Genomic DNA, 115343 nt, shown 5'->3' on the forward strand with positions numbered 1-115343 from the left:
AAGGCACCTGCAGACGCCGGCACAGGCTGGCTCGCGGCTGCGGCCACCGTGGAAGCCCCCGCCGTGCCTTGGACGGCGTGCGCCTGCTCCCTGCCGCACGCCCCGAGCACCCCGACCGACAATATCAGCAATATCCCGGCGGCTGCGCGTCCGCACGCCTGCAACGAGGGCATCGGGGCTTTCAACAGCGACGGAACTGGCAGCATGACGGGAGGGGGGCGGAGCGAGCGGCAGCAGCAGAGCAGGCAAATGCGCGAGACCGGGGGCGGAAACACGACCCGGGCATCAGATGAGCGGCGAGCCTAGCAAGGATTCATGACAGTTCCGTGACGCACCCGGATTGCCGTCGCGCGATCCGGGCCCTCATCTTTGGCCTTCACGACATCCACGCCGGTCATCAAGCTGAAACAGAGCGGCGCGAGACTCCCGCGGCATCTCAGAACAATGTCCCCAACCAACAAATAGGGATCGATATGAGCCAAGTATTCCGACCGTTGTCCCTGGCGGTGTTGACTGCCTTGGGCGTGACTGCCTGCGGAGGCAGCGACTCCGCGCCGTCCGCCAGCACTTCCGGTGTGGTCACCGGCAGCTACTTCGAACACGCCCGCGTCTGCCTGGATGCCAACAACAATGGCAAGTGCGACAGCGGTGAAGCCAGTGCCTTCACCAACGCGCAGGGCGCATTCACGCTGCCCGGCCTGGGCGCAGTGGTGGCAGAGATCGGCACGGACGCCTTCCGTAATGAAGACGGCGGCGTGCGCAACGCCGTGACGCGCCCGCTGGTGTTCCGGGCCCCGGCAAGCGCCAACGGCATTGTCAGCGCCATTTCCACCGAACTGGTCGCGCTCATGGAAAGCAACGGCAGCAGCCTGGATGACGCCAGGGCCCAGGTGGCCGCCCGCCTCGGCGTGCCCGCCGAGAAGCTGCTGACCGACCACAACAAGGAAGGCGACAGCAAGATCAAGGCCAACCTGCAAGCGGAAATCGAGCAGGCCATCGACCTCATCGCTGACACGGTGGCCGACGGCGGCGATATCAACCAGGGCATGCGCGAACGCGTGGCCAAGCGCCTGGCGCTGCAAAAGATCAAGACCGTGGTCGTCATCTACGCCGAGAACCGCGGCTTTGACAACCTCTACGGCCTGTTCCCCGGCGCCAACGGCGTCCCGGGCGTGAACCCGGCCTCGACCGGCAAGGCCGAGCCGCAGAAGGACTTCGACGGCTCCACGCTTCCCGTGCTGCCACCTACCTGGGGCGGCCTGACCGCGGCCGGCCAGACCGTTACGCTGCCGCAGTCCAGCACCACGAACTGGGCCAACAAGCCGTTCCGCATCGACGACCCGGCCGGTGTCAACGGCACCGGCGTGGTGGTGTCGCAGTCGGTCATCACGCGTGACCTGGTGCATCGCTTCTATAACAACCAGATGCAGATCAATCGCGGCAAGAACGACAAGTACGCCGCCTACTCCGATGCCGGCGGCCTGTCGATGGGCTACTACGATGGCAGCGGCATGGCCATGTGGAAGATCGCCCAGCAGTACGTGCTGGCCGACAACTTCTACATGGGCGCGTTCGGCGGTTCGTTCCTGAACCACCAGTACCTGGTTTGCGCCTGCGCGCCGCAGTATCCCAACGCCGACACCTCGGTGGCCAAGGGCAAGATCTCCGCCATCGACGTCGACGCGGGCGGCAACTTCGTGCGCCTTACCCCGGGCACCAGCAACCCGTCATCGGTGCTCAATGGCGCGCCGACGTACCTGAATGACGGCGCGCTCACGCCCAAGGACGCCGCCGGCATGTTCTACGCGGTCAACACCATGCAGCCGGCTTACCAGCCGAGCGGCAACAAGCCCGCTACCACCGACACCACCAAGCTGTTCGCCGATCCGGCCAACAGCAGCACAATGCCGGTGCTGAGCCAGACCACCATCGCCGACCTGCTCGATGCGCGCGGCATCAGCTGGGCCTGGTACGCCGGGGCCTGGTCCAAGGTGGCGCAGGACCCGACCGGCATCTACAACAACACCGCGCCGAACTTCCAGCCGCACCACCAGCCGTTCAACTACTACGCTTCGTTCGATCCGGTGGCGCACGCGGATTACCGCAGCGCGCACCTGAAGGACTATGACAGCCAGTTCCTGCAGGATGCAGCCGCCGGCAAGCTGCCCGCCGTGACGTTCTACAAGCCGCAGGGCAACCTGAACCAGCACCCCGGCTATGCCAGCGTGACCGATGGCGATGCCCATATTGCCAACGTCATTGCCCAGTTGCAGCAGAGCCCGCAATGGAAGGACATGCTGATCGTCGTCACCTACGACGAGAACGGCGGCTTCTACGACCATGCGGCAGTGCCCTCGGGCGATCGCTGGGGCCCGGGCACGCGGATCCCGGCGATCGTGGTATCGCCGTACGCAAAGAAGGGCTACGTCGACCACACCCAGTACGACACCGCCTCGGTGCTGCGTTTCATCACGCACCGCTTCGCGCTGCCGACCCTGCCGGGGCTGAAACTGCGCGACGCCTCGCTGGTGCTCAACAACGCCAAGCCGATGGGTGACCTGACCAATGCGCTGACGTTCCCGGCGCAGCAGTAAGCGGGTGACACGCCGGCAGGCCGCAATGCCTGAGGCGCAAAGCAAAAGGGGCAGTCCCGCGAGGGCTGCCCCTTTTTTTGCTGGCTGGCTGTAGTGCCCCTGGAGGTCAGATCACGCCTTGCGCCAGCATGGCGTCGGCCACCTTGACGAAGCCGGCGATATTCGCGCCTTCCACATAGTTGATATAGCCGCCCGCCTTCTGCCCGTGGTGAATGCAGTTCTGGTGGATGTCCTTCATGATCGCGTGCAGCTTCTCGTCGACCTCGGCGTGGTGCCACGACAGGCGCATCGCGTTCTGGGACATTTCCAGGCCGGAGGTGGCCACGCCGCCGGCGTTGCTGGCTTTGCCCGGTGCGTACAGGATCTTCGCGTCGACAAAGCGGTCCACCGCTTCCAGCGTCGACGGCATGTTGGCGCCTTCGGCCACGCAGATCACGCCGTTGCCAAGCAGGGTCTCGGCGTCGTTGCCGTCCAGTTCGTTCTGCGTGGCGCAGGGCAGCGCCACGTCGGCGGGCACGTGCCACGGGGTGCGGCCGGCCTCGAAGGTGATGCCATGGCGGGCGGCAAAGTCGGACAGGCGGCCGCGCTCTTCATTCTTGAAGGCCATCACTTCGGCCAGCTGTTCCGTGGTCATGCCTTGCGGGTAGTGCAGCACGCCGCCGGAATCGGACAGCGTCAGCACCGTGGCCCCCAGCTCGATGGCCTTCTCGGCCGCGTACTGGGCCACGTTGCCCGAACCGGAGATCAGCACGCGCAGGCCGTCGAAGCCGCGCCCGCGCCGGTGCAGCATCTCCTGCGCGAAGTAGACCGTGCCGTAGCCGGTGGCTTCCGGGCGCATCAGGCTGCCGCCGTAGGCCAGGCCCTTGCCGGTAAAGACGCAGGCGGACTGGTTCGACAGCTTCTTCATCATCCCGGCCATGAAGCCGACCTCACGCGCACCCACGCCGATATCGCCGGCCGGGATGTCGGTATCCGGGCCCAGGTGGCGGTACAGCTCGGTCACCAGCGCCTGGCAGAAGCGCATCACTTCGCCGTCGGACTTGCCCTTGGGATCGAAGTCCGAGCCGCCCTTGCCGCCGCCCATGGGCAGCGTGGTCAGCGCGTTCTTGAAGGTCTGCTCGAAGCCCAGGAATTTCAGCACCGACAGGTTCACGGTCGGGTGGAAGCGCATGCCGCCCTTGAACGGGCCGATGGCCGAGCTGTGCTGCACGCGGAAGGCGCGGTTGACCTGCACCCGGTTCTGGTCGTCAGTCCAGGCCACGCGGAACTGGATCACGCGCTCGGGCTCCACCAGCCGCTCAAGCAGGGCCTGGTCGGCGTAGCGCGGATTGCGCTCGACGAACGGCCAGAGCGTCATCATCACTTCCTTCACGGCCTGGAGGAATTCAGGTTGATTGGGGTCGCGGCGGGCAACCCCCGCCAGGAATGCGTCAAGGGAGGGAGAATTCACGGATGTCTCTTGCTGTGCTGGAGTGGCAGGATCCGGCAGCCTTGCCGGCTTGGGCCGGTCTGTGGTGCCGTCTGGCGTTGCGCCGATGGAAGGTGGGTGGCCTCCGATTGTCTGCACATTCACGGCGGGCCGTGAATGTCCGACAACGCAGCACTTTAGCACCAGCGTGGGGCACGCGACAGTCAAAACACCTGTGACAGCGGCGTGAAAGCCGCATTCCGGTGGATCAGGCGGGGATTTCCGTGCGATCAGCGGACAGCGCCGCGCCTTGGGGCCGGCTCGCCGCCTTCAGGCGATGAGCAGCTTGGTGCCCCGCTCCTTGAGCGCCGCGCCCAGCCCCGGCTCCGGCGCCATGTCGGTGATCAGCCAGGCAGCCAGTTCGGAATGCTTGATGGTGACCCCGGTGTTGCGCCCGAACTTGGTATGGTCGGCGACCACGCAGGCCATGTCGGCAGCCAGCAGCATGCGGCTGCGCAACTCCGCCGCGGCGCGCGAAAAATCGCACATCTCGCCGCGCGGCGTGACGCCGCCGATGCCGATAAAGGCAAAGTCGGTGTGGTAGCGCGACAGCTGCTCGATGGTGTCCCAGCCGTGCGTGGCGTCTTCGTTGTCCTGCAGCTCGCCGCCCAGCACGATCACCCGGTTGCCGTTGCGCCGGCCCAGCAGCTGGGCGATGGCAAGGTCGTTGGTGTAGACCAGCAGGTTGTGATGCCCGTGCAGCGCCTGCGCGACCGCGTGGGTGGTGGTGCCGTAGTCCAGGATCAGCGAGGCGCCATCGCGCACCAGCTCCGCCGCGCGCACGCCGATGGCGCGCTTGCCCTCGGCATTGACCGCCGCCCGGGTCTGGGTATCGGGCTCGGTGCGGTCCGAGGCCAGCGCGCCGCCGTGGGTCAGCACCAGCAGGCCGCGCGCGGCCAGCGCGTTGAGATCGCGCCGGATAGTCTCGCGCGAGACGTCGAGCTCGGTCACCAGTTCGCTGATGGCGAGCGCGCCGGTGGCGGAGAGCTGGTCGAGGATGTATTTCTGCCGTTGTTCGGCGAGCACGGTGACTCCGGGAGCGTCAGGGATTGGGGGCTGATTCTAGCGCAGCGGGTGCCAGGATGTGCCGGGCCGATGGGCGGCCAACGATCGATTGTTTGCTCCTTCTCCCGCTTGCGGGAGAGGGTGGGGGTGAGGGCGGGAGTCTCTACGGAGTACAGCCGCTGGTATGCCGGCGCCTGCCCTCACCCCCTGCCCCTCTCCCGCAAGCGGGAGAGGGGAGCAAACCAGCGGTAGATCCAGTTCCCCAGGGCCGACCTCACCCCCAAGGCAACGTAATCGTCTTCAGGTTGGTAAAGCTCTTGGCCGCCTCCTGCACCCCTTCCTTGTACCCCAGCCCCGAATCCTTGATCCCCCCGAACGGCGTCAGCTCGATACGGTAGCCCGGCACTTCCCACAGGTTGACCGTGCCCACATGCAGCGAATTGGCGATCTTCGTGAAATCCTCGATGCGGTTGGTGCAGACACCAGAGGACAGCCCGAACGCGGTGCCGTTGGCAATGCGGATGGCATCGTCCACGTCGCGGAAGGTGATGATCGGCGAAACCGGCCCGAAGGTTTCCTCGCGCACCACGGTCATCGACGGATCCACGCGGTCCAGCACCGTCGGCGAATAGCTGGCGCCGTTGCGCTGGTTGCCCACCAGCAGCCGCGCGCCCTGCGCCACCGCCTCGTTGACGCGCGCCTCGAACAGCTGCGCGGCCTGCTCGTCGATCACGGTGCCCATGTCGACGCCGTGGTCCATCGGGTCGCCGTACTTCCACGCGCGGGTCTTCTCCACCACCAGTTCGGTAAAGCGCGCGGCCACGGCTTCATGCACCAGCATGCGCTTGACCGCGGTGCAGCGCTGGCCGGAGTTCTTGTATGAGCCCTGCACCGCCAGGTCCGAGGCGCGGTCCAGGTCGGCGTCGTCCAGCACGATCAGCGGGTCGTTGCCGCCCAGCTCCAGCACCACGCGCTTGTAGCCGGCCTTGCTGGCGATGTACTTGCCAATCGCCACGCCGCCGGTAAAGGTCACCAGGTCCACCGCCGGGTGCGTGATCAGCTCGTCGGCGATCTCGCGCGGATCACCGGTGACCACCTGCAGCATCTGCGGCGGCAGGCCGGCTTCATACAGCAGGTCGGCCAGGTAGAACGCCGACAGCGGCACCTTTTCCGACGGCTTGAGCACCATGCGGTTGTTGGTGGCGATCGACGGCGCCACCTTGTGCGCCACCTGGTTCATCGGGTGGTTGAACGGCGTGATGGCGCAGATCACGCCCAGCAGCGGCTCGCGCTGGGTCATCACGCGGCGCTTCTTGCCGTGCGGGGTCAGGTCGCACGAGAACAGCTGGCCATCGTCGCGCAGCGCCTCGGTGGCGGCAAAGCCCAGCACGTCGGCAACGCGGCCGATCTCATACAGCGAATCCTTCTTGGACAGGCCGGATTCCAGCGTGATCAGGTCCGACGCCTCCTCGGTGCGCTCGCGCAGCAGGGCGGCGGCGCGGTTCAGGATGGCGGCGCGCTCGTAGCGCGTCAGCGTGGCGCGGTAGGCCTGGCCCACTTCGAAGGCGCGGCGCACGTCGTCCAGCGTGGCCTTGGGCACGGTGCCGACCAGCGAGCCGTCATACGGGTTGCGCACTTCGATCACACGCTCGCGCACGATCTTCTGGCCGTCGATGCGCAGGGCCTCGGCGCGGAAATGGGGGCTGACGGCACCAGCGGGGAATTGGGGGGCGTTCATGAATTACCTCCGGTCAATACAGCGCGATGCACTCAGTGCAGATGGTTCAGCGCGACATCGAAGATGTCGAAATTGCGCAGCAGGGCCTTGCCGGGAATGCCGGCGGTGGCGCGGTTGAACACCAGCGGCACGGTCTGCTCCGACACGCCGCCGTGCGAGCGCAGCGGCGCGTCCAGCCCGGACAGGTCGTGGCGGCTGCGGCTGGTGCCCAGCACCACGTGCTTGTCGCTGGTCACCACCAGGTCGCCGACGCGGTCGGGCGGCAGCTCGAAGCGCGCGCAGGCTTCGGCGTTGGTCAGCACGCTTTCCACGCCCTGCAGGCCGGACAGGCGGGCCCGGATCGCGGCCCGGTCGGCATCGTCAGGCAGATAGATAGTGGCGTAGGACCCGAGCGCGCCGTGGTGGACCACGTAGGGGTCGGTGATCGGCAAGATCACGCGCGCGCCGCCGTCTGCCACGCCGCGGCCCAGCCAGTCGTCCAGCTGGTCCTGCAGGTAGATCACGTTGGGCGCCTTGGTGGCATCGTCGTGCTTGGCGTTCATGCCGTGGTCGGCGGTCAGCGCGACCACGCAGCCCAGCTCGTCCAGCCGCGCCAGGTACTTGTCCATCATGGCGTAGAAGGCGTTGGCGCCGTCCGAGCCGGGTGCGAACTTGTGCTGGATATAGTCGGTGGTGGACAGGTACATCAGGTCCGGGCGGCGCGTTTCCATCAGGCGCACGCCGGCGGCGAAGACGAACTCAGACAGCTCGGCGCTGTACACGTCAGGCACCGGCATGCCGACCAGCTCCAGCACGCCGTCGATGCCGTTCTCCGCCACCGTGGCCTGGTCGGCCTTCTCCGACGAGAAGCAGATGCCCTGCATGCCGTGGCCCAGCAGCCGGCGCAGCTTGTCCTTGGCGGTCACCACGGCGACGCTGGCCCCCGCATCGGCAAACGCGGCCAGGATGGTGCCGGCACGCAGGTACTTGGGGTCGTTCATCATCACTTCCTCGCCGCGCCCGCCGTTGGCGCTGCGGTCAAAGAAGTAGTTGCCGCAGATGCCGTGCACCGCCGGCGGCGCGCCGCAGACGATAGACAGGTTGTTGGGATTGGTGAAGGTCGGCACCACGCAGGCGCCGCGGAAGGCGGAGCCGGCTTCCAGCAGCCGCGTCAGGTAGGGGGCGCGGCCGCTGGCGGCGGCGGCTTCCAGGTAGTCGAACTCGCAGCCGTCGACGCAGACCACCACGACGGGCTGCTGCATCCAGCGATAGGTGCGCTGGTTGACGGTAATGGTGCGGACATTGGTGTCGGGCATGTCGGGGTTCCTGTGCGTAGGCGCGATCGGGGTCGGTACTTTCAGAGGCGTCGGTCGGATTCAGGCGGCAGCACCCTTGCCGGCGCTGGCCGGGTCCACCGCGGCATGCATGCGGGCGCGGCCGCGCGCGACGTGCTCGCCCATCAGGCGCGCGGCCAGTTCGCCGTCGCGCGCGGCAATCGCCGAGACGATGGCGCGATGCTCGCGGGTGGAATCGGGCATCGCGGCCTGGTTTCCGGACAGCGCTTCGCGGCGGAACAGCGTCAGCTCCTTGACCAGGCGCCGGTAGGTATCCAGCAGCTTGCGGTTGCCGGCCAGTTCGACCATGCGGTCGTGGAATTCCAGATTCAGCCGCGTGTACTCATCGACGTCGCGCGCCTGGCTGGCCGCATCCAATGCCTCAACCAGGGCGCGCAGTTCGCGCAGGCCCTCCGGCGTGATGCGCGCCGCCAGCTGCCGGCCGATGAATTCATCCAGCACCGCGCGCAGCTCATAGATCTCATCGGCCTCTACCACCGAGATGGCGCGCACGAACACGCCGCGGTTCTTCTCGGTGCGCAGCAGGCCGGCCTGCTCCAGCGCCCGGAAGGCCTCCCGCACCGGTCCGCGCGAGACATTGAGCTGTCCCGCGACCTCGATCTCATTGAGCTTGGCGCCGGGAGGCAGGTCGCCCGACATGATCCGCAGCTCCAGTTCGCGCTGCACCAGGGTGGTCAGGGACTGGCTCTGCAGGATGGTGATTTCGCTCGCCAGCGGCGCTTGGCGTGACATGAAAACTCCCGTTTGTGACGGATTGAGCAATATCGAAAATCCTTGTTGCCATTAAAGCAAGCGGTTTGTATATTGTCAACAATCAAGACATCGGTGCGGTGCAAAGGGTGAGTTACGGAGCGCCAGAAACCAGGCATATGTCTTGCAAGTGTTGTAGCAGAAGGGTTTTACGGTGATTCAATGTTGTGCAGTGTGCCTCGCGGCATTGCAACATATTCACCAAAATGACACATATCTCCACCTACAATGCCAGAAGGAGTCCCCATGCAGCCGTCCTTCACCACCACCCTGCGCACCGCCGCCACCTTGCTTGCGCTAGCTGCCTCCGGCACCGCGCTGGCCCAGAAAACCACCCTGACCGTCTATACGGCGTGGGAGATCGAAACCCTCAAGCCGTATGCCGAGGGCTTTGCCAAGGTGGCGCCCGATATCGAACTGAAGTACGTGCGCGACTCCACCGGCGTCATCACCGCCAAGGCGTTGGCCGAAAAGGCCAACCCGCAGGCCGACGTGATCGCCGGTCTGGCGGCGTCCAGCCTGGAGCTGCTCAAGCAGGAGGGGATGCTCACGCCCTACTCCCCCAAGGGCTTCGAGAAGCTGACGCGCGACTACAGCGACAAGGCCACGCCGCCGTCATGGGTGGGGCTGGACGTGTGGGGCGCCACCATCTGCTTCAACACCATCGAAGCCAGGAAGCGCAACCTGCCGCGCCCCGAGACCTGGAAGGACCTGGCCAAGCCCGTCTACAAGGGCACCATCGTGATGCCCAACCCGGCCTCTTCCGGCACCGGCTTCCTGGACGTGACCGCCTGGCTGCAGCTCTTTGGCGAGCAGGAGGGCTGGAAGTACATGGACGGATTGCATGAAAACATCGCCCAGTACACGCATTCGGGCTCCAAGCCGTGCAAGCAGGCCGGCTCGGGTGAATTCCCGATCGGCATCTCGTTCGAGCTGCGCGCGCACAAGACGCTGGCCTCGGGCGCGCCGATCGAGATGATCTTCCCCAAGGAAGGCTTGGGCTACGACATCGAGGCCGCCAGCATCGTCAAGGGCACTAAAAAGATGGAGGCCGCGCAGCGCTACATGGACTGGCTCGCCAGCAAGGACGCCAACCAGTTGTTTGCCAGGGACTGGGCCATCGTTGCCTATCCGGGCGTGGCCGGGAAGGTCGAGTCCATCCCCGCCAACTACGAGCAGATGCTGGTCAAGAACGACTTCGGCTTTATCGCCAAAAACCGCGAGCGCGTGCTGACTGAATGGCAGAAGCGCTATGCCAGCAAGTCGGAGAAGCAGCCCTGAGGATGCAGTGTTGTTGTTTGCTATTGCGATGACCGTGCCTGTCGTCCCCGCGAAGACGGGGACCCAGCGACTTTTATCCCCGCAGGGGACGTGAAGACGCTGGATTCCCGCCTTCGCGGGAATGACCGGAATGGTTCAGCCAATCCACCAGAACTACTGCCCCCACGCCATGCAGACCCCCACATCAACGGCCGAGACCTACCTGAGCCTGAAAGGCATCCACAAGCGCTTCGGCGGCAACGGCAGCAAAAGCAGCGGTGCCTTCGTGGCACTCCACCATATCGACCTGGACGTGCGCCAGGGCGAGCTGCTGTGCTTCCTGGGCCCGTCGGGCTGCGGCAAGACCACGCTGCTGCGCATCATCGCCGGCCTGGAATCGCAGAGCGCCGGCACCATCCACCAGGGCGGGCGCGACATCTCCTCGCTGCCGCCGATGGAGCGCGACTACGGCATCGTGTTCCAGTCCTATGCGCTGTTCCCCAACCTGACGGTGGCGGACAACGTGGCCTACGGCCTGGTCAACCGCCGCATGCCGCGCGACCAGCGCCGCGCCCGCGTGGACGAGCTGCTGACGCTGGTGGGGCTGCCCGACCGCGGCAGCCAATACCCGGCGCAGCTCTCGGGCGGCCAGCAGCAGCGCGTGGCGATTGTGCGCGCGCTGGCCACCTCGCCCGGTCTGCTGTTGCTGGATGAACCGCTGTCCGCGCTCGATGCCCGCGTGCGGGTGCGGCTGCGCAGCGAGATCCGCGCGCTGCAGCAGCGGCTGAACATCACCACCATCCTGGTCACGCACGACCAGGAAGAGGCGCTGTCGATGGCCGACCGCATCGTGGTGATGAACCAGGGCGCGATCGAGCAGGTGGGCACGCCGGCGCAGATCTACCAGCGCCCGGCCACGCCGTTCGCGGCGGACTTCGTCGGCAAGACCAATATGCTGGGCGCGCGCGTCTGCGGCGACGGCGAACTGCAGCTGGGCGGCGTGCGCATGCGCTGCGCAGCGCCCCCGGGCTGTTGCACGGATGAGGACGTGCAGGTGTTCTTCCGCCCGGAAGACGTCTGCGTGCGCGGGATCGAACAGCATGGCCCCAACGTGCTGAAGGCCACCGTGGACAAGATCGAGTTCCTCGGCGCGTTCTCGCGGCTGACGCTGCGCCTGCCCGACGCCGCCGGCGGGGCGCCGGGGTGCGCGCTTTATGCCGACCTCTCCCTCAATGACCTGCACGAGCTGCGCCCGAACACCGGCGACCTGCTGCGCCTGGCCATTCCCGCTGACCGTATCCGCATCTTCCGCCACGCATGCGCATGAGCCTCACTGCGGCGCCGGCCAGCACGTCTGCCACGATACCGGCCACCGATACCGTCCCCACCCCCGCCACCAGCGCGCCACCGGCCCTGGCCGCCACCTCCGTGCGCCCGCACTGGACCGACCGCCTCGCTCACGTATTGCTGGCGCTCGCCGCGCTGGCGCTCGCGTGCTTCGTGCTGGCGCCGATCGTGATGATCCTGGCCAAAAGCGTGCAGAACCGCGACGGCAGCCTGGCCGGCATCGCCCACTTCCGCGCATACTTCGAGTCGCCCGCGCTGCTGCGCTCGGTGTGGAACAGCCTGTGGGTCTCGGCGCTGGCCACCTGCGTCACGGTGCCGCTGGCATTCAGCTTTGCCTATGCGCTGACGCGCAGCCGCATCGCGTGCAAGGCCTTGTTGCGCAACCTGGCGCTGATCCCGCTGCTGGCGCCGTCGCTGCTGGCGGCCATCTCCTTTATCTTCTGGTTCGGCAACCAGGGGCTGCTCAAGCCCTGGATGGGCAGCACGCAGATCTACGGGCCGCTGGGCATCGTGGCCTCGCTGGTGTTTGCCACCTTCCCGCATGCGCTGATGATCCTGATCACGGCGCTGTCGCTGACCGACGCGCGCCTGTATGAAGCGGCAGATGCGCTGGGCACCTCGACCGTGCGCAAATTCTTCACCATCACCGTGCCGGGCGCGCGCTACGGCCTGGTCAGCGCGGCCATGGTGGTGTTCACCTATGCGATCTCGGACTTTGGCATCCCCAAGGTGATTGGCGGCAACTTCGGCATGCTGGCCACCGACATCTACAAGCTGGTGATCGGCATGCAGGACTTCTCGCAGGGCGCGGTGGTGTCGCTGATGCTGCTGGTGCCGGTGGCGGTCACCTACTACATCGACGCGCGCGTGCAGCGCCGCCAGATGGCGCTGATGTCGGCGCGCTCGGTGCCCTACGTGCCGCGCCGCAGCCGCCGTTTCGACCTGGCCATGGCGGTGTTCTGCTGGCTGATGGCGGCGCTGATGCTGGCGGTGATGGGCATGGCGATCTACGCATCCTTCGTCAAGCTGTGGCCGTACAACTTCTCGCTGTCGCTGAACCACTACCGGGTGGGGCTGGTCGAGGGCGGCGTGGTCGATTCCTACCTGAACAGCCTGCGCATGGCCGGCCTGGCCGCGCTGATCGGCCCGGTGTTCATTTTCGCCACCGCCTACCTGCTGGAGAAGACCCGCGGCCTGGACTGGCTGCGCAGCTTCGTGCGGCTGATGGCGGTGCTGCCGATGGGCGTGCCGGGGCTGGTGCTGGGCCTGGGCTACATCTTCTTCTTCGTGCCGCAGGCCAACCCGATGCACGGGCTGTACCAGACGCTGGGCATCCTGGTGCTGGTGACCATCGTCCACTATTACGCGTCCTGCCACCTGACCGCCGTGACCGCGCTCAAGCAACTCGACAGCGAGTTCGAGGCGGTGTCCGCGTCGCTGAAGGTGCCGTTCTACAAGACCTTTTTCAAGGTCACGGTGCCGGCCTGCCTGCCGGCCATCCTGGAGATCTCGCGCTACCTGTTCATCAACGCGATGACGACGGTCTCGGCGGTGGTGTTCCTGTACGGCGCCGACACCAAGCTGGCCTCGGTCGAGATCGTCAACCTGGATGAATCCGGCGACATCGGCCCCGCGGCGGCCATGGCGGCCCTGGTAGTGCTGACTTCGGCCTTCGCCTGCCTGCTCTATTACCTGCTGCAACGCGTGCTCGATTGCAAGACGCAGGCCTGGCGCCAGGGTCAGGGCAACGACTGACCTTTCCAAATCTCCCCTCCTTCCCAATCAGGAGCTCTCCATGATTCGCGGCAACGACCCGATCCTTCTGACCCCCGGCCCACTGACCACCTCGCTCGCCACCAGGCAGGCCATGCTGCGCGACTGGGGTTCGTGGGACGCCGCCTTCAACGCCATCACGCGCAGCCTGTGCGACGACCTGGTGCGCATCGTCCACGGCGAAGGCACCCATGTGTGCGTGCCGATGCAGGGCAGCGGCACCTTCTCGGTGGAAGCGGCCATTGCCAACGTGGTGCCGCGCGACGGCAAGGTGCTGGTGCCGCAGAATGGCGCCTACTGCCAGCGCATCCTCAAGATCTGCAAGGTGCTGGGCCGCGCCAGCGTGGAACTGCCGATTCCCGAAGACCAGCCCGCCACTGCCGCGCTGATCGAAGAAGCCATCCGGCACGATCCGTCGATCACGCATGTGGCCCAGGTGCATTGCGAAACCGGCGCGGGCGTGCTCAACCCGCTGCAGGACATCGCCATGCTGTGCCAGCGGCTGGGCAAGGGGCTGATCGTCGATGCGATGAGCGCGTTCGGCGCGATCGAAATCGATGCGCGCACCATGCCGTTCGATGCGCTGGTGGCCGCCACCGGCAAGTGCATCGAGGGCGTGCCGGGCATGGGCTTCGTGCTGGTGAAGAAGGATGTGCTGGAAGCCAGCCAGGGCAACAGCCACTCGCTGGCGCTGGACCTGTACGACCAGTATGTCTATATGCAGAAGACCACGCAGTGGCGCTTCACGCCACCCACGCACGTGGTGGCGGCCTTCCGCACCGCGCTCGACCAGTTCCTGGAAGAAGGCGGCCAGCCGGTGCGCGGCGCGCGCTACCGCAAGAATTGCGACACGCTGGTGCAGGGCATGGCCACGCTCGGCTTCCGCACCTTCCTGCCAGCGGCGGTGCAGGCGCCGACCATTGTCACCTTCCACGCGCCGGCCGACGCGCGCTATGACTTCAAGACCTTCTACGCCAAAGTGCGCGAGCGCGGCTACATCCTGTATCCGGGCAAGCTGACGCAGATGGAAACCTTCCGCGTGGGCTGCATCGGCGCGATCGATGACAACGAGATGCGCAATGTGGTGACGGCGATCGGCGAGGTGCTGCGCGAGATGGGGATCAAGATGCAGGCGCCGCTGGCGCAAGCGGCTTGATTGGCTGGTTTCCCCCCTGTCGCCTGCGGCAGGCTCCCCTCTCTCGCGCGCGGGAGAGGGGAGTACACAAGCGGGTTCGCAAACGCGTCCGAAGACCCGAGGACCACAAGAACAAGACGACCCCTTCATGTCCCTCCCCCCCGATTTTCACGGCCTCGCCTTTGCCGCCGTGATGTTGTCCGCGCTGATGCACGCGTCGTGGAATGCCATCGTCAAGATCGGCGGCGACCGCCTCTCGTCGATGGCGCTGATCGACACCTTCTGCCTGCTGGCGGCGTTTCCCTTCCTGTTCCTGGTGCCCCTGCCCGCGCCGCAGGTGTGGCCCTTCCTGCTGGCCACCGTGGCGCTGGAGGTCGGCTACAAGCTGTCGCTGGTGGCCGCCTACAACCGCGGCGACTTCAGCCAGGCCTATCCGCTGATGCGCGGTTCGGCGCCGATGATGGTGGCCATCCTGCTGTTGCTGACCGGCAGCGAACGGCTGGGGCCCGGCGGCTATGCCGGCATCGCGCTGATCTGCTGCGGGCTGGTCAGCCTGGTGCGCTGGCGCCGGCAATCGCCCGACCTGCTCGGCTTTGCGCTGCTGGCCGGGGCCTGCCTGGCGGGCGGCACCGTCATCGACGGCACCGCGGTGAAGCGCTATGGCGAGGTCTTCACCTATATCGTCTGGCTGCAGGCGATGTCGCATGTGTTCATGCCCAGCTACGCCTTCAGCCGCCGCGGCTCCGCGCTGCTGGCACTGTTGCGCACGGAATGGAAGCGCGCGTGGATCGGCGGCATCAATCGCGTCGGGTCGTATGCGCTGATGCTGTGGGCGATGACCATGGCACCCGTGACCAAGCTGGCGGCGCTGCGCGAGTCCAGCGTGATCTTTGCCGCGCTGCTCGGGCACTTCCTGCTGCGCGAGCCGTTTGACCGGCGGCGCCTGGTCGCAACCGCGCTGGTGCTGGCCGGCATCGTGACACTGCAACTGGCGCGCTGAGCCATCCCGAATGTTGCAATTTGTGTTGTTTATTGGCGTTTTTTTGCATAACATGGCTGGCAACTCCAACCGCCTTCCTGCTGAGGTTTTCGCGCCATGTCCCTCCCCCCGTCCAGTACCCGCGTCGTCATCATCGGCGGCGGCATCATCGGCTGCAGCGTCGCCTACCACCTGACCAAACTTGGCTGGAAGGACGTCGTCCTGCTGGAACAGGGGCAACTTTCCTGCGGCACCACCTGGCACGCCGCCGGCCTGGTCGGGCAGTTGCGCTCGCAGGAAAGCATGACCAGGCTGATCCGCTACTCCACGCAGCTGTACAGCGAACTGGAAGCGGAAACAGGCCTTGGCACCGGCTGGAAGCAATGCGGCTCGCTGTCGGTCGCGCGCACCGCCGAGCGCATGACGCAGCTGCGCCGCACCGCGGCGGTGGCGCGGGCCTATGGCGTGGAATGCGAGGTGATCTCGCCCGCCCAGGCTGGCGAGCTGTGGCCGGTGATGCGTACCGACGACCTGCTTGGCGCGGTCTGGCTGCCCGGCGACGGCAAGGCCAACCCGACCGACCTGACCCAGGCGCTGGCGCGCGGCGCGCGCAGCCGCGGCGCCGTCATTGCGCAGGACACGAAGATCACCGCGATCCACACCCGCGATGGCCGCGCCACCGGCGTCAGCTGGCGCAACAAGGCCGGCGACGAAGGCCGTATCGAGGCAGAGATCGTGGTCAACTGCGCGGGCCAGTGGGCACGCAAGGTCGGCCAGCTGTGCGGCGTGACCGTGCCGCTGCACTCGGCCGAGCATTACTACATCGTCACCGAGCGCATTGCCGGCGTGCACCCGGATTTGCCGGTGATGCGCGACCCGGACGGCTTCATCTACTTCAAGGAAGAAGTCGGCGGGCTGGTGATGGGCGGCTTCGAGCCCAATGCCAAGCCGTGGGGCATGCAGGGCATTCCGGAGCCGTTCGAGTTCCAGTTGCTGCCCGATGACTGGGACCAGTTCGAGATCCTGATGGAAAACGCGCTGATCCGCGTTCCGGCACTGGAGTCGGCGCAGATCAGGCAGTTCTACAACGGGCCGGAGTCGTTCACGCCGGACAACAACTTCATCCTGGGCGAGGCGCCCGAGCTGCGCAACTTCTACGTGGGCGCGGGCTTCAACTCGATGGGCATCGCCTCCGCCGGCGGTGCGGGCATGGCGCTGGCCGAATGGATTGTCGCGGGCGAGCCGACCATGGACCTGTGGCCGGTTGATATCCGACGCTTTGCCGGCTTCAACGGCAACGAAAGCTGGCTGCACGACCGCGTCAAGGAAACGCTGGGCCTGCACTACGCGATGCCCTGGCCGAACCGGGAACTGGATACGGCGCGGCCGTTCCGCCGCTCGCCGCTCTATGCCCACCTGCGCGACGCCGGCGCCAACTTCGGCAGCAAGATGGGCTGGGAACGGCCAAACTTCTTCGCGCCGGCCGGCGAGTCGCCCGAGATCCGCTACGCCTTCGGGCAGCAGAACTGGCTGCCGTGGAGCGGCGCGGAACACCGCGCCTGCCGCCAAGCGGTGGCGCTGTTCGATATGAGTTCGTTCTCCAAGTACCTCGTCAAGGGGGCCGATGCCGAGGCCGTGCTGCAATACGTGATGAGCAACGATGTGGCCGTGCCGCCGGGGCAGACCGTGTACACCGCCATGCTCAACGACCGCGGCACCTATGAATCCGACCTGACCGTGACGCGGCTGGCGCACGACCAGTACCTATTGGTGACCGGCTCGGCGCAGACCACGCGCGACTTCAACTACATCGAGCGCCTGATCCCCGCCGACAAGCGCTGCGCGATTGTCGATGTCACGGGCCAGTACGCCGTGCTGGCGGTGATGGGCCCGCGCTCGCGCGAGCTGTTGCAGAGCGTATCGCGCGCCGACTTCTCCAACGAGGCGTTCCCGTTCGGCACCTCGAAGGAGATCGATCTCGGCTATGCCACCGTGCGTGCGACACGCCTGACCTATGTGGGCGAACTGGGCTGGGAACTGTATGTCCCGGTGGAATTCGCCGTGGGCGTGCACAACACCCTGCACGAGGCCGGACAACGCTTCGGGCTGGTCAACGCCGGCTATTACGCCATCGAATCGCTGCGCATCGAGAAGGGATACCGCGCCTGGAGCCGCGAACTGACCACCGATATCCATCCGTTCGAAGCCGGGCTGTCCTTTGCCTGCAAGCTGAACACGGACATCCCGTTCCGCGGGCGCGAAGCGCTGCTGAAGCTGCGCGCGGCCGGCGGCGCCGCGCAGGTGCGCCGGCGCGTTGCCGTGGTCACGCTGGACGGCGCGAGCAAGGCCATGCTCTGGGGCGGCGAGGCGATCCTGCGTACCGCCCCGGACGGCAGCGTGCGCCCGGCCGGCTTCGTCACGTCCGCCGCGTTCGGCCATACCCTCGGCTGTCCGGTGGGCATGGGGCTGCTGGCACGCGCCGATGGTCCGGCCGACGCGGCATGGATCGACGGCGGCAAGTATCACGTGGACCTGGCCGGCGAACTGCTGCCCGCGCGCATCCACCTGCGCGCGCCATACGATCCGGCCAGCGAGCGGACCAAGGCCTGACCTTCATCGATGCAACCGGATACCGGAGTGCCCATGCCAGTGGCCCAGACCGAAACCGCCAGCTACATCCTGACGCTGTCCTGCCCCGACCGTCCCGGCATCGTCCATGCCGTTTCTGCCCTGCTGGTGGAAGCCGCCGCCAATATCGTCGACTCCGCACAGTTCGGCGATCGCGACCGCGCGCGGTTTTTCATGCGTGTGCACTTCCAGCGGCCGCTGCCCGAAGGCCAGGACGCCGACGATGCGCTCGCTGCCCTGCGCAGCACGCTGGCGGGCGTGGCGGCCGCGCATCAGATGGACTGGTCGCTGCACGACGCCGCGCGCAAGCCGCGCGTGATGCTGATGGTGTCAAAGATCGGCCACTGCCTGAACGACCTGCTGTTCCGCCACCGCACCGGCCAGCTGCCCATCGAGATCCCGGCCATCGTCTCCAACCACAAGGACTTCTACCAGCTTGCGGCAAGCTACGACATCCCCTTCCATCACCTGCCCCTGCTCAATGCCACGCCGCAAGGCAAGGCCGCGCAGGAAGCGAGACTGTGGGACCTGGTCTGCGACTACCGTATCGACCTGGTGGTCCTGGCCCGTTACATGCAGGTCTTGTCCGACGACCTGTGCCGCCGCCTGGAAGGCCGCGCCATCAATATCCATCATTCCTTCCTGCCCAGCTTCAAGGGCGCGCGCCCCTACGCGCAAGCCTATGAGCGCGGCGTCAAGCTGATCGGCGCCACGGCGCACTACGTGACCGGCGACCTCGACGAAGGCCCCATCATCGAACAGGAAGTCGCGCGCGTGGACCACGCCATGGACCCCGCGCAACTGACCGCCATCGGACGCGACGTGGAATGCGTGGCGCTGGCGCGGGCGGTGAAATGGCATGCGGAACATCGCGTGCTGCGCAACGGGGGCAGGACGCTGGTGTTCCGGTGAACGGGCAGCCGGTTCCGCCCCTTCAGCCGGCTACCGCCCTCACGACCTGAAAGAGGACTATTCGCCCCGACTGATAACCACTATTCACCTCACCGGCTTGAGGTTAACCCTTAGGGGCGGCGAGAATCGCGGGTCAGCGCAGCCAGACCGCGCCAGGACCATGACAAGCAATGCCCCGCCCCCCGCTCGCCTGCGCCGGCAAGGCGTTGGCCCGCGCCTGCCCCCGCGGCCGCAAGCGCCACGCCCTGTGCCGGCGCCGGCGCCGGCGCTCCTTGACGTGCCCGGCCCTGTCGCCGATCCTGATCCCATCAGACGTTCCAGCACCTGCGCCAGCCAGGAAGGGGCGCGGGCCGGCTGCCATCAGCGCAATCCCCAAGGAATCCCCAAGGAATCCCCATGCCCAGCTTCAACCCTTCACGGCGCACTTTCCTGAAAGCCAGCGTCGTGGCCGGGGTGTCGGTCTATATCGCACCCATCGGCGGCAAAGCCTTCGCGGCATTGTTCGAAGACAAGCTCCTGACCCCGGTCCAGTGGGACCCCAAGGCAGGCATCCCGAAATTCCGCATCGACGGCATCGCCAAGGTCACCGGCGCCAAGGTGTTTGCGCGCGATATCCGCGCGCGCGACATGCCGCACTGGCCGCCGCAGCAGTCGCACGCCTTCATCCTGCGCGCCACGCAGGCCGACCGCGCCTATGAGGGCTTCGACCTCGCCGTGCTGGGCGACGAACTGAAGCCGGACCGCGTGGTCACCGCGGAAGACCTTGCCCGCGACGGCGTGGCCTTCCCCGCCTTCTACGGCGAAGACATGCTGCTGCCCAGGGGCAAGACCCCGGCCTACCTGGGCCACGCGGTGGCAATCCTGATCTATCACGACTTCGCGCGCTTCCGCTTTGCCAAGGACAAGCTCAAGTTCCGCGACGACGTGGTCCGCTATGGCGCCAGGACGGGTCCGCTCGAGCGCGATCCATGGGGCACCTTCCGCTTCGTGCGCGTGGGCGGCGCCACGCCGCAAGATGACGACGTGTTCTCCAGCCTGAAGAACGCGCCGGTGTTTCCCAGCATGATGCGCAAGCACCAGCCGGTGTGGCCGGACGGCAAGGACCACGGCCAGCTCGGCGAGCAGGGCATGTACCACGCCGGCGCGATCCGCGCGCAGCTGGCCAGGCCGCCCGAGGACTGGCTGGTGCTGGAGCGCGAGTACAACACGCAGTCGATCGATACCGCGGCGCTGGAGCCCGACAACGCCAACTGCTGGTACGACGCCGCCGCGCAGGCACTGCACATGGTGGTGCCGACACAATCGCCGATCGAAGTCGCCGAAAGCGCGGGCGAAATGCTGGCGAAGGCCAAGGGTGCGTTCCCGGTGAAGCAGGTGTTCCTGCACCCGTGCTACACCGTGGGCTACGGCTCCAAGGACCACTACAACGTCCCGTTCTACGGCCTGGTCACGGCGCTCTATGCCGAGGGCAAGCCGGTGCGCCTGGCCAACGACCGCTACGAGCAGTTCCAGACCTCGATCAAGCGCCACGCCTTCAAGATGCGCTACCGCATCGCCGTGGACCGCAAGACGGGCCTGTTCCAGGCGTTCCAGGGCGACCTGGAGGCCAACGGCGGCGGCCGCGCCAACTTCTCGCCCTCGGTGGCGATGGTGGGCGCCACCGCGGCGCAGTCGATCTATTACTTCCCGAAGAACGACCTGAGCGCGGTCGCGATCGCCTCGCGCGCCATCGACGCGGGCTCGGCGCGCGGCTACGGCACGCTGCAGAGCATGGCCGCGACCGAGATGATGGTCGACGAGTTTGCCGAACAGCTCAAGCTCGACCCGATCGAGTTCCGGCTGAAGAACGCGCTGCGCTCCGGCATGAAGAACACGCAGGGCGCCATCCCCGCCGGCGCGATCCGTGTCGACGAAGTACTGGAAGCGGCCAGGGCGCATCCGCTGTGGACCGGCCGCGCAAAGAAGAAGGCCGAGTTCGAAGCCGCCAACCCGGGCCGCCGCTACGGCGTGGGCTTTGCCTGCGTGCAGAAGGACTTCGGCACCGGCGCCGAAGCCTCGTTCGCCCGGGTCGAGATGAAGGCCGACGGCAGCATCGCGCTGCATCACTCCGGCGCCGAGATCGGCACCGGCATGTCGACCTCGCAGGCCGCCGCGGTGGCGCGCTGGCTGGGCAAGCCTGCGGCCGAGGTGCGCACCTCGGTCACCGAGTGGGCCGACCTGCCGATGGTGACTTCCGGCGATCCCTACCTGATGAGCCAGGCCGAGCAGGACCGGCTGTCCGCCAACCCGCGCTGGACGCCGTCGTACGCATCGCCCTCCAGCGCCACCAACTCGGCCTACTACTTCACCCACAGCACGCGCGAAGCCGCGCGCGTGGTCTTCATGCATGGCCTGTGGCCGGCGGCGATGGCGATCTGGAGCCAGGGCATCGGCGGCGGCCAGGCGGCCTCGCTGGTGGTGCGCGTCGAAGACGCGCGCTGGACCGAGGGCAAGCTCAGTGCCGGCGGCCTGCAGGCGCTGCCGCTGGAGCAGCTGGCAGCCAAGGCGCATGAAATGGGCCTGGTCACCGGGGCCACCGTGCACGTATTCAACCGCTGGCAGTGGAGCGAGGCCGATTTCGACATCAACGGCCACGCCGCGCGGCTGCCCATCGACGGCCTGTCGGTGCGCTACGGCGATGGTGCCGACAGCGCGCGCAAGGCACGCATGCGCACCAGCGGCGGCTACGACGTGCTCGACCGCAAGAAGGTCTACATCGCGCCCACGCAGCGCAACAACGCCGCGGTCACGTACTACAGCGCGATCGGCACACTGGTGGAACTGTCGGTGCACGAGGCCAGCGGCAAGGTCGAGGTGCTGTCGCACCATTCCATCATGGAGTGCGGCACGCAGCTGTCGCCGCAACTGGTGTCCGGCCAGCTGCAGGGCGGCGTCGCCATGGGCATCGGCCACGCGCTGCATGAATACCTGCCGCTCTACGAGGACGGCCCCGGCAACGGCACCTGGAACTTCAACCGCTACCACCTGCCGCGCGCCAGCGACGTGGCCGTGTGGTCCCAGAGCGGCACAGTGCTGCCACCCGTCTCTGAAACCGACCCGCCCAAGGGCATCGCCGAGGTGGTGATGATCCCGGTGGTGGGCGCCATCGTCAACGGCATCGCGCATGCCATCGGCCACCGCTTCACCGACCTGCCGGTCACGGCCGAAAAGATCCAGGAGGTCCTCGCATGAGCATCGCCACCCAACCCCTTACGCTCAACATCAACGGCAAGGACGTCGGCCCGCTCGACGTGCCCGAAGGCCTGATGATGATCGACTTCCTGCATGAGTACCTGGACCTGACCGGCTCGCGCCTGGGCTGCGGCCAGGGCATCTGCCATGCCTGCGTGGTGATCCACGACAAGGCCGACGGCACCAGCGAGGAAGTGCGCAGCTGCATCACCGGCGCGCACTGGTTCCAGGGCCGCAAGGTGCGCACCGTGGAAGGCCACGGCAAGCGCAACGACAAGGGCGAGGTGGTCGAGCTCACGCCGGTGCAGCAGAAGTTCCTGGAGCATTTCAGCTTCCAGTGCGGCTACTGTACGCCGGGCTTCGTCAACGGCGCGACTATCCTGGTGGAACAGCTCAAGCGCAAGCCGGTGGCCAGGGACAAGGTCGACGAGACCATCACCGCCGCGCTGGATGGCCATATCTGCCGCTGCACGGGGTATGTGCGGTACTACAAGGCCGTGAAAGACGTGATCACCAGCACTCCTGGGTTGGTCAAGGACAGCGGGAGCGCCAAGTGATGCAGCGACCCGCCTTCCTGAACCTCGCCCGCGCGGCTTTTGCCGCGCTGGCCGCCGCCACGCTGGTGGCCGGCTGCGGCGGCGACACCGAAGCCGTCGCCCCGGCCGCCGACCAGGCGCCCAAGACCCAGCTCCCGCCCGCCGAGCAGATCGCGCGCGGCCGCTACCTGATGCGCGCGGGCGACTGCGCCGCCTGCCATACCGCGCCGCAGGGCGCGCCGTTTGCCGGCGGCGTGGAACTGGCCTCGCCGTTCGGCAAGTTCTACGGGACCAACATCACGCCCGACAAGAAGCACGGTATCGGCAACTGGAGCGCCGACGACTTCTACACCGCGCTGCATGACGGCAAGACGCCCGACAAGCATCTCTATCCGGCGATGCCGTACACCTCGTACCGCGGCCTGTCGCGCGCGGATACCGACGCCATGTACGCCTACCTGATGCAGGTGAAGCCGGCGGCCGTGCCGAACCGCCCGCACGACCTGCAGTTCCCGTACAACCTGCGCTCTGCGCTGGTGGGCTGGAACCTGCTGTTCCTGGAGAACAAGCTGCCCGATGCCTCCTCCGGCAATTCCGAGTCGTGGCAGCGCGGCCGCTATCTGTCCAACGCGCTCGGCCATTGCGCCGAATGCCATACGCCGCGCGCCGCGTTTGGCCGGCTGGACCTGTCCAGGCCCCTGGCTGGCGCCGCGCTGGCACGCGTGGGCGCGCCGGACATCACCCCCGCCGGCCTGGCCACACGCGGCTGGACCGCGGCGGACCTGCAGCAGTTCTTTGCCACCGGCATCGCGCCGCAAGGCTCGGCCTTCGGCGAGATGTACCCGGTGGTGCATCTGAGCAGCCAGTACCTGAACCAGGGCGACCTGGCGGCGATGAGCACCTACCTGCTCGGTGACAAGGCACCCGCGCCGCAGCCGGTCAAGGCCATCAACGCCGATGCCGCGCAGCTGGCACCGGGCCGGCGCCACTACGTGGCGGTCTGCGCCGGCTGCCACGGGCGCGAGGGCGAAGGCAAGCCGCACGTGGCGGTGCCGATGGCCGGCAACTCCACCGTGCGCAACGCCGATGCGCACAACCTGATCGTGTCGATGCTCGACGGCATCGAGGCGCAGCGCTTCCCCGGCACGGAAGCCATGCAGGACATGCCGGGCTTTGCCGCGCGCATGAACGATGAAGAACTGGCGCAGCTGGCCAACTACCTGCGCGCCACCTGGGGCGGCCAGCCGGCCGACGTGACGCCCACCGCCGTCAAGGCGCTGCGCGCGGCAGGCCCCGGGCACTGAGGCCCTGCCGGGGTGTTCCATTCTGGAACACCCGCTGTCACGCGCTGGCACAGCCGCGCCGGCGCGTGACACATCCCACCCGATTCCTGCGCACGCGCCTCCGGTTTTCCCCGCGTTTCCCCCGTTTTTTGCTCCGATCCCGCCCCGGCACAGCTCTTGCGATCTGCCTGCCGTGCGCGCGGCATCCACGCCGTGACGACACCACACAGTTCACTGAACGGAGCGAGACATGAACATGGCGGAAATCGCCCAGCTGGGCGTCAGCAACCCCTACAAGCAGCAGTACGAAAACTACATCGGCGGCGCGTGGGTGCCGCCGGCCGGCGGCGAGTACTTCGAATCGGTCACGCCGATCACCGGCAAGCCGTTCACGCGCGTGCCGCGCTCGGGCCAGCAGGATGTCGATGCCGCGCTGGACGCCGCGCACGCCGCCAAGGCCGCATGGGCGCGCACCTCCACCACCGAGCGCGCCAACATCCTGAACCGCATCGCCGACCGCATCGAAGCCAACCTGAAGCTGCTGGCCGTGGCCGAGAGCATCGACAACGGCAAGCCGGTGCGCGAGACCACCGCCGCCGACCTGCCGCTGGCGGTCGACCACTTCCGCTACTTTGCCGGCTGCATCCGTTCGCAGGAAGGCGGCATCTCCGAGATCGACGCCGACACCATCGCCTACCACTTCCATGAGCCGCTGGGCGTGGTCGGCCAGATCATCCCGTGGAACTTCCCGCTGCTGATGGCCACCTGGAAGCTGGCCCCGGCGCTGGCCGCCGGCAACTGCGTGGTGCTCAAGCCCGCGGAACAGACGCCTGCGTCGATCCTGGTGCTGATGGAAGTGATCGGCGACCTGCTGCCGCCGGGCGTGGTCAACGTGATCAACGGCTTCGGCCTGGAAGCCGGCAAGCCGCTGGCATCGAGCCCGCGCATCAGCAAGGTGGCCTTCACCGGCGAGACCACCACCGGCCGCCTGATCATGCAGTACGCGTCGCAGAACCTGATCCCGGTGACGCTGGAGCTGGGCGGCAAGTCGCCCAACATCTTCTTCGAAGACGTGCTGGCCGCCGACGACGCCTTCTTCGACAAGGCGCTGGAAGGCTTTGCCATGTTCGCGCTGAACCAGGGCGAGGTCTGCACCTGCCCGTCGCGCGCGCTGATCCAGGAATCGATCTACGACCGCTTCATGGAGCGCGCGCTCAAGCGCGTGGCCGCGATCCGCCAGGGCCATCCACTCGACACCGGCACCATGATCGGCGCGCAGGCCTCGGCCGAACAGCTGGAGAAGATCCTGTCGTACATCGACCTGGGCCGCAAGGAAGGCGCGCAGTGCCTCACCGGCGGCGAGCGCAACGTGCTGGACGGCGACCTGGCGGGCGGCTACTACGTCAAGCCGACCGTATTCGCCGGCCACAACAAGATGCGCATCTTCCAGGAAGAGATCTTCGGGCCGGTGGTATCGGTGACCACTTTCAAGGATGAGGAAGAGGCACTGGCCATCGCCAACGATACGCTCTACGGCCTGGGTGCCGGCGTCTGGACCCGTGACGGCGCGCGCGCCTTCCGCATGGGCCGCGGCATCCAGGCGGGGCGCGTGTGGACCAACTGCTACCACGCTTACCCCGCGCATGCCGCATTCGGAGGATACAAGCAGTCCGGCATCGGCCGCGAGAACCATCGCATGATGCTCGACCACTACCAGCAGACCAAGAACCTGCTGGTGAGCTACAGCCCCAACGCGCTCGGGTTCTTCTGACCACGCTCAAGGCATGGCGTTTTGGCCGTGCAATGCGGCCTACGCCATGCCATCATCCGGTGGTGCCCCGCGGCGCGGGGTCAACCTGAACCAGGAGTCGAGATGCCAGCGATGATGAAAGCTGCGGTAGTGCGCGAATTCGGCGCGCCGCTTACGATCGATGAAGTTCCTGTTCCGCAACCCGGCCCCGGCCAGATCCAGGTCAAGATCGAGGCCTCCGGCGTGTGCCACACCGACCTGCATGCCGCCGACGGCGACTGGCCGGTCAAACCCACCCTGCCCTTTATCCCCGGCCACGAAGGCGTGGGCTATGTCTCTGCCGTCGGCAGCGGCGTCACCCGCGTAAGGGAAGGCGACCGCGTCGGCGTGCCCTGGCTCTACAGCGCCTGCGGCTACTGCGAGCACTGCCTGCAGGGCTGGGAAACGCTATGCGAGAAGCAGCAGAACACCGGCTATTCCGTCAACGGCGGCTATGGCGAATACGTGGTCGCCGATCCCGACTACGTGGGCCTGCTGCCGGACAAGGTCGGCTTTGTCGAGATCGCGCCGATCCTGTGCGCGGGCGTGACGGTCTACAAGGGCCTGAAGGTCACCGACACGCGGCCCGGCCAGTGGGTGGTGATCTCCGGCATCGGCGGCCTGGGCCACGTCGCCGTGCAGTATGCGCGCGCCATGGGCCTGCGCGTGGCGGCGGTCGATATCGATGACGACAAGCTCGCGCTGGCGCGCAGGCTGGGCGCGGAAGCCACCGTCAACGCGCGCACCACCGAGCCCGCCGCGTGGCTGCAGAAGGAGATTGGCGGCGCGCACGGCGTGCTGGTGACGGCGGTGTCCCCGATCGCGTTCTCGCAGGCCATCGGCATGGTGCGCCGTGGCGGCACCATTGCCCTCAACGGCCTGCCGCCGGGCGATTTCGGCACGCCGATCTTCGACGTGGTGCTCAAGGGCATCACCATCCGCGGCTCCATCGTCGGCACGCGCAGCGACCTGCAGGAGTCGCTGGACTTTGCCGCGCACGGCGACGTCAAGGCCACGGTATCGACCGCGAAGCTCGACGACATCAACGATATCTTCGGGCGCCTGCGCAACGGCAAGGTCGAAGGCCGCGTGGTGCTGGACTTCGCCGCCTGAACCGGAGAAAGCCCATGCCTGCTTCCGCTTCCCCTGACGCCGCCGCGCCGGTCGCACGCGTGATGGCAACACCGGCCGCCCTAGCGCTGATCGCGGAGCTGGCCGCGCGGCATGGCCCGCTGATGTTCCACCAGTCAGGGGGCTGCTGCGACGGCAGCGCGCCGATGTGCTATCCCGCCGGCGAACTGCTGGTGGGTGCCGCCGATGTCTGCCTGGGCGAGATCGGCGGCGCGGCGTTCTACATGACGCGGGCGCAGTTCGAGTACTGGCAGCACACGCGGCTGGTGATCGATGTCGTGCCGGGCGCGGGCGGGATGTTCTCGCTGGAGGGACGGACGGGGAAGCGGTTTTTGACGCGTTCGGAGTTGTTCAGCGATGAAGAGGCTGCATGGCTGGCGGCGCAGCCGGCGTTGTGATGGGACGTGTGGGGTGATTGCCTGCCGATGCACGATTGCCAGCGGCTGACCGCTTGCCGACTGTTTGCCCCCTCTTCCGCTTGTGAACTGACCCCCGCGCTTCCTTCTCAAGGAAGGACATTGTCACGCGCAGTCATCCGGTAAGCGGGATCAGCGCGCACAAGCCTGCGCCAGCAGCCAATCGCGAAAACCCTTCAGATGCGGCCGCGTCTCGAGGCGCTCAGGAAAGTAGCAGAGATAGTGCCCTTGCTCGACATCTATGGGTGCAGCCAGTGGCTCGATCAGCGTACCGGCGGCAAGGTTGTCGTGGACGAGAAAGCCAGGGACGAGGGCGAGACCGAGCCCCGCCTGTGTTGCCTGAATCAGGACCGAGTACTGCTCAAAGCGTGGCCCCGCAAGCGCATGCATGTCCAGCACCGCATAGTGCTCCGCCCACTGCCTCCAGACGACTTCCGCCTGGCCGTGCAGTAGCCGAGGAGCGCGCGCTGCGTCTTGTGGTTGGCGTAGAACGTACGTATCCGGGAAGTCCGGCGAGCACACCAATACGAAGGTACGGCCGTCAATGTAGTCGCTGACGACGCCCTCCCACTTGCCGTCGCCATAGCGGATGGCTGCATCGAGATCCAAGGGAAACGGATCCCCGCGCGCGAGATGGCGGCTAAAGCTGATGGTGACGCCAGGCATATCGGACAGAAAGCCAGGTAGCCGGGGGATCAACCATTTGGTGGTGAAGGTGGGCACACTGGCAATCGTCAACAGATCGTTCTCAGCCATGGCAGCTAACAACTCGAGCGAGGCACTGCCAATGTCTCGGACGGGATTCGCGACGCGCGCGAGATACAGGCTGCCAGACCGAGTGAGCGCCAGGTTGCGGCCGTCGCGAACGAAGAGTTGGGTGCGAAGGTACGACTCGAGATTGGCGATCTGTCGGCTGACCGCGCTGGGGGTGAGATCCAGATCGCGTGCGGCGCGCGAAAAGTTCAGGTACTTCGCGGAACTGATGAAAGCGAGCAGTTCGGTCATGCTCGGGTAGAGGTGTTTCATCTGCTGTCGTCCCAAATCTTGAACATGTTCCAAATATGCACAGGTCATTGCGCCTTTTCTATGTTCTCTTCATGACGACGTCATGTCACCTTGGAACAATGCGGGCCATTCAACGCACTGTGCCGCATTCACGCGGTCCTCTTGCCAAGGAATGCTCGCATGCAACCATCCGCCGTAACGGCTGTGCGGCCGCATCCCCTGATTCCGCGCAAACGGAAAAGGCGGATCTCCGCCTGGAAACTTTCGCTTTATCTCGTCCTTGCCTGCTTTTCAATTTATCTGCTCTTGCCGATCGCGCTATTGGTGACGGGGGCGTTTGGTGAAATCTGGACCAACACGCTGCTGCCAACGGGCATCACCGGCCGCTGGTTCGCGGAGCTTGCCGGGAATACGAGTTTCCGGCGCGCTTTCGGCGCGAGCCTGCTGGTCGCATTGGCTTGCTGCGGTGCGGCAGCTGCAACTGGGGTGCCGCTTGCGTATGCGCTCCATCATGGCGCGCTAGCCGGGCGCGGCACAATAAGTCGTATCGTCACGCTGCTGCCTGTCGCGGTGCCTGCTCTCACACTGGGCTTTGGCTATATCACCGTCTTTGGCAGTGACACGCTGCCCTGGCTCGGCTCGCTGCCGCTGCTGATTGCCGCGCATACCGTGCTCACGCTGCCGTATCTGGTGCAGACACTTCTGAGTGACCTGCGTCATCTCGATATCGCGAAGCTCGAAATGTGCGCTGCCACGCTTGGCGCCACCCCAGCGCAGCAGTTCTTCACGATCGTCCTACCAAATCTCAGGCAGAGCCTGTTCTCGGGGCTGGTCATGGTGTCGGCGCTGTCGATAGGCGAATTCCAGGTATCCAACCTGATTGCTGGCTTCCGCTACCGCAACTACCCCGTGGTCCTGCTCCAGGCGTTCTATGGTGCAACGGGTATGGCATGTGCGGCCACGGTTGTGCTGCTCGGACTGGCGGTAGCAGCGACGCTGACGTCAGTCAACACGGTTCAACGGATGAAGCAGGAAACACCATGAGTCTCGAGTTTCAAAACGTGAGCTTTGCCTACGCAGACGCGCAACGCGGTATTGACGCCGTCACGCTGTCGGTCGCGCAAGGTGAACTGCTGGCGGTCATGGGCCGCAGCGGGTCCGGCAAGTCGACCATCCTGCGCCTGACCGCCGGGTTGCTGGACGGGTATCGAGGGCGTATCTCAATCCGCGGCACCGATGTGGCGGGTGTGCCCGTCTGGCAGCGCGAAGTTGGCATGGTGTTCCAGCAGTACGCCATCTTCCCGCACCTGAGCGTGCTCGACAACGTGGCTTACGGCCTGAGGATGCGCGGTATTAGCACCGCTGCGCGCCGGTCCCTGGCGAAAGAGATGCTCGAGCGCGTGGGTCTGGGCGAGCATGCGGATCGACGCCCGACCTCCTTGTCGGGCGGCCAGCAGCAGCGCGTTGCACTGGCCCGCGCGTTGGTGTTCGAGCCGCGGGTCCTGCTGCTCGATGAGCCGCTGGCCGCGCTTGACGCCGGTATTCGCCAGCAGCTGCGTGACCAGATTCGGGAGTTGCAGCGCGCCTGCAATGCCACTACGTTACTGGTCACTCACGACCAGGACGAAGCACTGAGCATTGCCGACCGCGTGGCGGTGGTGGACGACGGCCGCATCCTGCAAGTGGATACGCCACAGCGCCTGTACGACCAGCCTGCATCGGCAACGGTGGCGCGCTTTGTCGGGCATTCATGTGTGATGCCGGGACGTGTGCTTGCCCCCGGATTGGTCGATGTTTCCTTTGCGGTCCTGTATGCGAATACCGGTGCCTTTCGCATCGGCGAGAAGGTTGATGTGCTGATGCGCCCCGAGCACGTGCAGCCCGACCCGCCGGAGGCCACGCTGAATCGGATCAGTGGCCGACTGGGCGAGGTGCGCTACTTCGGCGCTACGTCCCGCTACGACTTCATCCCGCAAGGCGTCTCGCAGCCGCTGCTGTGTGAGGGACGCCGGCTCGCCGAGCACGGCATTGCTGTCGCGCCTGAGCATCTGCGTGTGCTGCCCGCACCGCGCGGAATTTCCCTTTGATTTCCATTGCTTGCTGGAGTACCACCACAATGACCACCACCAGGAACCATCGACCACTATCGGTTGCGATCCCGGCAATTGGGCACGTTTGCGCGCTGACGATGCTGATCGCCGCCTCGGGCGTGCAAGCCGCGCCGGCAGATCCACTGTATCCGGGCGAAGACGCGCTTTACGCAAAAGCTGCTGAGGAGGGTCTGGTCGTTTCGTTTGACACTGGGCCGGAATGGGCGAACTGGAAGTCGCTATTCGCTGAGTTCAGAAAGCGCTACCCCAAGGTCGAGCTGACTTACAACGACATCGGGTCGGCGGCGACCGTAGTTGCGCTCGACAAGGCTCGCCGTCGACCGCAAGCCGATACGGCTTACTACTTCGCGGCCTCCGCTCTCGATGCCGAGAGCAAGGATCTGGTTGCCCCGTACAAGCCGCACAACTTCGAGAAGCTGCCGGCGGTGTTCCGCGGGCAGGACAGCCGCTGGTTCACCGTGCACTCGCTTAACATCGCCTTCCTCGTCAATAAGAAGCTGGTGAAGGAGGTTCCGCGGGGCTGGGGCGATCTGCTGAAGCCGGAATACCGCAACGCGGTGGTCTATCTGGATCCGCGCTCGACTGGACAAGGCCAGGTGGCGGTCTTCGCCGCTGCCTACGCGTTTGGTGGCAGTGTCGACAATCCGAAGCCAGGGGCGGAGTTCTTCGGCAAATTGCGCGAAGCGGGCAGTGTGATGCGCATAGAGGGCGCCACCCCCTATGCGAAGTTCGTTAAGGGTGAGATCCCGATCCTGATCGGTTATGAGAACGACGGCCTGAAGGCGAAGTACACCGATGGCATGGGGGATGCTGTCGAGGTCGTGATTCCGAAGGAGGCAAGCGTATCCGCGCCGTATGCGATCAGCCTGGTCAAGAATGGCCCGAACCCGAACGCCGCCAAGCTTTGGCTGAACCTGATCATGAGCGATGTTGGTCAGACCCTGTTCGCGCAAGGTTACGTACGACCGGCCGTACCCGGAGTGCCGCTACCGGAAGAGATCCGCGCGAAGATGCCTGACACACCGCAGGTGCATCCGCTCGACGTCACAAAGGCGGCGGCCAGGAAGGCCGAGGTGGATCGCCTGTGGGCACAAGCAGCGCTCGCTAAGTAAGGTGCAGTCGATGCAGGCGACTTCGATGCCAAGCGGGCTTTTTCGACGCTACGGGGCTGTCCCAGCGGGATTGCTGATGGTGTTCTTCTTCGTTCTGCCGCTCGGCACACTCGTGGCGTCGGCCGGCGAGTACGGCCTCTGGGCCTTTACACGGCTGGCGCAGGATCCACTGGTGGTCGATGCCCTCGGACACTCGCTGGTACTGGCGCTGGCGGCTGGCACCGTATCGGTCGTGGTGGGCCTGCCGCTGGCGACCCTCCTCGCGGCGCAGCCACCTGCACGTCGCCGCTGGCTGCTCGCGCTACTTGGCGTGCCGCTGGCATTCTCGGGATTGGTGATCGCCTACGGCTTCATCCTCGCCTTTGGGCGTGCGGGCTTCGTGACGAACCTGCTTGCACTTGCCGGAGCGGATCCTGCCGCTACCGGCACGCTGATCTACACAACCGCGGGCCTGGTAGCAGCGTATGCGTACTACCTGATTCCGCGCGTTGCGCTCATGCTCTATCCGGCCATCGCCAATCTGGACCGGCGTCCAATCGAAGCCGCACTGACCCTCGGCGCCACGCCGTTGCGCGCGATATTCGACATCGCGCTGCGGGAGCTGTGGCCATCGATCGGTGCCTCGTGGTGCCTTGTCACATCAATTGCGCTCGGCACCTATGGTACCGCGCTTGCCCTGGCCGGCACGCAGATCAATATCCTGCCGTTGCTGATCTACCTGAAGCTCTCCGACGGACAGACAGATTTCCCACAGGCCGCCGTGCTATCGCTGTTGCTGATGGCCGTGTGCACCTGTGTGCTCGCACTTGGAGAATGCCTTGTACGCCGGCGCTAACGCAACATTGTCCGAACGCACATGTGTCGCGCTAGCGCGCGTGGCAGCCAGGCAAGTCGGCCCAGCACGTCATGCTATGCCGGTCGGACTAATCGGGCCGCGCGAGGCCACGGCGCAGCAACTCGATGTAGCGCGCATTCTCGGCTACGCGCTGGCGAGGAGCGGTATGCCCCTGCTCAGCGGTGGTAAAGGCGGTGTGATGGAAGCGGCCGCCCGCGGATGTCAACAGGCAGGAGGCATCGTGATCGGGCTGCTGCCCGAGGACGATGCCACGGCCGCCAACGGCTTTCTGACTGTGGCGCTTCCCACCGGGCTTGGGATCACGCGCAACGCGCTGATTGCACGCGCGTCGCTCTGCCTGATCGCGGTGGGGGGCGGACTTGGCACGCTGTCGGAAATCGCGCTAGGGCTGCAATGGGGCAAGCGTGTCTTCACCATGCTCGACGCGCCGGTGGTTGCTGGCGCGGAGCGGTTTGATGATATCGACGCGCTGGTCACGAGCGTAGCGGAGTGGCTCGCATCGGAGGCGCGCGTGCTTGCACCGCGGAAGGATATCAGTGCGCTTTGAGACCAAAATATCAGCCGCTTTCGATTGATGACTGATCTCTGACCTGCCGGTTCGGTCGCCCAAAAAACCGTGTTGTTCATGCCAGGAGAAATGGGATTCCCGTTTCCCGAGGCCTGACTCACGCCTTTTGTTTGTGCCTATTAGTAGATGGAGGAATCATGAGAAGGAAGCTTTCAATACTGTTCGCAACGGGAAGCGCGATGACAATGCCGGTGTTGGCGCATGCCAGCGTCACGCTATACGGCCTTCTGGACAACACCATTCGATATACCACCAACGAGAACGCCGCCGGCAATAGCAAGGTGCAGATGGGCGACGGCGTACTGACCGGATCCCGCTGGGGCATGCACGGCACCGAAGACCTCGGCAGCAACACCAAGGCCCTGTTCGTGATTGAATCTGGCTTCGCGCCAGACACCGGTGTGAGCCAGCAAGGTGGCCGTCTCTTCGGCCGCAAGGCCTATGTCGGCTTGCAGGGGGAATTCGGAACCGTCACGCTGGGTCGCCAATTTACCGTCATTCACGAAGTCATCGCCAGCTATGACGCGATGGCGCTGGCGAGCCTGGGTATCGTCGGCTTCCAAGGCGGCCCCTACACCGGTGGCGTGCGCCAGGACAACATGATCAAGTACACGCGCGCCTTCGGTGGTCTGACTTTTGCCGCGCAGCACGCCTTTGGCGAGACGGCAGGCAGCTTCGCCAAATCGTCCTCCACCGGCGCCAGCCTGAGCTATGCGGCCGGTCCCTTCTTGGCGGCAGGCGGCTACCAAAGCATGCGGGACACCAATACCTATTACGGCGTGAAGGTCCCTACCAGCAACCAGAATGTCTGGTCGCTCGGCAGCACCTACAATACCGGGCCGGCGACGTTGTATCTTGGGTACACCAACAGCAATGTTGACGCCGCCGATTATCGCAACCACGCTGTCTATTCGGGCGTGAAGTATGTCTTCATGCCGGCGTGGTCGCTTATCGCCATGGGTACGTTTGACCGTCTCAAGCACGGCTCCACCACTGGTAACCGCTTCACTGGCGCGCTGATGCTGGACTACGTCTTCAGCAAGCGTACCGATGTCTATGTGGAAGCCGACTACACCACGCTCTCCGGCGCTTGGCGCACGTTGGGCGGACAGACGGATTTCGCTACCCCGATGTTTGGCCATGGCAGCCGCTTCGGCGCGACGGCGGGACTGCGGCACAAATTCTGATCGTCGGCTGACAGCCCGTGCATTAGGGCGCCGCGCCGAAAATCCGGGGCGAGCTTGCACACAAGACCAAGAATCTCAGGTTGACGGCTGAACTTATGCTGGCGGAGATGGAGCCCGGCAGGGCTGTCGGCAACAGGGGGTTCAGATATCAAGCCGTTCAAGGGCCATCCGGAGCCGGGTGCACATCTACGCATGAGCATCCCGGACTGCCTGGATGCGACGGGCCGGGCTTGACGCCTCAGTGCTCCGATTCCGGTTCGCCCTCCAACCCCTCCCTCAAACGCCGATAGATCGTATTGCGCGACACCCCCAGCTCACGCGCCGCGTGGCTGACATTGCCGCCGTGCCTGGCGAGCGCCTGGCGGATCAGGCCGGATTCCCAGTCGTGCATGCGGCTGGCCTTCGATGACGCCGGCGCTTCTACTTCAGCCGCAGCATCACTGCGCTCTGCCACATTTCCGCACTCCTGCTCAAACCCTTCCGGCAGGTGTTCCACGCCGATCTCGATCTCCCCCTCCGCCAGGATCGCCGCCGTGTGCAGCACGTTGGCAAGCTGGCGGATATTGCCCGGCCATGGATGCCGGCGCAGCAGCGCCAGCACCTGCGCATCGATGCGCAGTGGCGACTGCATGCCGGCCTCATCGCCTTGCCGCTGCAGGATGCGGTCGACCAGCGCCAGCAGGTCGCTGCGCTCGCATAGCGGGGGCAGCGTCACGGCCAGCGCATTGATGCGGTAGTACAGGTCTTCACGGAAGGTGCCTTGCGCAATCATCGCGCGCAAGTCGCGGTGGGTGGCGCAGACCACGCGCACATCGACCGGTACTGCGCGGGCACTGCCCAGCGGGGTCACGGCGCGCTCCTGCAGCACGCGCATCAGGCGCACCTGCTGCGCCAGCGGCATATCGCCGATCTCGTCCAGGAACAGCGTGCCGCCGTGCGCCTGCACGACTTTGCCTGCGCAGCCGCGGCGGCGCGCGCCGGTGAAGGCGCCTTCTTCATAGCCGAACAACTCGGCCTCGATCAGGGATTCGGGGATCGCTGCGCAGTTGACCGCGACGAAGGGCCCGTTGCCGCGTGGCGAGGCTGCATGGATGGCGCGTGCCAGCCACTCCTTGCCGGTACCGGTGCGGCCCTGGACCAGGATGGTGATATCGCGCCCGCTGACCTTGCGCACGCGGCGCAGCACCGCGGCCACGCTGGCGTCGCCGGTATCGAGTGCGGCCAGCGCCGGCGGCAGCGGGTCTTCCGCGCTCGGCTGACGCACTGCGATGGGCGCGGCCAGGAAATCGATCCGGGCAAACACCTGCACCCGGCTGGGCAGCGTCAGCACCTGGAGCAAGCCGGCCGCGGTGGCGCGCGCCCGCATCGCCACGCGCACCGGCTGGCCGAACAGTTCGGCGAAGCCGGCCGCCGCCAGCGCGTGCGGCGCCAGCCCAAGCTGGAACAGCCCGCTGCGGTTGGCGGCGAGGAAGGCGCCGTCGGGGGAGAACGCCGCCATGCCTTCGAACAGCGTGCCGACAAACTCGGGCCGCGCATGGAAGCGCACCAGCACCGCGTCCGGGAAGTGGTTGGCGAACAGGTGGTTTTCGATCATCTGCGCCGACATCCGCACCAGCGCCATGGTGTGCCGGTGGAAGCCGCGATGATCGCCGCTGACGTCCAGCGCGCCCAGGATCGCGCCGGTGGGCCCGGTGATCGGCGCGCACGAGCAGGTCAGCTGATGGTTGGACTCAAGGAAATGCTCGCTGGCGTGGACCAGCGTGGGACGGGCCTCGGCCAGCGCGGTGCCGATGGCATTGGTGCCCTTGCTCGGCTCTGACCACGACACCCCTGGCGCCAGCGCCACGCGCCGCGCCCGCGCCACGAAATCGCCGTCGCCCAGGCTGTGCAGGATCACGCCGCTGCGGTCGGTCAGCAGTACCATGCTGTCGGTATTGGCGATCTGCGCATGCAGGGTCTCCATCACCGGCAGCGCATGGCGGTGCAGGTCGCGGCTGGCGTCGACCAGCTCTCCCAGCGCGCGCGGGCTCACGGCGTCGAAGCCGGGCGCATGGCGCGCATCCAGGCCGAAGCCGGCCGAGCGCGCGTGCGCGCGCGCGATCAGGTCAGCGCGGTCCGTGTCGGTCGGATCGGCCGGAGCGGCAGCCTGGCGGGTGAAATCGGAAAGCGCGGCGGGATCGGCGGCACGATGCATGACGGCGGGTCTCCTGTATGGGCCGGCGGCGCGCCTGGCCGCTGCCCTGCCGTCCGGGGGCGGCTGTTGTCCGCCAACCTTATCACAGGCTTGCGGCCCTGTAGCGCCCCCTGCGCCGCGCCCGGCCGCCTCAGCGTTTCTCGTCGAGCAGGTCGTTCAGGATCTCGTCGAAGGTGGCCTGGGCGTCCTCCAGCGCCTGCAGCGCCGCATCGAAGGTCTGCAGCGCCAGCTTCGACGGCTTGCCGCTGCCCTGCGGCGGATAGTGGGTCTGCAAGGCGGTAAAGGCCACCTGTACCTGCCGCGTGGCCGCAACCACGCGCTCCATTGCCTGCGCCTCTTCGGCGCGGTACTGCTCGTGCTTCTGCTCGCTCATGCCCGTTGGCTCCGTATGGCGCGCCGTCTCGGTGGGGTGCGCGCGCCTGAATGAGGCATATCGTACAAGAACTGCGCCGGCAGGCTTGCGTTGCGCCCGCGCGACCGGCAAAAATGAGATAGGCTGCGCGGCTGGGCGGCAAGGCCGGTGCGCACGCGCCACGCCTGGCCGCGGCCCCGGGAATTGCCATGCCATTGACCACCCGCCGCGCGCTGGCAGCCGCGCTGATGACCGCCAGCGGCTTCGCCTGCTACTGGACCTACCTGACGCTCAACCAGGACCGGCTGCTGTTCGACGCCCACCGGCGCGCGCCGCGCGACCTGCCCGACGGCATCATCGGCTATTCGCACCAGATCCCCGGCGGCGTGGTGCGCGGCTATATCCATCACGCCGGCGACACCGCGCGCGACCTGCTGTTCTACCTGCCGGGCCGCGGCGAAGATGTGCTCGAAACGCTGCATTACGCGCGCTGGCTGCCTGCCGGCATGGCCTTTGCCACTTACGATTACCGGGGCCTCGGCCACTCCGACGGCCGCCCGTCCGAAGCTGCCGCCGTGGCCGACGCCAGCCAGTTCCTGCTGCATGTGCGGCGTGTCTTTCCCGGCACCCGCGTGCATGTGGTGGGGCGCAGCCTGGGCACCGGCGTGGCGATCCAGCTGGCGGACCTGCAGGATTTCGAGAGCCTGCAGCTGATCACGCCCTACGACTCGCTGCTGGAACTGGTGCGCAAGCGCTTCCCGCTGGTGCCGCTGCGCCAGTTGATGCGCCACCACTTCGATTCGATCTCGCATTGCAAGAAGGTGGTGCAAAGCACCAAGGTGCTGCTGGCCGAAACCGACGAAGTGGTGCCCCACGAATGCTCCGAACGGCTCATGGCTGCCTGGCCCGGCCCGGTGGCGCTGCAGACCGTGCCTGGCACCGATCACTTCACCATCATCGAACGCGAGCAGACCTGGCTGTCGCTGTGCGAATTCGCGCGCCAGCACAGCCAGGCCAGGCTGCGCATGGCGGAGCCGGCAACGGCACAGCCAGCGCCGTCGACGATCGTGCCGACTGCCCCGCCGGCCGCCCCCGGCACCCAGCCCGTCGACCATGACGAGCTCGGCAATCCGTTGCCGCTGGCGGCCAACCGCTGATCCGGACCGGCACAGCGGGTAAAATGCGCGCATGAAAAAATTTGCAGTCAAGGCAGGCGGCGCCGCACTGGCGCTGGCTGCGGCCGGTGCCTTGCTTGCCGGCTTTGCCGCCGTGCTCAGCCTGCGGCAGCTTCCCCCGGTCGATGCCCTGCGCGACTACCGGCCCGACGTGCCGCTGCGGATCTACACCAGCGACAACGTCCAGATCGGCGAGTTCGGCAGCGAGCACCGCGAGTTCATCCCCTTCGAGCAGATTCCGCGGCGCATGGTCCAGGCGCTGCTCGCGGCCGAGGATGACCAGTTCTACCAGCACGAGGGCGTCGACATCCCGGGCGTGTTCCGCGCCGCGCTGGCCAACCTGGGCCAGGGCTACGCGCAGGGCGCCTCCACCATCACCATGCAGGTGGCGCGCAACTTCTACCTGTCGCGCGAGAAGACGCTGGCGCGCAAGTGGTATGAAATGCTGCTGGCCTGGCGCATCGACCAGTCCCTGCCAAAGGACCGCATCCTCGAGCTGTACATGAACCAGGTCTACCTGGGCGAGCATGCCTATGGTTTCGGCAGCGCCGCGCATGCGTACTTCGGCAAGCCGCTGGCGTCGCTGTCGCTGGCCGAGACCGCGATGCTGGCGGGCCTGCCCAAGGCGCCCTCGAGCATGAACCCGGTGGTCAACTTCCCGCGCGCCAAGCGCCGCCAGGAGTATGTGCTGGGCCGCATGCTGGCGCTGGGCATGATCAGCCAGGACGACTACCGCGAGGCCCGCGCCGCGCGCCTGGCGCTCACCGACGACAGTCCCGGCAGCTTTGCCGGGCATGCGGAGTATGTGGCCGAACTGGCGCGCCAGCTGGCCCGCGAGCGCTTTGGCGACGAGGCCTATACGCGCGGCCTGAAGGTCTACACCACGGTGTCGTCGGTGCGCCAGACCCTGGCCTACGATGCCGTGCACGGCGGGCTGGAGGGCTATGCGCGCCGCCACCGCAAGTTCGTCAAGGACTTGTCGCAGGGGCCGCAGGCCGCGCTGGTGTCGCTGGACAGCGCCTCCGGGGCGATCGAGGCGATGGTGGGCGGCACCGGCTTTGCCGCCAGCCGCTTCAACCACGCCACCCAGGCGCAGCGCCAGCCGGGCTCGACCTTCAAGCCCTTTGTCTATGCCGCGGCGCTGGAACGCGGCGTATCGCCCGGCACGCTGATCAACGACGCGCCGCTGGCCAATGGTTCGCGCTGGCAGCCGTCCAACGACGACGGGCGCTTTGTCGGCCCCATCACCGTGCGCCAGGCGCTGGCCGAATCGCGCAACCTGCCCGCGATCCGCACGCTGCAGTCAATCGGCATCCCCTACACGGTGGAATTCGCCAGCCGCTTCGGCTTCTCGCCCAGGCGGCTGCCGCGCTACCTGCCGCTGGCGCTGGGCACCGGCACCACCTCGCCGCTGCGCCTCGCCGCGGCCTATGGTGTGTTTGCCAACGGCGGCCATCGCGTTGAACCCTATTTGATCGCCCGCATCACCGACAGCGAGGGCAAGGTGCTCTTCTCCGCCGACACCGGGGCCGAAGACCGCGCCGCCCCGGCGCCCGTGATCAGCGCGCGCAATGCCTTTGTCATGGACAGCCTGCTGCGCAGCGTGGTCGACGACGGCACCGGCGCCGGCGTGCGCCGCTACCTGCGCCGCGAGGACGTGGCCGGCAAGACCGGCACCACCAACGATTCGGTCGACGGCTGGTTCGCCGGCTACGCCGGCGGCGTAGTCACGGTGGCGTGGATGGGCTACGACGACAACCGCAGCCTGGGCGAGCATGAATTCGGCGCCACCACAGCATTGCCGGTATGGGCCGCCTACATGGAAGGGCGCCTCGCGGGCGTGCCGGTGCCCGACAGCGCGGCGCCCGCCGGGGTGGTGCGCGTGGGCGACGACTGGATGTACGCGGAGTATGCCGACGGCAGCCACGGCATCGCATCGATCGGCTTCCCGCCGCCGGCACCGGCTGTTCCGCCGGTGGCGGATCCGATCGCCAGCAACCTTGGCGCGGCCGCGGCAGCGGCTGCCCCCACGCCGACCCCCGTCACCAGTCCGGCAACCGGCCTGCCGGCGCCCGGCGCCGCCACGCCGGCAGTCCCCGCCGGCGCCAGCCTGTAGACTTCCGGGTTTCCACTGTCCCGATCCCGATGTCCAGCCACAGCCCGCTGCTGATCTGGTCGGTCGCCGCGCTGACCACAGCCGGCGTCCTGTTCCGCCCGTTCCGCCTGCCTGAAGCGTTCTGGGCCGCCGGCGGTGCGCTGCTGCTGTGCGCCACCGGCCTGCTGGCGCTGCCCGATGCGCTCGCGGCAGTGATGCGCGGCTTCGACGTGTACCTGTTCCTGGCCGGCATGATGCTGATCTCCGAACTGGCCCGCAAGACCGGGCTGTTCGACCATGTTGCCGCGCTGGCCGTGCGCCAGGCGCGCGGCTCGGCGCTGCGGCTGTTGCTGCTGGTGTACGGCTTCGGCACGCTGGTGACGGCGTTCATGTCGAATGACGCCACCGCCGTGGTGCTGACGCCCGCGGTGCTGGCCGCCACCCGCGCCGCGCGGGTCCGCCATCCGCTGCCCTACCTGTACGCGTGCGCCTTTATCGCCAATGCCGCCAGCTTCGTGCTGCCGATCTCCAACCCGGCCAACCTCGTGATCTTCGGCGAACGCATGCCGCCGCTGGCGGGCTGGCTGGCGAGCTTCGCGCTGCCGTCGCTGGTGGCGGTGCTGGCCACGCTGGCGGCGCTGTGGTGGACCCAGCGCGCGGCGCTGGCCGAGCCCATCGAGCACGACGTGCCGGTGCCGCCGCTGTCGCCGCAGGCGTGGCTCACGGCGCTGGGCATCGTGCTGACCGGACTGGTCCTGCTGGTGGCCTCGCTGCGCGGCGACGCGCTGGGCTGGCCGACCTGCGCGGCGGGCGTGGCCACCCTGCTGCTGGTTTGCGCCACCCGGCGCGAGCTGCTGGTGCCGGCCTTGCGCGAAGTCTCATGGGGGGTACTGCCAATGGTTGCAGGGCTGTTCGTGCTGGTGGCGGCGCTGGAGCAGACCGCGGTGATCCGCCACCTGGCCGATGCCGTCCAAGCGGCGTCGCGCGACGGCGGCGCGCTGGCCCTGCTGGGCGTGGGCGCGGCGGTGGCACTGGCGGGCAATATCGCCAACAACCTGCCGGCCGGCCTGATCGCGGCCTCGGCGCTGGCGGCCGGGCATGCGTCGCATGCCGTGACCGGCGCGGTGCTGATCGGCATCGACCTGGGCCCCAACCTGTCGGTCACAGGCTCGCTGGCCACACTGCTGTGGCTCACGGCACTGCGGCGCGAAGGCCATATGGTCAGCGCCGGCCAGTTCCTGCGCGTGGGGGCCGTGGTCATGCCGGCAGCGATGCTGCCGGCGCTGGCGCTGCTGCTGCTGCTTTAAACGGCTGCCTCAGCCTGTGGCGGCGTCATTGGCCGCGGGTCTGTTGGGGGCCGGCACCAGCGGCCGGCGCAGGCCGGTCGCGCCATGGCGCACCGCGCTGGCGTGGTGTTCGGCCACCCCCGTTTCCACCGGCGTGGCCGGCAGCGGCACTGTCACCACATGGAGCAGCATCAGGCTGCTGCACGGAAAGGCAATCGGCATGATTAGGTGGATCCCGACAAAAGTCAGGCCGCGCATCCCAGCGGCCGGGTACCGGCGGCCTTCATAGGCCGCCTGGATACTAACGTTGTGCAGACATTATGTTCGCTTGTCGGCGTTGTGCGGCGCGGGCTTGAGCGATGTCATCAACTATTCACGGAGCGGCGCGCGGGTGTGGCGTAATCGACTCGCCGCATAGTACTTTCCCATATCCCGCGCGGGTTGTGAGGCCACGGCATCTGCCATATAGTGAATCCGGCACACCCGCTGCGCACACATCCACGCCATCCCACCACGCATGACCATGACCAGCAAGGACGCGGCGCACCGCGCGAAGGACAGCAACGACGGCGACGATGCCGGCCACCGCCACGCCCACAGCGTCTCGGCCCGCATCCGCGCACGGCTGGAGGCCGCGCGCGAGCGCTTTCACGCCAACGACAATATCTCGCACTACCTCGAGCCCGGCGAGATGGAGCAGCTGCAGGCCGAAGTGCAGGCGCGCCTGGAAGACGTGCTGCGCGCGCTGGTGATCGACGTCGACAACGACCACAACACCCAGGAAACCGCGCGCCGCGTCGCCAAGATGTACCTGAAGGAAATCTTCGCCGGCCGCTACGCCAAGGCGCCGCCGGTGACCGAGTTCCCCAACGTCGGCCAGCTCAATGAGCTGATGATCGTGGGCCCGCTGCGCGTGCGCAGTGCCTGCTCGCATCACCTGTGCCCGATCATCGGCAAGCTGTGGGTGGGGGTGATGCCGAACCAGCATTCCAACCTGATCGGTCTGTCCAAGTACGCGCGCCTGGCCGAATGGATCATGTGCCGCCCGCAGATCCAGGAAGAGGCCGTGGCGCAAGTGGCCGACCTGCTGCAGGAAAAGATGAATCCCGACGGCCTCGCCATCGTGATGGAGGCCGAGCACTTCTGCATGCACTGGCGCGGCGTGCGCGACACCGACGCCAAGATGACCAACAGCGTGATGCGCGGCTCGTTCCTGAAGGACGACAGCCTGCGCCGCGAATTCCTCACGCTGCTCAACCATAACCGCGGCTAGGCCGCTTGCCCGAGCCTCGCCCAGCCGCAACCACCGAGCGCCACGACCATGCTAGTCCGCCTGCTCTATGCCAGCCGTGCCCGCCAGGCCATCGACGCCGCCGTGCTCGACGCCATCCTGGCCGCCAGCCTGGAACGCAATCCGCGCCACGGCATTACCGGCGTGCTGTGCCACGGCAACGGCATCTTCCTGCAGGCGCTGGAAGGCGACCGGCAGGACGTGTCGCAGCTATTCCAGTCGATCGCGCGCGACCCGCGCCACCACGACGTGACGCTGCTGCATTTCGAGGAAACCTGCACGCGCGACTTTGCCGGCTGGGCGATGGGCCAGGTCAATGCGGCACGCATCAATACCGCCACGCTGCTCAAGTTCTCCGCGCGCGCCGAGCTCGATCCGTTCCGGACCTGCGGCGCGGCCTCGCTGGCACTGCTCAAGGAGCTGATCGCGGGGGCGTCGGTGGTGTCCCGCACCGGTGAGCGCGGACGGCACTGAGCCGCGCCGCGCTGCCGTTATTGGAACTGGAACGCTACGCCGTCACCTGGCCAAACAGGCCGCACTCCAGGTCGCTTTCGAACTCCTCCATCCAGACCGAGCCGGGGCCGGCCTCGTAGACGCTGGTCTTGTCCGTGCCGACCCGGCGCACGCTGACGCGCCGGGTGCCCGCGCCATGGCTCTCATCGGTAATCTCGAACATCTCGGCCGCCAGCCCCACATGCCTGCACGCTTGCACGGCCTGTTGCTGCTCGTCGGCGGGAAATTCGGTGAACGGTCTCGTTGCCATGGCATCCTCCGTCAAGGTTGAGATCGCCGCTTGCGCGCAGCGCGGACGCGCGTGGCACGGAATGCGCCACGCATGAAGCAGGCCGTGCCCCGGCGCCGGGCCGGCGGCACGTCCACACCCTCCTGGGACGTTGTTATCTGAAACTCAGCTCTTGCGCTGGGTCACTGCCACGAACGGGGCCGGTGCGTGCTGGACGGACTGGCTGCCGCAGTTCGGGCAGTTTGGATGGGCAGAGGCATGTTCCGCGAGATGCTCGGTTTTCTCGAACATATGGCCGCACTTCTCGCAGCGGTATTGATAGACAGGCATGGCATTCCCCCACGCGGTGCACACGCCGCGGGGCGCGTGTCAGCTCTTATTCTAGGACAGCGGCTCGCGCCCCGAAGCGTGAAAGTTTGGCCCCGCCGCGACCATTCCATGGCGATGTCGCCGCGGGCTCACATTCCCCGGTGCTCCCCGCGCCTTGCGCCGCGCATTGACATCGCTCAAACGCCTTGTCGCCAAACAGGCGCCGTCATGGTGCGCAAACCCGGGTCAAGCCCCGAGGCGTGGCGCCGTTCTTCATGGCACGTCATGCATTTTCCCGATCGGCCGTGTCCACGCGCACCCGCGCAAATTCCCTGAACTAGCGGAATTACGATTCAACGGGGCACGCAATCTGGCCAGAATTCGGGATTTGTGATGACGCAATCGCCCGGCGCAACCGACAGGTCCGGTTGCCCCCTCATCCGGAGATAGCTATGTACGACGGAATCCTGCGCGTGGCCCTGGCCGACGACCACCCGCTGGTCGTGGCCGCGCTGCGCGACTGCCTGCAGCGCAACGCCAGCGTCCAGATCAGTTGCGAATGCCGCAACGGCACCGAGTTGCTGGGCGCGCTGGACCGGCACCCCGCCGATATCGCCATCACCGATTTCTGCATGGGCCATGGCGATGCCTCGCTGGACGGCTTCAACCTGCTGAGCCGCCTGGCGCGGCGCCATCCGCTGACGCGCGTGGTGGTGATCAGCGCCCAGTCCAACCCCGCCATCATCCGCCGCGCCATGAAGCTGGGCGTGCGCGCCTTCGTCAGCAAGGAAGACCCGCTCGAGGAAGTGGTGCGCGCCTGCGCCCATGTCGCGTTCAGCAAGACCTGCTTCTGCTCGCCCGCGGTGCACGCCTTGCTCCGGCACGCGGCCATCGCGGGCGCCCCCGGAAAGGAGCTGACGCAACGTGAACTGGAGGTCGTCCGGCTCTATGCGCAAGGCGCGCAGTTGACCGACATCGCCGGCAAGCTGGGCCGTTCGGTCAGCACCATCTCCAGCCAGAAAACCGTGGCCATGCGCAAGCTGGGCGTGCAGACCAATACCGGCCTGATCCGCTACGCCTATGAAAACGGCCTGATCTGACCCGTCCGACCCCATGCAGCAAGCCCTCGACCGCACCCGGGACACGCTGGCCAGCGCCTTCGACACGCTTGCCGACCATGCCCGCCGCCAGCAGCACCTGTACTCGGTGACCATCGCGGCACTGATCGCCATCGTGCTGTTCTCCGGCACGCTGCTGGCCGGGCTGGCGGCAGACCAGCACCTGGACTATCGGCGCAGCCACGTTGCCCACTATGCCGGCGCGGTGTCGCAACGGCTGCACAATGAAGCGTCGTTCCTGCGCCGTGCCGTGCTGAGCATCCGCTACTACCTGAACGCGCCCGCGGCGGACCCGCCGCGCGATGCCGGCCTCGATGCCTTCCGGCGCACCGGCGCGGCCAGCCTTCATATCGACGCCGTGCGCAAGGACTACCATCTGCTGGCTACCGATGCCACGCGCCAGGCCTGGGGCGCGGGGCTGCCGGCGCAGTACGTGCGCCTGCGCCAGATCGCGCTGGCCGCAGTGGCCACGCAGCAGGCGTTCGATCTGGACCACGGGGCGTACGCGGTCTCGCTGGGCGAAGACAGCGCCATCGTCATCCGCCAGCCGGAAACCAACGCGCGCGCGCCGCTATCGCTCGATCCGGCATGGATACCGCGGCTGCGCGCGCGGCTGACCCAGGCGCTGCTGGACCGCACCGGCCACGCCGTGCCGGCGCGCGACGAACAAGTCTGGGTAGGGCCGCTGCGCGATCCGGTGGACGACTCCCTCATCATGGTGCTGGCCGGTGCGGCCTACGCCGGCGATACCGGCAGTACAGGCGATAGCGGGCCCACCATGCTGGTGGCCGCCAGCGTGCCCGTGCAGGCTTTCCTGGCCGGCCTGCAACCGCCGCAGGATACCGCGCTGATGGCGCTGCTCAATGACGCGGACGCAATCATCGACGTGTGGCCGCGCGACGCCGCCATGCCCGCGGCCGGCGTCAGCGACGTCGCCGCGCGGGTTCGCGGCCTGCCGCCCAACGCGCTGCGGCTCACGCGCTCGGGCATCGTCCTGGCGCAGCCGTTGCAGGCGGGCTTCGGCCTGCTGGTCTACCACCTGCCGTACCGCCTGCTTGGCGCCGCGCTGGCGGCCGAGCTGGCCGTGATCGCTGGCGCCATGCTGCTCCTGGCCGGCGCCATCGCGCTGGCCGCGCGCTACTGGAGCCGTCACCTGCTGCGGCGCACGCATGCCGAAGCCTCGCGCGCGCTGGAAAGCGAGCTGATGAACCACGTGCTGGTCAGCGCCACGCCGGTCGGACTGTGCATCGTGCGGCAGCATGACTACGCTGTGCTGACCTCCAACTCGCTGGCTGAGTCACTGCTGCCGCCGCAGCCGCACGGACGCCTGCCCGCTGAGGTGGCGGATGCATTGGACCGGCAGCCACGCGGAGCCGGCAGCGGACACGCATCCGTCTCCAGCCTTACGGTCGCGGTGGAAGACTCGTCCGGGCACGGCGATGCCGCGCAGCGCTTCCTGCAGGTCACCTACGCGCCCGCGCGCTACCGCGATGAAGCGGTGCTGTTCTGCGCCGTGCAGGACTGCACCGCGCAACAGGCGCTGCAGGAACAGTTGCGCTCCGCCCAGCAGGCCACCGAAGCCATGCTGCGCGTGCGCTCGACCTTCTTTGCCGCGATGAGCCACGAGATCCGCACGCCGCTGAACGCGCTGCTGGGCAACCTTGAACTGCTGGCGCGCAGCAGCGGCCTGGAGACGCACGCGCCGCGGCTGCGCGCGCTGGATACCGCCGCCGAGGCGCTGCACCGCATCGTCAACGACGTGCTGGACTTCTCCAAGATCGATGCCGGCCAGCTCGCGCTGGTCAATGCGCCGTTCCGTCCCGTCGATGCGCTGGAAAGCCTGGCCTTGACCTACGCGCCGATGGCAGCGGGCCGCCCCGTCCGCTTCTGCCTGCAGCTGTCGCCATCGCTGGATGTGCAAGTCATGGGCGACCGCACGCGGCTGGTGCAGGTGTTCAACAACTTGCTGAACAACGCCTTCAAATTCACCGCCAGCGGCCGCATCACGATGAGCGGCGCACTGCAGCACGATGAACACGGCGTGCCGCGCCTGGTCTGCCGCGTCAGCGATTCCGGCATCGGCATGACGCCGGCGCTGGCGGCGCGCGTGTTCCAGCCGTTCGTGCAGGGCGATGCCGTGACGGCCAGCCGCTATGGCGGCACCGGCCTGGGGTTGTCGATCTGCGCGCGGCTGTGCGAGCTGATGGGCGGCAGTATCCACGTGGACAGCGTGCCGGACGTGGGCAGCGCGTTCACGGTATCGGTGCCATTGCCGCTGGCCGCTGACGCGGCGCAGGCAAGCGCACCGGCCGCCGTGGCGCGGCATGGCCGCGTGCTGGTGCTGTGCCGCGATGCGCGCGCCGGCGAATCGCTCGAAGCCTGGCTCGGCGCCGCGGGCTGGCGCGCCGATGTCATGGAATCACCGGCCGCTGCGCAGGAATGTGCGCAGCGCCATGCCCCCGATGTCATCGTCGCCACCGATGAGTATCCGCTGCCCGCGCTGGCCGACCTGCACCAGGCGGCACCGGTCCCGCTGGTATGGGTATCGATGGACGGCCCGCATCAGCCCCGCCAGTGCGCCCCCGGCATCCTTGAAGTCTCGGCCTTCAGCCACCGGGCACTGCTCGATGGCGTGGACGCGGCCGCCGGCGCAACGCCGCTGGCGGTTCCAACGGCGGGCGCTGCTCCCACACTCTGCGCATTGCCCGCACCGCCGGTGGCGCCACTGACGATTCTTGTCGCCGAAGACAATCCGCTGAACCAGTCCCTGATCGCCGAACAACTACAGGCCCTCGGCTGCCAGCCCATCGTCACAGCCAACGGCAAGCAGGCGCTGGCGGTGCTTGAGACCACGCGCGTCGACGCGGTGCTGACCGATCTCCATATGCCGGGGATGGACGGCCAGGCCTTGCTGCACGCGGTCCGCGCGCGGCATCCGGGCCTGCCGGTACTGGCATTCAGCGCGATGGCGTGCAGCGAGCCCGCGCAGGACTGGCGCCTGCGCGGGTTCGCCGGCCATGTTGCCAAGCCGGCGTCGTTGCAGGACCTGCAAGCGTGCCTGCGCGACCTGCCCGGCCGCAGCCACGCGGCGGCGCCATCCGGACACCATGGCGTGCCGGCAGCCGCTGCCGAGGCCAGCGACCGCCGTCGCTATGAAGACATGCTGCGCCAGCAGTTGCAGCAGGACCTGCCTGCGCTGGCCGGCATCCTCGCGCAGCAGGACCTGCCGGCACTGCGGCATTGGGTGCACGCCGTAACGGGCGCCTTCATGATCGTGCGCCGCCAGTCCATCGTCAAAGAGTGCCGCGCACTGGAAACGCTGTGTGACGCCGCGCAGACCTGGCCCCCTGCCGCCACGGCCGCCGCCGATGCCCTGTACAAACGGCTGCAGCGCTATGCGCAGGGTGCCGCGGCCGCGCACTAGGACCGCGCCTTACCACAATTGGCGGATTTGCGAGCAGCGCCACGCGCGACGATAATGGCAACGCCGCGCCTTGGCCTTCCTGGCCAGGCATCCGCGATCCTGGCGCGGCATTGTCTTCAATGTCTCCCCCCATGCAGCCAGAACAAGGCCTTCCCCAGCCACAGCGGACCTGGGCGATCCTCACCGTTTTCTTCGGCCTGATCATGGCCGTGCTCGATGGCTCGATCGCCAATATCGCCCTGCCGTCGATCTCGCGCGAGCTGCAAGCCGAACCCGCCAGCACCATCTGGGTCGTCAACGCTTACCAGCTGACGGTGACCGTATGCCTGCTGCCGCTGTCGTCGCTGGGAGATATCCTTGGCTACAAGCGGGTCTACCGGGCGGGGCTCGCGACCTTCCTGGCGGGCTCGTTGCTGTGCGCGCTGGCGGTCAACCTGCCGATGCTGGTTGCCGCGCGCGTGCTGCAGGGCATCGGCGGCGCCGGCATCATGAGCGTCAACACGGCACTGGTGCGCTTTATCTACCCGCCCACGCGCCTGGGCCGCGGCATCGGCCTGAATGCGCTGGTGGTCGGCGTGACCATCGCGGTGGGGCCGTCGCTGGGCGCGCTGATCCTGGCGGTGGCCAGCTGGCAATGGCTGTTCGCGGTCAACGTGCCGGTGGCCATCGCCGCCCTGGCACTGAGCCGCACCTCGCTGCCGGCCACGCCGCCGCAGCCGCGTGATTTCGACTACCCCAGCGCGCTGCTGTCGGCGCTGGTGTTCGGCATGTTCATCCTCAGCGTGGACGGCCTGGGCCACGCCGGCTGGCGCCTCGCCGGCAGCGCGGGCCTGGCCGTGGCCGTGGTGCTGGGCTGGCTGCTGGTGCGGCGCCAGCACGGACGCGCCGCGCCGCTGGTGCCGGTGGACCTGTTCGCCAGCCGCGCCTTCACGCTGGCGGTGGGCACCTCGTTCTGCTCGTTCATGACGCAGATGCTGGCCTTCATTGCCCTGCCGTTCTATCTCGAATACCAGCTCGGCCGCTCCCTGCAGCAAACTGGCCTGCTGATCACCCCGTGGCCGCTGATGGTGGCGACAATGGCGGCAGTCTCGGGCCGGCTGTCAGACCGCTATCCGGCCAGCATCCTGGCGGGCATCGGCCTGGCCATGCTGGGCGGCGGGCTGGTCGGCCTGGCCACCCTGGGGCCCGATGCCGGCAGCCTCGACATCGCCTGGCGCATGGCCATGTGCGGCACCGGCTTCGGCTTCTTCCAGTCGCCCAACAACCGCGCCATGATCGGCGCCACGCCACCCGAGCGCAGCGGCGGCGCCAGCGGCGCCCAGGCCACCACGCGGCTGCTGGGCCAGACCACCGGCACCGCAGTGGTGGCGCTGCTGTTCAGCCTGGCGCCGACCGGGGCGGCGCGCACGGCACTGTATGTGGCGGCGGCGGTGGCGGCGCTGGGGGCCGTGATCAGTCTGAGCAGGTTGCGGGATGCGGGCGGGGTGGAGCCGGTGCGGGGGGCGGTGGAGCCGGACGCTTAAGTCTTTGCGCTCCGATGGCCGTCCCGATCCCGACGCCTTCGCCACCCGCACCCACTTCGCAACCTCTCAGACCGCGATGCCGCCGAACTCCTGCATCACCTTGTCATGCAGGCGGCGCATGCCGCGCAGCCAGCGGTCATAGTCCTGGCCCTTGCGGCGATAGTACTCAAGCACTTCCGGGTGCGGCAGGATCAGGAAGCGCTCGTCGGCCACCCCTTCCAGCGTCACCGCCGCGACATGCTCGGCGGTGACCGAGCCTTCCTGCAGGAAGCCCTTGCGCTCGCCCTGCTCGCCGAGCAGCATATTGGTCTGCACGCCCTGCGGGCAGATGCAGCTGACCTTGATGCCGCGCTCGCCGTAGGTGATCGACAGCCACTCGGCAAAGCCGATGGCGGCGTGCTTGGTCACCGCATACGGGGCCGAGCCGATCTGCGACAGCAGGCCCGCGGCCGACACCGTGTTGACGAAGTAGCCGTCGCCGCGTTCCAGCATCTGCGGCAGCACCGCGCGGGCCGCATGGATATGCGCCATCACGTTGATTTCCCAGATGCGCTGCCACTCGTCTGCGCTCGCATCCAGCCCCTTGCGCAGGAGGATGCCGGCGTTGGAGCAGAAGATGTCGACCTGGCCGAAGCGGCGCGTGGCCTCGTCGGCCAGGCCCTGCACGGCGGCGGCGTCGGCCACGTCGACGGGCTGGGCGAACACCTGGCAGGCCGGCACCGCGGCCTGGACCTCGGTTGCGACGGCGGCAGCACCGGCCGCGTTCAGGTCGGCCACGGCCACGCCACGCGCGCCGGCCTGCGCGAAGGCCAGCGCCAGTGCGCGCCCGATACCGGTGGCTGCGCCGGTCACCACGACGGTCTTGTTGCGTACTTCCATGAATTGTCTCCTTGTTGAATGCGGATGGCCGCGTCAGGCGTTGGACGCACGTGTATGGGGTTCGGGCTCAGGCTCGGGCTGCGCGGAGGCAAAGCGGGCAGTTGCACGCGCGCCGCCCGGCTGCCACAGCCGCGCCTGCAGGGTCTCGGCGAGATCGCGCACGCGCGGGCCGAGGTTGCTGTCCAGGATCTCCGGCGACAGCCGCGCCGCGGCCCCGCCGATATTCAGCGCCAGCACTTCGCTGCTGCCCGCCAGCCGCAGCGGCGCGGCGGCACCGCTGACGGTGCGGTCCCATTCGGCATGCGCGACGCAGAAGCCGCGCCGCGCGTGGTCGCGCAGCGCGCGGTCAATGCCGGCGCGCACGGCAGGCCAGCGCGCGCCGTAGTGGCGCGCCAGCTCGGCCAGCGCGGCCTCGCGGTGATCGGCATCCAGCCCGGCCAGCCAGGCGCGGCCGATCGCCGAGGTGGCCATTGGCAGGCGCGCCCCCGGCGCCAGCCGGATCACCAGCGCGCCGCGCGGCTGGCAGCTTTCCAGGTAGACCATGGCATGGCGGTCGGGCATGGCCAGCGCCACCGTGCAGTCAGTGGCAAAGGCCAGCGACTGCATCAGCGGCTGCGCGATCTCGCGGATGCCGGCGCCGCCCACGTAGCGGTGGCCGAGCACCATGGCGCCCTGCCCCAGCCGGTATTTCTCGGAGGCTTCGATGTAGGTCAGGTAGCCGAGCGTGGCCAGCGTGTAGGTCAGCCGCGATACGGTCGGGCGCGGGATGCCGGTGCGGCGCGACAGCTCGGCATTGCCCAGGTAATCGTCGAGCGGCCCGAAGGCACGCAACAGCTCCATGCCGCGCGCCAGCGCCGTGACGAAGTTGCGGTCGTCAGCGCCGGCATGGCCCGCCTGTGCATCGGCCGGCAACAGGGTATGGGCGGCGTCGGGCGGCGGGGCCGGAATGGTAGTGGTGCGTTTCATGGGCAAGCGGTCTGCAAGAGCAATAGATTGCAGCAACAGCGCTGCCCGGGGGACCGCTATGTAGGGAAAACATAGGGGTCATAGGCACCGTCGATGGCGGCGGGTACCCCCCGTCAGGACTTACCCGGAGATCCCCAACTCGCTATTTCGCTGTGCGGAATACTGAGCCGCTTTCCTTGACGATGCCGCAAAGCCTGTGCAACAGTCGGTGAAAACGAACGATCGTGCGGGAACGTGCTTCCGACACATCGTCACCGGGCGTCAGCGCCGCTGTCCTTGTCGGCCAGGGCGCTACCCGGCCAGCCGGGCGGCGGTTGCGCCGCATCGCACAGGAGACAGTCATGCAGCATCTGCAACACGCGTTTGCGCACCGGCACCATGATCCGTCCGGTGTCCGGTCTGGTGATCCTTCCCGTGCCCCGTCGGCAACGGCAGCTAGCGCCCGCGCGCCGGACCTGCCGCTCGCCTGAGCCCCCTTCCCTTTGTTGGCACGGCAGCGCCATGCGTTGCCGGCGCCGGTCCACGCACGGCCTTGCGCCGGCGCGTGCCTGGTTTCACGAACCGCAAGAGGTACCCCTGTGGCATTGTTCCTTCAACAGTTCCTGAACGGCCTGACGCTGGGCGGCGTCTACAGCCTGGTGGCGCTTGGCCTGACGCTGGTCTACGGCATCCTGCACGTGCCCAACTTCGCCCACGGCGCGTTCTACATGGCCGGCGCCTACGTGTCGTACTACCTGATGACATCGTTCGGCGTGAACTACTGGCTGGCGATGCTGGGTGCGGCGCTGGCCGTCGCCGTGCTGTCGATGCTGGCCGACCGGCTGGTGTTCCACCCGCTGCGCAACTCGCCCGAGCTGCACGACATGATCGCCGCCATCGGCATCCTGCTGTTCCTGGAAGCCGGCGCGCAGGCGCTGTGGGGCGCGGACTTCCACCGCATGCCCACGCCCTACGGCCAGATCGTCGACGTGTTCGGTCTGACCGCGCCGCTGCAGCGCCTGCTCATCATCGGCGCGGCCTTTGCGCTGATGGTGCTGCTGCACCTGTTCCTGACCCGCACCATGACCGGCGCCACCATCATGGCGATGGCACAGAACCGCGAAGGCGCGGCGCTGGTCGGCATCGACGCCACGCGCGTGACGCTGCTGGTGTTCGGCATCTCCGGCGCGCTGGCCGCGATCGCCGCCACGCTCTATGCCCCGATCAACCTGGTCTACCCCAGCATGGGCAACCTGGTGATCACCAAGGCCTTCGTCATCATCATCCTGGGCGGCATGGGCAGCATCCCCGGCGCCATCGTCGGCGGACTGATCATCGGCATGGCCGAGAGCTTCGGCGGTTTCTACGTTTCCACCGACTACAAGGACATCATCGCCTTTGTGCTGCTGGTGGTGATCCTGTCGATCCGGCCGCAGGGCCTGTTTGCCGGCAAGGCAGCCTGAGGAGTCACCAGACATGAAAGCACTGCAAGGAAAAACCGGCTGGACGCTGCTGCTGGCGCTGGCCATCGCCTTCCCGCTGATCACGCCCAACAGCTACTACCTGACCGTGATGACGCTGGCCTTCATCTATGCCATCGCCACGCTCGGGCTGAACCTGATCACCGGCTACACCGGGCAGCTCAACCTGGCCCACGGCGGCTTCATGGCCATCGGCGCCTATACCCTGGGCATCCTGACGGTGGACCACCAGGTGCCGTTCTGGCTGGCCTTCGTGCTGGCCGGCGTGATCTGCATGGCGCTGGGCTATGTGATCGGGGTGGTGTCGCTGCGCCTGAAGGGCCATTACTTCTCGATCTTCACCATGTGCGTGGGCTACATCATCTACCTGCTGATCGAGAAGTGGGAAAGCCTGACGCACGGCACGGTGGGCCTGATCGGCATCCCGGTGCCGGCCGCGATCGGGCCGCTCAGCTTTGACAGCGTGCAGGCGCAGTACTACCTGGTGCTGTTCTTCCTGGCGGTCGGCACCTTCCTGATGCACCGCATCGTCACCTCGCTGCTGGGCCGCAGCTTCCTGGCCGTGCGCAACAGCGACGCCCTGGCCGAGGCGCTGGGCATCAACCTGATGCGCACCAAGGTGCTGTCGTTCGTGCTGTCAGTCGGCTACGCCGGCTTTGCCGGCGCGCTCTACGCCGGGCAGGTGCGTTTCCTTGGGCCGGACATCGCGCGCACCGACCTGACCTTCGACATGGTGATGTCGATGCTGGTGGGCGGCATCGGCACCCTCTTCGGGCCGCTGCTGGGCGCGGTGCTGGTGCCCTGGATCACGCAGTCGCTGCAGTTCATGCAGGACTACCGCATGCTGGTGTTCGGCCCGGTGCTGATCGTGCTGATCATCTTCGTGCCGGACGGCATCGTCGGTTCCTTCCTGAAGAAGCAGGCGCGCAAGGCCGCGGCCGAGCGGCGCGGCAAGCTCACGGCACAGCCCGTCGCACAATCCGCCGCCACCCCTGTCCCGACCACCCGTGCCGGAGCCGACCATGCTTGAGATCCGCAACCTGACCAGGAAATTCGGCGGCCTGACCGCGGTGCACGATGTCTCGGTGACCTTCGAGCAAGGCCATATCAATGCCATCATCGGCCCCAACGGCGCCGGCAAGACCACCTTCTTCAACCTGGTCGCGGGCACGCATGCGCCCAGTTCCGGCCAGATCCTGTTCAAGGGCCAGGACGTGGCCGGCCTGCGCGCCGACCAGATTGCGCGCCTGGGCGTGGCCCGCACCTTCCAGGCCACGGCGCTGTTCGACCGCGCCACGGTGCTGGACAACCTGATCGTCGGCCACCGCCTGCGCACCCGCTCGGGCCTGGGCGACGTGCTGTTCAACACCCGCCGCCTGCGCGAGGAAGAGCGCCTGTGCCGCGACAGGGCCGAAGCGGCGCTGGACTTTGTCGGCCTGTCGCACCTGGCGCACGAGGTCGCAGCGGATATCACGCAGGAAGCGCGCAAGCGGGTGGCCTTTGCGCTGGCGCTGGCAACCGATCCGGAACTGCTGCTGCTCGACGAGCCCGCCGGCGGCGTGAACCCGGAAGAGACCGTCGGCCTGGCCGAACTGATCCGCAAGATGGTGCGCCATGGCAAGACCGTCTGCCTGATCGAACACAAGATGGACATGATCATGCGCCTCGCCGACAAGATCATGGTGCTGAACTACGGCGAGAAGATCGCCGAAGGCACGCCCGCGCAGATCCAGCAGGATCCGCATGTCATCGAGGCCTACCTGGGAGCCGACCATGTTGCAGCTTGAACGCGTCTCGCTGTCGTACGGCAGCTTCCGCGCCCTGGACAATATCACCCTGCACGCCGGCGCCGGCGAGCTGGTGGTGCTGCTGGGCGCCAATGGCGCCGGCAAGAGCTCGATCTTCCTGGCGATGAGCGCGATCCACCGCATCAGCGGCGGCAGCATGCGCTTTGACGGGCGCGAGCTGTCGGGCATGAAGCCGTCGCAGATCGTGCAGGCCGGGCTGGTGCACTGCCCCGAGGGCCGCAAGCTGTTCCCGGCGATGAGCGTGGAAAAGAACCTGGTGCTGGGCGCCTATGTGCACCGGCGCGACGGCGCGGGCATCCGCAAGACGCTGGCAGAGGTCTATGAACTGTTCCCGATCCTGCAGCAGAAGAAGGACGACCCGGCCGGCTCGCTGTCCGGCGGGCAGCAGCAGATGGTGGCGCTGGGCCGCGCGCTGATGAGCCGCCCGCGCGCGCTGCTGCTGGACGAGCCGTCGCTGGGGCTGGCGCCGCTGGTGGTCAGGCAGATGTTCGAGATCATCCAGCGCATCAACCGTGCCGGCACCACGGTGCTGCTGGCCGAGCAGAACGCCTACGCGGCGCTGGGCATCGCGCATCGCGCCTATGTGATCGAGAGCGGGCGCATCGTGATGGAGGGGGATCGGGATACGTTGCTGAAGGATGAGGGGATTCGGAAGGCGTATATCGGGGGGTAAGTTCAGGAGAGCCGGCTTCGCGATGGCAAAACACCGCCAGACCTAACAAGCGCAGTACTTTCAGGAGACATAGCAATGCAAAGCAAGATCATGCGCCGTATCTTCCCGCTGGCCGCCACCGCCGTGGCCGCCATGCTGGCCTCGAGTGCCGCGCTGGCGCAGGAAGTGGTCAAGATCGGCTATACCGGCCCGCTCTCGGGGGGCGCCGCGCTGTACGGCAAGAACGTGCTGTCGGGCGTGCAGATGGCCGTGGACGAGATCAATGCCGCGGGGCTGGAAGTCAAGGGCAAGAAGATCAAGCTGGAAGTGGTGGCCCTGGACGACAAGTACTCGCCCGCCGAGGCCGCCATCAACGGGCGCCGCCTGGTGCAGCAGTACAAGACCCCGGCGGTGTTCGTGCCGCATTCGGGCGGCATCTTTGCGCTGCAGGCCTTTAACGAGCAGGAGAAGTTCCTGGTGATGGCCTACTCCAGCGTGCCGCGCATCACCGATGCCGGCAACAAGCTGACCATCCGCATCCCGCCGGCCTACACCGGCTATATCGAGCCCTTCATCAGGGCGCAGATGAAGCGCTATGGCAAGAACGTGGCGCTGGCCCCGGCGGACCATGACTACGCCAAGGCGTGGGTGCAGGCGTTCAAGCCGGCGTGGGAAGCGGCAGGCGGCAAGGTGGTGGCCGACAATCCCATGTCGTACACCAAGGCCACCGACTTCTACAGCGGCGTGTCCCGCGCGATCAGCGAGAAGCCGGACGTGATGTTCGTCGGCGGCCCGTCCGAGCCAACCGCGCTGGTGGTCAAGCAGGCGCGCGAGCTGGGCTTCAAGGGTGGCTTTATCGTGATGGACCAGGCCAAGATGGACGAGATGGCCAAGGTCACCAACGGCCTCGGCATGCTGGAAGGCTCGATCGGCGTGCTGCCGCTGGTCAACGACAGCCGCCCGGCCACGCAGAGCTTCAATGCCAGGTACAAGAAGCTGCATGACGGGCGCGATGCCACCACCGAGATGTCGCTGAACTACACCATGGTGTATGCGCTGGCCGGTGCCATGAAGCTCGCCGGCACCACCAGCGACGCCGCCGCCATCCGGGCAAAGATGCCGGATGCGGTCAAGGGCCTGGCCAAGGAGGCCAACCCGAACGAGATCGAAGGCATCGATGCCAAGGGCGGGTCGGTGGCCGACACCGTGGTCGGGTGGGTGCAGAACGGCAAGATCTCGCAGGTCCGCTTGTCGGAACTGGCAAAGTAAGCCTGGTTCAGGCGCCGCGGCCCGCGGCGCCACGCCAGCACAAACCCCGGCAGGCCGCGAGGCCTGCCGGGGTTTTGCATGATTGCGGTACCGCCGCGGCTACTGCCGGCGATCGCTGTCCCGTGCCTGGCGCGCCTCCAGCTGGCCACGGTCATGCTGCGCGCGTTGCTGTTGCTGCTGGCGCTGCTGGTCCTGCTGGTGACGCTGCTGCTCCTGCATCTGCCGTTGCTGGTCCTGCTGGTGGCGCTGCTGCTCCTGCATCGCGCGTTGCTGTTCCTGCGCGGCGCGCTGCTGCTGTTCCGCCTGCTGGCGCTGCATGGACTGCTGCCGTTGCTGCTCCTGCATCTGCCGTTGCTGCTCCTGCATCTGCCGCTGCTGTGCCATCTGCTGGCGCTGGGCTGCTTCGGCCTGGCGCTGCTGGGCTTCCTGCATTTGCCGCTGTTGCTCCATGCGCTGGCGCTGCATCTCCTGGCCCTGCCGCTGCTGCTCGTCCATCTGGCGCTGGCGCTCCACCTGCTGGCGCTGCTGGTCGGCGGACTGCCGCTGCTGCGCCTCGGCCTGGCGCTGCTGGGCCTCCTGCATCTGCCGCTGCTGCTCGAAGCGCTGGCGCTGCATCTCCTGGCCCTGCAGTTGCTGGTCGGCCATCTGGCGCTGGTGATCCACCTGCTGGCGCTGCTGGTCGGCGGACTGCCGCTGTTGGGCCTCGGCCTGGCGCTGCTGAGCCTCCTGCATCTGCCGCTGCTGGTCGAAGCGCTGGCGCTGCATCTCCTGCGACTGCCGGCCCGGGTCAGGACGCTGCAGCGCTTCGCGTTGCTGGGCTTCCTGCTGCTGCCGCTGCAGCGCCGGCCCCTGCTGCGGCTGCTCGCGCAGTGCGCGCTGCTGTTCCATCTGCTGGCGCTGCAGCGCCTGCTGCTGGTCGCGCTGCATGGCCTGTGACTGCCGTTGGGCGTCGGCCGGGCCGCCTGGCTGACCGGGTTGGGCGGGTAGGCCAACAAAGCCGCGCGCCTCGTCCGGCCGGGTGCTCTGACCGCGGCCATTGCCGCGCCACGGCTCGCCCGGGGCGCTTGAGTAGTTGCGATCCGCGCGCCCGTTGCCATCGGCATTCCCGCGGCCGGCGCGGGGCTGCTGCGGGGCCTGGTCATGCGCCGCGATGGCCGCCTGGCTCATGCGCACATCGGGTGCCGGCCGCGCGTCGCGTCCGGGCCTGTGTTCATTGCCGCCACGCCACGCAGGGCCCGCGCCCGGCACGACCCCACCCTCCCGCGCAAAACGGCGGGCCAGGTCGTCCGTGGCAGGACGGCCCGGCGGGCGGGCGGCGATGGCCTGGCGCTCGAAACCCTGGCGGGCCTGCGGCGGCAGCGGCCGCATCGGGGCTGCGCCGACCAGGCTCGCCTTGACCGGCGCCACCGGGGGTGCACCCCGGGCTTCGCCGGCCGGCAGGTTGCGCCATTCGTCGCGATGCATGCCGCGCGCGGGCCGGCCTTCGACAAAATTGCGTGCCGGCATCCCCGTGATGGCGCCTGGCACATTGCGGTTGGCGTACGGCGGTGGCCGGCGGTCACCCATCACGAAGTTATTGACGGTAACCCGGTTGATGCTGGCGACATAGGTCGGGCTGGCGCGGTAGACCGGACGGTACGCGTCGCGCGGCCCCAGCGGATACCAGGCCACGCCCGGGCCGCCGCCCACGCGCACATTCCAGTCCGGGCCGCCGGCGCCGACAAAGGCAACCACCGCGGGGGCGTAGCACGGGTGCACGTACGGCCCGGGCACCCAGCCCCAACGCGATCCCACATAGGCCCAGCGGCCGTAGTGCGAAGGCGCAAAGCCCCATGGCGCGTCATCGATCCAGGTCCAGCCCCACGGCGCGATCCAGGCCCAGTGCCCGGCGCTGTAAGGCGCCCAGCCGGCGCTGACCACGCGCGGGAACCAGACCGCGCCGTAGCCGGGGTCTTCCTGCCAGTCGCCGTAGCCATCCAGCGCGGCATAGCCCGGCATCTCGCGCGGCACATAGCGGGCCGACGGGGAGGTGTCTTCGCGCGCATCACGCGCCGCGGTCCAGCGGTCGAAAGCGTCTACCGGCGCGCCCCCGCCGCCGGCGTCGGCCAGGTCGGTGCCGGCAAAGCGCATGCGGTCGCCGCGCCGCAGTTCGACCGAGCGGCTGTCTCCGTAGACCACCGCGCTGCCATGGCGCATGGTCACGGTGGTGGTGCTGCCGTCGGGCGCGACGTCCAGCCGGTAGTCGCCCGGCTCGCGCGGCACGAAAGCCAGGTTGGGGGTGTCGACCTCGACCGTCTGGCCCGGCGGCAGCGCGCGCACGCGCAGCTGCATCGTGCCCTGGGTCAGCTTGACCTGCGTGGCGCTGTCGTCCAGGTTCAGGATGCTGGCGGCGGTGGCGCCCCCCAGCCGCATCGCGACCGTGCCGGCATGCAGCTCGGCGCGGCCGCCCTGGTCCAGCCAGAGCCGGTCGCCGGTGGTCACCGGCCGGTTCAGGCCCGTCGCGGCCCACGCATCCGAACCCGCGGGCGCAAAGCTGAGGTTGCCGTCGACAGCGGTCAGCGTGGCGATGCGCGAGGAAGGATCGGCCTGCTGGTACTGGCCGTCAGCCGCCGGCGCATCAAGATAAGCATTGCCGGGGGGGCCGGCGGGAACCTGGGCCAGTGCAGCAGCCGCCACAGCGAGGCCCGCGGCAGCGGCCAGTGCCGTCAGCGCCAGCCGGGCGCGGGGCAGGCCACGAGCGGGGCCGGCAGATTGGGAGGGAGCGAACATGGCAGTCAGGATCGGGACACAGCGCATAACACGCATAACGCTTCGGGATAGCTTGCCGATGTCAGCGGCTACCCTAATGTCACCATACATGGCCCCGGCCGCCGCAGCACGCCCGGCGCCGCAGACTTTGTAAGCACGTATTTCGCCCTGCGGCACCGCCATGCAGGCCGGCCGGGGTTGCCAGGCAGGCTGCGGGCGGGCGGCGGATCAGCGGCCACTGCGCGCCGGCCGGGTCGCCGTCAAAGGCGGAAACAACTTTGGATACCGGGCGCAGCCGCTGGCGGAGAACGTGCGGCGCAGCGGCGGCTCAGCCGCCGGACTGCTGGCGCAGCATTTCAGTCAGGCGCTCGGCCGGCATCGGCCGGCCGTACAGGTAGCCCTGCGCCTCATGGCAGCCGTTGTTGAGGAGGAAGTCGCGCTGCTCGGCGGTTTCCACGCCTTCGGCCACCACGCCGATGTGCAGGCTGGCACCCACGCTGATCACCGAGCGCACGATGGCCGCGTCGACCGGGTCTTCGGTCACGTTGCGGATAAAGGACTGGTCGATCTTGAGCCGGTCCACCGGGAACGACTTCAAGAAGCTGAGCGAGGCATAGCCCGTGCCGAAGTCATCGCAGGTCAGCGTCACGCCGTCGCGGCGCAGCGCCTGCAGCTGGTCCGCGACCTCGTCGCCCTGCTGCAGCGCGATGGTCTCGGTGATCTCGATCTCCAGGCAGTCGGGCGCCAGCTCCAGGGCGCGCAGGACGTGGCGCACCTCGGTCAGCAGGCGGCTTTCGGCAAGCTGGGCCGCGAACAGGTTGATGGCCACGCGCGGCGGCCGCGCAAATGCCAGCGACCACGCGCGCGCCTGCGCACAGGCCGTCTGCAGCAGCCACATGCCGACATCGCTGGCGATGCTGCTGCCGGCCAGGGCCTCGATAAAGGCCGCGGGCGGCAGCAGGCCGCGGGTCGGATGGCGCCAGCGCATCAGCGCCTCGGCGCCGTGGACGCGGCCGTCGCGCAGGTCGATCTGGGGCTGGTACAGCAGCTCGAACTGGCGCTGGGCATAGGCTTCGTGCAGGGCCTGCACCAGTGACAGCCGCGTGGTCACGTCCGAGCGCATCTGCGGCTTGAAGAAGCGGATGGTGCGGCCGCCGTCGTGCTTGGCACGAGCCAGCGCCAGGCTGGCGGCGGCCAGCACGTCGGAGCCCAGCTCGCCGGCGGCTGGCGTCACGCAGGCGCCGATGCTGGCCAGCACATGATGGCGGCGTCCGGCGTGCTCATGCGGGGAGGACAGCATCGACAGGATGGCCGCGCTGACATGGCGCACCAGCGTGGGGTCGGCAATGGAAGGCAGCAGCACGCCGAATTCGTCGCTGCCGATGCGGCCGATGACGGCGTCGCGCGGCGAGGCGTCGCGCAGGCGGCGGGCCACGCGCTGCAGGATGATGTCGCCCTCGGCATGGCCATGCATGTCGTTGAAGGCGCGGAAATCGTCAATGCCGATCAGCAGCAAAGCAAAGCGGGGCACCGCCGCGCTTTGCAGGCGTGCCTCCAGCCGCTTCAGAAACCCCTGGCGATTGTCAACGCCGGTCAGCGGATCGAGATCCGAGCCTGGCGCGGCGCCAGCCGACTTCGCCCCCGACTTGGCCACCATCCCTGCCCCACCTGTAATTGTCGACATTGTTACCCGCTAGCAATTTAGCAAGTGTGACGAAAACTTGGAAAAAATCAAGCAGTTCCGGTATTGTCCAAAACCCCTAGGCGCCGGCGCAACGCCGGTCATCCTGGTGTCGCATTGCGCGTTGTATCGGCTAGCAGCTTACAGTACCCTACCGCGCATCTGGCCGCCCCTGCCGCCCTGGCGCCCTTCACTGCCCCCCGGGGCGGCGCCCAGGAGGCGGCCGTGCGGGGGAACGGCCGCTCCTGAACAAGAACATCACCGGGACCTCACCGTGAACGAATGGACCATCCGCACGCGCATCCTGGCAAGCTTTTCGCTGATCCTGCTTGTCATGGCACTGATGGGCGTGGTCGCCTATACCCGCCTCACCGCGATTGACCGCGAAACCACGCTGATGCTGCAGGACGCGCTGCCCGGGCTGAACTACAGCACCGGCATCCGCGGCGTCTGGGGCGAGCGCTACGTGCTGGCATGGCAGACCATCAATGCCGCCAACGACGCCGAGCGCCGCAGCTTCCAGCAGCAAAGCCAGGAGGCCGCGGGCCGCCTCGACAAGCTCGAGCAGCAGTACCAGACCTCGATCACGCGCGACGAGGACCGCCTCGCCTTCAACGGCTATCGCGACGTGCGCGCCCACTATGAACAGGCCGCCCAGATCCTGACCCGCCAGGGCGAGTGGAACGGCGCCGCCGCCACGGCAGCGCTGCGCGGCGAAGCCCATGACCGCTGGGTCGAGGCGCGCAAGGCGGCCCAGCACCTGGTGGACGACAACAGCGCCGTCAATGCGCGGGCGGCGCGCGGCATCGAACACGCCGTCAGCGCGGCCAAGATCGGCATCGAAGCGGCGCTGGTCGTGGCCCTGGTGGTCGCCGTGGTCTGCGGCTACCTGCTGCTGCGCGCCATCACGGTGCCGATGCGGTCGATCGTCAACCTGCTGTCCGGCATCCGCGGCGGCGACCTGCGCCTGCGCATGGCACTGCACCGCAAGGACGAATTCCATGAAGTGGAGGACGGCTTCAACCAGATGACTGGCGAGCTGACCTCGCTGGTGGGCCAGGCGCAGCGCACCGCGATCCAGGTCACCACCTCGGTCAACGAGATCGCGGCCACGGCACGCCAGCAGCAGGCCACGGCCACCGAGACCGCGGCCACCACCACCCAGATCGGCGCGACCTCGCGCGAGATCTCGGCCACCGCGCGCGACCTGGTGCGCACCATCCATGAAGTCTCCAGCGCGGCCGAGCAGGCCGCCGGGCTGGCCGGCACCGGCCAGGCGGGCCTGTCGCGCATGGAAGGCACCATGCAGCATGTGATGGGTGCCGCCGGCTCGGTCAACGCCAAGCTGGCCACGCTCAACGAGAAGGCCGGCAATATCAACCAGGTGGTGACCACCATTGCCAAGGTCGCCGACCAGACCAACCTGCTGTCGCTGAACGCCGCGATCGAGGCCGAGAAGGCCGGCGAGTACGGCCGCGGCTTCGCCGTGGTGGCAACCGAGATCCGGCGCCTGGCCGACCAGACCGCGGTGGCCACCTACGACATCGAGCAAATGGTGCGCGAGATCCAGTCGGCGGTGTCGGCCGGCGTGATGGGCATGGACAAGTTCTCGGAGGAAGTGCGCCGCGGCATGTCCGACGTCACGCAGGTGGGCGACCAGCTGTCGCAGATCATCGCCCAGGTGCAGTCGCTGGCGCCGCGCGTGCTGATGGTCAATGAAGGCATGCAGGCCCAGGCCGGCGGCGCCGAGCAGATCAACCAGGCGCTGATGCAGCTGTCCGAGGCCGCGCAGCAGACGGTGGAGTCGCTGCGCCAGTCGGGCCAGGCGATCGACGAGCTGACGCTGGTCGCCAACGACCTGCGCAGCGGCGTGTCGCGCTTCAAGGTCTAGGCCCCGCCGCCAGGATCCGCGCACCGCCGCCATGAAACTCTTCCTGCTGTTCCGCCTCGGCGCCGACCACTACGCGCTCGATGCCGCCGAGGTGGCCGAGGTGCTGCCGCTCACGCGCCTGAAGCAGATTCCCGGCGCGCCGGCGTGGGTGGCGGGCCTGATGGAACGGCGCGGCCAGCCGGTGCCGGTGATCGACCTGCCCGCACTGGCCACCGGCGTGCCGGCGGCGTTGCGCACCAGCACGCGCACAGTGCTGGTCCATTACCGCCGCCATGGCGGCGAGCCTGGCCGGCTGCTCGGACTGCGCCTGGAATCCGCCACGCAGACGCTGCGCTGCCCGGCGGAGTCATTCGTCGACGGCGGCATCGCCGGCGCCAGCCCGCGCTACCTGGGACCGGTGCGCAACGACGCGCGCGGCCTGGTGCAATGGGTCCGGGTCGAGTCCCTGCTGCCGGACGACGTCCATGCCATGCTGTTCGCCGACACCGCCGGGGAGGCCGCGCCTTGAGCACGGCCGAGCACATCGAGGCCTTGCTGAAGGCGCGCATCGGCCTGGACGCCGGCGCCATCGGCGCCGGCGCCGTGGCGCGCGCCGTGCGCGAACGCCAGCAGGCACGGCAGGCGCCCGACACCCAGGCGTACTGGGACCTGCTGCAAGGCACCGCCGATGAATTCCAGGCGCTGATCGAGGCCGTGGTGGTGCCGGAGACCTGGTTCTTCCGGCATCGAGAAGCCTTGCTGGCGCTGGGCCGCTTTGCCGCCGAGCGTGCCTTTGCCGACAGCCGGCGCACCCTGCGCCTGCTGAGCCTGCCCTGCTCCACCGGCGAAGAGCCTTATTCGATCGCCATGGCACTGCTCGATGCCGGCGTGCCGCCCGGGCGCTTCTATATCGACGCGGTGGACATCAGTGCCCGCGCGCTGGCCCGCGCGCGCCAGGGCGAGTACGGCGCCAATGCCTTCCGCAGCGCGCCGCTCGATTTCCGCGGCCGCTATTTCACCGCCACGCCCACCGGCTACGCGCTGGATGCGCGCGTGCGCGCGCAAGTGCGGCTGCTGCAGGGCAACCTGGTCGAGCCCGGCCTGCTGGCGGGCGAGCCGCCTTATGACTTTGTGTTCTGCCGCAATCTGCTGATCTACTTCGACGCGCCCGGGCAACGGCAAGCCGTGCAGACGCTGGCGCGCCTGACCATGGCCGACGGCCTGCTCTTCGTCGGGCCTGCCGAGGCCAGCATGCTGAGCGCGCAGGGGCTGGAGCCGGTCGGCGTGCCGCTGAGCTTTGCCTTTCGCAAGCCGGCCCCCGCCGCACCGCGAGCAAGCGCCCCGGCCCGCCCCCCTGCGCACACCACGCAGCCGCCCCGCATGGCAGCGCCGCCGCGGTTGCCCATGCCGCCGGCCTCGATGCACCCTGCCGCCGCGCGCGTGCCGGTGGCAGCGGCACGCGCGGCTGCGGCCGATGCGCGCCGCGGGTCGCTGGCCGGCATCGCGGCCATGGCCGACCGCGGCGACCTGGAGGCGGCCACCGCCGCGTGCCTGGCGCTGCTCGACCGTGCCGCGCCGGATGCCGCCGCCGATGCTTATGGCCTGCTCGGCGTGCTGCACGACGCCGCCGGCCGCGCCGCGCAGGCGCATGCCGCCTACCGCAAGGCACTGTACCTGGATCCCGCGCACCAGGAGAGCCTGTATCACCTGGCAGCGCTGCTCGATACCGAAGGCGACCATGACGGCGCCACGCGCCTGCGCCAGCGCGCGCAGCGCCACACCCGCAAGCACCATGGCTGAAATCCAGGTCCCCCTTTCAGCCACCCCTGCGGCCACCCTGGCGCGCGCAGATGGCATCGACGACTGCTGGCGGCGCATCGGCGTGCGCGGCGACGGCACCTGCCCGGCGCTGGCCGAGCATGCCCACTGCCGCAACTGCCCGGCCTACGCCCAGGCCGCCGCCATGCTGCTGGACGCCCGACAGCTGGAGCAGGCGCTGCCGGAGGCGGCCAGCCTCGGCGGCGGCGACAAGGACGAGGGCACAGCCGCGCAACGTGGCACCGCGCTGGCCTGCCTGGTGTTCCGCATCGGCGATGAATGGCTGGCGCTGCCGACCGCCGCGCTGGGCGAGGTCACCGCGCCCTGCCCGGTCCATTCGCTGCCGCACCGGCGCGATGCCGCGGTGCTGGGGCTGGCCGCGGTGCGCGGCAACCTGCTGGCCTGCCTGTCGCTGGCACGGCTGTTCGAGGTCGACGCGGCCCACGGCGACGGCGATGCCAGCGGCAGCCGCTTCCTGATCCTCGGCCAGGGCCGCGCCGCGATCGCGCTGCCGGTGGCCGAAGTGGCCGGCATCGCCCGCGTGCCCGGGGCCGCGCTGCTGCCGCTGCCCGCCACGCTGGCGCGTGCCTCGGCGCGCTATACGCAGGCGCTGTTTCTCGACCAGGGCCGCAGCGTCGGGCTGCTCGACGCCACGCAGGTGCGCCAGGCCCTGGCACGGAGCCTGGCATGAATCCCGAGCAATTGCGCGACGCCTCGCTGCTCGAGCTGTTCGCGCTCGAAGCCGATTCCCAGGTCGAAATCCTCAATGCCGGGCTGCTGGCGCTGGAGCGCAACCCGGGCGCGCCCGAGCAGCTGGAGGCGTGCATGCGCGCGGCCCACTCGCTCAAGGGCGCAGCGCGCATCGTCGGGCTCGATGGCGGCGTGCGGGTGGCGCATGCCATGGAAGACTGCCTGGTCGCCGCCCAGGGCGGCATGGCGCTGACCGCCGCGCATATCGATGCGCTGCTGCAGGGCACCGACCTGCTGCTGCGCATCGGCCATCCGCCGGGCGGCGACCCGGGCTGGGCCGACCACGCGGGCCGCGCCCAGATCGATGCGGTAGTTCAGCGGCTGGGTTCGCCCGACGGTGGCGCAACGCCCGCCGAGGCACTCGCGGCGCCCCGGTCCGCGCCAGCACCAGCCCCGGTGCCGGACGCCGAGCCCGCCGTGCAGGCCGAAGAGACCCACGAGCGCATGCTGCGCGTCAATGCAGATGTGCTCGACCAGCTGCTGGCGCTGTCAGGCGAGGCCATGGTCGAATCGCACTGGCTGCGCCCTTTCGGCAAGTCACTGCAGCAGGCGCGGCGGCAGCAGGCACGCGCGCTGCGCGCCACCGACACGCTGCAGCAGGCCCTGCACGATGCGCTGGACGGCAACGGCGCCGGTGCGGCACAGGCCGCGCTGGCCGAGCTGCGCCAGTTGCTGGACGATGGCCAGCAGCAGCTGGCCGCGCGGCTGGAGGAATTCGACCAGTACGACCATCGCGCCACGCGGCTGGCGCGCCGGCTCTATGACAACGCGCTGGCCTCGCGCATGCGTCCGCTGTCCGACGGGCTGACCGGCTACGCGCGCATGGTGCGCGACCTCGGCCGCGCCCTGGGCAAGCCAGTGCACCTGGAACTGGCCGGCGCCGGCACGCTGGTGGACCGCGACATCCTGGAAGCCCTGGACGCGCCGCTGGCGCACCTGCTGCGCAACGCGGTCGACCACGGCATCGAACCGCCCGAGGTGCGCCTGGCGCAGGGCAAGCCGGCGCAGGGCCGCATCATGCTGCAGGCGCGCCACAAGGCAGGCAAGCTGCTGATCGAGATCTCCGACGACGGCGCGGGCGTCGATCTGGAAGGGCTGCGGCGCGCCATCGTGCGGCGGCGGCTGGCCTCGGAAGATACCGCGGCGCGGCTGTCGCAGGGTGAGTTGCTCGACTTCCTGCTGCTGCCGGGCTTCAGCATGCGCGACACTGTCTCCGAAGTCTCCGGCCGCGGCGTGGGCCTCGATGCGGTGCAGGAGATGGTGCGCCGCGTGCGCGGCAGCCTGCGCCTGACGCAGCAGCCGGGCCAGGGCCTGCACTTCCGCCTGGAGCTGCCGCTGACCTTGTCGGTGGTGCGCACGCTGCTGGTGGAAATTGCCGGCGAAGCCTACGCCTTTGCGCTGGGCCGCGTGCTGCGCGCGACCTCGGTGGCGCGCAGCGAGATCGAGCAGACCGAGGGCCACCAGCATTTCCGCCATGAAGGGCGCGCCATCGGGCTGGTCAGCGCGGCCCAGGTCCTGCAACGCCCCGAGGCTGACACCGCCAAGGAGCGCGAGCAAGTGCCGGTGGTGGTCGTCGGCGAGGGCGAGCGCGTCTATGGCCTTGCCGTCGACCGCATGCTGGGCGAGCGCCTGCTGGTGGTGCAGCCGCTGCCCGCGGCGCTGGGCAAGGTCCGCGACATCGCCGCCGGCAGCCTCACCGACGACGGCACCCCGGTGCTGATCTTCGATGTCGAGGACGTCATCCGCTCGGTGGAAAAGCTGGTGTCCGAAGGCCGCATCGAAGGCGTGCGCCAGGCTGCCGCGGCCAGCATGCAGGTGCGCGCGCGCCGCGTGCTGGTGGTGGACGACTCGCTCACCGTGCGCGAGCTGCAGCGCAAGCTGCTGGCCGGGCGCGGCTATGATGTGGCGGTGGCGGTCGACGGCATGGACGGCTGGAACATGCTGCGCGCCGAGCCATTCGACCTGGTCATCACCGACATCGACATGCCGCGCATGGACGGGATCGAGCTGGTGCGCAGGATCCGGCAGGACGCCGCGCTGCGGCAGCTGCCGGTGATGGTGGTGTCGTACAAGGACCGCGAACAGGACCGCCAGCGCGGCCTGGAGGCCGGCGCGGATTATTATCTGGCCAAGGGCAGTTTCCACGACGCCGCGTTGCTCGACGCGGTCCAGGACCTGATCGGCGAGGCACGCCCATGAAAATCGGCATCGTCAACGATTCGCCGCTTGCGGTAGCGGCACTGCGCCGCGCGCTTGCGCTGGATCCGTCGTTCGAGATCGCATGGGTCGCCGGCGACGGCGAACAGGCAGTGCAGATGGCCGCGCGCCAGACCCCGGACCTGATCCTGATGGACCTGCTGATGCCGGTCTTGGACGGGGTCGAGGCCACGCGCCGGATCATGGCCGCCACGCCCTGCGCGATCGTGGTGGTGACCACAGACCTGGGCCGCAATGCCGCGCAGGTCTTCGACGCCATGGGCCATGGCGCCATCGACGCGGTCGACACCCCCACGCTGGCCGAACCCGACGCGCAGCTTGCCGCCGGGCCGCTGCTGCGCAAGCTGCGCAATATCGGCCGCCTGCTGGCCGGCCGGGTGCCCACCCGGCACACGCTCACGGCGCCCCCGCGCGCCGTCGCCGCAGCCCGGCTGGTGGCGCTCGGCGCTTCCGCCGGCGGCCCGGCCGCGCTGGCCACCCTGCTGGGCGCGCTGCCGGCGGACTTCGGCGCCGCGGTCGTCGCCGTGCAGCATGTGGACGAGGCCTTTGCCTCCGGCATGGCCGAGTGGCTCGACGGACAGTGCGCGCTGCCGGTGCGCATTGCCCGCGCCGGCGACGCACCCAGGCCCGGCACCGTCCTGCTGGCGGGCACCAACGACCACCTGCACCTGGCCAGCCCCACGCGCATGGCCTACACCGAGCAGCCCTGCGACTACCTGTACCGCCCCTCCATCGACGTGTTCTTCGAAAGCGTGGTGGAACACTGGCGCGGCGACGTGATCGGCGTGCTGCTCACCGGCATGGGCCGCGACGGCGCGCTGGGCCTGAAGGCGATGCGCGACCGCGGCTTCCTGACCATCGCCCAGGACCGCGCCACCAGCGCCGTGTACGGCATGCCCAAGGCCGCCGCTGCCATGGGCGCGGCCGCGGAGATCCTGCCGCTGCCACGCATCGCCCCACGGCTGGTGCAGGCATGCGGCGGCGCCTTGCTGCTCTGACCCAATGCAATACGTCCCGGCCGGCATCGGCACCGTGACACCCATAGACTGAACATGCAACCCGAATCACCCAACCGACCCGCAGCACCTGCCCGAGTTCCGGCGCCCGACAGGCAAGACTACCTTGCCATGGTGCTGCTTGTAGACGACCAGGCCATGGTCGGCGAAGCCGTGCGGCGCGCGCTCTCCACCGAGCCCGATATCGACTTCCACTACTGCTCGCAGCCCGACGAGGCGGTGGCGGTGGCGCAGCGCACCAAGCCCACCGTGATCCTGCAGGACCTGGTGATGCCGGGCGTGGACGGCCTGACGCTGGTGCAGCGCTATCGCGACAACCCCGCCACGCGCGATATCCCGATCATCGTGCTGTCGACCAAGGAAGATGCCGCGACCAAGGGCGCGGCGTTTGCCGCCGGCGCCAACGACTATCTGGTCAAGCTGCCCGACAGCATCGAGCTGATTGCGCGCATCCGCTACCACTCGCGCTCGTACCTGAACCAGCTGCAACGCGACGAGGCCTACCGCGCGCTGCGCCAAAGCCAGCAGCAACTGCTCGAAACCAACCTGGAGCTGCAGCGCCTGACCAATTCGGATGGCCTGACCGGCTTGTCCAACCGGCGCTATTTCGATGAATACCTCGGCGCGGAATGGCGCCGCGCGCTGCGCGAGCAAACCCAGCTGGCGCTGCTGATGATCGATGTCGACGCGTTCAAGGCCTACAACGACACCTACGGCCACGTCGCCGGTGACGAGGTGCTGCGCCGCGTGGCCTCGGTGATTCGCGAAAATTGCACGCGCGCCGCCGACCTGCCCGCGCGCTTTGGCGGCGAGGAATTCGCCATGGTGCTGCCCCTGACCTCGCCAGGCGGCGTGCGCCTGCTGGCCGAGAAAGTGCGGCGTGCCGTGCAGGCGCTGGCCATCGCGCACAGCGGCTCGCCCACCGCCGACTGCGTCACGGTCAGCATCGGCGGCGCCGTGCTGGTGCCCCAGCCCGCCGAGCCCTCGACCCTGCTGGTGGAAGTGGCCGATGCCGGCCTCTACCAGGCCAAGCGCAACGGCCGCAATCAGGTGGTGATGGCGTAGCCCTAACCCGCATTCCATGGCAGGCGCGGCGCCCGCCGCGCCTGCCCTCGCACACCTCACCTCTGTCGGAATCGTCCGACATCGGATTCGGAGGCGGGCACCTGCCTCCGTCCGGCGTTACTACCTATCGTTGCATCACAGCGAGCGCATTTGCCGCTCTCGCAAGCGTGCCGCGCAGTGCGCGCACGCGCGCCGGCAAGTCCATCGAGCAACGAACGGAGGTGACACATGTTCCGATCCAAGACCAGTCTTATCCTCGGCCTGGCGCTGGCCGCTGCCACCGTCGTGTCGGCATGCGGCGGCGGAGACGACAGCATCGGCGCCCGCATCGGCGTCAGCGAGCCGACCGTCCGGGTGATTCATGCCATTACCGGGGGGCCCAACGTGGATGTGCTGCAGAACGGCGTCAAGACGAGCCTGCTGAACGAGCCCTACAAGTTTGTCTCGAAGTATTTCAACGTGGACGAGGGTAACCAGGCCTTCTCGTTCAACGTTGCCGGCACGGCAACCGAGCTCGGCAAAGCCACGGTGAACACGCACACCGGGCACAAATACACGGTGGTGGCGCTGCCCGGTGCGACGGCGGCGGACGTGCTGCAGATCGACGATCCGTTTGAAAAGGGCCTGCTGTCGAACAAGGCTCGCGTGCGCTCCCTGAATGCCTCGTTCAATGCACAGAACGTCGACATCTATGTGACCATACCTGCGATCGACCTGAACTCGGTGGCACCGACCTTCGGCGCCGTCGGTTACAAGCAGGCTTCGCCGGCATCGGGCCAGGACTCGCTGAATCTGGACGGCGGCACCTATCGGCTGCGTATCACCACGGCAGGGACCAAGACCGTCATCTTCGACTCGGGTGCCCTGACCCTCGCCAACAACGCCGACTGGCTGATCACCACAATCCCGGTGGATGGCATTGGCGGGCTTACGCCGAACAAGATCAAGGTGCTGGTGGCGCGTGGCGACGATGAGTCCCAAGCCGGGCTTGAGCTGGTGACGCAGTAAGAGGGACTTGCGGCTGCCCGTGGCAGGCGGGCAGCCTGCAGGAGGCCGGTCCGACAGGATCGGCCTCCTTTTTGTCTGAGAGGTAGTGGCCTTCCCCTACTCTTCGTCCCCCGGCTCCAGGTCCGCCTTCAGCACCGCCAGCTGCGCCATATAGGCCTCCAGCTCCGCCCGCCCTTGCTCAGTGATGCAATACACGCGGCCGCTGCCCTCGACCAGCTCGGCCGTGATGGCCCGCGCCATCATCAGGCTGCGCAAGATCGGCCGCAGCGAGCGGATATTCTTGTCGATGCCGCGCTCGCGCAGCCGGTCGACGAGGCTCAGGACGGTGGAAGGGCTCGACTGGACGAGCTTGAGGACATAGACACGTGAGAAAAACCGGTCAAAGGCACGCGGTTTCATGGGCGCTGTCGGCGCACCCGATGGCGCGGGAATCGTGATCATCATGCGCAGCCCATGACTGCTGCCGCAGTCGGGCACTCTCGGTTGTAAGAAGAAAAAAGGGGTGCACAAAGGCACCCCGAATGCTTGCATTGTGTGCGCCGTTGCCGACGGCGCAATTCCGGGGCGTCCGGACGCTATTCTTCCTGGAACGCTTCTTCGCGCTTGGCCTTGATCGAAGGCAGAGCCACCACCGCCACCAGTGCCGCGGCTGCAATCAGCAGGCCCATCGACAGCGGACGCGTCACGAACACGGTGAAGTCACCACGCGACAGCAACAGCGAGCGGCGGAAGTTTTCTTCCATCATCGGCCCCAGCACGAAGCCCAGCAGCAGCGGTGCCGGTTCGCACTTGAGCTTCAGGAACAGGTAGCCGATGATGCCGAAGCCGGCCGCCATGAACACGTCGAAGGTCTGGTTGTTGACCGAGTACACGCCAATGCCGCAGAACACAAGAATGGCCGGATACAGGAAGCGGTACGGCACGGTCAGCAGCTTCACCCACACGCCGATCATCGGCAGGTTCAGGATGATCAGCATCAGGTTGCCGATCCACATCGAGGCGATCAGGCCCCAGAACAGCGCCGGGTTGCTGGTCATCACCTGCGGGCCGGGCTGGATGTTGTGGATGGTCATCGCACCCACCATCAGCGCCATCACCGCGTTGGGCGGAATGCCCAGCGTCAGCAGCGGGATGAAGGAGGTCTGCGCCGCGGCGTTGTTGGCCGATTCCGGACCCGCTACGCCTTCGATCGCACCCTTGCCGAACTCATGCGAGTACTTCGAGGTCTTCTTTTCCAGCGAGTAGGCCGCGAACGAAGCCAGCGCCGCGCCGCCGCCCGGCAGGATACCCAGCGCCGAGCCCAGGAACGTGCCGCGCAGCACGGCCGGGATCATGCGCTTGAAGTCCTCCTTGGTCGGCCACAGGTTCGTCACGCTATCGGTGAAGGTCTCGCGGGCTTCTTTCTGCTCCAGGTTCGCGATGATCTCCGCGAAGCCGAACATGCCCATGGCCAGCGCGACGAAGTCGATGCCGTCGGTCAGTTCCGGCACGTCGAACGAGAAGCGCGCGGCGCCCGAATTCACGTCGGTGCCGATGAGTCCCATCAGCAGGCCCAGCACGATCATCGCCACGGCCTTCGGCAGCGAGCCGGAGGCCAGCACCACCGCACCGATCAGGCCCAGGCACATCAGCGAGAAGTACTCGGCGGGGCCGAACTTGAACGCCAGTTCCGACAGCGGCGTGGCAAAGGCAGCCAGGATCAGCGTAGCCACGCAGCCGGCGAAGAACGAGCCGAGACCGGCAGTGGCCAGCGCCACGCCCGCCCGTCCTCGCCGCGCCATCTGGTAGCCATCGATGGTTGTCACCACCGACGACGATTCACCGGGCAGGTTCACCAGGATGGCGGTAGTCGAGCCGCCGTACTGGGCGCCGTAGTAGATACCGGCCAGCATGATCAGCGCGGCCACCGGCGGCAGCGTGTAAGTCACCGGCAGCAGCATGGCGATGGTGGCCAGCGGCCCCAGGCCCGGCAGCACGCCGATCAGGGTGCCCAGCACACACCCCAGGAAGGCGTAGGCAAGGTTTTGCAGCGACAGCGCCGTGGAGAATCCCAGCGCAAGGTGATCAAGCAATTCCATTCTCGCTGCTCCTTAACCGGTGATGAATGCAGGCCATACCGGCATCTGCAGGTTGATGCCGTAGACGAACGCACCCAGGCTGATCAGCACGAGCACCACGCCGTTGAGCAGCGCGCCCTTCCAGCTGAACTCGTGGCTGGCCATCGACGACACCAGCACCAGCACGAACACCGACAACACCATGCCAAGCGGCTTGAGCAACAGGCCGAACAGCACCACGGAACCCAGGATCCAGAGCAGGGTCTTCAGGTCCCAGCGCGCGAGATGGTCTTCTTCGCCCTTGGACGACAACGAACCGATCAGCACCAGCACACCAAGCAGTGCCAGCACCATTCCAAGCAGGAATGGGAAGTATCCGGGCCCCATCTTTGCGGCTGTTCCCATGGAATAGCCACGTGCGACCCAGGAAAAGCCGAATCCGACCAGAACGAACATCAGGCCGGAGGCAAAGTCCTTTTGGCTGCGTATGCGCAAAATGATTCTCCTCAAAGTTCACGAAATGCCGTGCCGGGGGGGCGCACTGGCTCGGGCGCCGCAAGACATGCGCAAGGCATGCTCCCCGACGGTTGACCCGAACCTTAAAGACGCGAACTTTCAGGTGCCTTTCATTTGTCTTGGTTTAGGGGTATTCACCGATGCCCCTGAAAACAAGGCAAATCCGGCCCATGTGCGCGGACAAATACGTCAGGGCACGATGGTTTTCAACGTGAAGAAGCGGAAGGAAAATCGACGGGGATGTCAGGCGAACAAGACCGCCCGCGCGCTTGCATCAGGTCAAGGCGCGAACCGAAAGACGCGCGCGCGCCTGCTCCGGCCGTCAGGGCACGCGTGCGCTGGGAGGGAGTGCCGGCGGCGGCACGATGACACATCGATCTTTCGAATGGCTTTCAATGCCGCCAACGCCACGACGGGCCGCTGAAGTCACCGCGCGGCTTCCGGCTCGGGTGTTGCCGCGGCCGTCTCCTCGACGACCTCGCCCGCGTCTTCGCAGGGTGTGCCCATGCTGGTATCGGGCGCCTGCCCCACGGCCGCCGCCGGGTGCGGCGCCGTGGGCAGGATGTGGCTGCGGCGCCAGTTGCCGAAGCGGTAGTAGCCGATCGCCAGTGCCAGCGAAACTACCGAACCCAGCGGGAAGCTCCACCAGATTGCCTCGGCGCCGATGCGCGGGCCCAGCGCCCACGCGAACGGCAGCCGGATCACCCACATCGACAGGAACAGGATCACCAGTGGCGCCATCACCGCGCCGGTGGCGCGCACCGTGCCGAAAATGACGATGGTGAAGCCGAACAGGATGAACGACCACAGCACCACCACATTGATATGCTGGGCGATGCCGATGGCCACGCCGTCGGTGCCGAGGAAGAGTCCGAGCGAATGCCGGTTGAACACGTAGATCAGCGCGACCAGCGCGCCGGTCATGGCTACGTTGAACAGAAGCCCCACGCGCGTGATGCGCGACACACGCTGCCACAGCCCCGCGCCGACGTTCTGCGCCACCATTGACGACACGCTTGCGCCGACCGCCAGCGCGGGCATCTGCACATAGGTCCAAAGCTGCGAAGCCACGCCGTAGGCCGCGGTCGTCTGCGAGCCGTAGGCGTTGACCATGGCCATCATCACGATGGCGGACGACGAGATCACCACCATCTGCAGCCCCATCGGCAGGCCCTTGACCACCAGCGCGCGCAGGATCGCCGGGGCTGGCCTCAGCAGCGCCAGCTGGCCGCGATGCAGCAGCAGGAAATGCCGGCGCCGGTACAGCAGCGCCATCATCGCCGCCAGGCTCGCCAGCTGCGCGATCAGCGTGGCCAGCGCCGAGCCCGCGATCCCCAGCGGCGGGATCGGGCCGATGCCGAAGATCAGCACCGGGTTGAGCACCACGTCCAGCACCACGGACAACAGCATGAACCAGAACGGTGTGCGCGAATCGCCGGCGCCGCGCAGCGTCATCATCACAAAGTTGTAGAAGTACATGAACGGCAGCGCCAGGAAGATGATGCGCAGATAGGCCACCGCCAGCGGCGCGGCGTCTGCCGGCGTGTGCATCGCGGCCAGGATGTCAGGCGTGTAGAAGTAACCCAGCGCCGACGCCAGCACCGACAACCCGACGAAGAAGGTGGTGCTGGTGCCGACCACGCGGCGCGCCTCGTCCAGGTCGCGCGCGCCGACCGCCTGGCCGATCATGATGGTATTGGCCATGCTGATGCCGAATACCACGCCCAGCAGGAAGAACAGGATGATGTTGGCGTTGGAGGTCGCCGTCAGCGCGGCCTCGCCCAGGAAGCGGCCGACCCAGACCGAGTTGATCGAGGCGTTCAGCGACTGCAGGATGTTGCTGCCCAGCACCGGCAACGAGAACAGCAGCAGGGTCCGGCCGATCGGGCCGGTGGTCAGTCTGGCGTCTGGCTTCATGGGGTGTCGCGCATGGGAAATCCGCCCAGTCTATTCCTGCCCCGGGGTGCCTACAAGCACGCATGGCAACTCCCGGCCGGGCCGGCAAGACGCACTTTGCCCGAATCCGGCCCACTTTTACCCGAATGAGTTATTTCCTGGCGATTGCGGCGGCTCGCATACTCGGCGCGGGACCTCAGCGTCCCAGGCCGGCTGCCGGACGGGGTTACCCGCGTTTTCCGGCGTGCGCGTGCTCCCTTCAGTCGCAGTCATAACGAGGAGGTGGGGTCATGTTTGTCGGTTTCCAGCCTGTTTCCGGCGCCCTGGTGCCGTTTGCCTATGACTGGCCGATGGTGGGCCTGTCGTTCCTGATCTCAGTCTGCGGCGCCTACGTGGGCCTGCGCTGGTCGCGCCGGGTGCGCCTGCCCGACGGGCGCCTGGACGTGGACCGGCTGCTCTGCGCCAGCGTGGCGCTGGGCGGCGGCGCGGTCTGGTCGATGCACTTCATTGGCATGGTGGCCTATGAGACCCCGACCCACCGCGAGTTCGGCCTGTTCCTGACGCTGGCCTCGCTGCTGGTCGTGATGGTGCTGGCCGGGGCAGGGCTGGCAGTCGCCTCGCGCCCGCGCGGCAGCCGCACCGACAACGTGGTCAAGGGCGGCGTGCTGACCGGGCTGGGCGTGGTGGCGATGCACTACACCGGCATGGCGGCGATCCGCTCGAACACCCGCTACGACTGGGACCTGGCCATCATCGGGCTGTCGGTGGTGATCGCGGTGGTGGTGTCGGTGGTGGCGTTGTGGCTGGCCACCACGGTGAAGACCCGCGGCAAGCAGATGGCGGCGGCAGTGGTCATGGGCATTGCCGTCTGCGGCATGCACTACACCGGCATGTCGGCGGGCACGATGGTCTGCATCAGCCTGACCTACGCGCCCGGCCTGTTCGCCATCGAAGGCGACAGCATCGGCTACGCGGTGTTCGGCCTGACGCTGATCACGCTGATGGTGATCCTGGTGGTGGAAGCTACCCGCACCGGCATCCAGGCCGCGGAGATGCAATCGAACGGCCAGTAGTTGCGCGCCCCGGCCGCCCATTGACCGGCAAGACGTCTCTCCCTGCCGCCAGGCGCCGCATGCATCATAATGTGCCGCTGAGTGCAAGTTGAACGAATAGCAGGTCAGAGGCCAGGATCCCGGGTGTCAACCGTATTGCTGATTGATGATCACACGATGTTCCGGCAAGGGCTGGAGCTGGCGCTCGCGCAAGCCCGGCCCGCGTTACGGCTACTGGCCGCTCCGGGCGGCAAGGAGGCGCTTGCCTCGCTCCAGCTGCATGCCGATATCAGTGCGGTGATGATGGACTACTACCTGCCCGACATCAGCGGCAGCGCGCTGTTGCAAAGGCTGCGCCAGGCCCGCCCGGGCATCCGCATCCTGGTCTTGTCCGCCTCGGAAGACCCCGACGATGTACGCCATGCAATTTCGGCCGGGGCCCATGGGTTCCTGCATAAGTCGGCCGACATCCCTACCCTGCTCGAGGCGCTGGCCTCGGTGATGGCTGGTGCAGGCTATGTGCCGGCGTGGTACCGGGGCGTTCCGCCCCAGGCCGGCCCTGGCGATGAAGCGGCGCGCGTGAGCGCGCTCACGCGCAGGCAGCGCGAAGTGCTGTTGCTGGTCTGTGACGGCCTGCGGAACAACGACATCTCCGTGCGGCTCGGGATGACCGAAAAAACGGTCAAGGCGCATATGTCCGCCATCCTCGCCACACTGGGCGCACACAACCGGACCCAGGCCACGCTGATCGCACGGCGCGGCGGCTTGCTCGGCAAGCCCCAGTAAGCAGTCCAGCGCGGTTGCGGCCAGGTTCGCACATGGGACTTTAGTCCAATGCGCAAAAGCAGCCGGCCATGCATGATTTCGCACACAATAAAAATGCCGGGGAAGTCATATGGGTCATTTCGAACGCGCCGGCGCGTGGCGGGCATTGACGTTGGTGCTGGCAGGCAACCTCGCGCATGCCGGCGCCCAGGCTGCACCCGATGCCGGCCGCGTCCCCGACCTGCCTGCATTGCGCGCGGTACCGGATGCCGGCGTGCTGCTGGACGAAGCCAGGCCGCCGGTGACGCTGCCAGACCACGGTAGCGGCGCCCTGCCGCCTCCCGAGCCGGCTCGCCCGGCACCCGCGCTGTCACCTGAGATCCGGGTGCGGGTGTCCGCCGTCCGTATCACCGGAGCACGTGCCTTCAGTGAAACCGATTTACAGCCGCTGGTGGCAGCCCTGCCTGGCGGCGAACGCAGCCTTGGCGAACTGGAACAGGCCGCGCAGCGCATTACGCAGTATTACCGCCAGCATGACTACTTGCTGGCACGCGCCTATCTGCCCGCGCAGGAGATCCGGGACGGCAGCGTCGAAATCCGCGTGCTGGAAGGCAGGCTCGGCACCATCCGTCTCGATAACCCGTCGCGCATGCCGGACACCTTTGTCAGCGGCCGGCTCGCCGGCTTGCACGAGGACGAAGCACTCAGGCGCGATGCGCTCGAGCGCGGTTTGCTGCTGCTCAACGATACGCCCGGACTCGTGGTGCGATCCACGCTCAGCCCCGGCGCCTCAGTGGGCACCACCGATCTCGATGTCCGCGTCGACGACGGACCGCGCGTCAACGCCGATGCGAGCGTCGACAACTACGGCAACCGCTTCACCGGACAGTATCGCTTCAATGCGAGCGTGGCCGCCAACAATCCGCTGCGGCTGGGCGACGCCCTGCTGCTGCGCGCCATCACCGCCGGCGAGGGATTCAATTACGGGCAGCTGAGCTACCAGCTTCCCGTCAACCGCCAGGGCACGCGGCTGGGGGCTTCCTATGCCGCCATGCACTATCGGCTTGGCGAGGAGTTCGACAAGCTCGACGCGCACGGCACCGCGCAGATCGCCAGCGTCTTCCTGACGCATCCGCTGGTCCGTAGCCGCGCCGCCAACCTGAATGGCCAGGTCAGTTATGACCACAAGACACTGAACGACCAGGTCGGCGCAGCCGGCGTATCGGCCGACCGCAGACTGGACAACCTCACACTGGGGCTGTCCGGCGACCGCGGCAACTGGCTCGCCGGCGGCGGCATCACCCAGGGCAGCCTGAGCCTGACCATCGGCAACCTGCAGCTCGATGGCCTCAGTGCCGCGCTCGACGCCGCGGCCCACCACACGCAAGGGCACTTCGCCAGGGCCAACCTGCAGGTCCAGCACCTGCAGCCGCTCACCAGCCGCCTGAGCGTCTATGCGCAGCTGAGCGGGCAACTGGCCGGCAACAACCTGGATTCCGCCGAAAAAATGATCCTGGGCGGCGCGTGGGGCGTACGCGCCTATCCGCAAGGCGAGGCGCCCTCCGACGACGCCTGGCTGGCCAATCTCGAACTGCGGTACGGCTTCCTGCCGCAGTGGCAGGCGATCCTGTTCTACGACGCGGCACAAGGCTGGCTCACCCACTCGCCGATCGCCGCCGATGGCGCCAACCGCCGCACATTGTCCGGTGCGGGCGCCGGGATCCGGTGGGCCAACGCGCAGGGCTTCAGCCTGCAGGCTACGCTGGCGTGGCGCACCAGCGGCGAACCCACCTCGGACCGGGACCGCACGCCGCGATTCTGGTTGCAGCTTGCCAAGTCGATCTGAGGCGGCGGCCGGTACAAGATCAAGGGGAACAGCATGAACCACGGATACCGCCTGGTCTGGAGTGCGGCGCAGGCTGCCTGCGTACCGGCACCCGAGAATGTCAGGGCGAAAGGGAAGCAGGCGGGCGGCAAGGCGCTGTCACGAACGGGGGGGCTCTGCGCCGCCCTGCTGCTCGGCTCGCCCGTCTTCGCCGCACCCGCCGGCGGTGTCATCAGCAGCGGCGCGGGCAGCATCGCCACGGCGGGGGCCAGCACCACCATCACGCAGGACAACGGCAAGCTGGCGATCAACTGGAACAGCTTCAGCATTGCCAGCGGCGAGACCGTGAATTTCGTGCAACCGGGCAGCAGCGCCGTCGCGCTGAACCGGGTGGTCGGCAGCAGCGCCTCCGAGATCTACGGCAAGCTCAATGCCAACGGGCAGGTATTCCTGCTCAATCCCAACGGCATCCTGTTCGGCCGCAGTGCCAGCGTCAATGTCGGCGGGCTGGTCGCCAGCACGCTGAACCTTCCCGACTCCGACTTCCTGGCTGGCAGGTACCGCTTTGCCGGCAATGCCGGCAGCGTCGTCAACCAGGGCAGCATCACCGCCGCGGACGGCGGCTATATCGCCATGCTTGGCGGCCGGGTCAGCAACCAGGGCACGCTGGTGGCCAGGCTTGGCACGGTGGCGCTCGCCGCGGGCCGCGACATCACGCTGGATTTTGCCGGCGACGGCCTGCTCAGCGTGACCGTAAGCCAGGGCACCCTCGATGCGCTGGCCGAAAACCGCCAGCTGATCCGCGCCGACGGGGGCAGTGCAGTGCTGACCGCCGCCGCGGCAGACCGGCTGGCGCAGGCCGTGGTCAACAATGACGGCGTGATCGAGGCGCGTACCGTCGACAACCGCAGCGGCACCATCCGGCTGCTGGGCGACATGGAGCGCGGCATGGCGAAGGTCGGCGGCACACTCGACGCCAGTGCGCCCGGCAGCGGCAACGGTGGCTTCATCGAGACCAGCGGCGCACAAGTGGCAGTAGCGGACGGCGCCCGCATCACTACGGCGGCAGCAGGGGGGCGCACCGGCACGTGGCTGGTCGACCCGGGCGATTTCACCATCGGCAGCGGCAACGCCGCACTCACCACAAGCGGCATCGGCGCTGCCACGCTGTCGGCCAGTCTTGCCAGCAACAGCGTCGTGCTTGCGACCGCCAACACAGGCAGCGGCAATGGCGACATCAGCGTCAATGCGCCGGTAAGCTGGAGCGCCAATACCACGCTCACGCTGAACGCGTATCGCAATCTCAACGTGAATGCGCCGATGACAGCTGCCGGCAACAGCGCCGGGCTGGCGCTGAATTACGGAAACTATGTTGTAGCCGGTACCGCCAGCAGCGGCACCGGCTACAGCATCAGCGCGCCGGTCACGTTGAGCGGTGCCAGCGCGAGCCTGCGCATCAACGGCGACAGCTATACGCTGCTTCACAGTATGGCGGACCTGGCGGCAATCAACAGCAACGGCCTGGCGGGCAAATATGCGCTCGCTCAAGACCTGGATGCCGCGGGCATGACCTATGCCGCTGCGGTCGTGGGATCTGGCAGCAGCCCCCTCACGGGCACGTTCGCCGGCCTGGGGCATACGGTCAGTAACCTGACAATCAATGCAAACGGCAACAATGTCGGGCTGTTCGGCCAGAGCAGCCCGGGCGCGGTTGTTCGCGACATCGGTCTTGTCAATGCCGTGGTGTCGGGCCAAATCAACGTTGGCTTACTGGTAGGCAACAACCTCGGCGACATCACCAACGCCTATGTCGCCGGCGGCACGGCCAGCAGCCAGCACGGCTATAGCGTTGGCGGAATTGCCGGCAATAACGACGGCCTCATCCGCGGCGCGTATTCCACCGCAGACGTAACAGGCGGCCCTTCGGCGGGGGGACTAGCCGGTAGCAACCACGGGCGCATCGGCAATGCTTACGCCACCGGCAGCGTGACAGGCAACAACACCTATCAGGTCGGTGGCCTGGTCGGCTACAGCAGCGGCAGTATCGACAACGCTTACGCCACCGGCACCGTGGCTGCCCCCGGGGGCAGCCGCCATGTCGGCGGGCTGCTGGGCATCAACGTCGGCACTGTCAGCAATGCCTATGCAACCGGCAACGTCATTGGCAGCGCGGGCAGCTATCGCATGGGCGGACTCGTGGGCACCAACGCCGGCAGCATCACCAATACGTATGCCACAGGCACCGTGACGGGGGACAGCGCGATCGGCGGGCTGGCAGGAAGAAACGAGGGCCGCATCGCTGCCTCGTTCTGGCTGCTGGGCAATACGGGTACCGGCATCGGCGATGGCATCCTCCAAGGCGCCACCGGCCTGGCCAGCGCCCAGGCCAACAGCCTGTCCACTTATGCCGCCAGCGGCTGGAGTATCGATGCCACCGGTGGCACCAATGCCGTCTGGCGCATCTATGACGGCTACACCATGCCGCTGCTGCGCAGCTTCCTGAAGCCGGTCACCGTGACTGTCGCCGCAGGCAAGACCTACGACGGCACCACCGGCGGTATCGCCGGATACACCCTTTCCGATGCATCCGCAAGCTTGTCGGGCAGCCTTGGCTTCGCCAGCAACTCCAGCAATGCCGGCAACTACAGCACGGCGGCCGGATCGCTGGCCATCTCCGGCCTGTATTCCTCGCAGCAGGCGTATGACATCGTCTACGCCGGCAACCTGCACATCGACAAGGCACCCCTGATCGTCAGCGGCGCTGCCGCCGCCGGCAAGACTTATGACGGCACTGCCGTCGCCACGGTCACCGGCGGCAGCCTGGCAGGCGTCGTGGCAGGCGATACCGTCACCCTCAGCCAGAGCGGGACATTCAGCGACAAGAACGCCGGCGCGGGCAAGAGCGTGGTCATGTCCTTCGGCATCGGCGGCGGCGATGCCGCCAACTACTGGTTGGTGAATCCCACCGCGACCGCCACGGCCGATATCGGCAAGGCGCCGCTGACGATCATCGCCACCGACGACAGCCGCGCCATGGACGGCCGCCCCTACACCGGCGGCAACGGCATCCGCGTCAGCGGCCTGCTGGCGGGCGACACCGCGAGCGTGCTGTACGGCAGTCAGCGCTACGGCGGCAGCGCGCAGGGCGCGGTCCAGCCAGGGGTCTACGCGATCGCGCCTGCGGGGCTGCATGCGGACAACTACACCATCGCCTACGTTGACGGCTCGCTGGTGATCCGCAATGCAGCGCCCCCGTCGCCGCGCTATGTGGCTGCCATTGCCAGCGCAGCAAACGCCGGTCGTCCCGAGCCTGCGTTGCCCGCCGCGGCGCCGGACCTGCTTGCGATCGTCGACGGCGGCCTGCGCCTGCAGCAGGATTCGCCGCGGTAGCCGCGGCAAGGGGCTGCAAGGCTAAGGACGTACCGTACCGTGCCGCGCCCGCTGCTAGAATCTGCGCGACCCTCCTACCTCCGCCCCTTCCCGGGGGACCCGCGCATGAGCAGCCCCATCTCGCCGACTGACAGCGAACGCATTTTCGACGTGCAGATCTCGGTGCTGCGGCGCAGCTTCCCCTTCGCCCTGGGCGGATCCGTGATTTCGGCATGCGTGGTGGCCTATGTCATGCTCGCGGCGATTCCGCGCCTGCAGGTGATGGCATGGCTGGCGCTCACGTTGATGGTGGCGCTTGCCCGGCTGGCCGCCATGATGTACTTCGACCATGCCGCGGGCCGCGCCGGCGCAGCTCAGCGATGGCTGAATCAGATGATTGCCGGCAACATCGCATCGGCCACCCTGTGGGGCCTGCCGTTTGCCTACTGGACATTCGTCGTCCCGCTCGAGTACCAGCTCTTCTTTATCGTGGTGCTCTTTGGCCTTGGCACCGGCGCCATCTACTCCAACTATATGGTGCTGCCGGCGGTCTATGCCTTCCAGCTCCCGGCCTTCGCACCGCCGTTCATTGCGCTGGCAGTGCAGCCATCGGCGATCAACCTCGCGCTGGTTGCGAGCGGCGTGGCATACCTGGTGGCCACCGTGGCCTTTATTCACCGCATGAACAAGACCCACCTGGATGCCTTGCGGCTGAGCTACGAGAACATGGCCCTGTTGCGGCAGGTGAGGCTGGAGAAGGAAGCGGCGGAGCGCAGCGACCTGGAAAAATCGCGCTTCCTGGCGGCAGCCAGCCATGACCTGCGCCAGCCCGTGCATGCCATGAGCCTCTTTCTCGGCCTGCTTGCCAATGAGCCGCTGTCAAAGCACAGCCGCTATCTCGTCGAGAACATTACCAGGGCAACCGCTGCCATGGGACATCTGTTCGATGCCCTGCTCAACATCTCGCGGCTCGATGCCGGCGTGATTCACCCACGCTCCGAGACCTTCCCGCTCAACCGCTTGCTCGACCAGCTTCGCGCCGAGTACGCGCCGCAAGCCCTGCAAAAGGGGCTGACGCTGACGGTGCGCCCGTGCGCGGCGCTCGTCCGTTCCGATCCCATGCTGCTCGAGCGCATCCTGCGCAATCTGGTGAGCAACGCCATCGTGCATGCACCGGCCGGCCATGTGCTGGTGGGCTGCCGCAGGCGCGGCGGCGATATCCGCATCGAAGTCTGGGACAACGGACCGGGCATTCCGCGCGAGGAGCACGAACGGATCTTCTGGGAGTTCCACCAGTTGCAGAATCCCGAGCGGGACCGGAGCAAAGGGCTGGGGCTCGGCCTCGCCATCGTCCGCCGCACCGCGGCGCTGCTGGGGCATGCGCTGACGCTGCGTTCTGAACCAGGCCGCGGCACCGTGTTCATGGTGACCGTCGCGGCGCCCGACGCCCCGGCGCCGGCCTGCCATCCCGAGCCCGGTTCAGCCGGGACGGATGCCGGCGTGCCGGACTTCGCGGGGCAGCCATCCCGGCAGCTGCTGCTGGTGGTCGATGATGATGCGCAGAATCGCGAGGGGCTTCGCCTGCTGCTCGAAAGCTGGGGACATCGGGTGATCTGCGCCGCAGACTGCGACGGCCTGCTTGCGCAGGTGGCCTGTCTCCCGGAGAAGCCCGCCCTCATCATCAGCGACTACCGGCTGCGCGACCACGAAACCGGCATCCAGGTCATCGAGCGGCTGCGCGAAGAATACAACGACCCCGACATGCATGCCCTGCTGGTCAGCGGCGACACCGATCCGATCCGCCTGATCGAAGCCGCTGATCGCGCAATTCCCATCCTGCACAAACCGGTGGAGGTGAACGTGCTTAAATCCTGGGTGGCAAAGCTGCTGCCTGCCCGGAACGACGGCTGACGCCGGCGCGCATTGGCCATCGCTGCAGGCGCGCCCGGCGTCACATCCGTTCGCTTCTCGCGGGCTACGGTGCACAAGCGGCGTCGACGGGGTAAAGTTCCGCTTTGACCGGCGGCAGCTCCCTGCGGAATCGCGCCCCCGGGGACGACTATTACGCGCAATTTTCACCAGGAGAACACGCATGTACCAGGATCTCGCCCTCTATATCGACGGAGAATTCATCAAGGGAGGCGACCGGCGCGAGCAGGATGTCATCAATCCGGCCACGCAGGAAGTGCTGGGCAAGCTGCCGCACGCCAGCCGGGCCGACCTGGACCGCGCGCTGGCCGCCGCGCAGCGTGCCTTTGAAACCTGGAAGAAGACCTCGCCCCTGGAGCGCGCCGCGATCCTGCGCCGCGTGGGCGAGCTGACCCGCGAGCGCGCCAAGGCAATCGGCCGCAATATCACGCTGGACCAGGGCAAGCCGCTGGCCGAGGCCATCGCCGAAGTCATGGTCTGCGCCGAGCACGCCGACTGGCACGCCGAGGAATGCCGCCGCATCTACGGCCGCGTGATCCCGCCGCGCCAGCCCCATGTGCGCCAGATCGTGGTGCGCGAGCCGATCGGCGTATGCGCCGCCTTCACGCCGTGGAACTTCCCGTTCAACCAGGCCATCCGCAAGATCGTGTCGGCGCTGGGCGCCGGCTGCACGCTGATCCTGAAGGGGCCGGAAGACTCGCCCAGCGCGGTGGTGGCGCTGGCGCAGCTGTTCCACGACGCCGGCCTGCCCCCGGGCGTGCTCAACATCGTCTGGGGCGTGCCCGGCGAGATCTCGACCTACCTGATCGAATCGCCGATCGTGCGCAAGATCTCGTTCACCGGCTCGGTGCCGGTGGGCAAGCAGCTGGCGGCGCTGGCCGGCGCGCACATGAAGCGCATGACCATGGAACTGGGCGGCCATTCGCCGGTGCTGGTGTTCGACGATGCCGATATCGACCCCGCCGCCGAGATGCTGGCGCGCTTCAAGCTGCGCAATGCCGGCCAGGTGTGCGTGTCGCCGACGCGCTTCTACGTCCAGGAGAAGGCCTATGACCGCTTCCTGGCGCGCTTTACCGAGGTGATCGGCTCGGTCAAGGTGGGCGACGGCCTGGAGGCCGGCACGCAGATGGGCCCGCTGGCGCATGAGCGCCGCGTGCTGTCGATGGAGCAGTTCCTGGACGATGCCAGCCAGCGCGGCGGCAAGGTCGTGACCGGCGGTGCCCGCGTGGGCGACCAGGGCTACTTCTTCGCCCCCACCGTGGTCACCGACCTGCCCGATGACTCGCTCCTGATGACCGACGAGCCGTTCGGCCCGGTCGCGCCGGTGACGCGCTTCAAGGACACCGCCGAGGCATTGCGCCGCGCCAACAGCCTGCCCTACGGCCTGGCGTCGTATGTGTTCACCAACTCGCTGAAGACCGCGACCGAAGTGTCCAACGGGCTCGAAGCCGGCATGGTCAACATCAATCACTTCGGCATGGCGCTGGCCGAGACCCCGTTCGGCGGCATCAAGGACTCGGGCATCGGCAGCGAAGGCGGCCAGGAGACCTTCGACGGCTACCTGGTGACCAAGTTCATCACCCAGGCCTGAGCATGCTGACGCTGGCGCCGTTCACGCATTCGTGAACGGCGCTTGCGTCTTTCAGCGCCCGCTCACTCTCCCCTCGCCTTGCGGTAATCCTCCGCATAGGCCTTCCATTGCGCCAGCGACACCGCCCAGCCATGCCGCGCCAGCCGCAGCACGCCGCTGCGCCAGCGGGTGCCGGCGGCATACGCCTGCAACTGCTCGACCCGGTCCGCGGCATGGTGCCCGCAGCCGCGCAGGTGCGCCCACGCCGCCGCATGCGCCATGGTGACCAGCACCTCGCGCAACTGCGCAAACCCGTTGCAGCGTGCCAGGTCGACCCGGTCGGCGGTTGGCTGCAGGCTCTTCACCAGGTAGGAAGCCTTGCCCATGTCGACCGCGGACAGCAGCGCGGGCGAAGCCGCCTGCATGATCTGCTGCGCGGCAGCGACGCGCTTTGCATCGCTGCCCCAGCGCGGCTGCGGGCGGTTGGGCAGGTCCTGCCACGCGCTCGGCGCCGCGCGCTTGATGTCGATCAGGCGCTGCATGCCGCCCAGCTCGTCACGGGCCAGCACCACATAGCGCTCCAGGCCCAGGCTGCCGATGCCGGCCACGCGCCGTGCCGCGTCGTCGGCGGTGAAGCGGTGGCCGTGGTGGCTCTGCCTGGAATAAGCGGCCAGGATCGCGCGCGCGTGCTCGCGGCCGGCCTTGTCCGCAGGCAAGGCATGGCGGCCGTCGCAGAGCAGGCGCCGCTTGCCCTTGCGCAGGGTGGTGCGCTCCGACAGCAGTTCGCCCCGCCTGCGGCGCTTGACCCGGCGCAGCAGCGTGGCCACCATGCCGGTGGCCGTGGCGCGCTCGAGCCAGCGCGCCTTGCCCGTCTGCAGCACGGCGGCGTAGGTGGAGAGCATTTCCTCGCACGCGCGCATGGCATTCGCCTCGGACAGGCCCAGCTGGCCCGCGGCGACCAGCACGCTTGACAGCACCCGGATCAAGTCCACGGTAAGCGGTGCGACCAGCGCGTCGTCAAAGTCGTTGAGGTCGAAATAGACCAGCCCGTTGTCGCCCTTGAAGCTGCCGAAGTTCTCCAGGTGCAGGTCGCCGCAGACGTAGGTGGCCGGCGCATCGCGCAATGGCGCCTCGTCGCGCAGCGATGCGGCATAGAGATGGTTGGTGCCGCGAAAAAAGGCAAACGGATCTGCCGCGATGGTCGCGAGCTTGCGGGTCAGCCGCTCGGGATCGCGGCCATGGTTATAGGTGAGGATTGCCTGCGTGGCAGCGTGCATGGGCTCAGATTCCGATCAGGGTTGACATCCGGCAGTAGCGCGGCCGGCCGGCACGCGCTCCGCGTTCCGGGCCTGGATCAGCGGAAGAACAGGCCGCGCGTGAGGAAAGTGTGGTTGGCTTCTTCGGCCATCAGCCCGACCAGCACCAGCAGGCATAGTGGCGGAATCAGGATAGCGCAGATCAGCGCCATGCGCTCCCATGCCATGTGCATGAACACCGCCACGATCAGTCCGGCCTTCAGTGCCATGAACAGCAGGATCAGCGTCCAGCGCAGGTAGCCGGTGAAATGGAAGTAGTCGACCAGGTAGGACATGGTCGACAGCACGAACAGCAGCAGCCAGATCTTCAGGTATAGCCCGATGGGATGCTGCTGGCCGGAGTGCGCGGCATGCCCGGCATCCTGGCCGGTGCCATGCGGCGTGCCCTGCGCGGGCGTTGCGGGAGTTGCCGGATTCGATGCCATGGCCGCCCTCACCAGAGATAGAACAACGCAAAGATGAATACCCAGACCAGGTCGACGAAATGCCAGTACAGGCCCGCGATCTCGACGATCTGGTAATTGCCGGTGGCCTCGTAGCGCCCGCGCAGCACGCGCGTGGCCACGATCAGCAGGTACACGACGCCGCACGACACATGCAGGCCGTGGAAGCCGGTGATCATGAAGAAGGTCGAGCCGAACTGCGCCGCGCCCATGGGGTTGCCCCACGGCCGCACACCCTCGTCCATGATCAGCTTGGTCCATTCGAAGGCCTGCATGCTGACGAACATCACGCCGAACAGCGCGGTCACCAGCATCAGCAGCGCGCACTCGCGGCGCGCGCGCCGGTAGGCGAAGTTGACCGCCATCGCCATGGTGCCGCTGCTGGTGATCAGCACGAAGGTCATGATGGCGATCAGCAGCAGCGGGATGTCGGCGCCGCCCACGTGCAGCGCGAACACCTCGCTGGGGTTGGGCCATGGCACCGTGGTCGACATGCGCACGGTCATGTAGCCGGTCAGGAAGCAGCTGAAGATGAAGGTGTCGGACAGCAGGAAGATCCACATCATCGCCTTGCCCCACGACACCTTGAAGGCCTGCTGGTCCGACGACCAGTCGGCCAGCAGGCCGCGCAGGCCGCCCACCGGGGGCGCGGGCGCCACGCCGGGTGTGGCCGATGGTGAAGACAGTTGCGTTGACATGCCGGTCCTCCTTGCCGCCGCCGCTAGGCCGTGCCGCAGATGTAGCGCACCAGTTCGGGCGTAAGCCACCCCAGTGCGGCCAGCAGCACCAGCCACACCGCCAGCAGGAAATGCCAGTAGCGCGCGCACAGCCGCATGCGCAGCACCGCGGCCTCGCCGCTGCCGCGCGACGACATGGCAACGCCCCAGCCGGCCAGGCCGCCCAGCACGTGCAGGCCGTGCATCGCTGTCAACAGGTAGAAGAAGCTGCCCGCCGGATTGCCGGCAGGCATCACCTGCATCGCGCCCAGCGCCTGCCAGGCCCACAACTGCGAGGCCACGAACCCGGCCGCGCCCAGGCCGCCCAGGCGCAGCGCCTGCCGGGCCACGGCCATCTCGCCCCGGCCCGCGGCGTGCGACGCGACCGCCATGGCCACGCTGCCGGCCGCCAGCAGCACGGTCGACAACCATACCTGCCACGGCAATCCGATGCGGTGCCAGTCCGGGCTGTCCATGCGCAGCGCATAGGCCGTCAGGAACAGCGCAAACAGCGAGCTGACCACGCCCATGAACACCCACAGGCCGATGCTCGCCGGGGCACGCCCGCGCGGACGGTGGTTGGCGGCGTTCTCGCCGGACGGGTTGCCGCCGAAATCGTCGCGGCTGACCTTGTACAGGGCTTCGGCGTTCATGCGACGGCTCCGCGGCTGGCATGCGGCTCGGGCTCGGCCCCGCCCGCCTCGGGCGGGGCGTTCTGCGCGATGAAGTCCTCGGGCGCGCCCGGCACGCTGTAGGCGTAGGCCCAGCGGTACACCACCGGCAGGTGCGGGCCCCAGTTGCCATGCGCCGGCGGCGTCTGCGGCGTCTGCCATTCCAGCGAGGCGGCGCGCCACGGGTTGGCATCGGCCTTGCGGCCACGCCACAGGCTCCACACCAGGTTGAAGACAAAGAGCAGTTGCGCCGTGGCCACGATGAACGCGGCCACCGAGATGTACATGTTCATCACATGCGCCGACTCCGGGATAAACGCGTAGTTCTGGTAGGCGTAGTAGCGGCGCGGCATGCCCAGCACGCCCAGGTAGTGCATCGGGAAGAAGATGGCGTAGGTGCCGACGAAGGTGACCCAGAAATGGATGCGGCCCATGGTGTCGTCCAGCATCCTGCCGGTGACCTTCGGGTACCAGTGGTAGATGCCGCCGAACACCACCAGGATCGGCGACACGCCCATCACCATGTGGAAGTGCGCCACCACGAAGTAGGTATTGGACAGCGGGATATCCACGCTGACATTGCCCAGGAACAGCCCGGTCAGCCCGCCGATGACAAAGGTGCTGATGAAGGCGATCGCAAACAGCATCGGCACGGTGAAATGAATGTCGCCGCGCCACAGCGTGATGACCCAGTTGTAGACCTTGATCGCGGTGGGGATGGCGATGATCAGCGTGGTGGTGGCAAAGAAGAAGCCGAAGTACGGGTTCATGCCGCTGACGAACATATGGTGCGCCCACACCACCACCGACAGTACCCCGATCGCCAGGATCGCCCACACCATGGTGCGGTAGCCAAAGATGCTCTTGCGCGAATGCACGCTGACCAGGTCCGAGACGATGCCGAAGGCCGGCAGCGCGACGATATACACCTCGGGATGGCCGAAGAACCAGAACAGGTGCTGGAACAGCAGCGGACTGCCGCCCTTGTACTGCAGCTGCTGGCCCATCGACACGATCGCCGGCATGAAGAAGCTGGTGCCCAGCGTGCGGTCCAGCAGCATCATCACTGCCGACACGAACAGCGCCGGGAACGCCAGCAGCGCCAGGATGGTGGCCATGAAGATGCCCCACACCGACAGCGGCATGCGCAGCAGCGTCATGCCCTCGGTGCGCGCCTGCAGCACCGTGGTGACGTAGTTCAGGCCGCCCATGGTGGCAGCGACGATAAAGATCGCCAGCGACACCAGCATCAGGATGATGCCCCATTCATAGCCTGGGGTGCCGGGCAGGATGGCTTGCGGCGGGTACAGCGTCCAGCCCGCCCCGGTAGGCCCGCCGGGCACGAAGAAGCTGGTCAGCAGCACGATCACCGACAGCAGGTAGACCCAGAAGCTGAGCATGTTGAGGAAGGGGAACACCATGTCGCGCGCGCCCACCATCAGCGGGATCAGGTAGTTGCCGAAGCCGCCCAGGAACAGCGCGGTCAGCAGGTAGATCACCATGATCATGCCGTGCATGGTGACGAACTGGTAGTAGCGGTTGGCGTCGATAAACTCGAAGCGCCCCGGAAAGCCGAGCTGCATGCGCATCAGGTTGGACAGCGCCACCCCCACCAGGCCCACCACGATCGCCACGATGGTGTACTGCACGGCGATCACCTTGTGGTCCTGGCTCCAGACATAGCGGGTCCAGAAGCTCTGCGGCGCGTGATGGGCGGCATCGTCGGCGTAAGCCATGCGGGTCTCCTCACTTCCTGGCGGGCGCGGGCGCCGCCGAGGGCGGCACGGCCACGGCCGTCGAAGTCGTATAGGTGCCGGACGCGGCCCCGGGCGCGGCTGCCGTGGTGGCGGCACTGGTCGCGGCAGCGGGGCCGGCTGGGATTTCCGCCGGTGCTGCCGGCGCAACCGTGCCTGCCGCCGCGGCTTCGCTGCCGGCTGACTTGATATAGGCAATCAGCGCCGACACCTCGTCCTCGCTCACCGGCAGCTTCGGCATCACCGGACCGAAGCCCTTGACCAGCCGCGCCTGCGGATCGGTGATCTCCTCGTGCAGGAAGGCGTCGTCCACCTTGGCGCTGCTGCCGTCGGCAAAGGTCTCGGTCTTGCCGTACAGGCCCTTCCAGGTCGGCCCGACGCCCGGATTGCCGTCGATGCTGTGGCAGCCGACGCACCCCTTGCTTTGCGCCAGCGCGCGGCCCTTCTCGATGGTGCCGGCGTCGCCCGCGGCGGCGGCCACTGCCGCAGGCGGGGCCGCGGCCTTCGCCAGCGTCACGGCAAAGGTCTGCTGCCTGGCCAGCCATGCCTCATAGGCGGCCGGCGCTTCCACAACCACCGTGCCGCGCATGTTGTAGTGCCCCACGCCGCACAGCTGCGCACACAGGATTTCGAAGCGTCCCGCCTGCGTCGGCGTGAACCAGAACGACGTCACCATGCCCGGCACCATATTCATGCGCGCCCGGAACGGCGGCACGTAGAAGTCATGCAGCACGTCCTTGGAGCGCAGCAGCACCTTGACCGGCTTGTTCAGCGGCAGGTGCACCTCAGGCCCGACGATGACGACATTGTCCAGGCCGCGCGGATCGTCGGGGTCCAGCCCGAGCGGATTCGCGCCGGTGACAAAGCGCGCATCGGAAGCCCCCAGCTGGCCGCTCTTGCCGGGAAAACGGAAGGCCCACGACCACTGCTGCCCCACCACTTCCATCACCATGGCATCGCGCGGCGGGCGCACGTAGTCGGCGTAGACGAACAGGCCCGGCGCCAGCAGCGCCACCACGCCCAGCGTGGTGCCGCCGATCAGCCACAGTTCGAGCTTGCTGTTCTCCGGGTGGTAGGACGCGCGGTGGCCGGTGCCGCCATTGGGATGCGGCGCCTCATGCCGGTAGCGCCAGGCGATGTAGCCGACAAACAGGTTGATGCCGATGAAGAAAATGCCGGTGATGACGAGGGTAATGGTCAACGTGTCGTCCATCTGCTTCCAGTTGGACGCGAGCGGGGTCGCCCACCACGGGCTCATGAAATGGAAGAGCACCGAAGCGACGACCATGACTACGAGTGCGATGGCCAACGCCATATCCACCCTCCTCCTCGCGCGTGGCGAGGGATGCGCAAATCACGCAGGTAGAGATAAGACTAGTGCATGCCGTCAGGTCACTGCAAGGCGACATGCCAATGCATTGGTGTCGCACTGCACAAGCGCGCAGCGCGAGAAAAAGCGGCGGCGGGAACCCTTGGTTCCGGCCGCCGCCGCCCGTGCGCGCGTGCCCGGACAGGGTTGGCGCGCAACGTAACCGTCATGTCCGGGCACCGTCACGGTGCCCGGTCCCGATGCCATGTCGGTGCAGTCAGTGCGATACGTCCTTGCTTTCCAGCTTCCAGTAGCAGGCCGCCGCCGCCATCCCGAAGATCAGGTGCCCGATGAAGGTATGCCAGCCGCGCACCTCGACAAACCAGGGGAAGGCCCGCGTCATCGCATGGAAGTTGAAGAAGTACACCACCAACCCGAACACCGCACCCGCCAGCATGGCCATGCCGAGGCTCGAATCCAGCGTAAAGGGCGCAATGATGGCCGCCAGGATCATCCCCAGCACGGCGCCCAGCACAAAGTGGATCACCAGTGCCGCGGCCACAGTGCCGACGCTGAACAGCGAGGTCTGCAAGACCTCCGGCCCCATCACGATCGCGGCGATCATGCGCGTGGCCACCCAGGGGTTGGCGCCCGACACCATCGACGACCAGAACAGTTCCAGCACCAGCAGCAGCGCGCCCGCCGCCAGCCCCGAAACCGCTGCCGCGGTCCAGTCCGGCAGTCGTCGCACGTAGTGGTGCGATTGCATGTGAAGTTCCATAGCCACCTCCGTCTCTCTCGGTCGGCGGGGCATCGGCCTTGTGTGGGAACAGGCCCCGCGTCTCTGCTCAGCATAGGACACGCGCTTCCCGCTTCGAGGCCGAAAGAGCGAAAAAGGTGCGGCATGCGTACGCGGCGCAACGCCCGGCTCACCATATGTGCGGGCATCGGTACCTGCCGCGCCAACTGCCCGGCACGGGTTGGGGACAATCCCGATGCGCGCAGACGCGCATCCGGCACACACTGCCTATACTGGAATCACAAAAGAGAGACAGGAGACCGCCATGCACCTCACCGCGCATGATCTTGTATTCCTGATTCCGATGGCGCTGGTAGGCGTGATCGCCATGGGCTCGATCCCGGTGACCGCCAAGTTCCTGCGCATCAGTTGCCGGACCATGGGTGCCCTGATCGGCGCGCTGGTTGCGGTGTTGGTGCTTGAAGCGTTACCGCTGCTGATCTGACTCCGCAGGAGTCGGGCAGGCGGTGTTGGGGAGGAGGGCCGCTATGTCGATCGGCCTGCTCGCCGCCGTGATGGCGGCGCTGCTGTTCGTTACCGTGCTGCGGGCGATCTGGCGCTGCAGCCATCCGTATCGGATGCGCTATCGGCGCTGCGCCGCACAACGCCAGCGCGCGGGGTTGTGCCGGCATGCGGAGCGAAGGCACGGATAGAAGCAACAACGCTTGTCCGATGGCTTGTCTCGCGCCGCTGTCGACGTGCCATCACGCCGTCGGCGCGCGCAACGCCGCCAGCGGCGCGTTCACCGACTCGCCCAGCCGCTCCATCAGCGAATAGCGCGCCACGTAGTGCCGGAAGTGTTCGACGAATGCCGCCTCGGCCGGCGTCTGGCGCCGCTCCGCATGCCACAGCAGGTACATGTCGATATCGGCCACGCCCTCCTCGGGCGGCAGGCGCCACAGCCGCTGCTGCGCCACGTCGTCGGCCACGATATGTTCCGGCAGACAGCCAATGCCATAGCCCGCGAACACCAGCCGCCGGATTTCATCCAGGCTGGGCGAGGTCGCGACGATGCGGCCCGAAAAACCGTGCTGATCGCGGAATACCGCCAATGGCGCCAGCACATCGCCAAGCTGGTCGCTGCTGAATGACACGAAGTTCTCGGCCAGCAGGTCGGCAATGGCAAGGCCGGTGCGGCCGAACAAGCGGTGATGGCGCCCGCAGAAGATGGCGTAGCGCTGGCGCAGGAAGAGCATGTGCGCGAGCTTGTCGCCAGACTGCCGGTACAGGCTCAGGCCCACGCCGGCCGCCTTCTGCGCGAGGGCGTCTGCGATCTCAGTGCTGCGCATCACGTCCACCTGCAGCGTGACGCGCGGATGCTGGCGATGGAAGGCGGCCAGGCATTCGTCATAGACACCGGAATGGATCCGGCTCACAGTCATGAGCCGCAGCAGGCCGCTGACTTCATCCTGCTGCTCCGCCAGTTCAGCCCCCAGGCGCGCCACGCTGCCATAGACGTCGGTGGCAATGCGCAGCACATCTTCCCCGACCCGGGTCAGGCGGAAAATGCTGCCGCGCCGCTCGATCAGTGTGTGCCCCAGATGCTCCTCGAGCCGGCGCAAGGCCAGGCTTACCGCAGGCTGGGTGATGTGCAGCCGCACCGCCGCACGGCTCAGGCTGCGCTCGTGGACGATAGTCAGGAAGGTGCGCAGCAGGTTCCAGTCGAGCCGGTCGGTCAGCAGGGCCCGGTCCAGGGCAGAACGCTCCATAAAATTCCGTATAAATTTAAATTATGTGAAAAATAAATATTAGAAATTTGACTAATGATTGTCAACGGGCGATAACTCCTCCCACAGCTGCCCCTGATGCAGCGGCACAAACATAGCGAGGAGCCAGTCCATGCAAGTGTCCCCTTCCGGCACGCGCCAGCCCGTGCGCGCCGCCACCGCCGCCTTTGTCGGCACCATGATCGAGTGGTACGACTTCTACATCTACGCCACCGCCGCCGCGCTGGTGTTCGGTCCGTTGTTTTTTCCCGGTGGCGATCCCTTCCTGAGCACGCTGGCGTCGTTCGGCACCTTCGCGGTCGGCTTCTTTGCCCGTCCGCTCGGCGGCATCGTGTTCGGCCACTGGGGCGACCGCATCGGCCGCAAGAAGGCGCTGATGATCACGCTGATGATGATGGGCGCGGCCACCATCGGCATCGGCCTGCTGCCGACCTACGCCACCGCGGGCGCCCTCGCCCCGGTGCTGCTGGTGCTGCTGCGCGTGGTGCAGGGCATCGCCGTGGGCGGCGAATGGGGCGGCGCGGTGCTGATGGCGGGCGAGCACGCCCCCAAGGGGCGCCGCACCTTCTTCGCCTCGTTTGCGCAGCTCGGCAGCCCGGCCGGCCTGATCCTGTCGCTGCTGGCCTTCCGCGCGGTGACATCGATGGAGCGCGACGTCTTCATGGACTGGGGCTGGCGCCTGCCGTTCCTGGCCAGCGCGGCGCTGCTGCTGGTGGGCGTGGCGATCCGGCTGGGCGTGAACGAATCGCCCGAGTTCGCGCAGGTGCAGGCGCAGCGCAGGACTGCCAAGCTGCCGATTGCCGAAGTCTGGCGCACGGCCCGCGTGCCGGTGCTGCTGTGCATCGGCGCCAATACCATCGGTATCGCGGGGGTGTACTTCACCAACACCTTCATGATCGCGTACACCACGCAATACCTGTCGCTGCCCCGGACGCTGATCCTCGACTGCCTGTTCGCCGTCGCCGTCATCCAGTTCCTGGCACAGCCGCTGGCCGCCTGGCTGGCGGAGAAGCTGGGCGGCGCGCGCTTCCTCAAGCTGGCCGCGCTGCTGGCCATGGCTTCGCCCTATCCCATGTTCCTGCTGGTGCAGACGCGCCAGGCGCCTGCCATCGTGCTTGGCATCGCGCTGGCGGTGGTGTGCATGGCGAGCTTCTATTCGGTGATCGCGGGCTTTGTCAGCGGTGTCTTCGAGACGCGCGTGCGCTACTCGGCGATTTCGCTGTCCTACCAGGTCTGCGGCGCGGTGGCGGGCGGACTGACGCCGCTGGTGGGGACCATCCTCGCGCAGCGCTTCCAGGGCCAATGGTGGCCGCTGGCGGTGTTCTACACCTTGCTGGCCGGCGTGTCGCTGCTGTGCATCGCCGGCATCGATGCGCGCCAGCGACAGCAGCAACCAGGCGCCGCGCAAGCCGCGCAGGCCTGACGGCTTTTCACAGAGACTGCAAACCCCATGCTGACGTTTTTCCATCCCGAGCAATTGCTGCACCATCCGCGGAACTACTACTCGCGCGGCAAGATGCGCTCGCCGCAGGAGCTGCCCGCGCGGGCACAGCGGCTGGTCCAGGCGGCAGAGGCGCTTGGCTTTGCGCTCCACGCCCCTGCCGACCACGGCTTCGCGCCGCTTGCCGCCGTGCACGACCAGCCTTACCTGCAGTTCCTGCAGCATGCGCACGCCAGCTGGCGCGAGCTGCCGGAGGACTGGGGCGACGAGGTCATGTCCAATATCTTCGTGCGCGAGCCCAATGCCCTGCGCGGCGTGCTGGCGCAGGCCGCGCGCTATCTCGCTGACGGCAGCTGCCCGGTGGGGCTGAACACCTGGCGCTCGGCATACTGGTCGGCGCAGAGCGCGGTGGCCGGCGCCCAGGCGTTGCTGGACGGTGAACGCCGCGCCTACGCCCTGTGCCGGCCGCCCGGCCATCATGCGCGGCGCGACGCGGCGGGCGGCTTCTGCTACCTGAACAATGCCGCGATCGCCGCGCAGGCACTGCGCGCGCGCTTTGGCCGCGTGGCCATCCTCGATACCGACATGCACCACGGCCAGGGCATCCAGGAGATCTTCTACGACCGGGCCGATGTGCTCTACGTGTCGATCCACGGCGACCCGACCAACTTCTATCCGGTGGTGGCGGGCTTCGACGATGAGCACGGCCGCGGCGCGGGCGCCGGCCACAACCTCAACCTGCCGATGCCGCACCGCTCGCCCGAGTCGGTTTTCTTCGACAAGCTGGACACGGCGCGCGTCGCCATCGAACGCTTCGCGCCCGACGTGCTGGTGCTGTCGCTCGGCTTCGACATCTACCGCGAAGATCCGCAGTCGCTGGTGGACGTGTCCACCGAAGGCTTCGGCCGGCTCGGCCGCGCCGTTGCCGCGCTGGGCCTGCCCACGCTGATCGTGCAGGAGGGCGGGTATCACCTCGAATCACTCGCCGCCAATGCAGAGGCCTTCTTCGGCGGCGTCCAACGGTCAGGGACGGGCGCATGAACGCAATCAAGATCAATGGCGGGCGCCTGTGGCAATCGCTGATGGAACTAGCCCGGATCGGCGCCACGCCCAAGGGCGGCAATGCGCGCCTGGCCCTGACCGCGCTGGACGGGCAGGCACGCGACCTCGTCGCCGGGTGGATGCGCGACGCCGGCCTGACGGTGCGCATCGACCGCGTGGGCAATATCTTCGGGCGCCGCGCGGGCCGCAACGATGCGCTTGCCCCGGTCATGACCGGCAGCCATATTGACACCCAGCCCACCGGCGGCAAGTTCGACGGATGCTATGGCGTCATGGCCGGGCTGGAAGTCATGCGCACGCTCAACGAGCACGGCGTGACCACCGAGGCGCCGCTGGAACTCGCCATCTGGACCAATGAGGAAGGCGCGCGCTTCGTGCCGGTGATGATGGGGTCGGGCGTATTCGCCGGCGTCTTCCCCGAAGCCACCGCGTTGACGGCGACTGACGATGCCGGCAAATCCGTTGCCGGCGAACTCGCGGCGATCGGCTACGCGGGCACCGCGCCGGTTGGCCACAAGGTCGGCGCGTACTTCGAGGCGCATATCGAGCAAGGCCCGATTCTTGAGGCGGAGGAAAAGGTCATCGGCGTGGTGACGGGCTCGCTTGGCCTGCGCTGGTATGACGTCACGGTGACGGGCATGGAAGCGCACGCCGGCCCCACCCCGATGCCGCTGCGCCGCGACGCCCTGTACGGCGCGTCCTTCCTGTTCCAGGAAGTGACGAAGATCGCGAACGCTTTTGGCCCCGATGGCCGGGGGACGGTCGGAGTGGTCAATGTCCACCCGTCTTCACGCAATGTCATTCCGGGCCGGGTGCAGTTCAGCGTCGACCTGCGCCATCTCGATGGCGGCCAGCTTGACCGGATGGAAGCCAGGCTGCGCGAAGCGTGCGCGGCGCTGGCCAGCGGCAGCACCACCGGTGGCGCGCTGGCGGTGGAAGTCGAAGCGGTCCAGCGCTTCGAGCCGACGCCCTTCGCGCCCGAGCTGGTGGCGCATGTCCGGCAGGCGGCCGCCGCGCGTGGTTATTCGCACTCCGATATCGTCACCGGCGCGGGCCACGACGCGGTCTACCTGGCCAGGGTGGCGCCGACGGCGATGATCTTCGTGCCCTGCAAGGACGGCATCAGCCACAACGAGATCGAGGACGCCAGGCCCGAGCATCTCGAAGCGGGCGCCAATGTGCTGCTTGCGGCAATGCTGGCGCAGGCGCAGGGCTGAGCCCGCCAGAATCGACCGGGAAGTGCCGGTGTCGTTACAGCTCGATCATCGCGAATTCGGCCTTGCCGACGTCGCATTCCGGGCAGCGCCAGTCATCGGGGATGTCTTCCCAGCGCGTGCCGGGGGCGATGCCGTCTTCCGGCCAGCCCTGTTCTTCGTCGTAGACCCAGCCGCAGATCACGCATACCCAGGTCTTGAAGGCGACGGCGGCTTCGATTTGGTCCTGCTGCAAAACTCACTCCTGAATCGGCTATGGAAGGGATTGTCCGGGCCGAATCATACCGGTTTTCCGGTCAGGGCCCGTGGCGGCGCTGCTTGCGGCGCCGCCACCCGGACTACCCGCGGATGGAGAAGTCCACCCGGTTGGGCGCGCCCTTGTCCTTGATGCCCTCGGCACTGAGCCTGGGCGCGGTCAGGAACAGCCGGCTTTCCGGCACCTTGCCCTCGCGCTCGAGCGACTGCTTGACCACCAGCGCGCGTTGCTCGGCCAGGCGTTTCAGGTCGGCATCGGTGACGGTGGCGTTGGCCATCAGCAGCTTTTCCATTTCCTCTGGCGGCAGGGACTTGGCAAAGCCGACGAAGTTGCGCGGCTTCTTCATCGAGGTGCGCTTGTAGACCTGCTCCAGGTACTTCGGATACTCCGCCTTCGAGACCTTGATCTCGGCGCCCTGCTCGCCGGCTTCGTCGTCGCCAGCCTCGCCGCCCGCCTGCGCGCTGGCGCGCTGGTCGCGCCGTTTCTGCTCGGCCACGCGCGCATCCAGCCACGCGCGGCGCGCGCCGGCCTCATCGGTGGCCGGGTCGATGCGGCCGCTGATTTCCAGCCGCAGCGAGGGCCGGTCGTTGAGCGCCTGGCCCAGCTTGGCGATCTTGTCCTTGGCCGCCGGCGTCAGCGTCGCGGTGCCGGGCGCGAACTCGACATAGCCCAGTTCGTCGCCGCCGCCGCCAAATGCCGACGCGATCAGCGAGAACGGCGACGTGATCGCCTTGGCCAGCAGGTTGACGATCACGCGCACGATCACGCCGCCGATACTGAACTCGGGATCCGACAGCGAGCCCGACACCGGCAGGTTCACATCGATCACCCCGTTGCGGTCCTTGAGCAGCGACACCGCCAGCAGCACCGGCAGCTTGGTCGCATCCGGGCTGTCGACACGATCGCCGAAGGTGAGCTGGTCCAGGAACAGGTGGTTGCGCGCATCGAGCTTGCCGTTCTCGATCTTGTAGGCCACGTCCACGGTCAGCTTGCCCTTGGTGATCGGGTAGCCGGCATACTTGGCGGCGTAGGGCGTGAGCCGCGTCAGCTCCACGCCCGAGGCCTTGGCGGCAATGTCCAGGAACAGCTGCTCGCCCAGCGGATTCAGCTTGCCGCTGATATTGACCGGCGCGTCGTCGTCGATGCGGCCATCCAGGACCAGGTCGGCCGGGGTGGGATCGCCCGACGACACCTTGGACACCGAGCCCTTCATGCCGGTCAGGTTGGCTGAGTAGTTGGGCTTGACGAAGAAGTCCGAGAAATTGATGTTGCCCTTGTCGACCGAGATGCCGCCAATGCGCATCTGCGGCTTGGGCCCGCCCGGCTTCTGCTCGACCTGGGCCGTGCGCGTGTCGCCGGCCTGCACCGGCGGCGTGGCCGGCGCCGACGCCGGGCTGGCCTGGGTCAGGCTGGTGGACGGCGCGGCCTCGCCCTTCGCGGCGCCGCCGGCCATCACGTCCTGCAGGTTCAGGCGGCCATTGGCGTTCAGGATCACGCGGGCATAGAAGTCCGACAGCGCCACATTGCCCAGGCTCACGCGCATCGGCCCCTTGCTCTCGTCCATCGCGAAGTCGATGCCCGTCACCGCCAGCGAGCGCCAGCGCAGGAAGTCGTCGCCGCTGATGCGGTCCACCGTGCGCACATTGCCGGCCAGCACGTTGCCGCTAAACTGCGCGGCGATGGGCTTGCCGGCTGGCGCATCGACATTGAGCCTGCCCTTGACGGTGAGCGTGCCGGTGCGCAGGGCGGCATTGAAGCGGTCAGCCATGTACGGCTGCAGCGGGCTGACCTCAACCTGGCGCAGGTCCAGCTGGAGCCGGCTGGCGGGGACCGCCGGCAACACCGTGCCATCGACGCCGATCACGCCACTGCGGCCGGATTCGGCATGCAGCTTGATCGGCACCGCCGCCGGCGTCAGCGGCCAGGCGACGGCGCCGGTGGTCAGGCCGATATTGCGGAACTGGTGGATCACCGGGCGGCCGCGGTTGGCCTCGGCCGGCTGGAAGTCCGCCAGGCGGGCGCTGCCGCCTTCCACGACGACCTTGCCGATGTTGGCCTTCCAGCCACCGTTCGCCGCCGCCGCGCCATTTGCGCTGCCCGCTGCCTTGGCCGGTGCCGGCTCGGCGCGCCGCGGCGTGCCATGCGCCTGCTGCGCAGATTCGGTCGCCCACAGCCGCGCCATCTCGATCAGCTCGCCGCGATGGTCGCGCGTGGCAGCGATCTGCGGCTGCGCCAGCGTGACCTGGCTGGTGGCAAAAGTCTGTTTGGCAAGGTCGAACTGGATATCGTCCAGCACCAGCTTCTGGGCCTGCAGCAGCGGCAGGCTGGCGCCGTCGCGGTCGGCGGCGCGCTCACGCGCACGGCGGCCGGCGCGCTGCGCGCCACGGCCGTTGTCCGCGGGCTGCGCATCGGCCTCGCTGCCGCCCGCGGCGGCGGACGCCGGCATCACCACGGGATCGCGCGTGGCAACGTAGAGCGGCGCCAGTTCCAGGCGCGATTTTTCCAGCACGAACTGGAACTGCGGCGTGCCCCATGCCATGCGGTAATGCAGTTCGGCGTTGACCGCGGTCGTGCCGAACTGGCTGCGCAGCTCGCGCGGCCACCAGGCGGCAAACCCCTGCGGCCGCAGCCCGGTGGTTGCCAGCGTGCCGGCCATCGAGCCTTCGCGCATCAGCAGGTCGCCGGTGTGGTGCAGGGTCTGGCCATCGGCCACGGTCAGCGTGGCCTCGATGTGCGCCGGCTTGTCGCCTCCGGTGCCGGCAAAGCCCTTGACTTCGGCGTCGAGCGGCCCGAGTGCGAGCTTGCCCGGACCCGACGGCGCCAGGGCATCTTCAAATCCCAGCCGGGCCTGCTTGACGACAATGCGGTCCACCGCATAGCGCCACGGTTCGTCCTTGGGCGCCGTCTTCGCGGGTGCGACCTGGACGCCCGGCGCTGCCGCCGGGGCCGAGGCCGGGGCCACTGCGGGCGCCGGCGCCGGGGCCACGCCATCGGTAGACTTGCTCGCCGCCTGCGGCAGGAACGCCGTCGCCAGATTCAGCGAGCCGTCCGCATGGCGCGCGGCCTCCACCGCCAGCCCTTCGATCTCCACGCTGCGCAGTTGCGCCCGGTGCGCCAGCGGCTCGAGCTTGCCGATATCCACCGCCAGCCGCCCGCTCTGGACCAGCGGCTGCCCGGCGCGCGTGCGCACGTCGGCATCGCGCAGCGCGGCGGTGCCCGTCACCACCACCTCCTGCGTGTCCTTCTGCTGGCGGAACGCCACCGTCAGGCGGGTATCGAGCTTGCCTGACTTGACCTCGGCATCGCGCAGCGGCGGCGCGAACGCCATCAGGCGCGCCACCTCGAGCCCGTCGAGGTTGACGTTCAGCCGTGTCTGGCGCGAATCGGCAAACGGCAGCACCTCGCCGTCAAGCGCCAGCGGCGTGCCATTGACCCGCGCGCTCAGCGTGGGCCGCGTCACGATTTCGACGTCATGCGGCAGGTTGGACAGGAACGGCAGGGTCAGCGTCAGGTTGTCGACGCGCAGGCTGGTATTGAGCAGCTTGTCGTCATAGCTGAAGCTGCTGCCGGTGACTGCGATGTTGTTGACCGAGAAGCGCGCCGGCCTCGCATCGGCGGGCTTGGGCGGCAGGGCCGCGAACTTGTCCCGGACATCGGCAAAGCTCATGCGGCCGTCGCCGCCGCGCACCACGTGCACGGCGAGCCGGTCGACATGCAGGTTGTCCACCACCGGCGCCAGGTGCCAGACCGAGGCCACCGACGTATTGGCCTCGACCTCGCCCAGCGTCAGCGCCGGGGTCTTGCCGTCGCGCTCGTAAATGGTCAGGTCAGTGAGCGTGGCCGCCAGCTCGAACGGCCGCACATGCGCCTTGCCCAGTGTGACCTTGCGCCCGAGTGCCTCGGTCGCGTTCTTTTCGACCAGGTATTTGAGCAGCGGCGGGCCGCCGAAATACCCCGCCAGCCCGAACACCGCGAGCGCCGCGACCACGCCGCCCGCGACACGCGTCGCCAGCCGGCCGCGTGGCGTGGCAGCCACTGCCTGGATGGATTGCTTGAAAGCCATGACGTTCCCGGAGATCTGACCCCATGCTCCGGTGCTGCACGCTGCTTTGTGCCCCGGATTTCACATTTTTCGACATTATGGCAACGGTTTCGGACAATGCAAAGAAATCAGATTTGACCTATCAACGGGCCATGGACCGATCTGGTATCTTTACGTCCTTTGCGAAGCGTCTCGTCGCAAGCCTGCGGCTTACCCGCCACATCGTGCCTGGCTCTCCCGCGCTGTACCCCCGGCCACACCCAACACGTATTCCGTGCTGCGCGCTTCGCATGCGATCTCTTCCATGCGAGTCCATTCATGTCTACCACCAGCAGTACCGCCGCGGGTGCCGGCACGCCGCGAGCCGGCGCGCGCGCGCTGACCGGCCAGGATTACAAGACTCTTTCGCTTGCCGCCCTGGGCGGCGCGCTCGAGTTCTACGACTTCATCATCTTCGTCTTTTTCGCGACGTTGATCGGCCAGCTGTTCTTCCCGCCGTCGGTGCCCGACTGGCTGCGCCAGCTGCAGACCTTCGGCATTTTCGCGGCCGGCTACCTGGCCCGGCCGCTGGGCGGCATCATCATGGCGCACTTCGGCGACCTGCTCGGCCGCAAGAAGATGTTCACGCTGTCGATCCTGCTGATGTCGGTGCCCACGCTGCTGATGGGTCTGCTGCCCACGTACCAGTCGATCGGGCTGGCCGCACCAGTGCTGCTGCTGGTGCTGCGCATCCTGCAAGGCGCGGCCGTGGGCGGCGAAGTGCCAGGCGCCTGGGTGTTCGTGTCCGAGCACGTGCCGGCACGCCATGTCGGCTATGCCTGCGGCACGCTGACCGCGGGGCTGACCGCCGGCATCCTGCTGGGTTCGCTGGTGGCGACCGGCATCAACACCATCTTCACCCCGGCAGAGCTGGCCGACTACGGCTGGCGCGTGCCATTCCTGATCGGCGGCGTGTTCGGCATCGCCTCGATGTACCTGCGGCGCTGGCTGCATGAGACGCCGGTCTTTGCCGAACTGCAGAAGCGCAAGGCGCTGGCCGCGGAAATGCCGCTCAGGTCGGTGATGCGCGACCACGGCGGCAGCGTCGCGGTATCGATGCTGCTGACCTGGATGCTGTCGGCCGGCATCGTGGTGGTGATCCTGATGACGCCCACCTTCCTGCAGAAGCTGTACGGCTTCGACGCGCGCACCGCGCTGGTTGCCAACAGCGTGGCCACGCTGTGCCTGACGGCGGGCTGCATTGTCTCGGGCGCGCTGGCCGACCGCATCGGCGCGCGCCGCACGCTGTTCTTCGGCGGCCTGCTGCTGGCGATCGGCAGCTACGTGTTCTACACCACCATCTTCACCCGCCCCGACCTGCTGCTGCCGCTCTATGCGCTGGCCGGCTTCCTGGTTGGCACCATCGGCGCAGTGCCGTTCGTGCTGGTCAATGCGTTTCCGGCGCAGGTACGCTTCTCGGGCCTGTCGTTCTCTTACAACGTGTCGTATGCGATCTTCGGCGGGCTGACGCCGATGGTGGTCACGCTGATGCTGAAGGAAGACCCGCTGGCGCCGGCCCACTATGTGGCGGCGCTGTGCGTACTCGGCATGGTGACGGCGCTGTTCGTGAAGGACCGCTCGCGCGGCTGACGCAGCAGCGGCCGCAGAGAAAACGGGAGGGCTGATGCCCTCCCGTTTTTTTACGTATTCCCGCCTGGCGCGTGTCAGCGCCGGTGCTGGCGGAAGAACTCCCACATCATCGTGCTGGCATCGGGGCCGATATCGCTGTGGTAGCCGTAGCTGGCGTCGCCGCCGCTCCAGGCGTGGTCCAGGCCCTCCACCTCCACCAGCGTCACCAGGTCGCGGCGCCAGCGGCCGAAGCGGTATTCATGGGCCCGGCCCGGTGCCTCGCCGTCCGGGTCGGCCAGCGTGGGCGTGCCGGCGAGCCGGTCTTCCAGGCCGTTGTAGGCCAGGAACTGCCGCGCCAGCAGGCGGCCGTTGACCGGATGCACCGCGTCGTCGGCCAGGCCGTGGACCACCAGCGCCGGCATCTCGGGCCCGCCCGGCGTCACGCCGGCGGCATCTAGCAGCCAGGACGGCTCGGACGCCGACCCCCGCTGCATCGCGCGCAACCCGGCGCGCGGGTTGTCGGCCGCGCCAATAACCACCCCCGAATGCATGGCCACGGCTGCGACCTTGCCCGGATAGCGCAGCGCCACCACGGCGGCCATGGCCGCACCGGCGGACATGCCGGCCAGGTAGATCTCGCGCTCGCGCACGTCGTGGCGCCCAGCCAGGGCATCGATCAGCGCGGCCACCGCCTGCGCCTCGCGCCCGCCTTCGGCAGCGCCCAGGTCAAACCACTGCCAGCAGCGCTGCACCTGCCGGCGCAGCGGCTGTTGCGGATAGGCCACGATAAATCCCTCGCGTTCGGCCAGCGCGTTCATGCGCGTGCCCGCGGACAGGTCATCCGGCGTCTGGCGGCAGCCATGCAGCATCATCACCACCGGCAACGGACCGCGATGGGCCTTGGACGGGATGTAAAGGTGATACGAGAGTTGCGGCACCAGCTCGCCGGGCAACGGCGCCAGCCGCAGCCGGTGCGCCTGCCAGGTGCCGGGCAGGCCGCCCGGCGCGGAGGCCGGCCGAGGTGCCCGGGCTCGGACGGGCGAGCCATCCGGGCGTGCCGGCGTGAGCGGATTCAGCAAATCCATGCGGTCCAGCCAGGATTTCACCTGGGCTTCCGTGCGGGCCTGCACGCGGCTCAGTTGCCGGATCCGCGCATGCCAGTCAGCGGCAAGACTTTTGGTCATGATGACTCCTTTGTGACGGAATCTCCCCCTGTGATTTCGTTGTTGCAATGCAGCATACCATACCCGGGAGGCGCCCTCCCGCTCTGCCCGGTAACAGGATGCAAACGCCGCCATGGCCTTTTCGCCCGGCACGAAATTATTAAACCAGCCGCGCGAAAGTATGCAGATCGCGGTGAGATAGCTTGCGTTGCCGGCGTTTTATACTTGGCTATCGCTTTTTGGGAAAAAGCCACAACCATGCCGGACAGCGGCGCACCCGCCTGCTCGCTCTGCCTCTTCCGCCATGTGTGCCGCATCGCGGGGACGGACCACGCCTGGCAGCCCCTGGCGCTGCATCCTGACCGCTTCGAGGTACGCACTGGCGAGCCCGTGTTCCGCCAGGGGCGCCCGGCACTGACCGTCTACCCCTTGCGCCATGGCAGCGCCAAGCAGATCTATGAGTCGCCGCTGGGCTGGCGCCAGGTCACCGGGTTCTCCTTGCCCGGCGACGTGCTGGGGCTGGAGCCGCATGAAAGCCCGGTCTACGGCACGGCGGCAATCACGCTGCAGGATGCGGAGGTATGCGCGGTATCGGTGGAGTCGCTGCGCGAACTCATGCAGCGCCCACCCCTGCGCGAGGCAGTGCTGGAGGTAATGCGCCGCAATGCCGAGCGCGAACGGGTGCTGCTGGTGGCGGTGGGATCGATGCGGGCACCGCAGCGGCTGGCCATGCTGCTGCTCGACCTGGCCGGCGAGCAGGCGCGCCGCGACGGCAATCGCGACGGCATGCTGACGCTGGCGATGTCGCGCACCGATATCGCCAGCCTGCTCGGGCTGACGCTGGAAACGGTGTCGCGGCTGCTGTCGCGCTTTGCCGCGGTCGGGCTGATCTCGGTGCGCCAGCGGCACCTGCGGATCATCGACCGCGATGGCCTGGCCTCGGTCTATGCCGACCTGGACCAGGCCCCGCGCCAGGCAGACGCGGGAAACTCAGCCGGGTACGGCGTGGTGCCAGGCGAGCGCCGGCTGGCCTAGGCGGCCTGCCGGCGGGTCAGCGATCAGCCACTTGCTTCCATCCGTCCGGCGAGAAGCTGCGGATGGCCCTGGCGCGCGCTGCCGTGCCGGGCCCGAGGTCGCGCTCATAGAACACGCGGTCGCTGCCCAGCATGAAGGTGTGCACGCCGGTGTCGCCATAGCGGGCAGGCCAGGCAATCACGCCGAATTTGGCGTCGTTGCCCTTGCCCGGCGGCAGGATCCGGTAGTGGTAGCCGTAGAAGGCATCCGCGGCGGGCGTATCGGGGCCCATCGCCAAAGCATCCGGGCCGACCGGGCTGGCGTCCTGCTCGCTGGCGGCGGGCCAGTAGAGCCCGTTGGTCTTGCCCGGCGAGCTGATCAGCCGGTCGGCGTAGCGCCCCTGCCCGACCTGGCCCGCGTAGCGCTGCTGGGCATCGGCCAGCAGCAGCAGCGTTTCCATCGTCACCAGTTCATTACGCCCGAGACGGCGGTGGCGCACTTCCTGCTGGCCGGCGCGCAGGTCGAACTGCCAGCCATCCTTCTGCCTGGCCAGCGGCACGGGGAAGGTCCATCCGCTCTCGCCGACCGCGATCAGCGCGCGGCGCTCGCCGTCGGATTGCACGGCATGGTGGCGCGCCCAGGCGCCGAGGAACGCATAGATATCATCCTGGTCGATGGTGCCCTGCGGCACCAGCGACTGGTATTGCTTGCCCAGCACCCGCTGCAGCGCGTCGCCGTCGCTGCGCGCAATGGCATCGCCCAGCGCCTCGGCGGCCGCGTCGGGGCTCGGAAAAGCCTGCTGGGCCATTGCCGGCAGCCCCAGCGACAGCACTGCGGCGGCCACCAGCGCGCGCACCCTGGTCGCGGACAAAGCGGCAGAGAAGAGATTACCCGTCATGCGCATCATGATTTACCTCCGACCATGGCCGAAATGTTCGCCGCCGTCCAGCCGGCCACCACCACCACCACCACCTTGGTTGAACCCGGCCGGGCGCACTTGCGGCGCTTCCCGCTGCGACAACCCTGCGCGCTGGGTCTGCTGGCGCACACGCTCGCCGTTGCCGGCATCGCGCAGCGCGCTGTCTCGGTTGGCATTGCGGGAGCGGTCACGCGCCGCTGCCTGGTCCGCGCGCTGGCGGTCGGCGCCGGCCGGCCGCGGATTCTGCACGCCACCACCGGCGGCGCCCGGCCGCGATCGCTCCGACGCCCCGCCCGCGTGGCCCGCTATGGATTGCCCGGTACGGCCTTCGAACGACTGGGCCGCGCGCTCGCGCGCCTGGTCCCGCTGGGAAGGCTGGCGCTGCACGGCGCCGGCGCCACCCACGCGCTGCCCCGGCTGCGCGCCCGCCTGGCGGCTGGCCAGACCGGCCTGGCGCTGCTGATCGTAGCGCCCGCGCACAGCCGCATTGTTGTAGGGCACGTTGCCGCGGTGGGCGGGGTTGTGCTGCCAGTTCACATTGGCGCGGTTGACGTCCAGGCGCTGGTTGACGTTGATGTTGTTGTAGCGGTTCACATTGATGTTGACGTCGTGGTCATGCCAGTCGAACCCGCCCCACATCGCATCGACCGCCGCCACGCCAAGCCCGAAGCCGATGCCCGATACCAGCGCGGTGGCAAATGCAGAGCCCGGCGGCGGCGGGTAATAGGCCGGCGGATAGGCCGGGTACGCCCAGGTGCCGTAGACCGTGGTCGGGTTGTAGGTCGGCACGTACACCACCTGCGGGTTGGCCGGCTCGATCTGCACGACCGTGGTGCCGCCGGAGCTCTGCGTGACAACCTTCTGCTGCTCGGTCGTTTTCAGCGTGCCCGCGTTGTGAGCCTGCACGCGCAAGCGCTGCACCGAATCCATCACGTCGTTGGGCTGCGCCAGGAAGGCATCGCCGATCGACTGCACCCACTGCGGCTGGCGTCCCATCATGTCGAGCACCGAAGGAAACGCGGCCAGCGACTGCACGCTGGGGTCCCAGGACTGGCTGGCCACCGCCTTGGTCGCGGCATCGCCAGACAGGCTGGGATTGGCCTTGGACCACTGCGCCGCCGCGGCCACGTCTGCCGGATAGGTGGCCGCCATCAGCACCTGCGACAGCAGCGCATCCGGATACAGCGCGACCGGCGCGGCAAGCTGGTCAAGCTGCGCATTGCTCAGCCTGGATTGCGCCAGTGCCGGCCCCAGGGGCGCCATCAGCATCAGTGCCAGGCACCATGCGAAGAGAGGTTTGAAACGATGCATGTTGACGCTCCACAATTACGCAAGTGACGGCACTGCTTTCCCCCGGGCGCGCGCCTCAGCGGCGCTCCTGCGCGCACTGCTGGCGATACGCTTCTTCCAGGCGCTTGCGATCCGCCTGGCGCTCCAGTGTCGGGTATGCGCGCCCGTCGGCGGTGGTCACCGACGATTTGCCGGTGGACCACTGCGAACCGCCGGGCAGTGCGTTGATCTGGTCCAGCAACGACTGGCAGTGCTGCCGCTGCGACGCGGACAGCGTGCCGCCGGGTCCTTCCACGACACCCGTGGCCTCGTCCAGCATCCGCGGCGGCGGCGGGGCCACCATCGGCGTGCCGGCCGCTGCCGCTGCCGAGGCCGCCGCGGTATTGCCGGCTGCCCACAGCGGGGCCGCCACCATGGCGGCGCATGCCAGCATGCCCGCCTTGATCAGAAACTTCGTCAATCCAATACTCCAGAGCCGTCCGCGGACGTCCAGCCGGCACCGCGGCGTGTTGCAGGAACCGTCCGCCGCTAGCGATCCTTGCCACTGCCACTGCGGCGGCCGGTACGGTTGCGCATCAGCTCAAGCTTGAGCAGCGCGTCCGCAAGCATACTCTTCAGCCTGGCATTCTCTTCCTGCAGTTCGCGCAGCTTGCGCCCGTCGCGCGCGTCGCCGTGACTGGGCTGGCCGTAGCGGGCGCGCCATCCGTAGAACGATGCATCGCTGAAGCCATAGCGCGCGCACAGCTCGCGCACCGGCACGCCGCTGGCCGCTTCGGCCAGGTAGCCGCGGATCTGTTCTTCCGAATACCGTCTGTTCACGAATCTCTCCGCTTGCCAACGGCAGGCCACAAAACGGCGGGCCACAAGCGGCGCACAGCCGCGCCGCTACCGTGCCGACTCTGGGCGTACGTTAGCCCAGGGCTGCCGCAAAAGGCAATTCAGTGTCTTCGGTGCGCGAGTTAAGAAAATTATCCCGGCATGCATCGCCGCGTCGCCGGCGGCGCATTGCCGAATTTCGTTATTCCAATTTGGAATCTGCCTGGAATGATTGCCGCCGCATTTCACCCAAGCGGGGGATGCGAGCCACCCTTCGATAATGCTGGTGACGCTGGAATTTACCCGGAAGTCGTAGTTTCAAGCCATGTACTGGCACTAATACAAAGGTGTGCAAAACAAATTAGAAGTCTGTCATCAAATCAAGTTCCTAGGACTTTTCTTAGCCATGTATTAAGATTCCTCGGCATAACTAAATTTCGCATGCCTTCTGCCGGCGCGGTATTCATCCGGCCCGACACCGTGCGCAAGGAGCGCCGCCGGCGCGCATCCGGGGCAAAATCGATGCCCTGATGTCTGGCTCACTGCCGGAAGCATCGGACAAACAAAAAAAGAAGACAGAGTCGCGAATCAGGAGAAGTCGGAATGCGTCACGTCAGCACGAAGTTGTTGCATGTCTTTGTCCTCGTCATGGAGTACCGCGACCTGAGTGCGGTCGCGGCCTGCACCCAGGGACGCGTGCCCACGGTGGCCTACAGCCTCTCGCGCCTGCGTGAGATTACCGGTGACCAGCTGTTCGTCAAGCGCAACGGCATGCTCGAGCCGACCCCGCATGCGCTGCGCCTCGAGCAGACGGCGCGCCAGATCCTGGCTAAATGGAACCAGCTGGTGCGGCCCGGCGAGCCCGGGCAGAGCAAGCGGCGCGACGGCGGCAGGCGCGTCTCCATCGGCTTTTCCTCATCGATCGGCGATCCGGTCATCACTGAGATCCTGACTGCGCTGTGCGAGCAGTTTCCGCAGGACAGCTTTGTCACGCGGCCCGTCATTGCCGACGCGGCGCTTGCCGGCCACCTTGGCAGCGGCGATCTCGATTGCGCCTTTGTCGTCGACAGCGGGCACGATCCCGAGCACGTGCACCAGCACAACATCATGGCCACGCCGCGCCGGCTGGTCAGCGCCACGCGCGCGGGCAGCCATGATGAAGGCGAGAGCGACTGGATCCTGCTGCAGGAAGACAGCGAAGCCGGCAGCCCGTTGCGGGCCTTCCTGAGCCGGCAGGCCAGCACACCCGGCCACCGCGAAACCGTGGTGCCGTCATGGCATACGCAGATCACGCTGCTGCACTCTGCCGGCGGCATCTGCCCGGTGCTGGATTTCAACGTGCCGCTGGTCACGCGCGAGCGCAAGACCCGTCTGATGGCACCGCCGAGCAGCTTCCCGGAATGGGCCGCGCTGCATTTCTGGTCCCCGGAACGCGGCCGCGACCAGGGCGTGCTGCGGGACGTCATGGAGGTTGGCAGCGCCGTGCTGCGCGATCCGCTCAAGGCCATCGACGGCCGCCGCAACGGACGGCCCGCGCCACAGGCTCAGTCCGCTATTGCCTGACACAGACTGACCCGCAGGGCGCGAGGGCGCTGGCAGCCGGAACGCGCCAGCGCCCTTTTTCCTGGGTGCGTGGCGGCGTGCCCGCGCTGTTTATCATAATTTTGAGACATATTTTCGAGCGGCAAGACCGCGCTACACTCGCGCGCACTGGCCTCCGCCGACAGCGTTTTACGAATCTTCCTAGTTTCGTCCGCAAGCGCGGCCGATATCCTGCCATGGCATTGCCGCGATCCGGCCGTCTCCCGTTTGGCCCGGACCGGCGGCCATGCATGCAGTTGTCTGGCGTCGTATTGTCTGGCGTCGTTTTTGCGCCGCACGTCTCGCCGACGTGCGGCGTTTTCTTGACGTTTTCCTGATGCCGGGGCTGCCACGAACACGAATCGAGGAGCAACCAGATGGCATTGAGGATCCTGCTTGCCGATGACCACCCCCTGGTCTCGGCGGCCGTCGCGGACCGCTTGCACACACAGACCGGCTGGGAAGTCTGTGGCAGCGTCACCAGCGCCACAGCCTTGCTCAACGGCATCGACAGCCTGCGCCCCGATGTCGTGATCACCGACTACCACATGCCGGCGCACGGTGAAGGCAGCAGCGACGGGCTGCGGCTGCTCTCGAGCCTGCGCCGGCGGCATCCGTCGCTCGCCGTGATCGTGTTGACAATGATCACCAATCCGCTGGTGCTGCGCTCCATCCTCGACACCCAGGTCCATGGGCTGGTACTGAAAGATGCGCCGCTATCCGAACTGGTCACCGTGGTCTGCCGCATCCAGCGCGGCTTCCACTACATCGGCAAATCAGCGATGGAGGTGCTGTCCCAGGCCGACCCTGGCAGCCCGATCGCGCCAGGCCAGGCCAGCGCCGAGCGCCTGTCGCGGCGCGAAATGGAAGTCTTGCGGCTGTACCTGACCGGACGGTCCGTCAGCGAGATCGCCATCCAGCTATGCCGCAGCGTCAAGACCATCAGCCGGCAAAAGAATTGCGCCATGCAGAAGCTCGGCGTCACCAACGACCGCGAGCTGTTCGAGTTTGCCGCGCTCAACGGCATGCTGCTGGGCGGCTGAACGCAATCACGGTGTCAGACTGCGTCGGCCTCGTGTGCCGCGCGGGCCTGCGCGTGCGCGATGCCCGCCTCAAGCCGTGCCAGGCCGCGCGACAGCTCCCGCATGGTCGACGGCGACACCTCGGACAGCACGTCCTCGAGAAAGGCCGAGCGCAGCGGCATGGCGCGCGCCACCACCTCCTGGCCGGTCGGCGACAGCGTGACATGGGTCACGCGGTTGTCGCGCTCGGACGTGCTGCGCTCCACCCAGCCCAGTTCCTGCATGGCCTTGAGCTGGCGCGTCAGCGCACCGGGGTCCATGCCGACGTGGTCGGCCAGCGCCTTCTGGGCGATGGCGCCTTCCTGGTGATGCAGCGCGTGCAGGATGCGCCAGCGAGGCAAGGGCAGCCCCATGCGCTGTTCGAACGCCGCCGCATAGGCGCGGTAGGTCCGGCCGAACTGCTGCAATACGGCCACGCTTTGTCGCTCCAGTTCCATCCGTTCTCCTCAGTATCGGTCGCAGGCCGGCAGGTCAGTCCGCGGCCATCGCGGGCGCTGGCGCCCGGGTCAGCCTGATCGAGGGCACCCGGCGCGCGCACCAGACGCCCAGCGCGGCAGCCGCCGCGGCCACCACCAGGCCGAGATGGATGGAGCTGACCAGCGACACGCGTGCCTGCTCCAGCAGCAGTGCGCCATTGTGCCCGGCCTGATCAAGCTGGCCCAGCAGCGCGACTTGCGCAGCCTTGTCGATCAGCACCTGCGGGTCCGCCATGCGCGCCGCCCATTGGCCGGCATTGGCCGCGGACAGCGCATGCTCCACGCCGCCGGTGTAGCTGCGTGTCACCAGCGTGCCCACGACCGCCGTGCCGACCATGCCGCCGACCATGCGCAGCGACTGCAGCATCGCCGTGGCGATGCCCAGGTGCTCGCGCCCCGCGGTCTGCTGCGCGAACACCGTCAGGTTCGGCATGATGAAGCCGAGGCCAAGGCCGCCCACCAGCATGATCGCCATCAACACGCCGTGCGGCATGCTCCGGGTCGCCTGCGACAGCCCCAGGCAAGACAGCGCCAGCATGCCGAAGCCGGCGTAAAGCATGGAATTCGGGCGGCGGATACGGGTAACGACGCGGCCATTGAGAATGCTGCCCACGGTGATGCAGACCACCAGCGGCGTGATCAGCACGCCCGCGTCCTTGGGCGAGTAGCCGAAGCCGCCCTGGAACAGCAGCGGCGCATACAGCAACAGCGCGAACATGGTAAAGCCCGCGAACACCGAGAGCCTGAACAACGGTGCCAGTCCCGGGTCGCGGAACATCTCGACCGGCAGGATGGGGTTGGCGCAGCGCCGCTCCCAGTGCCACAGCGCCACCAGCGCCGCCACTGCCAACACCAGCAACACGGCGGTATAGGCATCAAAGCCGCGCTCAGGCAACAGTTCCACGCTCATCTGCAAGCTGCCCAGCCCCGCGGCGATCAGCAAGGCGCCGAGCCAGTCCACGCGGATCGGTCCGCTGTGCGCCTGCTGGCGCAGATGCGGCAGGTAGCGCCAGGCGAACCACAGGCCCAGCACGCCGACCGGCAGGTTGACATAAAACACCGCGCGCCAGCCGTACCACTCCGTCAGCAGGCCTCCCAGCGACGGCCCCACCGCGTTGGCAATGCCGAACGACGCGCTCAGCATCACCTGCCAGCGCAGCCGCACGTGCGAATCCGGAAAGAGGTCGGCAATGCAGGCGAAGGCTGTGCCGACCAGCATGCCGCCGCCAATGCCTTGCAGCGCGCGCGCCAGCACCAGGAACGGCATGCTCGGCGCCATGCCGCACAGCGCCGAGGCCACCGAGAACACCACGATCGACGCCAGCACGAACGGCTTGCGCCCGTAGTAGTCCCCCAGCCGCCCGAATATCGGCACCGTAATCACCGACGTCAGCAGATAAGCCGTGGCGACCCACGCGTAATACTCGAAACCCTGCAGCTCGGCCACCACGGTAGGCAACGCCGTGCCGACCACGGTCTGGTCCAGCGCCACCAGCATCACCACAAAGGCCACGCCCAGCATGGCCATCAGGGATTCGCGAAAGGGCAGGACCTGGCCGGCTGGCGGAGCACTATGTGGCTCGGATGTCATTTTATTGCTCGATCAATCGTTGTGCTGTCAATAATTATAGGACAAGAGCGGGCGTACTGCGCCGGCCACCGCTGATCGGAAGAATCTAAGTCTGTCGAAGCAGAAGCCCCTTCTCCCTGCGCCTTACGGAGCGCTTTCAGACGATGGCGCAATGGCGCACCAATGCCTCGTGCCTTGAAGTACCAAGCAAGAGCAACGGTTCGTCATCTCCCCGCGAATCTCGCCTGCCGCTTTTCCATGAAGCTTGCCATCCCCTCCTTCAGGTCATCGCTCTGCAGCATGAGGTTGAGTTCCCGCTGCATCAGATAGGCGTCAATGGCGGGGTTCCGCGGCATGACCGTGCCGACCAGCCGTCGCAGCCGGGCAACCACCAGCGGCGAGTTGGCTGCAATCACTTTCGCGTATTCCAGTGCGGCATCGCGCTGTGCGCCCACAGGGACCACTTTGTTCACAAAGCCGACTTCGTACGCGCGTTGGGCGCTCAGCGTGCCGCCCGTCAACATCGTTTCCATCGCGACCTTGTGCGGAATTCTTGCGACGAGTTCGGCGATCATTCCCATCGAGATGCCAAGCCTGGCCTCTGTATAGGCAAACCGGGCAGACTCGGAGGCGACACACAGGTCGCACATCTGGATCAGCGTCACTGCCGCACCGATGCACCAGCCACTGACGGCGCCCACCAGCGGCTTGTCCGAGGCTATGCCCACGCCTGGAATGCAGCTGCCGATATCTTTTGGAAAGGCCCGGATATCCGCGCCCATGGTGAAGTTGTCGCCGTTTGCGCAGATCACGCCGGCTCGTGCTTCCCCCTCATTCAGGCGAGCGAATGCTTCCCGCAGCAAACGCACGACTTCATCATTGAAGAGATTTTTCGGCGCGCAATTCAATGTAATGATTGCGACGCCATCGGTTTCTTCATACAGGACCGGTGCTTCAGACATGGGGCCTCCTGTTCATCTGGGTTCGCCTATTGCTTGGCATAGCGCTGCTGGAGCCTGAGCTTGTACAGCTTCCCGTTCGGCTCACGTGGCAGCTCGGCATCAAAATCAATGGTTCTCGGACACTTGATCCCGGAAAGCTTGCCCCGGCACCATTGCATGAGTTCTTGCGCAAGCGTCGGGCCAGCATCTTGCGTGTTGACGGTCTGGACGACGGCTTTCACCTGCTCGCCCATATCATCGTCAGGCACGCCAAAGACCGCGCAGTCGGC

The 115343-nt window shown here is 67.6% G+C and carries 95 protein-coding genes (2 of these 95 only partly in view); 56 read left to right on the forward strand and 39 right to left on the reverse strand.

What is annotated here, in order from left to right:
• Positions 1-173, reverse strand: partial view of a cytochrome-c peroxidase gene (locus tag ACREYQ_RS27270; protein ID WP_432261085.1) — the 5' end (the start) only. 1150 nt of this gene lie to the left of the window's left edge; 173 of the gene's 1323 nt are visible here — the first part of the coding sequence; it begins with the start codon at positions 171-173; its stop codon lies off the left edge, out of view.
• A 300-nt stretch (positions 174-473) separates the two neighbouring features.
• Between ACREYQ_RS27270 and acpA the strand changes: the two genes are divergently transcribed.
• A complete protein-coding gene (gene acpA / locus ACREYQ_RS27275; protein ID WP_432261086.1) occupies positions 474-2594 on the forward strand; it encodes an acid phosphatase in 2121 nt (706 codons plus the stop codon).
• A gap of 106 nt (positions 2595-2700) precedes the next feature.
• Here the strand turns inward: acpA and gdhA are convergent, their stop codons facing one another.
• From gdhA to ACREYQ_RS27300, 5 genes are all read right to left on the reverse strand, one after another.
• Positions 2701-4044, reverse strand: coding sequence for an NADP-specific glutamate dehydrogenase (gene gdhA, locus ACREYQ_RS27280; protein WP_432261087.1), 1344 nt, complete (start codon positions 4042-4044; stop codon positions 2701-2703).
• A gap of 288 nt (positions 4045-4332) precedes the next feature.
• Complete coding sequence (locus tag ACREYQ_RS27285; protein ID WP_432261088.1) at positions 4333-5088, reverse strand: DeoR/GlpR family DNA-binding transcription regulator; 756 nt, start codon at positions 5086-5088, stop codon at positions 4333-4335.
• A gap of 253 nt (positions 5089-5341) precedes the next feature.
• Entirely contained in the window at positions 5342-6805 is a 1464-nt protein-coding gene (gene phnY, locus ACREYQ_RS27290) for a phosphonoacetaldehyde dehydrogenase (RefSeq protein WP_432261089.1), read from the reverse strand.
• Positions 6806-6837: 32 nt separating this feature from the next.
• On the reverse strand, positions 6838-8100 hold the full coding sequence (gene phnA / locus ACREYQ_RS27295) for a phosphonoacetate hydrolase (protein WP_432261090.1): 1263 nt from the start codon (positions 8098-8100) through the stop codon (positions 6838-6840).
• Between the two features lie 60 nt (positions 8101-8160).
• On the reverse strand, positions 8161-8871 hold the full coding sequence (locus ACREYQ_RS27300; RefSeq protein ID WP_432261091.1) for a phosphonate utilization associated transcriptional regulator: 711 nt from the start codon (positions 8869-8871) through the stop codon (positions 8161-8163).
• 264 nt (positions 8872-9135) lie between these two features.
• Here ACREYQ_RS27300 and ACREYQ_RS27305 point away from each other — a divergent pair, with 264 nt between their 5' ends.
• The 13 genes from ACREYQ_RS27305 to ACREYQ_RS27365 all read left to right on the forward strand — a co-directional run bounded on the left by ACREYQ_RS27305 (position 9136) and on the right by ACREYQ_RS27365 (position 27291).
• Positions 9136-10170 carry a putative 2-aminoethylphosphonate ABC transporter substrate-binding protein gene (locus ACREYQ_RS27305; RefSeq protein WP_432261092.1) on the forward strand — a complete coding sequence of 345 codons (1035 nt, stop codon included), beginning with the start codon at positions 9136-9138 and terminating at the stop codon, positions 10168-10170.
• Between the two features lie 169 nt (positions 10171-10339).
• Positions 10340-11476 carry a putative 2-aminoethylphosphonate ABC transporter ATP-binding protein gene (locus ACREYQ_RS27310; RefSeq protein WP_432262672.1) on the forward strand — a complete coding sequence of 379 codons (1137 nt, stop codon included), beginning with the start codon at positions 10340-10342 and terminating at the stop codon, positions 11474-11476.
• Entirely contained in the window at positions 11467-13251 is a 1785-nt protein-coding gene (locus ACREYQ_RS27315; protein WP_432261093.1) for a putative 2-aminoethylphosphonate ABC transporter permease subunit, read from the forward strand. The genes ACREYQ_RS27310 and ACREYQ_RS27315 overlap by 10 nt, the downstream gene beginning before the upstream one ends.
• Positions 13252-13291: 40 nt before the next feature.
• Positions 13292-14425: a 2-aminoethylphosphonate--pyruvate transaminase gene (locus tag ACREYQ_RS27320; RefSeq protein WP_432261094.1), complete on the forward strand. Its 1134-nt coding sequence runs from the start codon at positions 13292-13294 to the stop codon at positions 14423-14425.
• A gap of 127 nt (positions 14426-14552) precedes the next feature.
• On the forward strand, positions 14553-15404 hold the full coding sequence (locus ACREYQ_RS27325) for an EamA family transporter (protein ID WP_432261095.1): 852 nt from the start codon (positions 14553-14555) through the stop codon (positions 15402-15404).
• A gap of 96 nt (positions 15405-15500) precedes the next feature.
• Positions 15501-17993 carry a GcvT family protein gene (locus ACREYQ_RS27330; RefSeq protein ID WP_432261096.1) on the forward strand — a complete coding sequence of 831 codons (2493 nt, stop codon included), beginning with the start codon at positions 15501-15503 and terminating at the stop codon, positions 17991-17993.
• Between the two features lie 33 nt (positions 17994-18026).
• A complete protein-coding gene (gene purU, locus ACREYQ_RS27335) occupies positions 18027-18923 on the forward strand; it encodes a formyltetrahydrofolate deformylase (RefSeq protein WP_432261097.1) in 897 nt (298 codons plus the stop codon).
• Positions 18924-19319: 396 nt separating this feature from the next.
• On the forward strand, positions 19320-22154 hold the full coding sequence (locus tag ACREYQ_RS27340) for a xanthine dehydrogenase family protein molybdopterin-binding subunit (protein ID WP_432261098.1): 2835 nt from the start codon (positions 19320-19322) through the stop codon (positions 22152-22154).
• A complete protein-coding gene (locus tag ACREYQ_RS27345; RefSeq protein ID WP_432261099.1) occupies positions 22151-22711 on the forward strand; it encodes a (2Fe-2S)-binding protein in 561 nt (186 codons plus the stop codon). The genes ACREYQ_RS27340 and ACREYQ_RS27345 overlap by 4 nt, the downstream gene beginning before the upstream one ends.
• A complete protein-coding gene (locus ACREYQ_RS27350) occupies positions 22711-23994 on the forward strand; it encodes a c-type cytochrome (RefSeq protein WP_432262673.1) in 1284 nt (427 codons plus the stop codon). The genes ACREYQ_RS27345 and ACREYQ_RS27350 overlap by 1 nt, the downstream gene beginning before the upstream one ends.
• Before the next feature lie 229 nt (positions 23995-24223).
• Positions 24224-25744 (forward strand): aldehyde dehydrogenase, encoded by a 1521-nt coding sequence (adh, locus tag ACREYQ_RS27355; protein ID WP_432261100.1) that lies wholly within the window; start codon positions 24224-24226, stop codon positions 25742-25744.
• Between the two features lie 102 nt (positions 25745-25846).
• On the forward strand, positions 25847-26875 hold the full coding sequence (gene adhP, locus ACREYQ_RS27360; protein WP_432261101.1) for an alcohol dehydrogenase AdhP: 1029 nt from the start codon (positions 25847-25849) through the stop codon (positions 26873-26875).
• A gap of 14 nt (positions 26876-26889) precedes the next feature.
• Entirely contained in the window at positions 26890-27291 is a 402-nt protein-coding gene (locus ACREYQ_RS27365) for a DUF779 domain-containing protein (protein ID WP_432261102.1), read from the forward strand.
• Between the two features lie 150 nt (positions 27292-27441).
• Here ACREYQ_RS27365 and ACREYQ_RS27370 read toward each other — a convergent pair whose 3' ends face one another.
• Complete coding sequence (locus ACREYQ_RS27370; RefSeq protein WP_432261103.1) at positions 27442-28335, reverse strand: LysR substrate-binding domain-containing protein; 894 nt, start codon at positions 28333-28335, stop codon at positions 27442-27444.
• 159 nt (positions 28336-28494) lie between these two features.
• Here ACREYQ_RS27370 and ACREYQ_RS27375 point away from each other — a divergent pair, with 159 nt between their 5' ends.
• The 6 genes from ACREYQ_RS27375 (at position 28495) to ACREYQ_RS27400 (ending at position 34148) form a co-directional block, all read left to right on the forward strand.
• Positions 28495-29358 (forward strand): ABC transporter permease, encoded by an 864-nt coding sequence (locus ACREYQ_RS27375; RefSeq protein WP_432261104.1) that lies wholly within the window; start codon positions 28495-28497, stop codon positions 29356-29358.
• Positions 29355-30401 carry an ABC transporter ATP-binding protein gene (locus ACREYQ_RS27380; protein ID WP_432261105.1) on the forward strand — a complete coding sequence of 349 codons (1047 nt, stop codon included), beginning with the start codon at positions 29355-29357 and terminating at the stop codon, positions 30399-30401. The genes ACREYQ_RS27375 and ACREYQ_RS27380 overlap by 4 nt, the downstream gene beginning before the upstream one ends.
• A 101-nt stretch (positions 30402-30502) precedes the next feature.
• Positions 30503-31537: an extracellular solute-binding protein gene (locus tag ACREYQ_RS27385; protein ID WP_432262674.1), complete on the forward strand. Its 1035-nt coding sequence runs from the start codon at positions 30503-30505 to the stop codon at positions 31535-31537.
• Positions 31538-31547: 10 nt separating this feature from the next.
• Positions 31548-32372 (forward strand): ABC transporter permease, encoded by an 825-nt coding sequence (locus ACREYQ_RS27390; RefSeq protein ID WP_432261106.1) that lies wholly within the window; start codon positions 31548-31550, stop codon positions 32370-32372.
• Positions 32373-32448: 76 nt separating this feature from the next.
• Positions 32449-32940 carry a TIGR00725 family protein gene (locus ACREYQ_RS27395; protein ID WP_432261107.1) on the forward strand — a complete coding sequence of 164 codons (492 nt, stop codon included), beginning with the start codon at positions 32449-32451 and terminating at the stop codon, positions 32938-32940.
• Between the two features lie 158 nt (positions 32941-33098).
• Positions 33099-34148 (forward strand): porin, encoded by a 1050-nt coding sequence (locus ACREYQ_RS27400; RefSeq protein WP_432261108.1) that lies wholly within the window; start codon positions 33099-33101, stop codon positions 34146-34148.
• A 238-nt stretch (positions 34149-34386) separates the two neighbouring features.
• On the opposite strand, the gene ACREYQ_RS27405 is transcribed toward ACREYQ_RS27400, so the two are convergent.
• The gene (locus ACREYQ_RS27405) at positions 34387-36342 is read right to left on the reverse strand and encodes a sigma-54-dependent Fis family transcriptional regulator (protein ID WP_432261109.1); all 1956 of its coding nucleotides are present in this window, start codon (positions 36340-36342) and stop codon (positions 34387-34389) included.
• A gap of 130 nt (positions 36343-36472) precedes the next feature.
• Positions 36473-36715 (reverse strand): hypothetical protein, encoded by a 243-nt coding sequence (locus tag ACREYQ_RS27410; RefSeq protein ID WP_018308883.1) that lies wholly within the window; start codon positions 36713-36715, stop codon positions 36473-36475.
• A 188-nt stretch (positions 36716-36903) separates the two neighbouring features.
• Here ACREYQ_RS27410 and ACREYQ_RS27415 point away from each other — a divergent pair, with 188 nt between their 5' ends.
• The 3 genes from ACREYQ_RS27415 to ACREYQ_RS27425 are packed head-to-tail and all read left to right on the forward strand — an operon-like array spanning position 36904 to position 41271.
• Positions 36904-37851 (forward strand): alpha/beta hydrolase, encoded by a 948-nt coding sequence (locus ACREYQ_RS27415; RefSeq protein WP_432261110.1) that lies wholly within the window; start codon positions 36904-36906, stop codon positions 37849-37851.
• A 31-nt stretch (positions 37852-37882) separates the two neighbouring features.
• A complete protein-coding gene (locus tag ACREYQ_RS27420) occupies positions 37883-39985 on the forward strand; it encodes a penicillin-binding protein 1A (RefSeq protein ID WP_432261111.1) in 2103 nt (700 codons plus the stop codon).
• 29 nt (positions 39986-40014) lie between these two features.
• On the forward strand, positions 40015-41271 hold the full coding sequence (locus ACREYQ_RS27425; protein WP_432261112.1) for an arsenic transporter: 1257 nt from the start codon (positions 40015-40017) through the stop codon (positions 41269-41271).
• A gap of 9 nt (positions 41272-41280) precedes the next feature.
• Here ACREYQ_RS27425 and ACREYQ_RS27430 read toward each other — a convergent pair whose 3' ends face one another.
• Positions 41281-41472 (reverse strand): arsenite efflux pump ArsB, encoded by a 192-nt coding sequence (locus ACREYQ_RS27430; protein ID WP_432261113.1) that lies wholly within the window; start codon positions 41470-41472, stop codon positions 41281-41283.
• Between the two features lie 301 nt (positions 41473-41773).
• On the opposite strand from ACREYQ_RS27430, the gene folE reads away from it, so the two are divergent.
• Together folE and ACREYQ_RS27440 are read left to right on the forward strand one after the other, a co-directional pair.
• On the forward strand, positions 41774-42523 hold the full coding sequence (folE, locus tag ACREYQ_RS27435) for a GTP cyclohydrolase I (RefSeq protein ID WP_432261114.1): 750 nt from the start codon (positions 41774-41776) through the stop codon (positions 42521-42523).
• A 48-nt stretch (positions 42524-42571) separates the two neighbouring features.
• A complete protein-coding gene (locus ACREYQ_RS27440) occupies positions 42572-43015 on the forward strand; it encodes a BLUF domain-containing protein (protein ID WP_432261115.1) in 444 nt (147 codons plus the stop codon).
• A 34-nt stretch (positions 43016-43049) separates the two neighbouring features.
• Here the strand turns inward: ACREYQ_RS27440 and ACREYQ_RS27445 are convergent, their stop codons facing one another.
• A complete protein-coding gene (locus tag ACREYQ_RS27445) occupies positions 43050-43304 on the reverse strand; it encodes a hypothetical protein (protein WP_432261116.1) in 255 nt (84 codons plus the stop codon).
• Between the two features lie 144 nt (positions 43305-43448).
• Positions 43449-43613, reverse strand: coding sequence for an FmdB family zinc ribbon protein (locus ACREYQ_RS27450; RefSeq protein ID WP_010812787.1), 165 nt, complete (start codon positions 43611-43613; stop codon positions 43449-43451).
• A 431-nt stretch (positions 43614-44044) separates the two neighbouring features.
• Between ACREYQ_RS27450 and ACREYQ_RS27455 the strand changes: the two genes are divergently transcribed.
• The 3 genes from ACREYQ_RS27455 (at position 44045) to ACREYQ_RS27465 (ending at position 49657) form a co-directional block, all read left to right on the forward strand.
• Complete coding sequence (locus tag ACREYQ_RS27455) at positions 44045-44692, forward strand: response regulator (RefSeq protein WP_432261117.1); 648 nt, start codon at positions 44045-44047, stop codon at positions 44690-44692.
• A 13-nt stretch (positions 44693-44705) separates the two neighbouring features.
• The gene (locus tag ACREYQ_RS27460; RefSeq protein WP_432261118.1) at positions 44706-48134 is read left to right on the forward strand and encodes an ATP-binding protein; all 3429 of its coding nucleotides are present in this window, start codon (positions 44706-44708) and stop codon (positions 48132-48134) included.
• Between the two features lie 131 nt (positions 48135-48265).
• Positions 48266-49657, forward strand: a complete 1392-nt coding sequence (locus tag ACREYQ_RS27465; protein ID WP_432261119.1) for an MFS transporter — start codon at positions 48266-48268, stop codon at positions 49655-49657.
• Between the two features lie 66 nt (positions 49658-49723).
• Here the strand turns inward: ACREYQ_RS27465 and ACREYQ_RS27470 are convergent, their stop codons facing one another.
• Positions 49724-50536 carry an SDR family oxidoreductase gene (locus tag ACREYQ_RS27470; protein ID WP_432261120.1) on the reverse strand — a complete coding sequence of 271 codons (813 nt, stop codon included), beginning with the start codon at positions 50534-50536 and terminating at the stop codon, positions 49724-49726.
• A gap of 33 nt (positions 50537-50569) precedes the next feature.
• The gene (locus tag ACREYQ_RS27475; protein ID WP_432261121.1) at positions 50570-51502 is read right to left on the reverse strand and encodes an IclR family transcriptional regulator; all 933 of its coding nucleotides are present in this window, start codon (positions 51500-51502) and stop codon (positions 50570-50572) included.
• Positions 51503-52080: 578 nt separating this feature from the next.
• Here ACREYQ_RS27475 and ACREYQ_RS27480 point away from each other — a divergent pair.
• The 5 genes from ACREYQ_RS27480 to ACREYQ_RS27500 all read left to right on the forward strand — a co-directional run bounded on the left by ACREYQ_RS27480 (position 52081) and on the right by ACREYQ_RS27500 (position 56691).
• Positions 52081-52944: a branched-chain amino acid ABC transporter permease gene (locus ACREYQ_RS27480; RefSeq protein WP_432261122.1), complete on the forward strand. Its 864-nt coding sequence runs from the start codon at positions 52081-52083 to the stop codon at positions 52942-52944.
• 13 nt (positions 52945-52957) lie between these two features.
• Complete coding sequence (locus ACREYQ_RS27485; protein ID WP_432261123.1) at positions 52958-53992, forward strand: branched-chain amino acid ABC transporter permease; 1035 nt, start codon at positions 52958-52960, stop codon at positions 53990-53992.
• Entirely contained in the window at positions 53985-54749 is a 765-nt protein-coding gene (locus ACREYQ_RS27490; protein ID WP_432261124.1) for an ABC transporter ATP-binding protein, read from the forward strand. Before ACREYQ_RS27485 ends, ACREYQ_RS27490 begins: the two co-directional genes overlap by 8 nt.
• The gene (locus ACREYQ_RS27495) at positions 54736-55443 is read left to right on the forward strand and encodes an ABC transporter ATP-binding protein (RefSeq protein WP_432261125.1); all 708 of its coding nucleotides are present in this window, start codon (positions 54736-54738) and stop codon (positions 55441-55443) included. The genes ACREYQ_RS27490 and ACREYQ_RS27495 overlap by 14 nt, the downstream gene beginning before the upstream one ends.
• Before the next feature lie 75 nt (positions 55444-55518).
• Complete coding sequence (locus ACREYQ_RS27500) at positions 55519-56691, forward strand: ABC transporter substrate-binding protein (protein ID WP_432261126.1); 1173 nt, start codon at positions 55519-55521, stop codon at positions 56689-56691.
• Between the two features lie 99 nt (positions 56692-56790).
• Here ACREYQ_RS27500 and ACREYQ_RS27505 read toward each other — a convergent pair whose 3' ends face one another.
• Positions 56791-59460 (reverse strand): DUF6600 domain-containing protein, encoded by a 2670-nt coding sequence (locus ACREYQ_RS27505; protein WP_432261127.1) that lies wholly within the window; start codon positions 59458-59460, stop codon positions 56791-56793.
• A gap of 307 nt (positions 59461-59767) precedes the next feature.
• On the reverse strand, positions 59768-61096 hold the full coding sequence (locus ACREYQ_RS27510) for a putative bifunctional diguanylate cyclase/phosphodiesterase (protein WP_432261128.1): 1329 nt from the start codon (positions 61094-61096) through the stop codon (positions 59768-59770).
• 298 nt (positions 61097-61394) lie between these two features.
• On the opposite strand from ACREYQ_RS27510, the gene ACREYQ_RS27515 reads away from it, so the two are divergent.
• From ACREYQ_RS27515 to ACREYQ_RS27550, 8 genes are all read left to right on the forward strand, one after another.
• Complete coding sequence (locus ACREYQ_RS27515) at positions 61395-63011, forward strand: methyl-accepting chemotaxis protein (protein WP_432261129.1); 1617 nt, start codon at positions 61395-61397, stop codon at positions 63009-63011.
• 31 nt (positions 63012-63042) lie between these two features.
• Positions 63043-63519, forward strand: coding sequence for a chemotaxis protein CheW (locus ACREYQ_RS27520; protein WP_432261130.1), 477 nt, complete (start codon positions 63043-63045; stop codon positions 63517-63519).
• Positions 63516-64790, forward strand: coding sequence for a CheR family methyltransferase (locus tag ACREYQ_RS27525; protein ID WP_432261131.1), 1275 nt, complete (start codon positions 63516-63518; stop codon positions 64788-64790). Before ACREYQ_RS27520 ends, ACREYQ_RS27525 begins: the two co-directional genes overlap by 4 nt.
• A complete protein-coding gene (locus ACREYQ_RS27530; protein ID WP_432261132.1) occupies positions 64783-65499 on the forward strand; it encodes a chemotaxis protein CheW in 717 nt (238 codons plus the stop codon). Before ACREYQ_RS27525 ends, ACREYQ_RS27530 begins: the two co-directional genes overlap by 8 nt.
• Positions 65496-67757: a hybrid sensor histidine kinase/response regulator gene (locus ACREYQ_RS27535; protein ID WP_432261133.1), complete on the forward strand. Its 2262-nt coding sequence runs from the start codon at positions 65496-65498 to the stop codon at positions 67755-67757. The genes ACREYQ_RS27530 and ACREYQ_RS27535 overlap by 4 nt, the downstream gene beginning before the upstream one ends.
• A complete protein-coding gene (locus ACREYQ_RS27540) occupies positions 67754-68773 on the forward strand; it encodes a chemotaxis response regulator protein-glutamate methylesterase (protein ID WP_432261134.1) in 1020 nt (339 codons plus the stop codon). The genes ACREYQ_RS27535 and ACREYQ_RS27540 overlap by 4 nt, the downstream gene beginning before the upstream one ends.
• 54 nt (positions 68774-68827) lie before the next feature.
• A complete protein-coding gene (locus ACREYQ_RS27545) occupies positions 68828-69856 on the forward strand; it encodes a diguanylate cyclase (RefSeq protein ID WP_432261135.1) in 1029 nt (342 codons plus the stop codon).
• 228 nt (positions 69857-70084) lie between these two features.
• Positions 70085-70864, forward strand: a complete 780-nt coding sequence (locus ACREYQ_RS27550) for a DUF4397 domain-containing protein (RefSeq protein WP_432261136.1) — start codon at positions 70085-70087, stop codon at positions 70862-70864.
• 96 nt (positions 70865-70960) lie between these two features.
• On the opposite strand, the gene ACREYQ_RS27555 is transcribed toward ACREYQ_RS27550, so the two are convergent.
• The 4 genes from ACREYQ_RS27555 to ACREYQ_RS27570 all read right to left on the reverse strand — a co-directional run bounded on the left by ACREYQ_RS27555 (position 70961) and on the right by ACREYQ_RS27570 (position 75354).
• Complete coding sequence (locus ACREYQ_RS27555) at positions 70961-71263, reverse strand: transcriptional regulator (protein ID WP_432262675.1); 303 nt, start codon at positions 71261-71263, stop codon at positions 70961-70963.
• Positions 71264-71439: 176 nt separating this feature from the next.
• Entirely contained in the window at positions 71440-72942 is a 1503-nt protein-coding gene (locus ACREYQ_RS27560) for a tripartite tricarboxylate transporter permease (RefSeq protein ID WP_432261137.1), read from the reverse strand.
• A 12-nt stretch (positions 72943-72954) separates the two neighbouring features.
• On the reverse strand, positions 72955-73416 hold the full coding sequence (locus ACREYQ_RS27565; protein WP_432261138.1) for a tripartite tricarboxylate transporter TctB family protein: 462 nt from the start codon (positions 73414-73416) through the stop codon (positions 72955-72957).
• Between the two features lie 447 nt (positions 73417-73863).
• Complete coding sequence (locus tag ACREYQ_RS27570) at positions 73864-75354, reverse strand: MATE family efflux transporter (protein ID WP_432261139.1); 1491 nt, start codon at positions 75352-75354, stop codon at positions 73864-73866.
• A gap of 269 nt (positions 75355-75623) precedes the next feature.
• On the opposite strand from ACREYQ_RS27570, the gene ACREYQ_RS27575 reads away from it, so the two are divergent.
• From ACREYQ_RS27575 to ACREYQ_RS27600, 6 genes are all read left to right on the forward strand, one after another.
• Positions 75624-76406, forward strand: coding sequence for an MHYT domain-containing protein (locus ACREYQ_RS27575; RefSeq protein ID WP_432261140.1), 783 nt, complete (start codon positions 75624-75626; stop codon positions 76404-76406).
• Positions 76407-76529: 123 nt separating this feature from the next.
• Positions 76530-77171: a response regulator gene (locus ACREYQ_RS27580; RefSeq protein WP_432261141.1), complete on the forward strand. Its 642-nt coding sequence runs from the start codon at positions 76530-76532 to the stop codon at positions 77169-77171.
• Positions 77172-77280: 109 nt separating this feature from the next.
• Positions 77281-78996 carry a ShlB/FhaC/HecB family hemolysin secretion/activation protein gene (locus ACREYQ_RS27585; protein ID WP_432261142.1) on the forward strand — a complete coding sequence of 572 codons (1716 nt, stop codon included), beginning with the start codon at positions 77281-77283 and terminating at the stop codon, positions 78994-78996.
• Positions 78997-79029: 33 nt separating this feature from the next.
• A complete protein-coding gene (locus ACREYQ_RS27590) occupies positions 79030-82365 on the forward strand; it encodes a filamentous hemagglutinin N-terminal domain-containing protein (RefSeq protein WP_432261143.1) in 3336 nt (1111 codons plus the stop codon).
• Positions 82366-82404: 39 nt separating this feature from the next.
• A complete protein-coding gene (locus ACREYQ_RS27595) occupies positions 82405-84255 on the forward strand; it encodes an ATP-binding response regulator (protein ID WP_432261144.1) in 1851 nt (616 codons plus the stop codon).
• A gap of 181 nt (positions 84256-84436) precedes the next feature.
• A complete protein-coding gene (locus ACREYQ_RS27600; protein ID WP_432261145.1) occupies positions 84437-85864 on the forward strand; it encodes an NAD-dependent succinate-semialdehyde dehydrogenase in 1428 nt (475 codons plus the stop codon).
• 62 nt (positions 85865-85926) lie between these two features.
• Here the strand turns inward: ACREYQ_RS27600 and ACREYQ_RS27605 are convergent, their stop codons facing one another.
• The 7 genes from ACREYQ_RS27605 to ACREYQ_RS27635 form a co-directional block, all read right to left on the reverse strand.
• The gene (locus tag ACREYQ_RS27605; protein ID WP_432261146.1) at positions 85927-87120 is read right to left on the reverse strand and encodes a DUF2252 domain-containing protein; all 1194 of its coding nucleotides are present in this window, start codon (positions 87118-87120) and stop codon (positions 85927-85929) included.
• Positions 87121-87197: 77 nt separating this feature from the next.
• The gene (locus ACREYQ_RS27610) at positions 87198-87584 is read right to left on the reverse strand and encodes a cytochrome C oxidase subunit IV family protein (RefSeq protein WP_078200881.1); all 387 of its coding nucleotides are present in this window, start codon (positions 87582-87584) and stop codon (positions 87198-87200) included.
• Between the two features lie 8 nt (positions 87585-87592).
• Positions 87593-88300, reverse strand: a complete 708-nt coding sequence (locus ACREYQ_RS27615) for a heme-copper oxidase subunit III family protein (RefSeq protein ID WP_432261147.1) — start codon at positions 88298-88300, stop codon at positions 87593-87595.
• 23 nt (positions 88301-88323) lie between these two features.
• A complete protein-coding gene (locus ACREYQ_RS27620; protein WP_432261148.1) occupies positions 88324-88971 on the reverse strand; it encodes a cytochrome c oxidase subunit 3 in 648 nt (215 codons plus the stop codon).
• Positions 88968-90725 (reverse strand): cytochrome c oxidase subunit I, encoded by a 1758-nt coding sequence (gene ctaD, locus ACREYQ_RS27625; RefSeq protein ID WP_432261149.1) that lies wholly within the window; start codon positions 90723-90725, stop codon positions 88968-88970. Before ctaD ends, ACREYQ_RS27620 begins: the two co-directional genes overlap by 4 nt.
• Before the next feature lie 10 nt (positions 90726-90735).
• Entirely contained in the window at positions 90736-92058 is a 1323-nt protein-coding gene (locus tag ACREYQ_RS27630) for a cytochrome c oxidase subunit II (RefSeq protein ID WP_432261150.1), read from the reverse strand.
• 271 nt (positions 92059-92329) lie between these two features.
• Positions 92330-92833: a hypothetical protein gene (locus ACREYQ_RS27635; RefSeq protein ID WP_432261151.1), complete on the reverse strand. Its 504-nt coding sequence runs from the start codon at positions 92831-92833 to the stop codon at positions 92330-92332.
• Positions 92834-93116: 283 nt separating this feature from the next.
• Between ACREYQ_RS27635 and ACREYQ_RS27640 the strand changes: the two genes are divergently transcribed.
• Positions 93117-93296, forward strand: coding sequence for a hypothetical protein (locus ACREYQ_RS27640; protein ID WP_432261152.1), 180 nt, complete (start codon positions 93117-93119; stop codon positions 93294-93296).
• A 43-nt stretch (positions 93297-93339) separates the two neighbouring features.
• The gene (locus ACREYQ_RS27645) at positions 93340-93504 is read left to right on the forward strand and encodes a hypothetical protein (protein ID WP_432261153.1); all 165 of its coding nucleotides are present in this window, start codon (positions 93340-93342) and stop codon (positions 93502-93504) included.
• Positions 93505-93555: 51 nt separating this feature from the next.
• Here ACREYQ_RS27645 and ACREYQ_RS27650 read toward each other — a convergent pair whose 3' ends face one another.
• The gene (locus ACREYQ_RS27650; protein ID WP_432261154.1) at positions 93556-94560 is read right to left on the reverse strand and encodes a LysR family transcriptional regulator; all 1005 of its coding nucleotides are present in this window, start codon (positions 94558-94560) and stop codon (positions 93556-93558) included.
• 130 nt (positions 94561-94690) lie between these two features.
• Between ACREYQ_RS27650 and ACREYQ_RS27655 the strand changes: the two genes are divergently transcribed.
• Genes ACREYQ_RS27655 through ACREYQ_RS27665 form a run of 3 tightly spaced genes read left to right on the forward strand, consistent with a single transcriptional unit; the run spans position 94691 to position 98298 of the window.
• Entirely contained in the window at positions 94691-96001 is a 1311-nt protein-coding gene (locus tag ACREYQ_RS27655; RefSeq protein WP_432261155.1) for an MFS transporter, read from the forward strand.
• 27 nt (positions 96002-96028) lie between these two features.
• Entirely contained in the window at positions 96029-97060 is a 1032-nt protein-coding gene (locus ACREYQ_RS27660; RefSeq protein WP_432261156.1) for a histone deacetylase family protein, read from the forward strand.
• Entirely contained in the window at positions 97057-98298 is a 1242-nt protein-coding gene (locus tag ACREYQ_RS27665) for a Zn-dependent hydrolase (RefSeq protein WP_432261157.1), read from the forward strand. The genes ACREYQ_RS27660 and ACREYQ_RS27665 overlap by 4 nt, the downstream gene beginning before the upstream one ends.
• Positions 98299-98332: 34 nt before the next feature.
• On the opposite strand, the gene ACREYQ_RS27670 is transcribed toward ACREYQ_RS27665, so the two are convergent.
• On the reverse strand, positions 98333-98530 hold the full coding sequence (locus ACREYQ_RS27670) for a rubredoxin (protein ID WP_078200892.1): 198 nt from the start codon (positions 98528-98530) through the stop codon (positions 98333-98335).
• A gap of 103 nt (positions 98531-98633) precedes the next feature.
• Entirely contained in the window at positions 98634-102614 is a 3981-nt protein-coding gene (locus tag ACREYQ_RS27675; protein ID WP_432261158.1) for a DUF748 domain-containing protein, read from the reverse strand.
• A 297-nt stretch (positions 102615-102911) separates the two neighbouring features.
• On the opposite strand from ACREYQ_RS27675, the gene ACREYQ_RS27680 reads away from it, so the two are divergent.
• Positions 102912-104222 carry an MFS transporter gene (locus ACREYQ_RS27680; protein ID WP_432261159.1) on the forward strand — a complete coding sequence of 437 codons (1311 nt, stop codon included), beginning with the start codon at positions 102912-102914 and terminating at the stop codon, positions 104220-104222.
• Between the two features lie 74 nt (positions 104223-104296).
• Here the strand turns inward: ACREYQ_RS27680 and ACREYQ_RS27685 are convergent, their stop codons facing one another.
• Entirely contained in the window at positions 104297-105385 is a 1089-nt protein-coding gene (locus tag ACREYQ_RS27685) for an extracellular catalytic domain type 1 short-chain-length polyhydroxyalkanoate depolymerase (protein WP_432261160.1), read from the reverse strand.
• Positions 105386-105589: 204 nt separating this feature from the next.
• On the opposite strand from ACREYQ_RS27685, the gene ACREYQ_RS27690 reads away from it, so the two are divergent.
• Positions 105590-106399: a Crp/Fnr family transcriptional regulator gene (locus tag ACREYQ_RS27690; RefSeq protein WP_432261161.1), complete on the forward strand. Its 810-nt coding sequence runs from the start codon at positions 105590-105592 to the stop codon at positions 106397-106399.
• A 16-nt stretch (positions 106400-106415) separates the two neighbouring features.
• On the opposite strand, the gene ACREYQ_RS27695 is transcribed toward ACREYQ_RS27690, so the two are convergent.
• The 4 genes from ACREYQ_RS27695 to ACREYQ_RS27710 form a co-directional block, all read right to left on the reverse strand.
• Positions 106416-107285, reverse strand: a complete 870-nt coding sequence (locus tag ACREYQ_RS27695) for a DUF2950 domain-containing protein (RefSeq protein WP_432261162.1) — start codon at positions 107283-107285, stop codon at positions 106416-106418.
• 3 nt (positions 107286-107288) lie between these two features.
• A complete protein-coding gene (locus ACREYQ_RS27700) occupies positions 107289-108608 on the reverse strand; it encodes a DUF3300 domain-containing protein (RefSeq protein ID WP_432261163.1) in 1320 nt (439 codons plus the stop codon).
• A 55-nt stretch (positions 108609-108663) separates the two neighbouring features.
• The gene (locus tag ACREYQ_RS27705) at positions 108664-109047 is read right to left on the reverse strand and encodes a hypothetical protein (protein WP_432261164.1); all 384 of its coding nucleotides are present in this window, start codon (positions 109045-109047) and stop codon (positions 108664-108666) included.
• Positions 109048-109115: 68 nt separating this feature from the next.
• Positions 109116-109406 carry a transposase gene (locus ACREYQ_RS27710; RefSeq protein ID WP_432261165.1) on the reverse strand — a complete coding sequence of 97 codons (291 nt, stop codon included), beginning with the start codon at positions 109404-109406 and terminating at the stop codon, positions 109116-109118.
• Between the two features lie 600 nt (positions 109407-110006).
• On the opposite strand from ACREYQ_RS27710, the gene ACREYQ_RS27715 reads away from it, so the two are divergent.
• Together ACREYQ_RS27715 and ACREYQ_RS27720 are read left to right on the forward strand one after the other, a co-directional pair.
• On the forward strand, positions 110007-110966 hold the full coding sequence (locus tag ACREYQ_RS27715) for a LysR substrate-binding domain-containing protein (protein ID WP_432261166.1): 960 nt from the start codon (positions 110007-110009) through the stop codon (positions 110964-110966).
• Between the two features lie 395 nt (positions 110967-111361).
• Positions 111362-112027, forward strand: a complete 666-nt coding sequence (locus tag ACREYQ_RS27720) for a response regulator (RefSeq protein ID WP_432261167.1) — start codon at positions 111362-111364, stop codon at positions 112025-112027.
• 14 nt (positions 112028-112041) lie between these two features.
• Here the strand turns inward: ACREYQ_RS27720 and ACREYQ_RS27725 are convergent, their stop codons facing one another.
• From ACREYQ_RS27725 to ACREYQ_RS27740, 4 genes are all read right to left on the reverse strand, one after another.
• Positions 112042-112503 carry a MarR family winged helix-turn-helix transcriptional regulator gene (locus ACREYQ_RS27725; protein ID WP_432261168.1) on the reverse strand — a complete coding sequence of 154 codons (462 nt, stop codon included), beginning with the start codon at positions 112501-112503 and terminating at the stop codon, positions 112042-112044.
• Positions 112504-112537: 34 nt separating this feature from the next.
• Positions 112538-114133 carry an MFS transporter gene (locus ACREYQ_RS27730; protein WP_432261169.1) on the reverse strand — a complete coding sequence of 532 codons (1596 nt, stop codon included), beginning with the start codon at positions 114131-114133 and terminating at the stop codon, positions 112538-112540.
• A 203-nt stretch (positions 114134-114336) separates the two neighbouring features.
• On the reverse strand, positions 114337-115074 hold the full coding sequence (locus tag ACREYQ_RS27735) for an enoyl-CoA hydratase/isomerase family protein (RefSeq protein WP_432261170.1): 738 nt from the start codon (positions 115072-115074) through the stop codon (positions 114337-114339).
• A 26-nt stretch (positions 115075-115100) separates the two neighbouring features.
• A protein-coding gene (locus tag ACREYQ_RS27740) for an AMP-binding protein (protein WP_432261171.1) crosses the window boundary here: on the reverse strand, positions 115101-115343 show its end. It continues 1293 nt past the right edge of the window; only the last 243 of its 1536 coding nucleotides appear in the window; its start codon lies off the right edge, out of view; it ends in the stop codon at positions 115101-115103.

It is taken from the genome of Cupriavidus sp. TMH.W2, assembly GCF_050847365.1.
Taxonomy (GTDB): Bacteria; Pseudomonadota; Gammaproteobacteria; order Burkholderiales; family Burkholderiaceae; genus Cupriavidus.

Excerpts from the sequence above, each read along its gene's own strand:
- acpA (WP_432261086.1), top strand. The coding sequence starts at position 474 with ATGAGCCAAGTATTCCGACCGTTGTCCCTGGCGGTGTTGACTGCCTTG.
- phnY (WP_432261089.1), bottom strand. The coding sequence starts at position 6,805 with ATGAACGCCCCCCAATTCCCCGCTGGTGCCGTCAGCCCCCATTTCCGC.
- phnA (WP_432261090.1), bottom strand. The coding sequence starts at position 8,100 with ATGCCCGACACCAATGTCCGCACCATTACCGTCAACCAGCGCACCTAT.
- ACREYQ_RS27300 (WP_432261091.1), bottom strand. The coding sequence starts at position 8,871 with ATGTCACGCCAAGCGCCGCTGGCGAGCGAAATCACCATCCTGCAGAGC.
- ACREYQ_RS27305 (WP_432261092.1), top strand. The coding sequence starts at position 9,136 with ATGCAGCCGTCCTTCACCACCACCCTGCGCACCGCCGCCACCTTGCTT.
- ACREYQ_RS27310 (WP_432262672.1), top strand. The coding sequence starts at position 10,340 with ATGCAGACCCCCACATCAACGGCCGAGACCTACCTGAGCCTGAAAGGC.
- ACREYQ_RS27315 (WP_432261093.1), top strand. The coding sequence starts at position 11,467 with ATGCGCATGAGCCTCACTGCGGCGCCGGCCAGCACGTCTGCCACGATA.
- ACREYQ_RS27320 (WP_432261094.1), top strand. The coding sequence starts at position 13,292 with ATGATTCGCGGCAACGACCCGATCCTTCTGACCCCCGGCCCACTGACC.
- ACREYQ_RS27325 (WP_432261095.1), top strand. The coding sequence starts at position 14,553 with ATGTCCCTCCCCCCCGATTTTCACGGCCTCGCCTTTGCCGCCGTGATG.
- ACREYQ_RS27330 (WP_432261096.1), top strand. The coding sequence starts at position 15,501 with ATGTCCCTCCCCCCGTCCAGTACCCGCGTCGTCATCATCGGCGGCGGC.
- purU (WP_432261097.1), top strand. The coding sequence starts at position 18,027 with ATGCCAGTGGCCCAGACCGAAACCGCCAGCTACATCCTGACGCTGTCC.
- ACREYQ_RS27340 (WP_432261098.1), top strand. The coding sequence starts at position 19,320 with ATGCCCAGCTTCAACCCTTCACGGCGCACTTTCCTGAAAGCCAGCGTC.
- ACREYQ_RS27345 (WP_432261099.1), top strand. The coding sequence starts at position 22,151 with ATGAGCATCGCCACCCAACCCCTTACGCTCAACATCAACGGCAAGGAC.
- ACREYQ_RS27350 (WP_432262673.1), top strand. The coding sequence starts at position 22,711 with ATGCAGCGACCCGCCTTCCTGAACCTCGCCCGCGCGGCTTTTGCCGCG.
- adh (WP_432261100.1), top strand. The coding sequence starts at position 24,224 with ATGAACATGGCGGAAATCGCCCAGCTGGGCGTCAGCAACCCCTACAAG.
- adhP (WP_432261101.1), top strand. The coding sequence starts at position 25,847 with ATGCCAGCGATGATGAAAGCTGCGGTAGTGCGCGAATTCGGCGCGCCG.
- ACREYQ_RS27365 (WP_432261102.1), top strand. The coding sequence starts at position 26,890 with ATGCCTGCTTCCGCTTCCCCTGACGCCGCCGCGCCGGTCGCACGCGTG.
- ACREYQ_RS27370 (WP_432261103.1), bottom strand. The coding sequence starts at position 28,335 with ATGAAACACCTCTACCCGAGCATGACCGAACTGCTCGCTTTCATCAGT.
- ACREYQ_RS27375 (WP_432261104.1), top strand. The coding sequence starts at position 28,495 with ATGCAACCATCCGCCGTAACGGCTGTGCGGCCGCATCCCCTGATTCCG.
- ACREYQ_RS27380 (WP_432261105.1), top strand. The coding sequence starts at position 29,355 with ATGAGTCTCGAGTTTCAAAACGTGAGCTTTGCCTACGCAGACGCGCAA.
- ACREYQ_RS27385 (WP_432262674.1), top strand. The coding sequence starts at position 30,503 with ATGCTGATCGCCGCCTCGGGCGTGCAAGCCGCGCCGGCAGATCCACTG.
- ACREYQ_RS27390 (WP_432261106.1), top strand. The coding sequence starts at position 31,548 with ATGCAGGCGACTTCGATGCCAAGCGGGCTTTTTCGACGCTACGGGGCT.
- ACREYQ_RS27395 (WP_432261107.1), top strand. The coding sequence starts at position 32,449 with ATGCCGGTCGGACTAATCGGGCCGCGCGAGGCCACGGCGCAGCAACTC.
- ACREYQ_RS27400 (WP_432261108.1), top strand. The coding sequence starts at position 33,099 with ATGAGAAGGAAGCTTTCAATACTGTTCGCAACGGGAAGCGCGATGACA.
- ACREYQ_RS27405 (WP_432261109.1), bottom strand. The coding sequence starts at position 36,342 with ATGCATCGTGCCGCCGATCCCGCCGCGCTTTCCGATTTCACCCGCCAG.
- ACREYQ_RS27410 (WP_018308883.1), bottom strand. The coding sequence starts at position 36,715 with ATGAGCGAGCAGAAGCACGAGCAGTACCGCGCCGAAGAGGCGCAGGCA.
- ACREYQ_RS27415 (WP_432261110.1), top strand. The coding sequence starts at position 36,904 with ATGCCATTGACCACCCGCCGCGCGCTGGCAGCCGCGCTGATGACCGCC.
- ACREYQ_RS27420 (WP_432261111.1), top strand. The coding sequence starts at position 37,883 with ATGAAAAAATTTGCAGTCAAGGCAGGCGGCGCCGCACTGGCGCTGGCT.
- ACREYQ_RS27425 (WP_432261112.1), top strand. The coding sequence starts at position 40,015 with ATGTCCAGCCACAGCCCGCTGCTGATCTGGTCGGTCGCCGCGCTGACC.
- ACREYQ_RS27430 (WP_432261113.1), bottom strand. The coding sequence starts at position 41,472 with ATGCCGATTGCCTTTCCGTGCAGCAGCCTGATGCTGCTCCATGTGGTG.
- folE (WP_432261114.1), top strand. The coding sequence starts at position 41,774 with ATGACCAGCAAGGACGCGGCGCACCGCGCGAAGGACAGCAACGACGGC.
- ACREYQ_RS27440 (WP_432261115.1), top strand. The coding sequence starts at position 42,572 with ATGCTAGTCCGCCTGCTCTATGCCAGCCGTGCCCGCCAGGCCATCGAC.
- ACREYQ_RS27445 (WP_432261116.1), bottom strand. The coding sequence starts at position 43,304 with ATGGCAACGAGACCGTTCACCGAATTTCCCGCCGACGAGCAGCAACAG.
- ACREYQ_RS27450 (WP_010812787.1), bottom strand. The coding sequence starts at position 43,613 with ATGCCTGTCTATCAATACCGCTGCGAGAAGTGCGGCCATATGTTCGAG.
- ACREYQ_RS27455 (WP_432261117.1), top strand. The coding sequence starts at position 44,045 with ATGTACGACGGAATCCTGCGCGTGGCCCTGGCCGACGACCACCCGCTG.
- ACREYQ_RS27460 (WP_432261118.1), top strand. The coding sequence starts at position 44,706 with ATGCAGCAAGCCCTCGACCGCACCCGGGACACGCTGGCCAGCGCCTTC.
- ACREYQ_RS27465 (WP_432261119.1), top strand. The coding sequence starts at position 48,266 with ATGCAGCCAGAACAAGGCCTTCCCCAGCCACAGCGGACCTGGGCGATC.
- ACREYQ_RS27470 (WP_432261120.1), bottom strand. The coding sequence starts at position 50,536 with ATGGAAGTACGCAACAAGACCGTCGTGGTGACCGGCGCAGCCACCGGT.
- ACREYQ_RS27475 (WP_432261121.1), bottom strand. The coding sequence starts at position 51,502 with ATGAAACGCACCACTACCATTCCGGCCCCGCCGCCCGACGCCGCCCAT.
- ACREYQ_RS27485 (WP_432261123.1), top strand. The coding sequence starts at position 52,958 with ATGAAAGCACTGCAAGGAAAAACCGGCTGGACGCTGCTGCTGGCGCTG.
- ACREYQ_RS27490 (WP_432261124.1), top strand. The coding sequence starts at position 53,985 with ATGCTTGAGATCCGCAACCTGACCAGGAAATTCGGCGGCCTGACCGCG.
- ACREYQ_RS27495 (WP_432261125.1), top strand. The coding sequence starts at position 54,736 with ATGTTGCAGCTTGAACGCGTCTCGCTGTCGTACGGCAGCTTCCGCGCC.
- ACREYQ_RS27500 (WP_432261126.1), top strand. The coding sequence starts at position 55,519 with ATGCAAAGCAAGATCATGCGCCGTATCTTCCCGCTGGCCGCCACCGCC.
- ACREYQ_RS27505 (WP_432261127.1), bottom strand. The coding sequence starts at position 59,460 with ATGTTCGCTCCCTCCCAATCTGCCGGCCCCGCTCGTGGCCTGCCCCGC.
- ACREYQ_RS27510 (WP_432261128.1), bottom strand. The coding sequence starts at position 61,096 with ATGGTGGCCAAGTCGGGGGCGAAGTCGGCTGGCGCCGCGCCAGGCTCG.
- ACREYQ_RS27520 (WP_432261130.1), top strand. The coding sequence starts at position 63,043 with ATGAAACTCTTCCTGCTGTTCCGCCTCGGCGCCGACCACTACGCGCTC.
- ACREYQ_RS27530 (WP_432261132.1), top strand. The coding sequence starts at position 64,783 with ATGGCTGAAATCCAGGTCCCCCTTTCAGCCACCCCTGCGGCCACCCTG.
- ACREYQ_RS27535 (WP_432261133.1), top strand. The coding sequence starts at position 65,496 with ATGAATCCCGAGCAATTGCGCGACGCCTCGCTGCTCGAGCTGTTCGCG.
- ACREYQ_RS27540 (WP_432261134.1), top strand. The coding sequence starts at position 67,754 with ATGAAAATCGGCATCGTCAACGATTCGCCGCTTGCGGTAGCGGCACTG.
- ACREYQ_RS27545 (WP_432261135.1), top strand. The coding sequence starts at position 68,828 with ATGCAACCCGAATCACCCAACCGACCCGCAGCACCTGCCCGAGTTCCG.
- ACREYQ_RS27550 (WP_432261136.1), top strand. The coding sequence starts at position 70,085 with ATGTTCCGATCCAAGACCAGTCTTATCCTCGGCCTGGCGCTGGCCGCT.
- ACREYQ_RS27555 (WP_432262675.1), bottom strand. The coding sequence starts at position 71,263 with ATGAAACCGCGTGCCTTTGACCGGTTTTTCTCACGTGTCTATGTCCTC.
- ACREYQ_RS27560 (WP_432261137.1), bottom strand. The coding sequence starts at position 72,942 with ATGGAATTGCTTGATCACCTTGCGCTGGGATTCTCCACGGCGCTGTCG.
- ACREYQ_RS27570 (WP_432261139.1), bottom strand. The coding sequence starts at position 75,354 with ATGAAGCCAGACGCCAGACTGACCACCGGCCCGATCGGCCGGACCCTG.
- ACREYQ_RS27575 (WP_432261140.1), top strand. The coding sequence starts at position 75,624 with ATGTTTGTCGGTTTCCAGCCTGTTTCCGGCGCCCTGGTGCCGTTTGCC.
- ACREYQ_RS27585 (WP_432261142.1), top strand. The coding sequence starts at position 77,281 with ATGGGTCATTTCGAACGCGCCGGCGCGTGGCGGGCATTGACGTTGGTG.
- ACREYQ_RS27590 (WP_432261143.1), top strand. The coding sequence starts at position 79,030 with ATGAACCACGGATACCGCCTGGTCTGGAGTGCGGCGCAGGCTGCCTGC.
- ACREYQ_RS27600 (WP_432261145.1), top strand. The coding sequence starts at position 84,437 with ATGTACCAGGATCTCGCCCTCTATATCGACGGAGAATTCATCAAGGGA.
- ACREYQ_RS27605 (WP_432261146.1), bottom strand. The coding sequence starts at position 87,120 with ATGCACGCTGCCACGCAGGCAATCCTCACCTATAACCATGGCCGCGAT.
- ACREYQ_RS27610 (WP_078200881.1), bottom strand. The coding sequence starts at position 87,584 with ATGGCATCGAATCCGGCAACTCCCGCAACGCCCGCGCAGGGCACGCCG.
- ACREYQ_RS27615 (WP_432261147.1), bottom strand. The coding sequence starts at position 88,300 with ATGTCAACGCAACTGTCTTCACCATCGGCCACACCCGGCGTGGCGCCC.
- ACREYQ_RS27620 (WP_432261148.1), bottom strand. The coding sequence starts at position 88,971 with ATGAACGCCGAAGCCCTGTACAAGGTCAGCCGCGACGATTTCGGCGGC.
- ctaD (WP_432261149.1), bottom strand. The coding sequence starts at position 90,725 with ATGGCTTACGCCGACGATGCCGCCCATCACGCGCCGCAGAGCTTCTGG.
- ACREYQ_RS27630 (WP_432261150.1), bottom strand. The coding sequence starts at position 92,058 with ATGGCGTTGGCCATCGCACTCGTAGTCATGGTCGTCGCTTCGGTGCTC.
- ACREYQ_RS27635 (WP_432261151.1), bottom strand. The coding sequence starts at position 92,833 with ATGGAACTTCACATGCAATCGCACCACTACGTGCGACGACTGCCGGAC.
- ACREYQ_RS27640 (WP_432261152.1), top strand. The coding sequence starts at position 93,117 with ATGCACCTCACCGCGCATGATCTTGTATTCCTGATTCCGATGGCGCTG.
- ACREYQ_RS27645 (WP_432261153.1), top strand. The coding sequence starts at position 93,340 with ATGTCGATCGGCCTGCTCGCCGCCGTGATGGCGGCGCTGCTGTTCGTT.
- ACREYQ_RS27650 (WP_432261154.1), bottom strand. The coding sequence starts at position 94,560 with ATGGAGCGTTCTGCCCTGGACCGGGCCCTGCTGACCGACCGGCTCGAC.
- ACREYQ_RS27655 (WP_432261155.1), top strand. The coding sequence starts at position 94,691 with ATGCAAGTGTCCCCTTCCGGCACGCGCCAGCCCGTGCGCGCCGCCACC.
- ACREYQ_RS27660 (WP_432261156.1), top strand. The coding sequence starts at position 96,029 with ATGCTGACGTTTTTCCATCCCGAGCAATTGCTGCACCATCCGCGGAAC.
- ACREYQ_RS27665 (WP_432261157.1), top strand. The coding sequence starts at position 97,057 with ATGAACGCAATCAAGATCAATGGCGGGCGCCTGTGGCAATCGCTGATG.
- ACREYQ_RS27675 (WP_432261158.1), bottom strand. The coding sequence starts at position 102,614 with ATGGCTTTCAAGCAATCCATCCAGGCAGTGGCTGCCACGCCACGCGGC.
- ACREYQ_RS27680 (WP_432261159.1), top strand. The coding sequence starts at position 102,912 with ATGTCTACCACCAGCAGTACCGCCGCGGGTGCCGGCACGCCGCGAGCC.
- ACREYQ_RS27685 (WP_432261160.1), bottom strand. The coding sequence starts at position 105,385 with ATGACCAAAAGTCTTGCCGCTGACTGGCATGCGCGGATCCGGCAACTG.
- ACREYQ_RS27695 (WP_432261162.1), bottom strand. The coding sequence starts at position 107,285 with ATGATGCGCATGACGGGTAATCTCTTCTCTGCCGCTTTGTCCGCGACC.
- ACREYQ_RS27700 (WP_432261163.1), bottom strand. The coding sequence starts at position 108,608 with ATGCATCGTTTCAAACCTCTCTTCGCATGGTGCCTGGCACTGATGCTG.
- ACREYQ_RS27715 (WP_432261166.1), top strand. The coding sequence starts at position 110,007 with ATGCGTCACGTCAGCACGAAGTTGTTGCATGTCTTTGTCCTCGTCATG.
- ACREYQ_RS27720 (WP_432261167.1), top strand. The coding sequence starts at position 111,362 with ATGGCATTGAGGATCCTGCTTGCCGATGACCACCCCCTGGTCTCGGCG.
- ACREYQ_RS27725 (WP_432261168.1), bottom strand. The coding sequence starts at position 112,503 with ATGGAACTGGAGCGACAAAGCGTGGCCGTATTGCAGCAGTTCGGCCGG.
- ACREYQ_RS27730 (WP_432261169.1), bottom strand. The coding sequence starts at position 114,133 with ATGACATCCGAGCCACATAGTGCTCCGCCAGCCGGCCAGGTCCTGCCC.
- ACREYQ_RS27735 (WP_432261170.1), bottom strand. The coding sequence starts at position 115,074 with ATGTCTGAAGCACCGGTCCTGTATGAAGAAACCGATGGCGTCGCAATC.